Annotated in this window: 102 protein-coding genes, 7 tRNA genes and 4 pseudogenes (1 of these 113 cut by a window edge); 61 read left to right on the top strand and 52 right to left on the bottom strand. The window is 61.6% G+C overall.

All coding sequences use genetic code 11. The features are described from left to right. Positions 1 to 902, bottom strand: partial view of a bifunctional aconitate hydratase 2/2-methylisocitrate dehydratase gene (acnB, locus tag E8E91_RS18545; RefSeq protein WP_280377813.1) — the 5' portion only. The gene continues 1,708 nt to the left of window position 1, outside the view; 902 of the gene's 2,610 nt are visible here — the first part of the coding sequence; its start codon is at positions 900 to 902; its stop codon lies off the left edge, out of view. A 400-nt stretch (positions 903 to 1,302) separates the two neighbouring features. On the opposite strand from acnB, the gene E8E91_RS18540 reads away from it, so the two are divergent. Further along, entirely contained in the window at positions 1,303 to 1,779 is a 477-nt protein-coding gene (locus E8E91_RS18540; protein ID WP_151134960.1) for a DUF1289 domain-containing protein, read from the top strand. Between the two features lie 45 nt (positions 1,780 to 1,824). Here E8E91_RS18540 and E8E91_RS18535 read toward each other — a convergent pair whose 3' ends face one another. Continuing rightward, positions 1,825 to 2,688 (bottom strand): universal stress protein, encoded by an 864-nt coding sequence (locus E8E91_RS18535; protein WP_280377651.1) that lies wholly within the window; start codon positions 2,686 to 2,688, stop codon positions 1,825 to 1,827. A 174-nt stretch (positions 2,689 to 2,862) separates the two neighbouring features. Between E8E91_RS18535 and miaE the strand changes: the two genes are divergently transcribed. Next, on the top strand, positions 2,863 to 3,465 hold the full coding sequence (gene miaE / locus E8E91_RS18530; RefSeq protein WP_280377648.1) for a tRNA isopentenyl-2-thiomethyl-A-37 hydroxylase MiaE: 603 nt from the start codon (positions 2,863 to 2,865) through the stop codon (positions 3,463 to 3,465). Between the two features lie 57 nt (positions 3,466 to 3,522). On the opposite strand, the gene lpxH is transcribed toward miaE, so the two are convergent. Then, positions 3,523 to 4,245, bottom strand: coding sequence for a UDP-2,3-diacylglucosamine diphosphatase (lpxH, locus tag E8E91_RS18525; protein WP_280377646.1), 723 nt, complete (start codon positions 4,243 to 4,245; stop codon positions 3,523 to 3,525). Continuing rightward, positions 4,242 to 4,736: a peptidylprolyl isomerase gene (locus tag E8E91_RS18520; protein ID WP_120650278.1), complete on the bottom strand. Its 495-nt coding sequence runs from the start codon at positions 4,734 to 4,736 to the stop codon at positions 4,242 to 4,244. Before E8E91_RS18520 ends, lpxH begins: the two co-directional genes overlap by 4 nt. Positions 4,737 to 4,858: 122 nt before the next feature. Here E8E91_RS18520 and E8E91_RS18515 point away from each other — a divergent pair, with 122 nt between their 5' ends. Continuing rightward, the gene (locus E8E91_RS18515; RefSeq protein ID WP_280377644.1) at positions 4,859 to 6,526 is read left to right on the top strand and encodes a glutamine--tRNA ligase/YqeY domain fusion protein; all 1,668 of its coding nucleotides are present in this window, start codon (positions 4,859 to 4,861) and stop codon (positions 6,524 to 6,526) included. Beyond that, positions 6,526 to 7,911, top strand: coding sequence for a cysteine--tRNA ligase (cysS, locus tag E8E91_RS18510; RefSeq protein WP_280377641.1), 1,386 nt, complete (start codon positions 6,526 to 6,528; stop codon positions 7,909 to 7,911). The genes E8E91_RS18515 and cysS overlap by 1 nt, the downstream gene beginning before the upstream one ends. 68 nt (positions 7,912 to 7,979) lie before the next feature. On the opposite strand, the gene folD is transcribed toward cysS, so the two are convergent. Then, positions 7,980 to 8,834 carry a bifunctional methylenetetrahydrofolate dehydrogenase/methenyltetrahydrofolate cyclohydrolase FolD gene (gene folD / locus E8E91_RS18505; RefSeq protein ID WP_280377639.1) on the bottom strand — a complete coding sequence of 285 codons (855 nt, stop codon included), beginning with the start codon at positions 8,832 to 8,834 and terminating at the stop codon, positions 7,980 to 7,982. Between the two features lie 263 nt (positions 8,835 to 9,097). Here folD and E8E91_RS18500 point away from each other — a divergent pair. The 11 genes from E8E91_RS18500 (at position 9,098) to E8E91_RS18450 (ending at position 19,016) form a co-directional block, all read left to right on the top strand. Further along, positions 9,098 to 9,174: transfer RNA gene (locus E8E91_RS18500), tRNA-Arg, on the top strand. A gap of 34 nt (positions 9,175 to 9,208) precedes the next feature. Beyond that, a tRNA-His gene (locus E8E91_RS18495) sits at positions 9,209 to 9,284 on the top strand. Between the two features lie 57 nt (positions 9,285 to 9,341). Continuing rightward, positions 9,342 to 9,426, top strand: a tRNA-Leu gene (locus E8E91_RS18490). A gap of 114 nt (positions 9,427 to 9,540) precedes the next feature. After that, positions 9,541 to 9,616 (top strand) — tRNA-His (locus E8E91_RS18485). A gap of 253 nt (positions 9,617 to 9,869) precedes the next feature. Further along, positions 9,870 to 11,180 (top strand): trigger factor, encoded by a 1,311-nt coding sequence (gene tig / locus E8E91_RS18480; protein ID WP_280377637.1) that lies wholly within the window; start codon positions 9,870 to 9,872, stop codon positions 11,178 to 11,180. 96 nt (positions 11,181 to 11,276) lie between these two features. Continuing rightward, a complete protein-coding gene (gene clpP / locus E8E91_RS18475) occupies positions 11,277 to 11,918 on the top strand; it encodes an ATP-dependent Clp endopeptidase proteolytic subunit ClpP (RefSeq protein ID WP_151134940.1) in 642 nt (213 codons plus the stop codon). Between the two features lie 109 nt (positions 11,919 to 12,027). Next, a complete protein-coding gene (clpX, locus tag E8E91_RS18470) occupies positions 12,028 to 13,308 on the top strand; it encodes an ATP-dependent Clp protease ATP-binding subunit ClpX (RefSeq protein ID WP_280377634.1) in 1,281 nt (426 codons plus the stop codon). Between the two features lie 133 nt (positions 13,309 to 13,441). Then, positions 13,442 to 15,838: an endopeptidase La gene (gene lon / locus E8E91_RS18465; RefSeq protein WP_226282259.1), complete on the top strand. Its 2,397-nt coding sequence runs from the start codon at positions 13,442 to 13,444 to the stop codon at positions 15,836 to 15,838. A 136-nt stretch (positions 15,839 to 15,974) separates the two neighbouring features. Continuing rightward, on the top strand, positions 15,975 to 16,247 hold the full coding sequence (hupB, locus tag E8E91_RS18460) for a nucleoid-associated protein HU-beta (protein ID WP_003087931.1): 273 nt from the start codon (positions 15,975 to 15,977) through the stop codon (positions 16,245 to 16,247). A 212-nt stretch (positions 16,248 to 16,459) separates the two neighbouring features. Beyond that, a complete protein-coding gene (locus E8E91_RS18455; protein WP_280377632.1) occupies positions 16,460 to 18,334 on the top strand; it encodes a SurA N-terminal domain-containing protein in 1,875 nt (624 codons plus the stop codon). A gap of 166 nt (positions 18,335 to 18,500) precedes the next feature. Beyond that, the gene (locus tag E8E91_RS18450; RefSeq protein ID WP_280377629.1) at positions 18,501 to 19,016 is read left to right on the top strand and encodes an AAA family ATPase; all 516 of its coding nucleotides are present in this window, start codon (positions 18,501 to 18,503) and stop codon (positions 19,014 to 19,016) included. A 123-nt stretch (positions 19,017 to 19,139) separates the two neighbouring features. Here the strand turns inward: E8E91_RS18450 and fabI are convergent, their stop codons facing one another. The 6 genes from fabI to E8E91_RS18420 are packed head-to-tail and all read right to left on the bottom strand — an operon-like array spanning position 19,140 to position 27,342. Next, complete coding sequence (fabI, locus tag E8E91_RS18445) at positions 19,140 to 19,934, bottom strand: enoyl-ACP reductase FabI (protein ID WP_280377626.1); 795 nt, start codon at positions 19,932 to 19,934, stop codon at positions 19,140 to 19,142. A gap of 20 nt (positions 19,935 to 19,954) precedes the next feature. Beyond that, entirely contained in the window at positions 19,955 to 21,562 is a 1,608-nt protein-coding gene (locus E8E91_RS18440; RefSeq protein ID WP_280377624.1) for an ABC transporter ATP-binding protein, read from the bottom strand. A 1-nt stretch (position 21,563) separates the two neighbouring features. Then, positions 21,564 to 22,583, bottom strand: coding sequence for an ABC transporter permease (locus E8E91_RS18435; RefSeq protein WP_280377623.1), 1,020 nt, complete (start codon positions 22,581 to 22,583; stop codon positions 21,564 to 21,566). A 2-nt stretch (positions 22,584 to 22,585) separates the two neighbouring features. Further along, positions 22,586 to 23,671: a microcin C ABC transporter permease YejB gene (locus tag E8E91_RS18430; RefSeq protein WP_280377620.1), complete on the bottom strand. Its 1,086-nt coding sequence runs from the start codon at positions 23,669 to 23,671 to the stop codon at positions 22,586 to 22,588. Continuing rightward, on the bottom strand, positions 23,672 to 25,519 hold the full coding sequence (locus tag E8E91_RS18425) for an extracellular solute-binding protein (RefSeq protein WP_280377618.1): 1,848 nt from the start codon (positions 25,517 to 25,519) through the stop codon (positions 23,672 to 23,674). Next, the gene (locus E8E91_RS18420) at positions 25,516 to 27,342 is read right to left on the bottom strand and encodes an extracellular solute-binding protein (protein ID WP_280377616.1); all 1,827 of its coding nucleotides are present in this window, start codon (positions 27,340 to 27,342) and stop codon (positions 25,516 to 25,518) included. The genes E8E91_RS18425 and E8E91_RS18420 overlap by 4 nt, the downstream gene beginning before the upstream one ends. Positions 27,343 to 27,578: 236 nt before the next feature. On the opposite strand from E8E91_RS18420, the gene E8E91_RS18415 reads away from it, so the two are divergent. Next, positions 27,579 to 29,024 carry an HDOD domain-containing protein gene (locus E8E91_RS18415; RefSeq protein ID WP_280377614.1) on the top strand — a complete coding sequence of 482 codons (1,446 nt, stop codon included), beginning with the start codon at positions 27,579 to 27,581 and terminating at the stop codon, positions 29,022 to 29,024. Between the two features lie 45 nt (positions 29,025 to 29,069). Here the strand turns inward: E8E91_RS18415 and E8E91_RS18410 are convergent, their stop codons facing one another. Together E8E91_RS18410 and gloB are read right to left on the bottom strand one after the other, a co-directional pair. Continuing rightward, entirely contained in the window at positions 29,070 to 30,665 is a 1,596-nt protein-coding gene (locus tag E8E91_RS18410; protein WP_280377612.1) for a LysM peptidoglycan-binding domain-containing protein, read from the bottom strand. A gap of 98 nt (positions 30,666 to 30,763) precedes the next feature. Continuing rightward, positions 30,764 to 31,543 carry a hydroxyacylglutathione hydrolase gene (gene gloB / locus E8E91_RS18405; protein WP_280377610.1) on the bottom strand — a complete coding sequence of 260 codons (780 nt, stop codon included), beginning with the start codon at positions 31,541 to 31,543 and terminating at the stop codon, positions 30,764 to 30,766. 61 nt (positions 31,544 to 31,604) lie between these two features. Here gloB and E8E91_RS18400 point away from each other — a divergent pair, with 61 nt between their 5' ends. Both E8E91_RS18400 and rnhA read left to right on the top strand, forming a co-directional pair. Beyond that, positions 31,605 to 32,369: a methyltransferase domain-containing protein gene (locus E8E91_RS18400; protein ID WP_280377609.1), complete on the top strand. Its 765-nt coding sequence runs from the start codon at positions 31,605 to 31,607 to the stop codon at positions 32,367 to 32,369. Continuing rightward, entirely contained in the window at positions 32,370 to 32,813 is a 444-nt protein-coding gene (gene rnhA, locus E8E91_RS18395) for a ribonuclease HI (protein WP_151134914.1), read from the top strand. It abuts the gene before it with no gap. Positions 32,814 to 33,111: 298 nt separating this feature from the next. Here the strand turns inward: rnhA and E8E91_RS18390 are convergent, their stop codons facing one another. Continuing rightward, positions 33,112 to 34,017 carry a LysR family transcriptional regulator gene (locus E8E91_RS18390; protein ID WP_280377606.1) on the bottom strand — a complete coding sequence of 302 codons (906 nt, stop codon included), beginning with the start codon at positions 34,015 to 34,017 and terminating at the stop codon, positions 33,112 to 33,114. 172 nt (positions 34,018 to 34,189) lie between these two features. On the opposite strand from E8E91_RS18390, the gene E8E91_RS18385 reads away from it, so the two are divergent. The 6 genes from E8E91_RS18385 (at position 34,190) to E8E91_RS18360 (ending at position 42,202) form a co-directional block, all read left to right on the top strand. After that, entirely contained in the window at positions 34,190 to 34,945 is a 756-nt protein-coding gene (locus E8E91_RS18385; protein WP_280377603.1) for a class II aldolase/adducin family protein, read from the top strand. A gap of 106 nt (positions 34,946 to 35,051) precedes the next feature. Beyond that, positions 35,052 to 35,843, top strand: a complete 792-nt coding sequence (locus E8E91_RS18380) for an ABC transporter substrate-binding protein (protein ID WP_280377600.1) — start codon at positions 35,052 to 35,054, stop codon at positions 35,841 to 35,843. Between the two features lie 50 nt (positions 35,844 to 35,893). After that, positions 35,894 to 37,438 carry an amino acid ABC transporter permease/ATP-binding protein gene (locus E8E91_RS18375; protein ID WP_280377598.1) on the top strand — a complete coding sequence of 515 codons (1,545 nt, stop codon included), beginning with the start codon at positions 35,894 to 35,896 and terminating at the stop codon, positions 37,436 to 37,438. Positions 37,439 to 37,693: 255 nt separating this feature from the next. Beyond that, complete coding sequence (gene dnaQ / locus E8E91_RS18370) at positions 37,694 to 38,455, top strand: DNA polymerase III subunit epsilon (protein ID WP_280377596.1); 762 nt, start codon at positions 37,694 to 37,696, stop codon at positions 38,453 to 38,455. A 105-nt stretch (positions 38,456 to 38,560) separates the two neighbouring features. Continuing rightward, positions 38,561 to 40,816, top strand: a complete 2,256-nt coding sequence (locus E8E91_RS18365) for an arginine/lysine/ornithine decarboxylase (protein WP_280377595.1) — start codon at positions 38,561 to 38,563, stop codon at positions 40,814 to 40,816. 21 nt (positions 40,817 to 40,837) lie between these two features. Then, a complete protein-coding gene (locus E8E91_RS18360) occupies positions 40,838 to 42,202 on the top strand; it encodes an amino acid permease (protein WP_280377593.1) in 1,365 nt (454 codons plus the stop codon). Here the strand turns inward: E8E91_RS18360 and nhaB are convergent. Then, complete coding sequence (gene nhaB / locus E8E91_RS18355) at positions 42,186 to 43,688, bottom strand: sodium/proton antiporter NhaB (RefSeq protein ID WP_280377591.1); 1,503 nt, start codon at positions 43,686 to 43,688, stop codon at positions 42,186 to 42,188. The genes E8E91_RS18360 and nhaB overlap by 17 nt on opposite strands. Positions 43,689 to 43,907: 219 nt before the next feature. Here nhaB and E8E91_RS18350 point away from each other — a divergent pair, with 219 nt between their 5' ends. The 3 genes from E8E91_RS18350 to nudC are packed head-to-tail and all read left to right on the top strand — an operon-like array spanning position 43,908 to position 47,270. Beyond that, a complete protein-coding gene (locus E8E91_RS18350; RefSeq protein WP_280377589.1) occupies positions 43,908 to 44,720 on the top strand; it encodes a crotonase/enoyl-CoA hydratase family protein in 813 nt (270 codons plus the stop codon). A 38-nt stretch (positions 44,721 to 44,758) separates the two neighbouring features. Beyond that, on the top strand, positions 44,759 to 46,435 hold the full coding sequence (locus E8E91_RS18345) for a ferrous iron transporter B (RefSeq protein WP_280377586.1): 1,677 nt from the start codon (positions 44,759 to 44,761) through the stop codon (positions 46,433 to 46,435). Position 46,436: 1 nt separating this feature from the next. Beyond that, positions 46,437 to 47,270 carry an NAD(+) diphosphatase gene (gene nudC, locus E8E91_RS18340; RefSeq protein WP_280377584.1) on the top strand — a complete coding sequence of 278 codons (834 nt, stop codon included), beginning with the start codon at positions 46,437 to 46,439 and terminating at the stop codon, positions 47,268 to 47,270. Here nudC and E8E91_RS18335 read toward each other — a convergent pair. Further along, a complete protein-coding gene (locus tag E8E91_RS18335) occupies positions 47,244 to 48,017 on the bottom strand; it encodes a TSUP family transporter (protein ID WP_280377810.1) in 774 nt (257 codons plus the stop codon). The two genes, nudC and E8E91_RS18335, sit on opposite strands and share 27 nt — an antisense overlap. 106 nt (positions 48,018 to 48,123) lie before the next feature. Between E8E91_RS18335 and E8E91_RS18330 the strand changes: the two genes are divergently transcribed. Then, positions 48,124 to 48,774 carry a hypothetical protein gene (locus E8E91_RS18330; RefSeq protein ID WP_280368756.1) on the top strand — a complete coding sequence of 217 codons (651 nt, stop codon included), beginning with the start codon at positions 48,124 to 48,126 and terminating at the stop codon, positions 48,772 to 48,774. 365 nt (positions 48,775 to 49,139) lie between these two features. Here E8E91_RS18330 and E8E91_RS18325 read toward each other — a convergent pair whose 3' ends face one another. From E8E91_RS18325 to E8E91_RS18310, 4 genes are all read right to left on the bottom strand, one after another. Next, positions 49,140 to 49,907, bottom strand: a complete 768-nt coding sequence (locus E8E91_RS18325; RefSeq protein ID WP_280368754.1) for an SDR family oxidoreductase — start codon at positions 49,905 to 49,907, stop codon at positions 49,140 to 49,142. A gap of 25 nt (positions 49,908 to 49,932) precedes the next feature. After that, complete coding sequence (locus E8E91_RS18320) at positions 49,933 to 51,003, bottom strand: phosphotransferase family protein (RefSeq protein WP_280377582.1); 1,071 nt, start codon at positions 51,001 to 51,003, stop codon at positions 49,933 to 49,935. A gap of 207 nt (positions 51,004 to 51,210) precedes the next feature. Further along, positions 51,211 to 51,525 carry an SCP2 sterol-binding domain-containing protein gene (locus E8E91_RS18315; protein WP_280368748.1) on the bottom strand — a complete coding sequence of 105 codons (315 nt, stop codon included), beginning with the start codon at positions 51,523 to 51,525 and terminating at the stop codon, positions 51,211 to 51,213. A gap of 58 nt (positions 51,526 to 51,583) precedes the next feature. After that, on the bottom strand, positions 51,584 to 52,294 hold the full coding sequence (locus tag E8E91_RS18310) for a histidine phosphatase family protein (protein WP_280377579.1): 711 nt from the start codon (positions 52,292 to 52,294) through the stop codon (positions 51,584 to 51,586). Positions 52,295 to 52,503: 209 nt separating this feature from the next. On the opposite strand from E8E91_RS18310, the gene sohB reads away from it, so the two are divergent. Beyond that, a complete protein-coding gene (sohB, locus tag E8E91_RS18305; protein ID WP_280377577.1) occupies positions 52,504 to 53,529 on the top strand; it encodes a protease SohB in 1,026 nt (341 codons plus the stop codon). Positions 53,530 to 53,571: 42 nt separating this feature from the next. Here the strand turns inward: sohB and E8E91_RS18300 are convergent, their stop codons facing one another. Continuing rightward, complete coding sequence (locus E8E91_RS18300) at positions 53,572 to 54,009, bottom strand: hotdog fold domain-containing protein (RefSeq protein ID WP_280377574.1); 438 nt, start codon at positions 54,007 to 54,009, stop codon at positions 53,572 to 53,574. Between the two features lie 113 nt (positions 54,010 to 54,122). Between E8E91_RS18300 and E8E91_RS18295 the strand changes: the two genes are divergently transcribed. Beyond that, positions 54,123 to 54,704 carry a TetR/AcrR family transcriptional regulator gene (locus E8E91_RS18295; RefSeq protein WP_280377572.1) on the top strand — a complete coding sequence of 194 codons (582 nt, stop codon included), beginning with the start codon at positions 54,123 to 54,125 and terminating at the stop codon, positions 54,702 to 54,704. A gap of 164 nt (positions 54,705 to 54,868) precedes the next feature. Here E8E91_RS18295 and E8E91_RS18290 read toward each other — a convergent pair whose 3' ends face one another. Both E8E91_RS18290 and E8E91_RS18285 read right to left on the bottom strand, forming a co-directional pair. Further along, positions 54,869 to 55,369, bottom strand: coding sequence for a DUF934 domain-containing protein (locus E8E91_RS18290; protein WP_280377570.1), 501 nt, complete (start codon positions 55,367 to 55,369; stop codon positions 54,869 to 54,871). Beyond that, positions 55,353 to 57,011, bottom strand: coding sequence for a nitrite/sulfite reductase (locus tag E8E91_RS18285; protein ID WP_280377568.1), 1,659 nt, complete (start codon positions 57,009 to 57,011; stop codon positions 55,353 to 55,355). The genes E8E91_RS18290 and E8E91_RS18285 overlap by 17 nt, the downstream gene beginning before the upstream one ends. Positions 57,012 to 57,464: 453 nt before the next feature. On the opposite strand from E8E91_RS18285, the gene E8E91_RS18280 reads away from it, so the two are divergent. After that, the gene (locus tag E8E91_RS18280) at positions 57,465 to 58,550 is read left to right on the top strand and encodes an ABC transporter substrate-binding protein (RefSeq protein ID WP_280377565.1); all 1,086 of its coding nucleotides are present in this window, start codon (positions 57,465 to 57,467) and stop codon (positions 58,548 to 58,550) included. Between the two features lie 3 nt (positions 58,551 to 58,553). Here E8E91_RS18280 and E8E91_RS18275 read toward each other — a convergent pair whose 3' ends face one another. The 3 genes from E8E91_RS18275 to E8E91_RS18265 all read right to left on the bottom strand — a co-directional run bounded on the left by E8E91_RS18275 (position 58,554) and on the right by E8E91_RS18265 (position 60,541). Further along, positions 58,554 to 58,772: a DUF2970 domain-containing protein gene (locus tag E8E91_RS18275; RefSeq protein WP_280368722.1), complete on the bottom strand. Its 219-nt coding sequence runs from the start codon at positions 58,770 to 58,772 to the stop codon at positions 58,554 to 58,556. 54 nt (positions 58,773 to 58,826) lie between these two features. Continuing rightward, positions 58,827 to 59,867, bottom strand: coding sequence for an RNA methyltransferase (locus E8E91_RS18270; RefSeq protein WP_280377562.1), 1,041 nt, complete (start codon positions 59,865 to 59,867; stop codon positions 58,827 to 58,829). A gap of 65 nt (positions 59,868 to 59,932) precedes the next feature. Beyond that, positions 59,933 to 60,541 carry a hypothetical protein gene (locus E8E91_RS18265; protein ID WP_280377560.1) on the bottom strand — a complete coding sequence of 203 codons (609 nt, stop codon included), beginning with the start codon at positions 60,539 to 60,541 and terminating at the stop codon, positions 59,933 to 59,935. Between the two features lie 173 nt (positions 60,542 to 60,714). Here E8E91_RS18265 and E8E91_RS18260 point away from each other — a divergent pair, with 173 nt between their 5' ends. Next, the gene (locus E8E91_RS18260) at positions 60,715 to 61,008 is read left to right on the top strand and encodes a DUF1883 domain-containing protein (protein ID WP_280377559.1); all 294 of its coding nucleotides are present in this window, start codon (positions 60,715 to 60,717) and stop codon (positions 61,006 to 61,008) included. Between the two features lie 74 nt (positions 61,009 to 61,082). Here E8E91_RS18260 and metH read toward each other — a convergent pair whose 3' ends face one another. Beyond that, positions 61,083 to 64,775 (bottom strand): methionine synthase, encoded by a 3,693-nt coding sequence (metH, locus tag E8E91_RS18255; protein WP_280377556.1) that lies wholly within the window; start codon positions 64,773 to 64,775, stop codon positions 61,083 to 61,085. A 211-nt stretch (positions 64,776 to 64,986) separates the two neighbouring features. On the opposite strand from metH, the gene E8E91_RS18250 reads away from it, so the two are divergent. Further along, entirely contained in the window at positions 64,987 to 67,233 is a 2,247-nt protein-coding gene (locus E8E91_RS18250; protein ID WP_280377807.1) for a fatty acid cis/trans isomerase, read from the top strand. Positions 67,234 to 67,318: 85 nt separating this feature from the next. Further along, a complete protein-coding gene (gene nfuA, locus E8E91_RS18245) occupies positions 67,319 to 67,903 on the top strand; it encodes a Fe-S biogenesis protein NfuA (protein ID WP_280368711.1) in 585 nt (194 codons plus the stop codon). Between the two features lie 67 nt (positions 67,904 to 67,970). Here the strand turns inward: nfuA and E8E91_RS18240 are convergent, their stop codons facing one another. The 4 genes from E8E91_RS18240 to E8E91_RS18225 form a co-directional block, all read right to left on the bottom strand. Then, entirely contained in the window at positions 67,971 to 69,137 is a 1,167-nt protein-coding gene (locus E8E91_RS18240) for an MFS transporter (protein WP_280377554.1), read from the bottom strand. 22 nt (positions 69,138 to 69,159) lie between these two features. Further along, positions 69,160 to 69,402 carry a DUF1272 domain-containing protein gene (locus E8E91_RS18235; RefSeq protein ID WP_280377552.1) on the bottom strand — a complete coding sequence of 81 codons (243 nt, stop codon included), beginning with the start codon at positions 69,400 to 69,402 and terminating at the stop codon, positions 69,160 to 69,162. A gap of 10 nt (positions 69,403 to 69,412) precedes the next feature. After that, positions 69,413 to 70,420 (bottom strand): DJ-1/PfpI family protein, encoded by a 1,008-nt coding sequence (locus E8E91_RS18230; protein ID WP_280377550.1) that lies wholly within the window; start codon positions 70,418 to 70,420, stop codon positions 69,413 to 69,415. A 217-nt stretch (positions 70,421 to 70,637) separates the two neighbouring features. Then, positions 70,638 to 70,907 (bottom strand): hypothetical protein, encoded by a 270-nt coding sequence (locus E8E91_RS18225; protein WP_151134851.1) that lies wholly within the window; start codon positions 70,905 to 70,907, stop codon positions 70,638 to 70,640. 315 nt (positions 70,908 to 71,222) lie between these two features. Here E8E91_RS18225 and E8E91_RS18220 point away from each other — a divergent pair, with 315 nt between their 5' ends. Further along, positions 71,223 to 71,891, top strand: a complete 669-nt coding sequence (locus E8E91_RS18220; RefSeq protein WP_280377548.1) for a PA2778 family cysteine peptidase — start codon at positions 71,223 to 71,225, stop codon at positions 71,889 to 71,891. Positions 71,892 to 71,952: 61 nt separating this feature from the next. Here E8E91_RS18220 and E8E91_RS18215 read toward each other — a convergent pair whose 3' ends face one another. Beyond that, a complete protein-coding gene (locus E8E91_RS18215; RefSeq protein WP_280368699.1) occupies positions 71,953 to 73,236 on the bottom strand; it encodes an FAD-binding oxidoreductase in 1,284 nt (427 codons plus the stop codon). 184 nt (positions 73,237 to 73,420) lie between these two features. On the opposite strand from E8E91_RS18215, the gene E8E91_RS18210 reads away from it, so the two are divergent. From E8E91_RS18210 to E8E91_RS18195, 4 genes are all read left to right on the top strand, one after another. Next, positions 73,421 to 73,497 (top strand) — tRNA-Val (locus tag E8E91_RS18210). A gap of 403 nt (positions 73,498 to 73,900) precedes the next feature. Next, positions 73,901 to 74,194, top strand: coding sequence for a hypothetical protein (locus tag E8E91_RS18205; RefSeq protein ID WP_280377545.1), 294 nt, complete (start codon positions 73,901 to 73,903; stop codon positions 74,192 to 74,194). A 180-nt stretch (positions 74,195 to 74,374) separates the two neighbouring features. Then, positions 74,375 to 74,608 (top strand): hypothetical protein, encoded by a 234-nt coding sequence (locus E8E91_RS18200; RefSeq protein WP_280377542.1) that lies wholly within the window; start codon positions 74,375 to 74,377, stop codon positions 74,606 to 74,608. 283 nt (positions 74,609 to 74,891) lie between these two features. Continuing rightward, positions 74,892 to 75,131, top strand: coding sequence for a hypothetical protein (locus tag E8E91_RS18195; RefSeq protein ID WP_280377539.1), 240 nt, complete (start codon positions 74,892 to 74,894; stop codon positions 75,129 to 75,131). Between the two features lie 685 nt (positions 75,132 to 75,816). Here E8E91_RS18195 and E8E91_RS18190 read toward each other — a convergent pair. The 6 genes from E8E91_RS18190 to yecR form a co-directional block, all read right to left on the bottom strand. Continuing rightward, positions 75,817 to 77,754, bottom strand: a complete 1,938-nt coding sequence (locus tag E8E91_RS18190) for a hypothetical protein (RefSeq protein ID WP_280377537.1) — start codon at positions 77,752 to 77,754, stop codon at positions 75,817 to 75,819. A gap of 297 nt (positions 77,755 to 78,051) precedes the next feature. Next, the gene (locus E8E91_RS18185; protein WP_280377533.1) at positions 78,052 to 78,357 is read right to left on the bottom strand and encodes a HigA family addiction module antitoxin; all 306 of its coding nucleotides are present in this window, start codon (positions 78,355 to 78,357) and stop codon (positions 78,052 to 78,054) included. Between the two features lie 12 nt (positions 78,358 to 78,369). Then, on the bottom strand, positions 78,370 to 78,648 hold the full coding sequence (locus E8E91_RS18180) for a type II toxin-antitoxin system RelE/ParE family toxin (RefSeq protein WP_280377530.1): 279 nt from the start codon (positions 78,646 to 78,648) through the stop codon (positions 78,370 to 78,372). Between the two features lie 151 nt (positions 78,649 to 78,799). Then, positions 78,800 to 79,036, bottom strand: coding sequence for a hypothetical protein (locus E8E91_RS18175; protein WP_280377529.1), 237 nt, complete (start codon positions 79,034 to 79,036; stop codon positions 78,800 to 78,802). A gap of 198 nt (positions 79,037 to 79,234) precedes the next feature. Further along, positions 79,235 to 79,588: a hypothetical protein gene (locus E8E91_RS18170; RefSeq protein ID WP_280377527.1), complete on the bottom strand. Its 354-nt coding sequence runs from the start codon at positions 79,586 to 79,588 to the stop codon at positions 79,235 to 79,237. A gap of 409 nt (positions 79,589 to 79,997) precedes the next feature. Further along, entirely contained in the window at positions 79,998 to 80,537 is a 540-nt protein-coding gene (gene yecR, locus E8E91_RS18165) for a YecR family lipoprotein (RefSeq protein ID WP_280377525.1), read from the bottom strand. A 25-nt stretch (positions 80,538 to 80,562) separates the two neighbouring features. Between yecR and E8E91_RS18160 the strand changes: the two are divergent. The 13 genes and pseudogenes from E8E91_RS18160 to E8E91_RS18100 all read left to right on the top strand — a co-directional run. Next, positions 80,563 to 80,790, top strand: a pseudogene (locus E8E91_RS18160) (glycoside hydrolase family protein); the annotation flags it as partial. Beyond that, positions 80,787 to 81,302 carry a DUF2514 family protein gene (locus E8E91_RS18155; RefSeq protein WP_280377524.1) on the top strand — a complete coding sequence of 172 codons (516 nt, stop codon included), beginning with the start codon at positions 80,787 to 80,789 and terminating at the stop codon, positions 81,300 to 81,302. The pseudogene E8E91_RS18160 and the gene E8E91_RS18155, both read left to right, overlap by 4 nt. A 700-nt stretch (positions 81,303 to 82,002) precedes the next feature. Further along, complete coding sequence (locus E8E91_RS18150; protein ID WP_280377522.1) at positions 82,003 to 82,977, top strand: 5'/3'-nucleotidase SurE; 975 nt, start codon at positions 82,003 to 82,005, stop codon at positions 82,975 to 82,977. Between the two features lie 156 nt (positions 82,978 to 83,133). Then, a tRNA-OTHER gene (locus tag E8E91_RS18145) sits at positions 83,134 to 83,197 on the top strand. Between the two features lie 227 nt (positions 83,198 to 83,424). Then, positions 83,425 to 85,347, top strand: a complete 1,923-nt coding sequence (gene thrS / locus E8E91_RS18140) for a threonine--tRNA ligase (protein ID WP_280377520.1) — start codon at positions 83,425 to 83,427, stop codon at positions 85,345 to 85,347. Further along, complete coding sequence (gene infC, locus E8E91_RS18135) at positions 85,347 to 85,898, top strand: translation initiation factor IF-3 (protein WP_271412243.1); 552 nt, start codon at positions 85,347 to 85,349, stop codon at positions 85,896 to 85,898. Before thrS ends, infC begins: the two co-directional genes overlap by 1 nt. 61 nt (positions 85,899 to 85,959) lie before the next feature. Further along, a complete protein-coding gene (gene rpmI / locus E8E91_RS18130) occupies positions 85,960 to 86,154 on the top strand; it encodes a 50S ribosomal protein L35 (protein ID WP_016493509.1) in 195 nt (64 codons plus the stop codon). A gap of 28 nt (positions 86,155 to 86,182) precedes the next feature. Beyond that, entirely contained in the window at positions 86,183 to 86,539 is a 357-nt protein-coding gene (gene rplT / locus E8E91_RS18125) for a 50S ribosomal protein L20 (protein ID WP_044874620.1), read from the top strand. A gap of 93 nt (positions 86,540 to 86,632) precedes the next feature. Beyond that, complete coding sequence (pheS, locus tag E8E91_RS18120; protein WP_077526030.1) at positions 86,633 to 87,649, top strand: phenylalanine--tRNA ligase subunit alpha; 1,017 nt, start codon at positions 86,633 to 86,635, stop codon at positions 87,647 to 87,649. A gap of 37 nt (positions 87,650 to 87,686) precedes the next feature. Then, a complete protein-coding gene (gene pheT / locus E8E91_RS18115) occupies positions 87,687 to 90,065 on the top strand; it encodes a phenylalanine--tRNA ligase subunit beta (RefSeq protein ID WP_280377517.1) in 2,379 nt (792 codons plus the stop codon). A 3-nt stretch (positions 90,066 to 90,068) separates the two neighbouring features. Continuing rightward, entirely contained in the window at positions 90,069 to 90,371 is a 303-nt protein-coding gene (gene ihfA / locus E8E91_RS18110; RefSeq protein WP_044874623.1) for an integration host factor subunit alpha, read from the top strand. Further along, entirely contained in the window at positions 90,352 to 90,708 is a 357-nt protein-coding gene (locus E8E91_RS18105; protein ID WP_016493505.1) for a MerR family transcriptional regulator, read from the top strand. The genes ihfA and E8E91_RS18105 overlap by 20 nt, the downstream gene beginning before the upstream one ends. An 87-nt stretch (positions 90,709 to 90,795) precedes the next feature. Next, positions 90,796 to 90,872 (top strand) — tRNA-Pro (locus E8E91_RS18100). A gap of 217 nt (positions 90,873 to 91,089) precedes the next feature. Here the strand turns inward: E8E91_RS18100 and E8E91_RS18095 are convergent. The 5 genes from E8E91_RS18095 to hemA all read right to left on the bottom strand — a co-directional run bounded on the left by E8E91_RS18095 (position 91,090) and on the right by hemA (position 97,059). Next, positions 91,090 to 92,289, bottom strand: a complete 1,200-nt coding sequence (locus E8E91_RS18095) for an MFS transporter (RefSeq protein WP_280377515.1) — start codon at positions 92,287 to 92,289, stop codon at positions 91,090 to 91,092. 88 nt (positions 92,290 to 92,377) lie between these two features. Continuing rightward, the gene (gene asnB, locus E8E91_RS18090; protein WP_280377513.1) at positions 92,378 to 94,231 is read right to left on the bottom strand and encodes an asparagine synthase (glutamine-hydrolyzing); all 1,854 of its coding nucleotides are present in this window, start codon (positions 94,229 to 94,231) and stop codon (positions 92,378 to 92,380) included. Positions 94,232 to 94,254: 23 nt separating this feature from the next. Then, entirely contained in the window at positions 94,255 to 95,325 is a 1,071-nt protein-coding gene (locus E8E91_RS18085; protein ID WP_280377510.1) for a Gfo/Idh/MocA family oxidoreductase, read from the bottom strand. Next, positions 95,322 to 95,825 (bottom strand): GNAT family N-acetyltransferase, encoded by a 504-nt coding sequence (locus E8E91_RS18080; protein WP_280377506.1) that lies wholly within the window; start codon positions 95,823 to 95,825, stop codon positions 95,322 to 95,324. The genes E8E91_RS18085 and E8E91_RS18080 overlap by 4 nt, the downstream gene beginning before the upstream one ends. A 1-nt stretch (position 95,826) precedes the next feature. Continuing rightward, positions 95,827 to 97,059 (bottom strand): 5-aminolevulinate synthase, encoded by a 1,233-nt coding sequence (gene hemA / locus E8E91_RS18075; protein ID WP_280377504.1) that lies wholly within the window; start codon positions 97,057 to 97,059, stop codon positions 95,827 to 95,829. A 155-nt stretch (positions 97,060 to 97,214) separates the two neighbouring features. Between hemA and E8E91_RS18070 the strand changes: the two genes are divergently transcribed. Then, positions 97,215 to 98,069 carry a helix-turn-helix transcriptional regulator gene (locus E8E91_RS18070; RefSeq protein ID WP_280377501.1) on the top strand — a complete coding sequence of 285 codons (855 nt, stop codon included), beginning with the start codon at positions 97,215 to 97,217 and terminating at the stop codon, positions 98,067 to 98,069. Positions 98,070 to 98,242: 173 nt separating this feature from the next. On the opposite strand, the pseudogene E8E91_RS18065 reads toward E8E91_RS18070, so the two are convergent. Together E8E91_RS18065 and E8E91_RS18060 are read right to left on the bottom strand one after the other, a co-directional pair. After that, positions 98,243 to 98,395: pseudogene (locus tag E8E91_RS18065) on the bottom strand (site-specific integrase); the annotation flags it as partial. Beyond that, positions 98,395 to 98,753: pseudogene (locus E8E91_RS18060) on the bottom strand (conjugal transfer protein TraG); the annotation flags it as partial. The pseudogenes E8E91_RS18065 and E8E91_RS18060, both read right to left, overlap by 1 nt. Before the next feature lie 449 nt (positions 98,754 to 99,202). Here E8E91_RS18060 and E8E91_RS18055 point away from each other — a divergent pair. The 4 genes from E8E91_RS18055 (at position 99,203) to E8E91_RS18040 (ending at position 102,359) form a co-directional block, all read left to right on the top strand. Further along, positions 99,203 to 99,763, top strand: a complete 561-nt coding sequence (locus tag E8E91_RS18055) for a chalcone isomerase family protein (RefSeq protein ID WP_280377804.1) — start codon at positions 99,203 to 99,205, stop codon at positions 99,761 to 99,763. A 97-nt stretch (positions 99,764 to 99,860) separates the two neighbouring features. Further along, the gene (locus tag E8E91_RS18050) at positions 99,861 to 100,571 is read left to right on the top strand and encodes an SDR family oxidoreductase (RefSeq protein ID WP_280377498.1); all 711 of its coding nucleotides are present in this window, start codon (positions 99,861 to 99,863) and stop codon (positions 100,569 to 100,571) included. Between the two features lie 13 nt (positions 100,572 to 100,584). Beyond that, on the top strand, positions 100,585 to 102,192 hold the full coding sequence (locus tag E8E91_RS18045) for a cryptochrome/photolyase family protein (RefSeq protein ID WP_280377495.1): 1,608 nt from the start codon (positions 100,585 to 100,587) through the stop codon (positions 102,190 to 102,192). Next, complete coding sequence (locus E8E91_RS18040; protein ID WP_280377492.1) at positions 102,189 to 102,359, top strand: DUF2256 domain-containing protein; 171 nt, start codon at positions 102,189 to 102,191, stop codon at positions 102,357 to 102,359. The genes E8E91_RS18045 and E8E91_RS18040 overlap by 4 nt, the downstream gene beginning before the upstream one ends. Here the strand turns inward: E8E91_RS18040 and E8E91_RS18035 are convergent. Genes E8E91_RS18035 through E8E91_RS18010 form a run of 6 tightly spaced genes read right to left on the bottom strand, consistent with a single transcriptional unit; the run spans position 102,309 to position 107,277 of the window. After that, positions 102,309 to 102,797, bottom strand: a complete 489-nt coding sequence (locus E8E91_RS18035; RefSeq protein ID WP_190832336.1) for a DUF2878 domain-containing protein — start codon at positions 102,795 to 102,797, stop codon at positions 102,309 to 102,311. The two genes, E8E91_RS18040 and E8E91_RS18035, sit on opposite strands and share 51 nt — an antisense overlap. A gap of 8 nt (positions 102,798 to 102,805) precedes the next feature. Then, positions 102,806 to 104,068, bottom strand: a complete 1,263-nt coding sequence (locus E8E91_RS18030; RefSeq protein WP_280377489.1) for a cyclopropane-fatty-acyl-phospholipid synthase family protein — start codon at positions 104,066 to 104,068, stop codon at positions 102,806 to 102,808. Then, on the bottom strand, positions 104,043 to 104,855 hold the full coding sequence (locus E8E91_RS18025) for a DUF1365 domain-containing protein (protein WP_280377487.1): 813 nt from the start codon (positions 104,853 to 104,855) through the stop codon (positions 104,043 to 104,045). Before E8E91_RS18025 ends, E8E91_RS18030 begins: the two co-directional genes overlap by 26 nt. Further along, a complete protein-coding gene (locus tag E8E91_RS18020) occupies positions 104,852 to 106,099 on the bottom strand; it encodes an FAD-dependent oxidoreductase (protein ID WP_280377485.1) in 1,248 nt (415 codons plus the stop codon). Before E8E91_RS18020 ends, E8E91_RS18025 begins: the two co-directional genes overlap by 4 nt. A gap of 3 nt (positions 106,100 to 106,102) precedes the next feature. Continuing rightward, positions 106,103 to 106,858 carry an SDR family NAD(P)-dependent oxidoreductase gene (locus tag E8E91_RS18015; protein ID WP_280377482.1) on the bottom strand — a complete coding sequence of 252 codons (756 nt, stop codon included), beginning with the start codon at positions 106,856 to 106,858 and terminating at the stop codon, positions 106,103 to 106,105. Further along, a complete protein-coding gene (locus E8E91_RS18010; protein WP_280377480.1) occupies positions 106,855 to 107,277 on the bottom strand; it encodes a nuclear transport factor 2 family protein in 423 nt (140 codons plus the stop codon). Before E8E91_RS18010 ends, E8E91_RS18015 begins: the two co-directional genes overlap by 4 nt. Before the next feature lie 134 nt (positions 107,278 to 107,411). Between E8E91_RS18010 and E8E91_RS18005 the strand changes: the two are divergent. The 4 genes and pseudogenes from E8E91_RS18005 to E8E91_RS17990 all read left to right on the top strand — a co-directional run. Next, positions 107,412 to 108,758, top strand: a pseudogene (locus tag E8E91_RS18005) (aldehyde dehydrogenase family protein); the annotation flags it as partial. A 363-nt stretch (positions 108,759 to 109,121) separates the two neighbouring features. After that, complete coding sequence (locus E8E91_RS18000; protein WP_280377476.1) at positions 109,122 to 110,510, top strand: amino acid permease; 1,389 nt, start codon at positions 109,122 to 109,124, stop codon at positions 110,508 to 110,510. A 62-nt stretch (positions 110,511 to 110,572) separates the two neighbouring features. Then, entirely contained in the window at positions 110,573 to 111,403 is an 831-nt protein-coding gene (locus E8E91_RS17995) for a phytanoyl-CoA dioxygenase family protein (RefSeq protein ID WP_280377475.1), read from the top strand. Positions 111,404 to 111,497: 94 nt separating this feature from the next. Beyond that, the gene (locus E8E91_RS17990) at positions 111,498 to 111,863 is read left to right on the top strand and encodes an STAS/SEC14 domain-containing protein (protein WP_280377473.1); all 366 of its coding nucleotides are present in this window, start codon (positions 111,498 to 111,500) and stop codon (positions 111,861 to 111,863) included. A 303-nt stretch (positions 111,864 to 112,166) separates the two neighbouring features. Here E8E91_RS17990 and E8E91_RS17985 read toward each other — a convergent pair. Continuing rightward, the coding region (locus E8E91_RS17985; RefSeq protein WP_280377471.1) for a hypothetical protein at positions 112,167 to 112,357 on the bottom strand (191 nt) is incomplete at its 5' end.

Genomic DNA, 112,357 nt, shown 5'->3' with positions numbered 1-112,357 from the left:
AGGTTGGTGCAGTCGAATTCGATCGGCAGGGCGCCGGCGTCTTCCATGGTGTTGTAGAAGATCGGGGCGATCTTGGTGCCGAAGCAGAAGCCGCCAGCGCGCTTGTTCGGAACAAACGGGATGTCGTCGCCGAAGAACCACAGCACCGAGTTGGTGGCGGACTTGCGGGAGGAACCGGTACCCACCACGTCACCTACGTAGGCAACCGGGAAGCCTTTGGCCTTCACAGCTTCGATCTGCTTGAGCGGGCCGATCGAGCCAGGCTGCTCGGGTTCGATACCGTCGCGAGCCATCTTCAGCATGGCCAGGGCGTGCAGCGGGATGTCAGGGCGCGACCAGGCGTCAGGAGCCGGGGACAGGTCGTCGGTGTTGGTTTCACCGGGCACCTTGAACACGGTCAGGGTGTACTTGTCGGCGATGGCCGGACGGGCGGTGAACCACTCGCCTTCGGCCCAGGACTGCAGTACAGCCTTGGCGGAAGCGTTGCCCTTCTTGGCGCGCTCGGCGACGTCGTGGAAGGCGTCGAACATCAGCAGGGTGTGCTTCAGTTGTTCGGCGGCGACGGTGGCCAGTTCGGCATCGTCCAGCAGCTCGACCAGGGTGGCGATGTTGTAGCCGCCCTGCATGGTGCCCAGCAGTTCGGTGGCGCGAGCCTTGTCGATCAGCGGGGAAGTGGCTTCGCCCTTGGCGACAGCGGAGAGGAAACCTGCTTTGACGTAGGCAGCTTCATCCACACCCGGCGGAACACGATTGGTGATCAGGTCGAGGAGGAAAGCCTCTTCGCCGGCCGGGGGATTTTTCAGCAGCTCGACCAGGCCTGCAGTTTGTTCGGCGTTCAGCGGCTGGGGTACGACCCCTTGGGCGGCACGCTCTTCTACGTGTTTGCGATAGGCTTCAAGCACAGTTTTACCCTCATCAGTGGCCCTGGAATCGTCCAGGGCGCTCATCCAGGAATCCGCCGAACGCATGCGCCGCACAGCTTTTTGGGCTGTCTGGCCATGGTTTCGGCGGCCTCCATCGAGAAGCTGTTTTCAAAGTTTTACGCCGGAAGGAAGGCCTGATGAGGGCTGGCGGCGGACATCCCGGGCGGGATGCCCAGCGCCATTATTTCCTGCCGGATCGACTGTGCTCGTGACGCTTTGAAAACAGCTTCCAACGGATATCGGCGCCTAAAATGGCGGGCCGATTCTAAAGGAAAGGCTCGACAAAGTTAAGACGGAATCCCTATTTCCCTGAGCGTGACCCTGATTAGACAAAGGGCTAAGATGGCCGGCCTGTTTTACCTGCCGAATTCGCCTCCTCATGTCCAACCAGCGCATCAAGACGCCTTGCGTCGGCCTCTGCTCAACCGTCTATGGCGATCACGTGTGCCGCGGCTGCAAGCGCTTTCACCATGAAGTGGTGAACTGGAACCTCTACAACGAGGAGGAGAAGCGTGCGGTGTGGCGGCGCCTGGAAATCCTGCTGGTGCAGGTGATGGCGGCCAAGCTGGAAGTGTTCGACCCGCAGCGCCTGCGCCAGCAACTCGAACAGCGGCAGGTGCGTTTCGTGCCCGAACAATCCCACTACTGCTGGGCTTACCAACTGATCGCGCGGGGCTCGCGCATGATCCATCGCCTGGATGCCTACGGTATTGCGCTGCTTCCCGAGTTCCGTGGCTGGGCGCTGCCGGATCTGCGGGAAGCCATTGATCGGGAATTCTTCCTGTTATCCGAAGCCCACTACGAGCGCTACATCGCGCCGCGCTTCCTCCGCGAGGGCGTCGAGAGTCGGGTTTGATCGCAAAAAAGCCGCCATCAGGCGGCTTTTTTCATTGCGGTGCGATCAGCGCTGGGCGACCAGTTCCTCGAGGTGGGCAATGATCGCCTCGGGCTTGAGCACCAGTACATCGCTTTCCAGGGTGTCCAGCACCACTTCAGCGGTATTGCCAATCAGCGCGCCGGACAGGCCGGACCGCGCAACGGTGCCGATCACTGTGACAGCTGCCTCCAGTTTGTGAGCGACAAAGGGGATCAGCACGTCGGCCGGACCTTCTTCGATATGCAGCCGTTCGTCGCTTACGTCGTACTCGGCCTGGAAGGCGCGGCATTCATCGCGATAACGGGCCTCGATGGTTTCCTTGAGCTGGAAGGTCGGGTCCGCCGCCGAAAGCATGGGAGACGGGTGGGCGCTGATCACGTGCAGGGTGCCGTGGGCGAGGCTGGCGATGTCGTAGCCATGGCTGACGATGGTGGCGTGCAGGGTGCGGTGCTCGCCGTCGCTGTTGCCCACGTCCACTGCGGCCAGGATGTTGCCGCCACTCCAGGGTTTGTCGGTCTTGACCATCAGTACCGGGCCCGGGCAGTAACGCAGGAGCTTCCAGTCATCGGGGGTGAGGATGGCCTTTTTGAGTGGGTTGTCCGGCACGTGCTGCTTGATCACCAGGCCACATCCCTCGGCTTGTTGGGCGGCGATGATGGTCTGGTGCGGATTTTCCAGCCAGCCCTGCTGCGTAGTGACGCTGTAGCCTTCGGCCTTGAGCGTATCGGCCAGATCGCTGAGGTAGTCGGCATGGTTGCCCTTGCGGTCGCAGATCAGGAGGTGCAGATGCGACTGGGTCACCCCGGCAATCAGTTTTGCCCTTTTCAGGGCAAGGCCTTCCGGCCGGTCCGGCTCCAATACCACCAGAATGCTGCGAATGGCTTGCATGGTCCTCGTCTCCCTGTCGATGGCATATAGCCAAAACAAATGTAGTCCCGATTCAGCTTTAGTGTTCTTGACATATATCAAGTGGCTCGGGCTGGTCGTCGCGTCCTGCATTCGTATAATGCTCCGCCTTCGGGAGCCCGGCCAGCGTGGCGCCCAGCATGACGAGAGCCGCTTGTGACCCTGCCTGAAATCCATGACTTTCTTGGTTGCCGTACCCCCGATGCCTGGGTGACGGCCGCGCTGGCCGATCAGGAAACCCTGCTGATCGACCACAAGAACAACGAATACAAGGCGGCGTCCACGGCAATGGCTCTGATGGCCAAGTACGCCACCCATCTGGACCTGATCAACTTCATGTCGCGCCTGGCTCGCGAGGAGCTCGTGCACCACGAGCAGGTGCTGCGCATCATGAAACGTCGCAAGATCGACCTGAAGCCCGTCTCGGCCTCCCGGTACGCGTCCGGCCTGCGCAAGCTGGTGCGCAACCACGAGCCGCAGAAGCTCGTGGACACGCTGGTGGTGGGGGCCTTCATCGAAGCGCGCTCCTGCGAGCGTTTCGAGGCCCTGGTGCCGCATCTGGACGAGGAACTGGGCAAGTTCTATGGCGGCCTGCTGAAGAGCGAATCGCGCCATTACCAGGGCTACCTGAAGCTCGCGTATCAGTTCGGAGATGCGCGGGACGTGGATCACACCGTCGAGAAGGTGAGGGCGGCCGAGCGGGAGCTGATCGAGTCTCCGGACGAGGAATTCCGCTTCCACAGCGGCGTGCCGGCCTGAGCGTCCCTAAGATGAAGGAAGCGCCCTGATGGGCGCTTTTTCTTTGTGTGCGACGGCCTAGGCGAGGGCGAAGGGCGCTTGGCGGAAACCCAGTTCGTCCACCTGCAGTGCCCATCCCTGGCTGTCCCAGTCGCCAAGGACGATGCGCCGGGCGGGCTGGCCGTCCAGGTCCAGTTCGTGCGTCGCGGGGCGGTGGGTGTGGCCGTGGATTAGCGTCCGGACACCATGCTGGCGAAGGATGCGCGGGATCTCTTCCGGGGTGACGTCAGTAATTTCCGCCGCCTTCCGCGGGGTTTGCATCCGGCTTTCCTTGCGTAGCTTGCGTGCCAGTTTGTGCCGGGTGGTCAGTGGCAGGTTGCGCAGGATGAAGAGGCTCGCCGGGTTGCGCAGCCACTTGCGCAGGCGCATGTAGGCCTCGTCCTGGGTGCACAGACTGTCGCCGTGCATCAGCAGTACGGGTTCGCCGTTCATCTGGACAAGACTTGGGTCTTTCAGCAGGGTACAGCCGGCTTCGCGGCAGAAGGCGCTGCCGATCATGAAGTCACGGTTGCCGTGCATGAGGAAAATGCGCGTACCGCCATCGGCCAGCTTGCGCAGGGCCTGGGCGATGGAGTGCTGGTAGGGCGTCATGGCGTCATCGCCGATCCAGGCTTCGAAGAAGTCGCCGAGGATGTAGAGGGCTTCGGCTTGTGGTGCGCGGGTCTGCAGGAAATGAAGAAACGCCCGGGTAATGTCCGGGCGTTCCTCTTCAAGATGCAGATCAGAGATCAGCAGTATCACTCGGCGATCTCGGCCTTCTCGATGATCACGTCATCGACCGGTACGTCCTGGTGGCCGGCCTTCATGGTGGTGGCCACGCCTTTGATCTTGTTCACAACGTCCATGCCTTCTACCACTTCACCGAATACGGCGTAGCCCCAGCCCTGTACGGTCGGCGCGCTGTGGTTGAGGAAGGTGTTGTCGGCCACGTTGATGAAGAACTGTGCGGAGGCCGAGTGCGGCTCCATGGTGCGAGCCATGGCGATGGTGCCGACCTTGTTGGACAGACCATTGTTGGCCTCGTTCTTGATCGGGGCGCGGGTGGACTTCTGCTTCATGCCCGGCTCGAAACCGCCGCCCTGGATCATGAAGTTGCCGATCACGCGGTGGAAGACGGTGCCGTCGTAATGGCCGGACTTCACGTACTCCTTGAAGTTGGCCACGGTTTCCGGGGCTTTGTCTTCGAAGAGTTGCAGGGTGATGACGCCGTGGTTGGTGTGCAGCTTGATCATTGGGCTATTCGCTCTATCGAGAAATCCAAGGCCTGTCAGGGGATTGACAGCTTCGGCTATGATAAGCGCTTTGATTTGGCCGGCCTACCCTGAGCCGCGCACCAGCTAGATGTAAGGACCCCATGAGCAAGCCAGAGACTCCCGCCGCTTCCAACTTCCTGCGCCAGATCGTTCAGGCGGATCTGGACGCCGGCAAGCACACCAAGATCGTCACCCGCTTCCCGCCGGAGCCCAATGGCTACCTGCACATTGGTCATGCCAAGTCGATCTGCCTGAACTTCGGCTTGGCCAAGGAATTCGGCGGTGATTGCCATCTGCGCTTCGACGACACCAACCCGGCGAAGGAAGACCAGGAATACATCGACGCCATCGAGAGCGACGTGAAGTGGCTGGGCTTCCAGTGGGCCGGTGAGGAGCGCTACGCGTCGAACTATTTCGACCAGCTGCATGACTGGGCGATCGAGTTGATCAAGGCCGGCAAGGCCTTCGTCTGCGACCTGTCTCCGGAAGAGGCGCGTGAGTACCGCGGCAGCCTGACCGAACCGGGCAAGAACAGTCCGTTCCGCGACCGCTCCGTGGACGAAAACCTGGACCTCTTCGCTCGCATGAAGGCCGGTGAGTTCCCGGACGGCGCCCGTTCCCTGCGCGCGAAGATCGACATGACTTCGCCGAACATGAACCTGCGCGATCCGATCCTCTATCGCATCCGCCATGCCCATCACCACCAGACCGGTGACAAGTGGTGCATCTACCCGAGCTATGATTTCACCCATGGTCAGTCGGACGCCATTGAGGGCATCACTCACTCCATTTGCACCCTGGAGTTCGAGGATCACCGCCCCCTCTACGAATGGTTCCTGGAAAACCTCTCGGTTCCGGCCCAGCCGCGCCAGTACGAGTTCTCGCGCCTGAACCTGAACTACACCATCACCAGCAAGCGCAAGCTGAAGCAGTTGGTGGATGAAGGCCATGTTCACGGTTGGGACGATCCGCGCATGTCGACCCTGTCGGGTTATCGCCGCCGTGGCTACACCCCCGAGTCGATTCGCAATTTCTGCGAAATGATCGGCGTGAACCGTGCCAGTGGCGTGGTGGATATCGGCATGCTGGAGTTCAGCATTCGTGACCACCTTGACGCTACCGCGCCCCGCGCCATGTGCGTGCTGCATCCGATCAAGGTGGTGATCACCAACTATCCGGAAGGTCAGGTGGAAAACCTGGAGCTGCCGCGTCACCCGAAAGAAGACATGGGTGTTCGTGTGCTGCCGTTCTCCCGCGAGCTGTACATCGATGCCGCCGACTTCGAAGAAGTCCCGCCGGCCGGATTCAAGCGCTTGATCCCTGGTGGGGAAGTGCGTCTGCGCGGCAGCTACGTGATCCGTGCCGACGAGGCCATCAAGGACGCTGACGGCAAAGTTGTCGAATTGCGCTGCAGCTACGACCCGGACACCCTGGGCAAGAACCCCGAAGGCCGCAAGGTCAAGGGCGTGATTCACTGGGTGCCGGCCGAAGGCAGCGTGGAGTGCGAAGTTCGCCTGTACGATCGCCTGTTCCGTTCGGCGAACCCGGAGAAATCGGAAGAGGGCGGCAGTTTCCTCGACAACATCAACCCGGACTCCCTGCAGGTACTGACCGGTTGCCGCGCCGAGCCGTCGCTGGCCCACGCCCAGCCGGAAGATCGCTTCCAGTTCGAGCGCGAGGGCTACTTCGTTGCCGACCTGAAAGAGACCCAACCCGGTAAGCCGGTGTTCAACCGTACCGTGACCCTGCGCGATTCCTGGGGCCAATGATGACGCTGTCGATCTACAACACCCTCAGCAAGACCAAGGAACCGCTGCAGCCGCTGGTCGGCAACCAGGTTCGCATGTATGTCTGCGGCATGACGGTCTACGACTTCTGCCACATCGGCCATGCCCGCGTGATGGTGGCCTTCGACGTAGTGGCGCGCTGGCTGCGTCATCGCGGCTACGACCTCACCTACGTGCGTAATATCACTGACATCGACGACAAGATCATCCGTCGCGCCAATGAGAACGGCGAGCCGTTCGAGGCGCTGGTGGATCGTATGATTGCGGCGATGCATGAGGATGAGGCGCGCCTCTCGGTGCTGCGTCCGGATATCGAGCCGCGTGCCACTGGCCACATCGCCGGTATGCACCAGATGATCCAGACCCTCATCGACAAAGGGTTCGCATACGCGCCGGGGAATGGCGACGTGTATTACCGCGTCGGCAAGTTCCAAGGCTACGGCAAGCTGTCCCGCCGAAAGATCGACGAGCTGAAGATCGGTGCGCGCATCGAAGTGGACGAGATCAAGGAAGACCCGCTGGACTTCGTGCTCTGGAAAGGCGCCAAGCCGGGTGAGCCGAGCTGGGAGTCGCCGTGGGGGGCAGGTCGTCCGGGCTGGCATATCGAGTGCTCGGTGATGTCCACCTGCTGCCTGGGCGAGACTTTCGACATCCATGGCGGTGGTCCGGACCTGGTGTTCCCCCACCACGAGAACGAGATTGCCCAGAGCGAGGCGGCCACCGGCAAGCTCTACGCCAGGTCCTGGATGCACGCCGGTGCTGTGCGTGTGGATGGCGAGAAGATGTCCAAGTCCCTTGGCAACTTCTTCACCATTCGCGAAGTGCTGGAGAAGTACCACCCCGAAGTGGTGCGCTACCTGCTGGTGTCCAGCCACTACCGCAGCCCGATCAACTACTCGGAAGAGAGCCTGAAGGAAGCCAAAGGCGCCTTGGAGCGCTTCTATCACGCGCTGCGCGGACTCCCTGATGCCGCTCCTGCTGGTGGTGAGGCCTTCGTCGATCGCTTCGCGGCTGCAATGGACGATGACTTCAACAGTCCGGAAGCCTGCGCGGTGCTTTTCGAAATGGTGCGCGAAGTGAACCGCCTTCGTGACGGCGATCTTTCCGCTGCCGCTGCCCTGGCGGCGCAGCTCAAGGTGCTGGCTGGTCTGCTCGGCGTGCTGCAACTGGAGCCGGATGCCTTCCTGCGTGCTGGTGCCGAGGGCAAGGTGGACGCTGCTGAGGTAGAGGCGCTGATCCAGGCGCGCCTGCAGGCGCGTGCGGAGAAGAACTGGGGAGAGTCCGACCGTATCCGTGATCAGCTCACCGCAATGGGCGTGGTGCTGGAGGACGGGAAGGGCGGCACTACCTGGCGTCTTGCCGACTGAGTTTGCTCAGTCGGATTCACACTCATAAAAAAGGCCGCTGAATGCGGCCTTCTTTATTTCCTTTCGCCTCAGGCGTGGAGCGTTTCGGCTGCGTAGAGGGTGTTCTCCAGCAGGCAGGCGCGGGTCATGGGGCCGACGCCACCCGGAACCGGGGTGATCCAGCTGGCGCGCTGCTCCGCGACGTCGTACTCCACGTCGCCCACCAGCTTGCCGTCTTCCTGGCGGTTGATGCCGACGTCAATGACGATGGCGCCGGGCTTGATCCACTCCCCCTTGACCAGGCCAGGCTTGCCGACGGCCACTACAACCAGGTCGGCGTTGGCAACGTGGCCAGCCAGATCTTTGGTGAAGCGGTGGGTGACGGTCACGGTGCAGCCGGCCAGCAACAGTTCCAGTGCCATGGGGCGGCCCACGATATTGGAAGCGCCTACTACCACGGCGTTCATGCCGTAGAGGTCCGCGCCGGTGCTTTCCAGCAGGGTCATGATGCCCTTGGGAGTGCAGGGGCGGAGCAAGGGGATGCGCTGGGCCAGGCGACCGACGTTGTAGGGGTGGAAGCCATCCACGTCCTTGTCGGGGTGGATGCGTTCCAGTAGTTGCGACGCATCAAGGTGCTCCGGCAGCGGCAGCTGGACCAGGATGCCGTCGATGGCAGGGTCTTCATTGAGGCCATCGATCAGCGCCAGCAGTTCGGCCTGGCTGGTGCTGGCAGGCAGGTCATGGGCCTGGGAAAGAAAGCCGACTTCCTCGCAGTCCTTGCGCTTGTGGGCGACATAGACCTGGGAGGCGGGATCGCTGCCGACCAGGATCACGGCGAGGCCGGGAACGCGAAGTCCTTGCTGGCGACGCTCGGCGACACGTTGGGCTATCTGCTGGCGGAGGCGGGCGGCGATCGTTTTGCCGTCGATCAGTTGTGCGGTCATGACGCTAGATTAACCATCGGGAAGGGCTAAAAAGGGCGCGTATTCTCGCATGGAGGGGCGGGCGGGCAAAGGCGGCTGGTCAGCATTTTCCCGTAAGCCCTTTATCTTTCTGATTTTTTTCAATTTTCCTGTTGACGAGGGGTGGGGCTGGCTATAACATGCGCCCCGCTTGTCGAGCACGGCCTGTCGCTGGGTAAGATGGCAAGGGTGGATCCAGGTGATTCAGTCCAGGCCAAAGCTTTATAGTCTGCTCGCAGATATAAGCGCCCGTAGCTCAGCTGGATAGAGCATCCGCCTTCTAAGCGGATGGTCGCAGGTTCGAGTCCTGCCGGGCGTGCCACTAGGCACATTTGGCACAAGCAATGCGTAATATGGTGGGCGTAGCTCAGTTGGTAGAGCACAGGATTGTGGCTCCTGGTGTCGTGGGTTCGATTCCCATCGTCCACCCCATATTCGAGAAGTCGCCAGGCCACGAGCCTGGCGATTTTGTTTCAAGCGTTGCCTCTCGCGGACGTGGTGGAATTGGTAGACACACTGGATTTAGGTTCCAGCGCCGCAAGGCGTGAGAGTTCGAGTCTCTCCGTCCGCACCATGAAGTTCGAGTCGTGCTGAATAGTGGATGTTCCGCGGGTTTCTGGCGATTCTGGTTGTAGGCGGTGGCTCCAGTGCCTCCGCTGCCGATGAAAATCGGCGAATGCGTAATATGGTGGGCGTAGCTCAGTTGGTAGAGCACAGGATTGTGGCTCCTGGTGTCGTGGGTTCGATTCCCATCGTCCACCCCATATTCATGAAAGCGCCAGGCTCTTAGCCTGGCGTTTTCATTTCTGGCCTGTTGTCGGGTGTGGCGGTGTCCTGCCGCGGTGGGGATTCGGGTCGTTGTCTACTCCCCGAAACATCCTGATTTCTCTTTATTCTATTCCGTCGATTTGCCGGCTGTTTCTGGCGGGTGACTTCTGTAAATCGACCCACTAGAATGCATGCCCTTGATTCTGGGGCCGGAACGCCCGGCTTATGTCTGTGCAACGAGGATTATCCATGCAAGTTTCTGTAGAAAGCACCTCCGCTCTTGAGCGCCGCATGACCATCGGCGTGCCGGCCGAGCGCGTCGAGAACGAAGTGACCAAGCGCCTGCAGCAGACTGCCCGCCGCGCCAAGGTTGCCGGCTTCCGCCCGGGCAAGGTGCCGATGAGCGTTATCCGTCAGCGTTTCGAGGACTCCGCTCGTCAGGAAGTCCTGGGCGACCTGATCCAGTCTTCCTTCTATGAAGCTGTTGTCGAGCAGAAGCTGAACCCGGCTGGCGCCCCGGCCGTTGAGCCGAAAGTGTTCGAGAAGGGCAAGGACCTGGAATACATCGCCACCTTCGAAGTATTCCCTGAGTTCCAGGTTGCCGGTTTCGACGGCATCGCCATCGAGCGCCTGCAAGCCGAAGTTGGCGACGCCGACGTCGACAACATGCTGGACATCCTGCGCAAGCAGAACACCCGCTTCGAAGTCGTTGAGCGCGCCGCCGAGAATGGCGACCAGCTGAACATCGATTTCGTCGGCAAGATCGACGGCGAAGCCTTCGCCGGCGGTTCCGCCAAGGGCACCCTGCTGGTCTTGGGCTCTGGCCGCATGATCCCGGGCTTCGAAGAGGCCCTGGTTGGCGTCAAGGCTGGTGAAGAGCGCGTCATCAACCCGACCTTCCCGACTGACTACCAGAACCTGGACCTGGCCGGTAAGACCGCTGAGTTCACCGTGACCGTGAACGGCGTTTCCGCTCCGCAACTGCCGGAACTGAACGACGAGTTCTTCACTCTGTTCGGTATCAAGGAAGGCGGTCTGGAAGGCTTCCGTGCCGAAGTCCGCAAGAACATGGAGCGCGAGCTGCGCCAGGCTACCAAGTCCAAGGTGAAGAACCAGGTAATGGACGGCCTGCTGGCTGCCAACCCGGTTGAAGTGCCGAAGGCCCTGATCGCCAACGAAGTGAACCGTCTGCGCGTCCAGGCTGTTCAGCAGTTCGGCGGCAACATCAATCCGGAGCAGCTGCCGGCTGAGCTGTTCGAAGAGCAGGCCAAGCGTCGCGTTGTCCTGGGTCTGATCGTTGCTGAAGTGGTCAAGCAGTTCGAGCTGAAGCCCGACGAAGCCCGCGTGCGTGAGCTGATCGAAGAGATGGCTTCCGCTTACCAGGAGCCGGAGCAGGTAGTGGCCTGGTACTACAAGAACGACCAGCAACTGAACGAGGTTCGTTCTGTTGTGCTGGAAGAACAAGTTGTAGATACTGTCCTGCAGAAGGCCAACGTAACCGACAAGTCGGTTTCCTACGAAGAGGCAGTCAAGCCGGCAGAAGCTCCGAAAGCCGACTGATTGTTCCGCCTCCTTCGAGTACACCATAAGCCAGCCTCCGAGCTGGCTTATGTGTCTTTGAGACATGACTATCCAATTAGGGAGTGATCGCAGGACATGTCCCGCAATTCTTTCGTGCAGCAAATGCCTGACATCCAAGCCGCCGGTGGCCTGGTGCCGATGGTGATCGAGCAGTCCGCCCGTGGCGAGCGTGCTTATGACATCTATTCGCGCCTGTTGAAGGAGCGCGTGATCTTCCTGGTAGGCCCGGTCGAAGACTACATGGCCAACCTGGTAGTGGCGCAGCTGCTGTTCCTCGAGGCCGAGAACCCCGACAAGGACATCCAGCTCTACATCAACTCCCCGGGCGGCTCGGTAACCGCTGGCATGTCGATCTACGACACCATGCAGTTCATCAAGCCCGACGTTTCCACCCTCTGCATCGGTCAAGCATGCAGCATGGGCGCGCTGCTGCTGGCTGGCGGCGCTGCAGGCAAGCGTTACTGCCTGCCGCATTCGCGCATGATGATTCACCAGCCGTTGGGCGGCTTCCAGGGGCAAGCGTCGGATATCGAGATTCACGCCCGTGAAATCCTCACCATCCGTGAGCGCCTGAACAAGATCCTGGCTGACCACTGCGGCCAGCCGATCGACGTCATCGCCCGCGACACCGATCGTGACAACTTCATGAGTGGCGACGAGGCGGTCAAATACGGCCTTATCGACCAGGTGCTCAACAAGCGCCAGATCGCGGGCTAAGCCCATCCGCAGGACCGCGGCCGGAGAATATCCGGCCGTTTCGCGGGGTTGAAAATGCCCGCATTTGCCTTCATCTTGTGTTTCACGCCTACCCGATTGGATCGATCGAATGACTGACACCCGCAACGGCGAGGACAACGGCAAACTGCTTTATTGCTCCTTCTGCGGCAAAAGCCAGCACGAAGTACGCAAACTGATTGCCGGTCCCTCCGTATTTATCTGCGACGAGTGCGTCGACCTGTGCAATGACATCATCCGCGAGGAGGTGCAGGAAGCCCAGGCCGAGAGCAGTGCGCACAAGCTGCCCGCGCCCAAGGAAATCCGCAACATTCTCGACCAGTACGTAATTGGCCAGGAACGTGCGAAGAAAGTGCTCGCGGTAGCGGTGTACAACCACTACAAGCGCCTGAACCAGCGTGACAAGAAAGATGATGTTGAACTGGGCAAGAGCAACATCCTCCTGATCGGCCCTACCGGTTCGGGCAAGACCCTGCTGGCTGAAACTCTGGCTCGTCTGCTGAATGTTCCCTTCACCATCGCCGACGCCACCACCCTCACCGAGGCTGGTTATGTGGGTGAGGACGTCGAGAACATCATCCAGAAGCTGCTGCAGAAGTGCGACTACGACGTCGAAAAGGCCCAGATGGGTATCGTCTATATCGACGAAATCGACAAGATTTCCCGCAAGTCCGATAACCCGTCCATTACCCGTGACGTATCGGGTGAAGGCGTGCAGCAGGCCTTGCTGAAGCTGATCGAAGGCACTGTTGCCTCGGTACCGCCGCAAGGTGGGCGCAAGCACCCGCAACAGGAGTTCCTGCAGGTCGATACCCGCAACATCCTGTTCATTTGCGGTGGTGCGTTCGCCGGCCTGGAGAAGGTGATTCAGAATCGCTCTACCCGGGGCGGAATCGGCTTCAACGCCGAAGTTCGCAGCAAGGACCTAGGCAAGAAGGTGGGCGAAGCCCTCCGCGAAGTGGAACCGGAAGATCTGGTGAAGTTCGGCCTGATTCCGGAGTTCGTAGGCCGCCTGCCGGTCATCGCCACCCTCGACGAGCTGGACGAGGCTGCCCTGATGCAGATCCTCACCGAGCCGAAGAACGCGCTGACCAAGCAGTACGCCAAACTGTTCGAAATGGAGGGCGTTGACCTCGAGTTCCGTCCGGATGCGCTGAAAGCCGTCGCCCATCGGGCGCTGGAGCGCAAGACCGGTGCTCGTGGCCTGCGTTCCATTCTCGAAGGTATCCTGCTCGACACCATGTATGAGATTCCCTCTCAAACAGATGTAAGCAAGGTAGTCATCGACGAAAGTGTCATCGAAGGATCGTCCAAGCCTCTGTTGATCTACGAGAACAACGAGCAGCCTGCCAAGGCGGCGCCTGACGCTTGATGAAACAAAGGGGCCTACGGGCCCCTTTGTATTTCCTGCCTCAAAGCTTGTTTTTTCCCTGACCTAACCCCATCTTAGGGCCAAGGGTTTTCCCATCTGTTTACGGCCTGAGGGCCGCCGTAGAGCTGATACCATGAATACGACTGCCGAATTACCTCTCCTGCCATTGCGCGATGTCGTGGTTTATCCGCACATGGTCATCCCGCTGTTCGTAGGGCGCGAGAAATCCATCGAGGCGCTCGAAGCGGCAATGACGGGGGACAAGCAGATTCTCCTGGTTGCCCAGAAGAACCCCGCCGATGACGATCCGGGCGAAGATGCTCTGTATCGCATGGGTACCGTCGCCACCGTACTTCAACTGCTCAAGCTGCCTGACGGCACCGTGAAGGTGCTGGTCGAGGGCGAGCAGCGCGGTTCCATCGAGCGATTCATCGAGGTCGACGGCCATTGCCGCGCTGAAGTCAGCCTGGTCGACGAAGTCGATGCGGGTGAGCGCGAATCCGAAGTATTCATCCGTAGCCTGCTCAGCCAGTTCGAACAGTACGTACAGCTGGGTAAGAAGGTGCCCTCCGAAGTTCTTTCTTCGCTGAACAGCATCGACGAGCCGGGCCGCCTGGTAGATACCATGGCTGCTCACATGGCGCTGAAGATCGAGCAGAAGCAGGAAATCCTCGAGCTGACCGACCTGTCCGAGCGCGTCGAGCACGTCCTGGCGCTGCTGGATGCCGAGATTGATCTGCTGCAAGTCGAGAAGCGCATCCGTGGCCGCGTCAAGAAGCAGATGGAGCGCAGCCAGCGCGAGTACTACCTGAATGAGCAGATGAAGGCCATTCAGAAAGAGCTCGGCGATATCGACGAAGGTCACAACGAAGTCGAAGAGCTGAAGAAGCGTATCGATAACGCTGGCCTGACCAAGGAAGCGCTGGCCAAGGCCAACGCGGAACTGAACAAGCTGAAGCAGATGTCGCCGATGTCCGCTGAAGCGACCGTGGTGCGCTCCTACATCGATTGGCTGGTCAATGTGCCGTGGAAGGCCGAGAGCAAGGTCCGCCTGGATCTGGCGAAGGCCGAGGATATCCTCGACGCCGACCATTACGGCCTGGAAGAGGTCAAGGAACGTATACTCGAATACCTCGCCGTGCAGAAGCGCGTGAAGAAGGTCAAGGGCCCGGTGCTCTGCCTGGTAGGACCGCCCGGTGTCGGCAAGACCTCGCTGGCCGAGTCCATCGCCCGTGCCACCAACCGCAAGTTCGTGCGCATGGCCCTGGGTGGCGTGCGTGACGAGGCCGAGATCCGTGGTCACCGCCGCACCTACATCGGCTCCATGCCGGGTCGTCTGATTCAGAAGATGACCAAGGTTGGCGTGCGCAACCCGCTGTTCCTTCTTGATGAAATCGACAAGATGGGCAGTGACATGCGCGGTGATCCGGCATCTGCACTGCTGGAAGTTCTCGACCCCGAGCAGAACCACAATTTCAACGACCACTACCTGGAAGTCGACTACGACCTCTCGGATGTGATGTTCCTGTGCACCGCCAACTCCATGAACATTCCGGCTCCGTTGCTGGACCGTATGGAAGTTATCCGGCTGCCGGGTTACACCGAGGACGAAAAGGTCAACATCGCGGTGAAATACCTCGCGCCCAAGCAGACCAAGGCCAACGGCCTGAAGAAGGGCGAGCTGGAATTCGACGAAGCGGCCATTCGCGACATCATTCGTTACTACACCCGCGAAGCCGGCGTGCGTAGCCTCGAGCGCCAGCTCGCCAAGGTTTGCCGCAAGGCTGTGAAGGAGCACGCTCGTGAGAAGCGCTTTGCGGTTCAGGTCACTGCCGAATCGCTCGAGCACTATCTGGGGGTTCGCAAATACCGTTATGGACTGGCCGAGCAGCAGGATCAGATCGGTCAGGTGACTGGCCTCGCCTGGACCCAGGTTGGCGGCGAACTGCTGACTATCGAAGCGGCGGTCGTTCCCGGCAAGGGCCAACTGACCAAGACCGGTTCGCTGGGTGACGTGATGGCCGAATCCATCACTGCAGCTCTGACCGTGGTGCGTAGCCGCGCGAAAAGCCTGGGTATTCCGGCTGATTTCCACGAAAAGCGCGACATTCACATCCATATGCCGGAAGGCGCTACTCCGAAGGATGGCCCGAGTGCCGGTATCGGCATGTGCACCGCCCTGGTTTCGGCTATGACGCAGATTCCGGTTCGTGCCGATGTGGCCATGACGGGGGAAATCACTCTGCGCGGACAGGTGCTTGCGATTGGTGGCTTGAAAGAGAAATTACTGGCCGCACATCGTGGTGGAATCAAGACCGTGATCATTCCCGAAGAGAATGTGCGGGATTTGAAAGAAATTCCCGAAAATATCAAGCAAGACTTGGCGATTAAACCAGTTAAATGGATTGACGAGGTCCTGCAAATTGCGCTGCAATACGCCCCGGAGCCCTTGCCCGATGCGGCTCCGGAGATGGTTGCAAAGGATGACAAGCGCGAGACTGATTCCAAGGAGCGAATCAGCACGCATTAGCCGGGGGGCTTTCTTGACACATTTTTAGAGCCCTTGTTATAAGAGCGGCTCTTATGTGTTAGCAGGCCATCCAGCACCCGCTTTGCTTACACCAAACAACTAAGAAACAACTCAACAGAAATAAGGGGACTTAAGAGTGAACAAGTCGGAACTGATCGATGCTATCGCCGCATCTGCTGACATCCCGAAAGCTGTAGCTGGCCGCGCGCTGGACGCAGTTATCGAATCCGTTACTGGCGCTCTGAAGGCCGGTGACTCCGTAGTGCTGGTTGGCTTCGGTACTTTTGCTGTTAAAGAGCGTGCTGCTCGTACTGGCCGCAATCCGCAGACTGGCAAGCCGATCAAGATCGCTGCTGCCAAGATCCCTGGCTTCAAGGCCGGCAAAGCTCTGAAAGACGCCGTCAACTAAGCGTCTTTCGGGCTCTGCCCGACCGGGCCGGGTTCAGCCTGGCCCGATAGCGGAGTGGTGGATGCGAGGGGTTACTTCCTACCACCAGAGAGTTCGAATTTCAGACTCCGCAAGCTACGAGAAGGCGCATCCTTGGATGCGCCTTTCTCATATTCGGATACTCTACCCGCGTTACTCGGTTGCGATCCCATGCAACCGTTTCTGGGGGACCCATGCTGCAGAACATACGGGACAATTCACAGGGGTGGATTGCCAAAACCATTATTGGCGTCATCATCGCGCTGCTGGCGCTGACCGGCTTCGACGCCATCTTCAATGCCACCAGCAATCGCCAGAACGCGGCTGAGGTCAACGGTGACGAAATCACCCTGGACCAGTTGAGCGAAGCTGTGAACATGCAGCGCCGACAGCTGCAACAGCAACTGGGCAAGGACTTCGATGCATCCCTGCTGGATGAGAAGTTGCTGCGCGAGGCCGCCCTGAAAGGCCTGATCGAGCGCAAGCTCCTGCTGCAAGGCGCCAAGGATGCCGATTTCGCCTTCTCGCAGGGCTCCATTGACCAGCTCATCCTGCAGACGCCGGAATTCCAGGTGGACGGCAAGTTCAACGCCGACCGCTTCGATCAGGTCATTCGCCAGATGAACTACAACCGCCTGCAATTCCGCCAGATGCTGGAGCAGGAAATGCTCATCGGCCAACTGCGCGCCGGTTTGGCTGGCAGCGGTTTCGTGACTGATGCTGAGGTTGATGCCTTCGCTCGCCTGGAAAAGCAAACCCGCGATTTCGCGACCCTGACCCTGAAGGCCGACCCGGCTGCGGTCAGCGTTTCCGATGACGAGGTCAAGGCGTACTACGACGGTCACGCCGATCAGTTCATGAGCCCCGAGCAGGTGGTGATCGAGTACGTCGAGCTGAAGAAGGCCGCATTCTTCGATCAGGTCGAAGCCAAAGAGGAAGACCTCAAGGCCCAGTACCAGAAAGAGATCAGCAACCTCGCCGAGCAGCGTCAGGCCGCCCACATCCTGGTGGAGGTCAATGACAAGCTGAATGAAGAGCAGGCCAAGGCCAAGATCGAGCAGGTCAAGCAGCGCCTGGACAAGGGCGAAGACTTCGCTGCCCTGGCCAAGGAGTTCTCCGACGATTCGGGTTCTGCTGCCAATGGCGGTGATCTCGGCTTCGCCGGTCCTGGCGTCTACGAGCCCGCGTTCGAAGAGTCGCTGTACGCGCTGAAGCAGGGTGAAGTTTCCGCCCCGGTGCGCACCCAGTACGGCTGGCACCTGATCAAGCTGCTGGGCGTGCAGGCACCTGACGTGCCGAGCTTCGAGAGCCTGAAGCCGAAGCTTGAGCATGACATCAAGGCCCAGCAGGTCGAGCAGCGCTTCGTCGAGGTGAGCAAGGAGCTGGAAGATGCCGCATTCGAGGCGTCCGACCTTGCCCAGCCGGCCCAGGAGCTGAACCTGGAAGTGAAGACCAGCGCACCCTTCGGTCGTGAAGGTGGTGAGGGCCTGACTGCCAATCGTCAGGTGCTCCAGGCTGCCTTCAGTCCGGAAGTGCTGGAAGACGGCGCCAACAGCTCGGCCATCGAACTGGACCCGGATACCGTCGTTGTCCTGCGCGCGAAAGAGCACAAGAAGCCTGAGCAGCTGGCATTGGACAAGGTCAGCGACAGCATTCGCCAGCATCTGCAGGGCCAGAAGGCCAGCGAAGCTGCCAAGACCAAGGGTGACGCTCTGATCGCCAGCCTGCGTGAAGGCAAGACTCCGGTCGAGCAGGCGCAGGAAGGTCAGTCCTGGCAGGTGGTGGAAGCCGCTACTCGCAGCCAGGAAGGTGTTGACCCGGTGCTGCTGCAGGCGCTGTTCCGCATGGCCAAGCCGGCCGCAGCCGACAAGCCGGAGTTCACTGGCGTGAAGTTGAACAACGGCGACTTCGTGGTGATCCGCCTGAACGGTGTGAACCAGTCGGAAGAGAAGCTCTCCGAGCAGGAAAAGGCGATGTACAGCCGCTTCCTTGCCTCGCGCAGTGGCCAGCAGGACTTCGCTGCGTTCCGTCGTCAGCTGGAAGAAAAGGCGAAGATCGAACGCTTCTGATCGACTCGCTGAAGAAAAGGCCGCTTATGCGGCCTTTTTCTTTTTGGCCTGCCCGTACATGGGGGGCGGTGCTTTCAGTCGCGGGAGCGAGCCCTCTCGATATGGCATCTGATCCTCTGCGTGTGCTTACGTACATTAGGTCAACCAACAGAGCGAGGGACATGGAATGCTGATTGTTTTCAGTGGTCTGCCCGGCGCGGGCAAAACGACTATTGCGAGTGCTCTAGTCAGCAAGACGAGAGCCCTGTACCTGCGGATCGATACGATCGAACAAGCGCTCCGGAACTCCAGTGCGCTGGGACAAGACGTCGGGCGGAGTGGTTACGTGATCGCCAATGAGCTTGCGCTGAGCAATCTTCGTTTCGGTAGCACGGTCATCGTCGACTGCGTCAATCCCGTGGCCGAAAGTCGAAACGCGTGGAGTGAAATCGCTGCACGCGCAGGCGTTTCGCTGGTGAATGTCGAGGTTGTTTGCTCGGATAAACGCGAACATCAACGACGGGTCGAAACCAGGAACATCGACGTGCCCGGATTGATTCCGCCCACTTGGCAATCTGTGCTGAGTCACGACTACGAAGAGTGGGATCGACCCGCGATACGCATAGATACGGCAGGGGTGTCCGCTGACGAGGCGGCGGCAATGCTCACCGAGCAGCTCTTCCGCCAGACGGTTCAGTGGTAGCTCGCTGGAAACCAGGCGAGGCAGGGGAGAGTGCAAGTCCGGGAAGCCGATAGCTGTGAGAACTTGCAGAGTCCCGCCACAAAAAAGCCCGCACGAGTGCGGGCTTTTTCGTCAGGGCGACTATCAGTCTTCGATATTGCCCATGGCGGTGGTGTTGAAGCCGCCGTCGACGTACATGATTTCGCCGCTGATGCCCGAGGCCAGGTCGGAGCAGAGGAAGGCGCCGGCGTTGCCGACTTCTTCGATGGTCACGTTGCGGCGCAGCGGGGTCTGCTTCTCGTTGGCGGCGAGCATCTTGCGGAAGCTCTTGATGCCGGAAGCGGCCAGGGTGCGGATCGGACCGGCGGAGATGGCGTTGACGCGGGTGCCTTCCGGGCCGAGGCTGCCGGCCAGGTAACGGACGCCGGCTTCCAGGCTGGCCTTGGCCATGCCCATGACGTTGTAGTTCGGCATGGTGCGCTCGGCGCCCAGGTAGGACAGGGTCAGCAGGCTGCCGTTGCGGCCTTTCATCATTTCGCGGCCGGCTTTGGCCAGGGCCACGAAGCTGTAGGCGCTGATGTCGTGGGCGATGCGGAAACCTTCACGGGTGGTGACTTCGGTGAAGTCGCCGTCCAACTGGTCGCCCGGGGCGAAGCCAACGGAGTGCACGATGCAGTCCAGGCCATCCCACTTCTTGCTCAGGGCTTCGAAGACCGAGACGATTTCTTCATCCTTGGCCACGTCACAGGGGAAGCAGAGTTCGGCGCTGGAACCCCAGCCTTCGGCGAACTCTTCCACGCGGCCTTTCAGTTTTTCGTTCTGATAGGTGAAGGCGAGCTCGGCGCCTTCGCGGTGCATGGCTGCAGCGATGCCCGATGCGATGGACAGTTTGCTGGCTACGCCAACGATCAGTACGCGCTTACCGGCGAGAAAACCCATGTGCTTTCATCCTCTTCTGGTTAATGGGCAGTTCCCGGAGCCAGGAATGCGGCTTCCAGCAACTGCTTCGTATAGCTGTGCTGCGGGGCGGCGAAGATGGCATCGGCCGGACCCTGTTCGACCACCTGTCCGTGCTTGATCACCATCAACTGGTGACTCAGTGCCCGGACCACCGCCAGATCATGGCTGATGAACAGGTAGGTCAGGTCGTACTTGGTCTGTAGCCTGCGCAATAACTCCACTACCTGGCGCTGAACCGTCCGGTCGAGCGCCGAGGTGGGCTCGTCCAGCAGGATCAGTGCCGGTTTCAGCACCAATGCCCGGGCAATGGCAATCCGCTGCCGCTGCCCGCCGGAAAACTCGTGGGGGTAGCGGTTCCGGGTTTCCGGGTCCAGTCCTACCTCCAGGAGCGCGTCGATAATGGCCTGTTCCCGCTCCGCCTCGGTGCCGATGCGGTGGATCCGCAAGCCCTCGCCGACAATGTCGCCCACGCACATGCGTGGGCTGAGACTGCCGAAGGGGTCCTGGAAGACCACCTGCATCTGCCGCCGGAACGGCCGCACTTCACCCTGCGACAGTCCATCCAGGGACTCACCCTGGAAGCGGATACCGCCACGACTGCCCAGCAGCCGAAGGATCGCCAGGCCCAGTGTGGACTTTCCGGAGCCGCTTTCGCCCACGATTCCCAGGGTCTGACCCTGCAGCAGGCTGAAATTGACACCGTCCACGGCCTTGACGTGATCCACGGTGCGCCGCAGCAGCCCCTTCTTGATCGGGAACCACACGCGCAGGTCTTCGACCTCCAGCAGTGGCGCCCCCTCGGGGTTCTCCGCCGGCCGGCCCGAAGGCTCGGCGCCGAGCAGTTCCCGGGTGTAGGGATGCTGCGGTGCGTGGAACAGCTCATCACACGACGCTTGTTCGACGATGCAACCGCCCTGCATGACACATACGCGATGCGCAATTCGCCGAACCAGGTTCAAGTCGTGGCTGATCAGCAGCAGCGCCATGCCCAGGCGGGCCTGTAATTCCTTGAGCAGCTCGAGGATTTTCAACTGCACGGTGACGTCCAGCGCCGTGGTGGGTTCGTCAGCGATCAGGAGTTCCGGCTCGTTGGCCAGCGCCATGGCGATCATCACCCGTTGCCGCTGTCCGCCGGAAAGCTCGTGGGGAAAGGCCTTCAGCCGCTTATGCGGTTCAGGAATGCCGACCAGTTCCAGCAACTCCAGGGTGCGCTTGGTGGCGGCCTTGCCGGTCAGGCCCTTGTGCAGGGCGAGCACCTCATTGATCTGCTTTTCGATGCTGTGCAGCGGGTTCAGCGAGGTCATGGGCTCCTGGAAGACCATGGCGATGCGGTTGCCACGAATGCCGCGCAGCTTGGCTTCGGGCAGCTTCAGCAGGTCCTTGCCTGAATAGTTGATGCTGCCGCTCGGGTGGCGGGCCAGCGGGTAGGGCAGTAGCCGCAGGATGGAGTGCGCCGTCACCGACTTGCCGGAGCCGCTTTCGCCCACTAGAGCGAGGGTTTCGCCTTTACGGATGTCGAAGCTGACGCCTTCGACCACGCGCTGGACCTTCCCGCCTGCGACGAACTCGACGGCGAGGTCGCGGATTTCAATCAGGTTCTCGCTCATCTCACTTCCTCGGGTCGAAGGCATCGCGCGCGGCTTCGCCGATGAACACCAACAGGCTCAACATGGCCGCCAGCACCAGGAAGGCGGAGATCCCCAGCCAGGGTGCCTGCAGGTTGGACTTGCCCTGGGCCACCAGCTCTCCGAGGGACGGAGCCCCCGGCGGGAGGCCGAAGCCGAGGAAGTCCAGCGCGGTGAGGGTGCCGATGGCGCCGGTGAGGATGAACGGCATGAAGGTCATGGTGGACACCATGGCGTTAGGCAGGATGTGGCGGAACATGATGGCAATGTTCTGCATGCCCAGCGCGCGGGCGGCGCGCACGTATTCCAGGTTGCGGCCGCGAAGGAATTCGGCGCGCACCACGTCCACCAGGCTCATCCAGGAAAACAGCAGCATGATGCCCAGCAGCCACCAGAAGTCCGGTTGCACGAAGCTGGCGAGGATGATCAGCAGGTAGAGCACCGGTAGGCCGGACCAGATTTCCAGGAAGCGTTGCCCGGCCAGGTCCACCCAGCCGCCGTAGAAGCCCTGCAGGGCGCCGGCGATCACGCCGATGATGGAGCTCAGCAGGGTCAGGGTCAGGGCGAACAGCACCGAGATACGGAAGCCGTAGATGACGCGTGCCAGTACGTCGCGGCCCTGGTCGTCGGTGCCCAGCCAGTTGTCCGTCGAAGGTGGGGCGGGGGCAGGCACCTTGAGTTCGTAGTTGATGGTGTCGTAGCTGAAGGGGATGGGTGGCCAGATCATGCTGCCACCCTTGGATTCGATCAGGTCACGGATGTAGGGCGTCTTGTAATTGGCCTCCAGCGGGAACTCGCCGCCGAAGGCAGTTTCCGGGTAGCGCTTGAGAATGGGGAAGTACCACTGGCCGTCGTAGTTCACCGCCAGCGGCTTGTCGTTGGCAATCAGCTCGGCGCCCAAGCTGAAGATGAATAGCACCAGGAACAGCCAGAGCGACCACCAGCCGCGCTTGTGTGCCTTGAAGCGCTCGAAGCGCCGCTGGTTGATGGGGGAGAGTGCCATGCTCAGCCCTCCCGGCTTTCGAAGTCGATACGCGGATCGACCAGGGTATAGGTGAGATCGCTTATCAGTTTCACAACCAGTCCAAGCAGGGTGAAGATGAAGAGAGTGCCAAACACCACCGGATAGTCACGGTTCAGGGCGGACTCGAAGCTCATCAGGCCCATGCCGTCGAGAGAAAATATCGCCTCGATCAGCAGAGAACCGGTGAAGAAGATGCCGATGAAGGCGGAGGGGAAACCGGCGATGATGATCAGCATCGCATTGCGGAATATGTGGCCGTAGAGCACGCGACGCTCCGAAAGGCCCTTGGCACGGGCGGTGATCACATACTGTTTGTTGATCTCGTCGAGGAAGCTGTTCTTGGTCAGTAGGGTGAGGGTGGCGAAGTTGCCGATCACCAGGGCGGTCACCGGCAGGGCCAGGTGCCAGAAGTAGTCGAGGATCTTGCCGGTGAAGCTCAGCTCGTCGAAGTTGTTCGAGGTCAGGCCGCGCAGGGGGAACCAGTCGAAGTAGCTGCCGCCGGCGAACAGCACGATCAGCAGGATGGCGAAGAGGAAGGCCGGGATGGCATAGCCGACGATGATCGCCGTGCTGCTCCAGACGTCGAAGGCACTGCCATGGCGCACCGCCTTGGCGATCCCTAGCGGGATGGACACCAGGTACATGATCAGGGTGCTCCAGAGCCCGAGGGAGATGGATACCGGCAGCTTTTCGGCGATCAGGTCGGTGACCTTGGCGTCGCGGAAGAAACTGCTGCCGAAATCGAGCTTTGCGTAGTTGGTGATCATCAGCCAGAAGCGTTCATGGGGAGGCTTGTCGAAGCCGTACATCTTCTCGATCTCGGCCACCAGTTCCGGGTCCAGGCCCTGCGCTCCACGGTAGTTGGAGCTCGCGGTGGCCACCTCCGAGCCGCCGCCGGATATCCGTCCGGTGGCGCCGCCCGCTGCGGCGTCGAAGCCTTCCAGCTTGGCGATCATCTGCTCTACGGGGCCGCCGGGGGCGGCCTGGATGATGATGAAGTTGATCAGCAGGATGCCGAACAGGGTGGGAATGATCAGCAGCAGTCGGCGCAATATGTAGGCGAGCATTTACTGGGCATCCGGCGCGGAAGTGGGTTGCTCGGGCTGGCTCGCAGCTTCCGTGCCCGGTACCTGCCACCAGGTCATCAGGCCGAAGTCGTAGAGCGGTGTGTGCTGCGGGCGCTGGAACTGCTTCCAGTAGGCCACGCGGTAGGTGTCCACGTAGTAGTTGGGCACCACGTAATGACCCCACAGCAGCACCCGGTCAAGGGCGCGGGCGTGCTCCACCAGGCTCTGGCGCGAGTCGGCGCGGATCAGGCCTTCCACCAGTTTGTCGATGGCCGGGTCGCGCAGGCCGATGAAGTTGCGGCTGCCGGCGCTGTCGGCGCTGCGCGAGTGCCAGAACTCCATCTGCTCGTTGCCCGGCGAGTTGGATTGGCCCCAGGTGGCCGGGATCATGTCGAAATCGCGGGAACGCAGTCGGTTGATGTACTGGGAAACATCCACGCGGCGGATCTGCAGGTCGATGCCCAGTTCCGCCAGGTTGCGCTTGAACGGCAGGATCACCCGCTCCAGGTTGGCCTGGGCGATCATGATCTCGAAAGACAGCGACTTGCCGTCCGGGCCGACCATCTTGTCATTCTCGATCTTGTAGCCGGCTTCCATGAGCAGTTGGTAGGCGCGGCGTTTCTGTTCGCGGATGATGCCGCTGCCATCGCTGACCGGCGGCTGGAACACCTGGGTGAATACCTCGTCCGGCACCTGGCCCTTCAGCGGTTCGAGAATCTTCAGCTCATCGGCATCAGGCATCTCGTGGGCGGCCATCTCCGAGTTCTCGAAGTAGCTGCTGGTGCGCTTGTAGGAGCTGAAGAACAGCTGCTTGTTGGCCCATTCGAAGTCGAACAGCAGGGCGATGGCCTCGCGCACGCGACGGTCCTGGAACACCGGCCGGCGAATGTTGAAGGCAAAGCCCTGCATGCCGGTCGGGTTATGGTTCGGGATGGCTTCCTTGACGATCTTGCCGGCGCGCAGGGCAGGGCTGTCGTAGCCGGTGGCCCAGTCCTTGGCGGAGTACTCCAGGTTGAAGTCGAACTGCCCGGCCTTGAAGGCCTCCAGGGCAACTGACGTGTCGCGGTAGTAATCCACCGTGATGGCGTCGAAGTTGTAGTAGCCGCGGGTCACCGGCAGGTCCTTGGCCCACCAGTCCTTGACCCGCTCGTAGCGGATCGAGCGGCCGGCATCCACCTTGGTGATGCGGTAGGGACCGCTGCCCACCGGCGGCTCCAGGCCCGTCTTGCCGAAGTCGCGGCCGTCCCAGTAGTGCTTGGGCAGCACCTGGATCTGACCGAGGATCAGAGGCAGCTCGCGGTTGCCCGAATGCTTGAAGTCGAAGCGCACGCGCTGCTTGTCCTCCGCCTCCACCTTGGCCACGTCCGCATAGTAGTGGCGGTACATCGGATCGCCGTGCTCGACCAGGGTATTGAAGGTGAAGACCACGTCTTCGGCGGTCACCGGCTGGCCGTCGTTGAAGCGCGCGTTGGGGTTCAGGTAGAAGCGCACGTAGCTGTTGTCCGGCGCCTTCTCGATCTTCTCCGCAAGCAGGCCGTATTCGGTGAAGGGTTCGTCGGGGGAGTGGAAGGTCAGGCTGTCATAGATCAGGCCGAGCTGGTCCGCCGAGTTGCCGCGCGGGATGAAGGGGTTGAGGCTGTCGAAGCCGCCGACGCCGGAGAGACGTAGCAGGCCGCCTTTGGGGGCGTCCGGGTTGACCCAGGAGAAGTGCTTGAAGTCGGCCGGGTACTTGGCGGGTTCGTCGTACAGGGTGATGGCGTATTTGGGCTCGGCGATGGCGAGTCCGGCCAGTGACAGCAGCAGGGCGCCGCAGCCTTGAAGGCAACGGGTGCGCAGCGTTTTGCTCATCGGGCGTTCTCCGTGGGCTTCAGCCACCAGGCACGCAGGCCCAGGGTGTAGGGCGGCGTGGTGACGAAGGCGAACCGGTTGCGGTACGCCAGGCGGTGATAGTTGATGTACCAGTTGGGGATGCTGTAGTGCTCCCAGAGCAGGGTGCGGTCGAGGGCGCGCGCGGCGGCCAGCTGCTCGTCGCGGCTGTGGGCGCCGAGGAGCTTGTCGATCAGTTCGTCGGCCACCGGGTTGGCGACGCCCGCGTAGTTCTTGCTGCCTTTCACGCCCACCTGGCTGGAGTGGAAGTACAGGTATTGCTCCAGGCCGGGGCTCAGGGTTTGGGGCAGGGTCATCAGGATCATGTCGTAGTCGAAGTGGTCCAGGCGCTGCTTGTATTGGGCGCGGTCCACCGTGCGCAGGCTGACGTCGATACCGATGCTGGCGAGGTTTTCACGATAGGGCTGAAGGATGCGTTCAAGGTTCGGGTTGACCAGCAGGATTTCGAATCGCAGCGGTTGACCGCGATCGTTCAGCAGCCGCTGGCCGGACAACTTCCAGCCGGCTTCCGCCAATAGACCGAGGGCGCGGCGAAGGGTTTCCCGCGGGATGCCGCGACCTTCGGTGGTCGGCACCTGGAACGGCTGGGTGAAGAGCGCTTCCGGCAGCTCCTTGCGGTGAGGCGACAGCAGCAGCCACTCGTGTCCTTCGGGCTTGCCCACGGCACTGAACTCGCTGTTCGGGTAGTAGCTGGCTGCGCGCATGTAGGCGTTGTTGAACAGGGTGCGGTTGGTCCATTCGAAGTCGAACATCAGCCCCATCGCCTCGCGCACCTTGCGGTCACCGAACATGGCCCGACGGGTGTTCATGAACAGTGCCTGGGTCTGGGTGGGGATCTGGTGCGGTATCTCGGCGCGGATCACGTCACCCCTGGCGATGGCCGGGAAACGATAGCCGTTGGCCCAGTTCTTCGCCTGATGCTCGATGTAGAAGTCGAACTCGCCCGCCTTGAAGGCTTCGAAGGCGACGTTGCTGTCGCGGTAGAACTCCACTTCGACCCGGTCGAAGTTGTACTTGCCGCGATTGGCCGGCAGCTGTTCGCCCCACCAGTCCTTGACCCGTTCGAACACCAGGCTGCGCCCCGGTTGGACCTGGGTGATGCGATACGGGCCGCTGCCCAGCGGTGGCTCGAAGGTGGTGGCCTTGAAGTCGCGATCCTTCCAATAGTGCTGGGGCAGTACCGGCAGCTCGCCAAGACGCAGGATCAACAGTGGGTTGCCGGCGCGCTTGAGCACGAAGCGGATGCGGTGGCGATTGAGGATGTCGACCCTCTTCACTTCCTGCAGGCTGGTGCGGTACTGCGGGTGGCCGTTCTTGACCAGGGTGCGGTAGGAGAAGGCCACGTCATAGGCGGTGATCGGCTTGCCGTCGTGGAACTTGGCTTCTTCGCGCAGGTTGAACACCACCCAGCTTCGGTCTTCGCTGTACTCGACACTTTTCGCGATCAGGCCGTAGCTGGAGGCCGGCTCGTCGCCGGAAGGGTCGTACTGGCCGGTGCCCACCATCAGCGGCTCGTTCAGCTCGGTCACGCCATACTGCGGAAAATTGGGCGTGGAAACCGGGCTGGTGCCCTTGAAGGTATACGGGTTGAGGGTGTCGAAGGTGCCGAAGGCCATGGCCCGCAGGGTGCCACCCTTGGGGGCACTGGGATTGACCCAGTCGAAGTGGTCGAAGTTGGCCGGATATTTCAGGGTGCCGAACTGGGCGTAGCCGTGACTTTCAATAAGGCTGGCGAAGCAGGGTTGAGCCAGCAGGCCGATGAGCATGAATGCAAGGCGACGCATCAGGCGGAAGTCCGATCCATGACTATCGTGTCGGGCATGTGGGCGCTGGCCTCGCTGGCGGTATGGCGCGGGCGTCGGGCCAGCGAAATCGTGTTGGAAGTCACGCGCCGCAGGTGTCGGCGGTAACGGCTGGCAAGTACAGTAACAGCTTGTACAGGCAAGAAAAAAGGGCCAGCCTGCGGGTTGCTGGCCAGCATTCTGGCCCCCATCCGGAAATTTGCGCAGAGGTGCCAATCTTGGGTGAACGCAGCCATGGTTTGCAGTCATGGATCGACCGCCTCAACGAGGCTGAATTACCCGCTCTGGCCGCGGTGGTGCAGGACTTGCACCAGATGGCCCAACAGGACAAGTCTTCCGTGCAGCAGCTGGCTGATGTGCTGCTGCGCGACGCGACCCTGACCTCCAAGGTGCTGAAGGTCGCCAACAGCGTCTACTACAACCCTTCCCAGGAACCCATCCGCACCATCTCTCGCGCCATCGTCCTGATCGGCTTCGAGAACGTGCGCCTGATCGGGCTCTCGGTGAGCCTGATCGACAATCTCCTGACCCGGGGTCCACGCGAACAGCTTCCCGAGCTCCTTGCACGGTCCTTCCATGCCGCCGTCCAGGCACGAAACATTGCCGGCTATCTGCTGGCGCGCAGTCAGGAGGAGGTGTTCATCGCCGCCTTGCTGCACAACCTGGGCGAATTGGCGTTCTGGGGCTGCGGTGGCGAACAGGCGGATGAACTGGCCGCCGCGCTGGCGCAGCCGGGCGTCGATGCCGATCAGGCAGTGCGCGATGTGCTGGGTACCAGCTTCCGTCAGTTGACCCTTGGTCTCGTGCGTAGCTGGAACCTGGGCGAACTGGCGAGCCTGGCCCACGCGGGCTCGGCCCAGGGTGACCCCGCAGTGAAGGCCGTGAGCCTGGGCGTGCGCATCAGTGAAGCGGCGCTGCAGGGTTGGGACTCCCCGGCCATGGCGCAGTTGGTGGAACAACTGGCCAGCCAGGTCGGGCTCAGTCGCGAGGAGGCCATGCAGCAGGTCCTGGCCAGCGCTGATGAAGCAGTCAAGGTGGCGACGACCTTTGGCGCCAGCAAGCTCTGCCACCTGATTCCCCATACCGATCCTGAGCAGATCCGGCTCCAGCGGGAGCAGCGCCAGGCGCGCCAGTTGCAGCCGAACCTGCTGATCATGCAGCAGGCCCTGCAGGAACTGGGGATGCTGGTTTCGCGCAAGGCGGATATCAATCTGGTGCTGGATACCTTGCTCCAGGGGTTGCACCAGGGCGCTGGGCTGGAGCGGGTGATGGTGGCCGTGCTGACCGACCAGCGCAGCCGTTTCACCGTGCGCCGGGCGTTGGGGGAGGGCAGCGAGCGCTGGCTGGAGGGGTTCGCCCTGCCGGCCAGCCAGCCCGAGAATCCCAGCCTCTTCAGTTACGCGTTGCGCACTCGCGAGACTCTGTGGATGGGAGTGCCAGCGAGCTACAGCCTGAATGATCTGGTGACGCGACCGATGCGCGAGTGGCTGGGGCAGGGGATGTTCTTCATCGCGCCGCTATTGGCCGGCAAGCGCGAGATCGGAGTCATCTACGCCGATTGCCGTCTTTCGGGGCGGGCGCTCAGGCACGAGCAGTTCGTGGCGTTCCAGCATTTCGCCCAGGCGGCGGGGAGATGCCTGGAGGCAATGGCGCAGAGGTCCTAGCGGGATTGGCATGCCGGGTGGATGAACCGCCCGGCTGCGCGGGGATCAGGGCAGGTAGACGGTCAGTGTCTGGCCCGGCTTCAGGCCGCCGCCACTGCGCGGGTTCCAGCGCTGCAGGTGCTTCATCTCGACGTTGAAGCGCTTGGCGATCAGGTAGAGCGAGTCGCCCTGCTTGACCTTGTAGTAGGTCACCGACTCGCGGCCGTCACCCTTGGACTTGCCTTTTCCCCTGCTCTTGCTGGCGCTGGCGACCTGGGTGGCGCCACCTTGCAGCTTCAGCACCTGGCCGGCCTTGAGGTGATTGGCCTTGAGCTGGTTCCAGCGCTTGATGTCCTGCACGTCCACCTTGTACTGGCGGGCGATGGTCCAGAGGTTGTCACCGCTCTTTACCTTGTGGCTGCGAGCCGGGGCCGGGGCGGGAGCGCTGGCGACGTTCTGGAACAGCGGCTGATCGGGCTTGAGGCCCGGCTCGACCGGAATGCTCAACTGCTGGCCTACCCGCAGGTGATTGCTGGAGAGGCCGTTGATCTCTTTCAGCGTCTTGACCGTCACGTGGTAGCGATTGGCGATGCCATGCAGGCTGTCACCGTTGCGCACGCGGTATTGCTTCCAGTCCACCAGCTCCTTGGGCTTCATCAGGGCGAGGTTGGCGGTCAGCAGTTCGGCCTTGTCGGTGGGCACCAGCAGGTGCTGCGGGCCGTCCATGGTGATGCGCTTCTTGAAGGCCGGATTGAGCTGGTACATCTCGTCGGCTTCCATGTCGGCCAGTTCGGCGACCTGGGACAGATCGAGGCGTTGTTGCTTGACCTCTACCACTTCGAAGTACGGCTCGTTGGCGATGGGGCTGAGGTTCACGCCATAGGCTTCAGGCGCCATCACCAGTTGTGACAGGGCCAGCAGTTTGGGGACGTAGTCCTGGGTTTCCTGGGGCAACGGCAGGTTCCAGTAGTCGGTCGGCAGGCCGAGCTTCTGGTTGCGTTCGATGGCGCGGCTGACGGTGCCCTCGCCAGCGTTGTAGGCGGCCAGCGCCAGCAGCCAGTCGCCGTTGAACATTTCGTGCAGGCGATCCAGATAGTTCAGCGCGGCGTTGGTGGAAGCGGTGATGTCGCGGCGACCGTCGTACCAGTTGGTCTGGCGCAGGTTGTAATGGCGGCCAGTGGACGGGATGAACTGCCAGATGCCGACGGCATGGCTACGGGAATAGGCGAAGGGGTTGTAGGCGCTTTCCACGACGGGCAGCAGGGCCAGTTCGAGGGGCATGTTGCGCTCTTCCAGGCGCTCCACCACGTAATGGATATAGAGGCTGCCGCGGGAGCTCGCGCTTTCCAGGAATGAGGGCTTGCTCACGTACCAGAGGCGTTGGCGCTCGACACGCGGGTTGACGCCAATCTCGTCCTGCAGCTTGAAGCCGTTGCGCATGCGCTCCCAGATGTCCTGGGGTTCACGCTCGGTCTCGGCTTCTTCCAGCCACTGGGTCTGCTGGTTCATGTCCAGGGCGCGGTCGGTATCCCGACCCTGGTCGTCGTCCTTTTGACCCATGCCCGAACAGCCGGCAAGTGTGGCGGCGCACACCACGACGAGCGCGCGCGCGGCTCGTGCCAATGCATCCAGGTCGAAGGTTTTGATCGGCGAAGACAACATTGGCTGTGGGGTTTTTCCGGCAAAAAAGTTCGGGGATTCTAGGAACCGACCTATGGCTGGTCAAGTTTTCACCAGTCGGCCACAGCCTGACCGAGTGTTCAGAACTGATCCTTCCAAGCGCGTAGAACCGCGAAGACCTCGGCGGGCGTAGCGTTGTCCCGGCCGACCCGCTCGTCGGCCACTTGTTTAACGGATGTTTCAGCCACCCGCAGGAAGGGGTTGGTGGCCCGTTCCAGGGCGATGTTCGATGGCAGGCTGATACCACCCTGTTCGCGCAGCCGGGTGACGGTGTCGAAACGCTCGGAAGTGGCGTGGTTGCCGGGCTCGACCGCCTTGGCGAAGCGCAGGTTGCTGAGGGTGTATTCGTGGGTGCAGAACACCAGTGTGGCCGCCGGTAGCGCGGCCAGGCGGCTCAGGGAGTGGTGCATCTGGTCCGGAGTGCCTTCGAACAGGCGGCCGCAACCGGCGGCGAACAGCGTATCTCCGCAGAACAGCAGTGGGCGGTCGTTGTCCGCATGGTAATAGGCGATATGCCCCAGGGTATGGCCGGGCACCTCGAACACCTGGAAGTCCAGGCCGAGAACTTGCACGGTGTCGCCATCGCCCAAGGCGAGGTCACGCGCCGGGATCTTCTCCTGGGCCGGGCCCAGGACACGGGCGCCGCTGGCTTCCTTCAGGCGCGCCACGCCGCCGACGTGGTCGTGGTGATGATGGGTGACCAGGATGTCGGTCAGCGTCCAGCCGGGATGGGCGTCGAGCCAGGCCAACACCGGCGCGGCATCACCGGGATCGACCACGGCGCAGCGGCGGGTGTCGGCATCCTGCAGCAGCCAGAGGTAGTTGTCGGAAAAGGCGGGGAGGGCGTCGATCTGGATCATGAAGGGAGTCGCCAAGCTGAGAGCAATGGAGCATCTTAGGGCTCTGACGCAGGAGATTGCCATGACCGAGAAAGCATTCGCCCAAGCCGATGCCGACTGGCTGGAGCTGATCACCGGAGCCCGCTCCTGGTTTTCCGGCCCCTTGGGCGGCCTGATGCTGTTCGAAGAGCAACGTTTGCTGGAAGACGAACTGGCGAGATACTTCGGCGGCTACCTGGTGCACTACGGTCCGCGCGCGGAGCTGCCTCCGGGCGCCAAGCAGATCCAGCGCAGCGTACACCTCGGTGCGCCGTTGCCAGGGGTGGAAATCGCCTGTGAAGAAGCCGCCTGGCCCCTCAGCGAGCACGCTGCAGACGTAGTGGTACTGCAGCACGGCCTGGATTTCTGCCTCTCGCCCCACAGTTTGCTGCGCGAAGCGGCCCGCAGCGTACGCCCTGGCGGCCATCTGATCATCGTCGGGGTCAATCCCTGGAGCGCCTGGGGCGTGCGGCACTATTTCGCCCGGGACGCCCTGCGCCAGGCGCGTTGCATCTCGCCCGCGAAGGTCTGCGACTGGCTCAACCTACTGGGCTTCGCGCTGGAGAAACGCCGCTTCGGGTGCTATCGTCCGCCGCTCGCTTCAGCCGCCTGGCAAACCCGCCTGGCCCGCCTGGAGCGCTGGGGCGCCGCCGGACAAGGGTTCGGTGCGGGCTTCTATCTATTGGTGGCGCGCAAGCTGGTGATCGGCTTGCGGCCGCTGCGTCAGCCCCGGCGTGAACCCATGGGCAAACTGGTTCCCATGCCAGTTGCCAAGGTCAGCCGGTGCGATTCGAAACATGAGGCTTAAGTGAGCGATCTGGTCGAGATCTATACCGACGGCGCCTGCAAGGGCAATCCCGGCCCGGGCGGCTGGGGGGCATTGCTGGTCTACAAGGGCGCCGAGCGCGAGCTCTGGGGCGGCGAGCGCGATACCACCAACAACCGCATGGAGCTGATGGCCGCCATCATGGGCCTGGTGGCACTGAAGCGTTCCTGCGAGGTGAAGATCATCACCGACTCCCAGTACGTGATGCAGGGCATCACCGAGTGGATGCCCAACTGGAAGAAGCGCGGCTGGAAGACCGCCGCCAAGCAGCCGGTAAAAAATGCCGACCTCTGGCAGGCGCTGGACGAACAGGTCAATCGCCATAACGTGCGCTGGCAGTGGGTGCGCGGCCATACCGGCCACCCCGGCAACGAGCGCGCCGACCAGTTGGCGAATCGGGGTGTAAGCGAGCTGGGTGCCCGCTAGATTGGCCCTTTGCGGCCACCTCAGGTTCTGAACTCGCGCTATGCAGGACTCTCCCGTCCACTCGCCAACAGTGTAAACAGGCTCTCATTCGAGGCCTTGGCAGGGTGGGGCGTGAGAGTCCGTCCAAGAGGTGTTGCAGGCCAGCTTCCAACCTTGACGGCGCCAGAATATAAGCGGTGAGCTAATTCAGTCTTCTGCCGTTTACATCTGAATTTGGGGCGTGCTCGTTAAGCGGATGATTGGCGATCCGCTAGCGAAGAAAATGGCCCATATCGGGCTGTGGCCGATGAGTTAGAGATCAGGCCGAATTCATGTGACCTAATGCGGCTTGCATTCTTTTCAAGAAGATCTCTTCGGCTTGCGTGCGTACTTGGTGAACGCTCCACATCAATACAATCAATACCTCGCAAACGTTCATTTCAGGCATGAGTTTTCGCAGAAGTCCACGCTCCTCATACTCTCTGCATAAATGTTCAGGGAGTGAACTTACACCCAGGCCTGCCAAAACCAACCGCAAGACCTCACCTGTATTCGCTGAGGACGCTGATATATTGTGGCGTATGTAATTGCTGCCATAATGCTCTGATAGTTTTGGCAGGGTTCCCCCTAGTGACTCGCCTGAAAAGCTCACGAGTTTAGATGACTTGATTTTTTCAGGTGTTACATTGTTGTCATTGAATAGGGGGTGCAAGTTGCTGCAGTAGAAAAAGGTTCGTTCTCGGCTGAGTATGAGCTGATTTATGTCAATATCGCCGGGCTGGCTAATGCCAATGCCGAAAGTCGAGTCGTTTCGGTGCAGGGCGCTTATTATTTCCTGGGTTGACGCCACTTCAATACTAAAAGTGATTCCAGGGTGGTCTTGGTGTATGCCACGCAAGACATCATCGTACTCCGGACAGCTCACTCCGCTGACGGTTAATAGGCGAATGCTGCCTTTAACATTACTGCGTGTCTTGTCGACTATAGCGTCAATCTCTCGGATGCTTTGTCGAGCCGTTAGCGACACTCTAAAAAGAGAAGATCCTATATCTGTCAACTCGAATCGATGACTGTCTCTGTCAATCAGCGTGCATCCGAGCTGCTCCTCCAGTCGCTTGATTGCCTGACTGACGGCGGGTTGAGACAGATGCAGCCTTTCTGCGCCTCTGCTGATACTTTTTTCGGTCGCAACGGCACAGAACGTTTTCAGAAGATTCCAGTCCATGCGCTCGCTAACGGATCGAGGCTCTCCAGAGTTTGATGCAGTAGTTTGTCTGAAGCCCACGTGCTAGACCCTCCATTGGCTTGGCGAATAAATAATATAATAAAATGTGAGTATGCGCTATCGGTGGAATTCAATAGTGTTCCTCTAAATAACACAAAAAGAGGATGCCTATATGAATTTGCCCGATGAATTTAGTCCGCAGGAATGGTCGGTTCGCTGCGATCTCGCAGCGCTATTTCGCCTGCTGGCCTATTATCGAATGACGGACCTCGTCGATTCCCACGCTTCCGCATGTATTCCTGGAGAGCCAGGATGCTTTCTAATAAATAAATATGGCGTGCCGTTCGAGAAGATGCGCGCAAGCGATCTTGTGAAAATTGACCTTGATGGGGTTCCTGTCGATCAAGGAAAAACGGACGGACCAATGAATATTGCGGGGGCTGTAATTCACTCTTCCATTCACCGGGCTAGACCGGACATGAAGTGCGTGATTCATACTCACACTGCCGCAGGGATCGCCGTCTCGACGCTTGAGGAAGGGCTTCTGCCATTGTCTCAGCATGCAATGAAGTTTTACGGGCAGTTGAGATATCACACTTATGGGTCTTTTATCGACACCAAGCTGGAAGAGAAAGCGATGATTGAAAGTCTTGGTGACGCCAATGCAATGCTACTACACAACCATGGGATCATTGTCGGCGGGCGCACCATTGGCGAAGCATTCCACAGTGTTTACATGCTGGAGCGGGCTTGCCAGATTCATTTGCAAATCAGAAGCACTGACCAGAGTGTCGTTATTCCTGATCCTGAAATGTGCCAAAAGACCTATGAAACATTCGCGGCTGACTTCGAATGCGGAATCGTGGAGTTGGCGTGGCAGGGAGCGCTTCAAATAGTTTCATCACAAAAAGATTCGTATTGCCGCTGAGTAATACGTGCTGATCTGGTTGGTTAATTACAAAGTAAACATCGTTGCGCGCAACTAAAGTTTCCGCGTAAACCTTGGTGTGTGCCTTGTGGATGGTGATAAAGCTATGAAAAAGCAAGCGCTCGCAATTGGGCTTGGGTATTTAGTGCTTTTGGGTGGGTGGGCTGGAGTTGCCGCTTCCGAAGAGCAGGCTTCACTGAAAATAGGTATGGAGATCACCTATCCACCGTTCGAGTCCTACGACGAGAATAACAATATTGTCGGTTCTGATCCTGAACTTGCAAGGTCAATCGCCACGGCATTGGGAAGAACCGTAGAGTTTGTTGATACAAAATTCCTTAATTTGATCAATGGACTCAATTCGAACAAGTACGACGCTATCATTTCTGGGATGTATATAACTGAAGAAAGAAAGCTTCAGGCGCTGGTGATCCCCTACGCCATGACAGGGTCGGCAATATTGGTGACGCGGGGGAATGAGTTTCAGCCTCAAACCCCGGAAGAATTATGCGGCAAGAAAGTCGGACTGGAGCAAGGAAACTCCTGGCTGCCTAAGCTGCAAAAGCTTTCTCAGAGTTATTGCCTTCCTAACCAAAAACCCGCCGTCACACTTAGTGAGTACCCCTCTGCGCCTGAGGCAACTCAAGCCTTGTTATCTGGCAATGTTGAAGCTCAAGTCGAAATTGCTGGTGCCGCTCATATGATTTCTGAGCGCACAAGAGGGCGGGTGGTAATTAGTTCAAAGAATCTGATTTCTCCAGAGGTGCTGGGGATTTTTGTAAAGAAAGGGAACGATTCGACGTACGCGGAGATATCCAAGGCCTTGGCGCAGAGCAGGGCAAGCGGGGAATACTACGAAATTCTAAAAAAATATAGCCTAGAACCAGTTTCAGAATAATAAGTGCATAGCGCTACGCTGATAGTGGCTGGCGCTATTGAGAGGCAAATATGTCGTTCGATTGGAATTATTTCGCATCCCTGTTTACCCTCGAGTCGTTCTGGATGGCTTGCTTGCAAGTCATAAAGCTAAGTGCCGCAGCCTGGATCTTGGGTGGAATGCTAGGGTTCCTGCTAGCGATGGCAAAGCTGTCCAGTTCGCCGCTACTTAGAAGCCCTGCATCAGTCTACATCTGGTTCTTTCGCAGTGTTCCGTTACTGGTACTCATAGTCTTTGTCTACAATCTTCCGCAGTTGATTCCGGCTTCCGGAGGTTTGCTTTCCAACCCATTTTGGGCAGCTCTCATTGCGCTCGTCATAACCGAAGCGGCCTATATGGCTGAGATCCATCGGGGGGGATTGATTTCTGTAGCCAAGGGGCAACGAGAGGCTGGAAAAGCATTGGCTATTGGAACAATTGGCGCCCAGTGGCTTATCGTGATTCCACAGGCGATTCGAATATCGCTTCCTACGCTGATCAACGAATACGTTACGATTGTTAAGCTAACGTCCCTTGCCTCAGTCATCTCCCTCACGGAAATTCTCACTGTTGGACAACGTCTTTATGCGCAGAATTTCCTGGTTATGGAAACTCTTGCTGCCGTGGGCGTTTACTACGTCTTGATCGTGACAGTCTTCGGGTTCTTCCTTGAGCGCTTCGAATTGTCTCTCGATTTGAATCGGCGTAAACCCCAAACCCTGGATTCAGATCAGACGCTCGCACTGAGGAGTCAGGCTGCTGGATATAAAAAACGCCACCAGCCGCACTCCATTAGTAGTGAGCCTGTTTTGCAATTGCTTGGAATACATAAGAGCTATGGCAGTCATGAGGTCCTCAAAGGCGTCGACTTGGAGGTCAAGAGGGGAGAGGTCGTTTCTATAATCGGTCCGTCCGGATCAGGAAAAACCTCCCTCATCAGAACTATAAATGGGCTGGAAGATATCAATCAGGGAAGTATTAGGCTTTTTGGTCGAGATTTCATTGAGAGTGGCGCTGCGGTGGGGGGTAAGCAGCGAACCTTCCGTCAGCGTGTAAAACATATCGGCATGGTGTTTCAGGGATTCAACTTATTTCCTCATCGTACTCTTGTTGAGAATATTACACTTGCTCCCCAATATCATGGGGGTTGCAAGCGTGAAAGCCGACTAAATGCCTATTCACTTTTAGATCGAGTAGGGCTTCTTGCGCATTCATGCAAATACCCGCATCAGCTATCAGGCGGTCAACAGCAGCGAGTTGCTATTGCGCGCGCACTCGCGATGTCTCCGGATATCATGTTGTTTGATGAGCCCACCTCCGCGTTAGATCCTGAGCTGGTTGGTGAGGTGCTGGAGGTGATCAAGGGGTTGGCGGACGAGGGGATGACGTTAATAATTGTGACCCATGAAATGGAATTCGCAATGTCCATTTCGGATAGAGTTGTGTTTATGGAAAATGGAGCTATTCAGTTTGATGCGTCTCCCGAGGAGATTAGAGAGGAAGTTTCTGCTGAAAGAGTCAGGCGGTTCATTGGCTTGTCCGAACCGGAAGTGGAAAAAGCTCGCGCTGTTTCGTAGGGTAAGTGTCGCAAGAATAAATGCGGGTTCTCCCGCATTTATTTTTTAAGGGTTGGGTTGAAGTTCTTTCGCCTATGCATGACCCGGAAAATATTCTATGCCAACTTCAGATAATGCAGGTCTTGGCATTTCAGTTGGGTCACTGGAAATGCTGATGATCTCTTTTTGGAAAATCCCTTACGTCTGATCACCGGTCGTTGCGATGGTTTTCGCCCGGCGTGTTAAGATTCGGCGCGCGTTTTCAGGGGAAATGTAATGACTGTTTGCAACAACGCTACTAACCGAAGGGTAGTACTGGACACCGAAACTACGGGCATGCCGGTCACCGATGGCCACCGGGTCATCGAGATCGGCTGCGTCGAGATGGAAGGCCGTCGCCTGACCGGGCGGCACTTCCACGTTTACCTGCAACCTGACCGCGAGGTGGATGAAGGCGCCATCGCGGTACACGGCATCACCAACGAGTTCCTGGTGGGCAAGCCGCGCTTCAAGGACATCGCCGACGAGTTCTTCGAGTTCATCAAGGGCGCCGAGCTGATCATCCACAACGCGGCGTTCGACATCGGCTTCATCAACAACGAGTTCGCGCTGCAGGGGCAGAGCGATCGAAGCGACGTCACCGAGTACTGCACGGTGCTCGACACCTTGCTGATGGCCCGCGAACGCCATCCGGGGCAGCGCAACAGCCTCGACGCCCTGTGCAAGCGCTACGACGTCGACAACTCCAACCGCGAACTGCACGGCGCACTGCTCGACGCCGAGATCCTCGCCGATGTCTACCTGGCGATGACCGGCGGCCAGACCAACCTCTCCCTCGCCGGGGACGGTGGTGATGGCAGCGGTGGCCGTGCGCAGGCTTCGCCGATTCGCCGCCTGCCGGCCGATCGCGCGCGGAGCCGGGTCATCCGGGCCAGTGAAGAAGAACTGGCCGCCCACGCCGCGCGCCTGGCGATCATCGAGAAATCCGCTGGGGCACCTGCGCTCTGGGTGCAGATGGAAACGCCGCCGGCTTCCTGATTGCGACCTTTACGTACAGCCTGAGGCAGCGGGGGTACCGCCCCCGCGAGTGAGCTTCTACCCTGAGGAGAAAGGTGGGCCGAGCCCGCCCCTCAGGGAGCAACAATGTACAAAGAGCTCAAGTTCCCCGTCCTCATCGTCCATCGCGATATCAAGGCTGACACCGTTGCCGGCGACCGGGTTCGCGCCATAGCCCGCGAACTGGAGCAGGACGGTTTCACCATCCTTCCCACCGCCAGCTCCGCCGAAGGCCGCATCGTCGCCTCCACCCACCACGGGCTCGCCTGCATCCTCGTTGCTGCCGAGGGCGCCGGGGAGAACCAGCGCCTGTTGCAGGACATGGTGGAGTTGATCCGCGTTGCCCGGGTTCGCGCGCCGCAGCTGCCGATCTTTGCCCTCGGTGAACAGGTGACCATCGAGAACGCACCGGCCGAGGCCATGGCCGACCTCAACCAGTTGCGTGGCCTGCTCTATCTCTACGAAGACACCGTGCCCTTCCTCGCCCGTCAGGTGGCCCGCGCCGCGCGCAATTACCTGGAAGGGCTGCTGCCGCCGTTCTTCCGCGCCCTGGTGGAGCACACCGCGCAATCTAACTACTCCTGGCACACGCCTGGGCACGGCGGTGGTGTGGCCTACCGCAAAAGCCCGGTGGGACAGGCCTTCCACCAGTTCTTCGGCGAGAACACGCTGCGCTCGGACCTCTCGGTGTCGGTGCCGGAGCTGGGCTCTCTGCTGGATCACACCGGCCCGCTGGCCGAGGCCGAAGCCAGGGCTGCCCAGAACTTCGGCGCCGACCACACCTTCTTCGTCATCAATGGCACGTCGACGGCGAACAAGATCGTCTGGCATTCCATGGTCGGCCGCGACGATCTGGTGCTGGTGGACCGCAACTGCCACAAGTCCATCGTCCACTCGATCATCATGACCGGCGCCATCCCGCTCTACCTGACGCCGGAACGCAATGAACTGGGCATCATCGGACCGATCCCCCTGAGCGAATTCAGCCGCGAATCGATCCAGGCGAAGATCGACGCCAGCCCCCTGGCCAAGGGCCGCGCGCCGAAGGTCAAGCTGGCCGTGGTGACCAACTCCACCTACGACGGGCTCTGCTACAACGCCGAGCTGATCAAGCAGGCCCTGGGCGATTCGGTGGAAGTGCTGCACTTCGACGAGGCCTGGTATGCCTACGCCGCCTTCCACGAGTTCTACGCCGGGCGCTATGGCATGTGCACTCAACGGGAGGAGCATTCGCCGCTGGTGTTCACCACCCATTCGACCCACAAGCTGCTGGCGGCCTTCAGCCAGGCCTCGATGATCCACGTGCAGGATGGCGGTACGCGCCAGCTGGACCGGCACCGCTTCAACGAAGCCTTCATGATGCACATCTCCACCTCGCCCCAGTACGGCATCATCGCTTCCCTCGACGTGGCCTCGGCAATGATGGAAGGGCCGGCCGGGCGTTCGCTCATCCAGGAAACCTTCGACGAAGCCCTGCGTTTCCGTCGCGCCCTGGCCAATGTCTGGCAGAACCTGGCGGCGGACGACTGGTGGTTCGATATCTGGGAGCCGCCACTGGTGGAAGGGGCCGACGCAGTGGTAACGGAAGACTGGCTGCTGAGCCCGGACGCCGACTGGCACGGCTTCGGCGATGTGGTGGACGACTACGTGCTACTCGACCCGATCAAGGTCACCCTGGTGACACCCGGCCTTACCGCGGACGGCAAGCTGGGCGAGCAGGGCATTCCGGCGGCGGTGGTCAGCAAGTTCCTCTGGGAGCGCGGTCTGGTGGTCGAGAAGACCGGTCTCTATTCCTTCCTGGTGCTGTTCTCCATGGGCATCACCAAGGGCAAGTGGAGCACGCTGCTTACCGAGCTCCTGGAGTTCAAGCGCGGCTACGACGCCAACCAGCCCCTGGCCGAGGCGCTGCCTTCCATTGCCACTGCCCATGGCGCGCGCTACGCCGGCATGGGGCTGCGCGACCTCTGCGACGCACTCCACACCTGCTACCGCAATAGCGCTACGCCCAAGGCGCTGCGACGCATGTACACCAAGCTGCCGGAGCTGGCGATGAAGCCGGCTGACGCCTACGACAAGCTGGTGCGCGGCGAGGTGGAGCCGGTGCCCCTGGACAAGCTACAGGGGCGCATCGCGGCCGTGATGCTGGTGCCTTATCCGCCGGGCATTCCACTGATCATGCCGGGCGAGCGCTTTACGTCGGAAACCCGCGCGATCATCGACTACCTGGAGTTCGCGCGGACCTTCGACCTGAGCTTCCCGGGCTTCGATATCGACGTGCATGGGCTTAACTGTCAGGAAAGTCCTACAGGTCGCTGCTATACAGTGGACTGCATCAGGGAATAAATCGGCTTGCGGGGGAACGCGATGGCGACTGGGGAAGGGGCGAAGCCTCGCGGCAGAATGGGGTTCTGGACCTGTACTGCATTGGTGGTGGGCAACATGATTGGCTCGGGCGTGTTCCTGCTGCCCTCAAGCCTGGCCGCCTACGGTGGCCTCAGCCTGTTCGGTTGGCTGATTTCCAGTACTGGCGCGGTGATCCTGGCACTGACCTTTGCCCGCCTGGCCAGGCTCAACCCCTCGGCTGGTGGGCCCTACGCCTACACGCGCGATGGCTTTGGCAGCTTTGCCGGCTACCTTTGCGCCTGGACGTATTGGAAGGCGGCCTGGATTGGTAACGCGGCCATCGCGGTGACCCTGGTGGGTTATCTGCAGGTGTTCATCCCCGCGCTGCGCGATCCGGTGCTGATGGTGGGCACCGCCATCGGCGCGATCTGGCTGTGCACCCTGATCAACCTGCGCGGCATCGGTGCTTTTGGCCTGGCGCAGAACATTCTCACCGCGCTCAAACTCATCCCACTGCTGCTGGTGGGGATACTCGGCTGGTTCTCCTTCCATCCCGAATACTTGCGTATTCCCGAGGTCAGTGAGCTGCCGCCAGGCGCTGGCGGATACGCCAATGCCATCGCCACCACGGCGGCACTGACGCTCTGGTCGTTCATCGGACTGGAGTCGGCGACCGTGCCGGCGGACGATGTCGACAATCCCAAGCGCACCATTCCCCGTGCCACGGTATTCGGCACCCTGGTGGCGGCCGGGGTCTACATCCTCTCCATCACCGCTGTACAAGGTGTGCTGCCGCCGGACGTGCTGATGCGCTCCACTGCACCCTTCGCCGACGCAGCGCGGGTGCTGGTGGGGGAGTGGGGTTATCACCTGGTGGCGGCGGGCGCGGTGATCGCTTGCCTTGGTGCGCTGAATGGCTGGGTACTGCTGCAAGGGCAGATTCCCATGGCCACCGCTCGTGACGGCCTGCTGCCCGAGTCCCTGGCGCAGACCAACAAATATGGCGTGCCAGCCCATGGCCTGCTGGTATCCGGCGTGCTGGTCACGGCGTTGGTGCTGGTCGATGGGCGGGGCGACCTGGTGGACGTGTTCAACGTCATCATCCTGCTCGGCACCATGACGGGTGTCGTGCCCTACGCCTTCTGCACCGCCGCGTTGCTGCAGCAACTGGCGGTGAAACCGGGTGATTTCTCCGAGCGCGAACGAGGCCGCCTGGTGGCCATCGGCGTGCTCGGCTTCATCTATTCCATCTGGGCCCTGTATGGCACCGGCGAGCAGGCCATCTTCTGGGGCTTCCTCGTGCTGATGGCCGGCATCCCGCTGTACACCTGGCGCCAGTGGCGCAATCGGGTGCAGGCGGAGACAGCCGTCAGAGCCAGTAGCTGACGGCCCACCAGCCGAGCACGCCCATCACGATGGTGTAGGGCAGGGCCATCCACACCATGCGTCCGTAAGACAGGCGCACCAGCGGTGCGATGGAAGATGTGAGCAGGAAGAGGAAGGCGGCCTGGCCGTTGGGGGTGGCGACGCTGGGCAGGTTGGTGCCGGTGTTGATGGCCACCGCCAGGGTATCGAAGTGCTCGCGGGTCATGTTCCCGGCCTGCAATGCGCTCTTCACTTCCGTGATGTAGATGGTGGCGACGAAGACGTTGTCGCTGATGGCCGACAGCAGTCCGTTGGCGATGAACAGCATGCCCGGCTGCTGTTCCACCGGCAGTGCCAGTACCGCATGGATGATCGGCGTGAACAGGTGCTGCTGCTGGATCACCGCCACGACCGCGAAGAACGCCACCAGCAGCGCGGTGAAGGGCAGGGCGTCCTGAAAGGCCCGGCCAATCTGGTGTTCGTCGGTGATGCCGTTGAAGCTGGTGATCAGCACGATGACCAGCAGGCCGATCAGGCCCACCTCGGCCACATGCAGCGCGAGGCAGACAATCAGAAGCAGCGCCGCAGCGCCCTGGACCATCAGTGCCAGGCGCTGGCTCTGGGTGCGCTGAGTGCCTTCTGCATGGGCGAACTCCGCCAGAATCCGCCGCACGTTGTCCGGCAGCTGCGCGCCATAGCCGAACCAGCGCAGCTTCTCCAGCAGCACGCAGGTCAGCAGACCGGCCGCCAGGACCGGCATGGACACCGGCGCGACGTTGAAGAAGAAGTCTTTGAAATGCCAGCCGGCCTCGTGGCCGATCAGCAGGTTTTGTGGCTCGCCCACCAGCGTGCAGACGCCACCCAGTGCGGTGCCTACAGCGGCATGCATCAGCAGGCTGCGGAGAAAGGCGCGGAAGGTGTCCAGGTCCTCCCGGCTGGAGCCGGCAATCTCGTTGTCGGAATCCGGACTGTATTCTTCGTTCGCACCATTACCCGAGGCCACGCGGTGGTAAACGGCGTAGAAACCCAGGCAGACGCTGATGATCACGGCAGTCACTGTGAGTGCATCGAGGAAGGCCGAGAGGAAGGCCGCCAGCAGGCAGAACATCAGCGCCAACAGCGTCTTGCTGCGCACGCCGAGCAACAGGCGGGAGAATAGCAGGAGCAGCAGGTCCTTCATGAAGTAGATGCCGGCCACCATGAACATCAGCAGCAGGATGACCGGGAAGTTGTGCTGCAGCTCCTCATACACAGCCTGCGGTGTCGCCAGGTCGAGCAGCAGCGCTTCGACCACCAGCAGCCCGCCGGGCAGCAGCGGATAGCACTTGAGCGCCATGGCCAGGGCGAAGATGAACTCGCCCACCAGCATCCACGACGCCACCACCGGTCCCAGCGACCAGAGCGCCAGCGGGTTCAGCACCAGGAAGGCGATGATCGACAGCTTGTACCACTGCGGCGAGTTGCCGAGAAAGTTGCGGCCGATGGCCGCGGCAGGTGAGGCGGACATTGAGGTTGTCCCTGGACGTGTGGTGGATGGAAGGCGCTGGGAAGGTGCCAGCCCGGTCTAGGTAGATCAAGCGCTTAAGCCGGCTTTTCCAAGTGAAGTGGTCATTGCATGGCGTGGCCTGCGTCACAGTGGGCGGCATCGACTTTTACCTTGTGCTTGTTATAGTTGCCGGGCTTCCTGAATGACACCATTTCAATGGCGCACGCCGAGGACAGACCCGTGCCTGATTACAAAGCCTTCCGTGTAGAGTTGGCAGACAAGATCGCCCATGTGCAGATCAACCGTCCGGAAAAGATCAACGCGATGAACGCGGATTTCTGGAAGGAAATCGTCGAAATCTTCCGCGAGATCGAGGACAACGACGAAGTACGGGTGGTGGTGCTTTCCGGTGCGGGCAAGCATTTCTCCTCCGGCATCGACCTGATGATGCTGGCCTCGGTCGGCGCCCAGTTGGGGCCGGATGCCGGTCGCAATGCCCGCGCACTACGCCGCAAGATTCTAGAGCTGCAGGCTTCGTTCAATGCCGTCGACAACTGCAGCAAGCCGGTGATCGCGGCCATCCAGGGTTACTGCCTGGGCGGCGCCATCGACCTGATCTCGGCCTGCGACATGCGCTATTCGACGGGTGATGCGCAGTTCTCCATCAAGGAAATCGACATCGGCATGGCCGCCGATGTGGGCACCCTGCAGCGCCTGCCGCGCATCATCGGCGACGGCATGATGCGCGAACTGGCCTACACCGGCCGCACCATCGACGGTGAAGAGGCCCAGCGCCTGGGTCTGGTCAACCGTACGTTCGAGAACCAGGACGCGCTGCTCGACGGCGTGTTCGGCATTGCACATCAGATCGCCGCCAAGTCGCCCATCGCAGTGCGCGGCACCAAGGAAATGATCCGTTACATGCGCGACCATCGAGTAGATGATGGTCTCGAGTACATCGCCACCTGGAACGCAGCCATGCTGCAATCGGCCGATCTGCGCGTGGCGATGACGGCCCATATGAGCAAGCAGAAGCCAGAGTTCGCTGACTGATGCGGTACCGCACACTCGCGCGGGAGGCGCACTGAGGCATGGTCACTGGAGTCACTTCGCTGGGTCTCGTGCGCGATGAACTGTTCGCCACCATGGAGCAGGCGGAACAGAGCCTCGAGCACTTCATTGCCGAGCGCCAGAACGGCAGTCTGCTGCAACTGGCGGTGGAGGCCATGCACCAGGTGCGTGGCACGCTCAATCTGATCGAGCTGACCGGCGCCGAACTGCTGGCGCAGGAGCTGCTCGACCAGTCCACCGACATTCCCGCCGGTGCCGGTGAGGAGCGCGATGTCCAGCTGGCGGCCTTGAGCAATGCACTGCACGTGCTGCGCCGCTACCTGGAAAACCTCGACGTGCATCGGCAGGAAATGCCCGAGCTGCTGCTGCCGGCCATCAACGACCTGCGCCAGGCTGGCGGTCAGCCACCGCTGCCCGAGAGCTATTTCTTCAGCGTGCGCCTGGATCAGTCGCGCCAGACAGCGGTGCCCGGTCTGCCGGAAGGCCTCGATGCCGAAGCGCTGGGGCGGCGTTTCCGCCAGGCGTACCAGCAGGGCCTGCTCGGATTCCTGCGTGGCCAGAAGGTGCCGAGCGCCTTGCGCACAATGGAGCGCGCCCTGGGCGGCATCGAGCGCCTGTACGCCGATCAGCCCCGCGGACGCCTGGGTTGGATCGGTGCCGCAGCCATCGAGGCGCAGCTGGACGGCCAATTGCTCGCTCGCAAGTCGCGCAAGCAACTGTTCTCCCGCGTGGACCGTGAACTCAAGCTGCTGCTGAGCAATGCCGCCTATGAAGCGCCGCGCAGCCTGCAGAAGGAACTCCTTTATCTCGTGGCCCTGGCCGACAGCCAGGGGCCGCGCTCCCGCGAGCTGCGCGAAGTCTTTGGGATGACCGCGCTGCCGTTCCCTGACCAGCTTCTGGAACAGGAATACCAGCGCCTGTCCGGCCCCGGTCAGTCGGTGATGCGCTCGCTGTCCTCGGCCATCTTCGAAGAGCTGAACAGCGTCAAGGACATGATCGACCTCATCGAGCGCGGTACCGCGCCCAGTGAGTCCTTCGGAAATCTCCATGCCCTGCTGGGCAAGCTGGCCAAGACCCTGGTCATGGTCGGGCTGAATTCTCCCGGCAATGCCCTGCAGGTGCAGTTGCCGCTGGTCGCTGCCTGGAGCGCAGGCTCACCGGTGGACGCCAACGAGTTGCTGAAACTGGCCGATGCCGTGCTCTACGTAGAGGGCATGGTGGCCGGCCTGGACAGCGGTGAGCGTCGCGGTGTGCGCCAGCCGGTCGAGGCGGGCCATGAGGCGGAATCCTTCGCCAACCACCAGTTGGCCGAAGCGCGCATCGTGGTGCTCGACGAAGCCCAGGCTGGTCTGGCACTGGCCAAGCGCGCCATCACTGCCTACCTGGAGTCCAACGGCGAAAAACCGCACCTGGCCAACGTGCCGGTGAGCCTGCAAGCCGTTCGCGGTGGGCTCTGGTTCCTCGGCCAGGAACGCGCAGCAGCCCTCGTCGGCTCCTGTGGCGAGTACATCCAGCAGCAGATGCTGGAAACGTCGGCGATGCCGTCGGAGCAGATGCTGGAAACCCTGGCCGATGCCCTGACCAGCCTGGAGTACTACCTCGAAGGCGGCGCCGGCATGCGTCGTGGATTCCAGGCCGACGTGCTCGACCTGGCGGCCAATAGCGTGCGGGCCCTGGGCCTGCCGGTGGCAGCCTGAGATGGCCGGTGATCGCTGGCAGTCGGGGCTGCTGGATGCCGCAACACCCGGTGGCTGGGCCGTGGCCCACTGCCGTCAGCAGTTCCTCTCCGACAGCAACGGCGTGCTCTTTCCCCGTGAGTGGTTGAAGCGCCAGGAGCTGCCGGTGCTGGCCGAGCATGGCATCGGCCATTTCGACGGTGATCCGATCTACCTGCTGGAGCTGGCCCATCCTGCCGCAGTGGACGGCTGCTACTGGCAGGGGCTGCGCCAGGTCATGCTGCAGGGCGATCCCGATATCTTCCGCATGCTCGGCTATGCCAGCCAGATCGGCACCTGGGCTGACCAGCACCGTTTCTGCGGCAGCTGCGGGCAGCGCATGGAGCGGGTTGCGGGCGAGCGTGCGATGCGTTGCCCGAGCTGCGAGGTCCACCACTATCCACGCCTGTCGCCGAGCATGATCGTGCTGGTCAGTCGTGGCGACGAGCTGTTGCTGGCGCGCTCGCCGCGCTTCGTCACCGGCGTCTACAGCACCCTGGCCGGCTTCGTCGAGCCGGGTGAGTCGGTGGAAGACTGCGTAGCCCGCGAGGTGCGGGAAGAAGTGGGCGTGGAAATCGGCAACATCCAGTACATCGCCAGCCAGAACTGGCCGTTCCCGCATTCGCTGATGCTGGGCTTCCATGCCGAGTACCGCAGCGGGGACATCGTGCCGCAGCCGGGCGAGATCGAAGACGCCCGCTGGTTCCGCCTGGATGCGCTGCCGCCCTTGCCGGCGCAGCGCTCCATCGCGCGTTACCTCATCGACCTCTATGTAGCGCGGCGTCTCGGCTTAGCCGATCCAGTGCTGCCACACTAGGCGCGCGGTCAGCGCCAACACCACCATGATGAACACCGGGCGGATGAACTTGGCACCGCCCTGGATGGCGGTGCGCGCGCCGAGGAAGGCGCCCGCCATGAGTGCGATGCCCATGCTGATCCCCAGTGCCCAGGCCACCTGGCCAGCGGCGATGAAGACCACCAGCGCCATGGCGTTGCTGACGAAGTTCATGCTGCGGGCAACGCCGCTGGCACGCACCAGATCCAGGGGATAGAGCAGCAGGCTGCTGACCGTCCAGAAGGCGCCCGTGCCAGGGCCGGCGACACCGTCGTAGAACCCGAGGCCAAGCCCTTGGGGCCATTGACGACGACGGGCGATGGGCGCGTCCTCATGGTGCTGGACATCCGGGGTCTTGCCGAACAGCAGGTAGAGGCCGCATCCGAATACCACCACCGGAAGCATCTGATTGAGCCATTCGGCGGGCAGCCAGTGGGCGATCACCGCGCCCAGGGCCGCGCCGATGGCGGTGGCGATCAGCGCATTGCGCCATTTCGACGGGTCGAACAACTTGCGGCGGTAGAAGGTATAGCTGGCAGTGGCTGAGCCGAAGGTGGCGCAGAGCTTGTTGGTGCCCAGCACCAGGTGAGGTGGCAGGCCGGCGGTGAGCAGGGCAGGGATGGTCAGCAGGCCGCCGCCGCCAGCGATGGCATCGATGAATCCGGCAAGGAAGGCAACAGCGGCGAGAATCGCCAGGGTGGCGGGATCGACCGCCAGCTCGAAGGGGATTGGCATGGAAAACGAGGTCCGTGTCTACAACTGCCGCGTGGCTTGTGGCTGCGGCGGGGGGAGTTGCGCATAATGCCGGCATTTTCAAGCATAAGGAATGGGCTCCATGCAGTATGACGGCCTGGCCTGGGCAGCCGCCCTGCTGGCAGTGTTGGTCGCGGTCGTAGCCGGACGCATCCTCTTCGATCGCAGCTGGTTTCTCGGCTGGCTTCGTGGCACCTGCGGCCTCGCTTTCCTGGCCCTGGCGCTGCTGGTAGCGCTGGTCGCCCGGGACCTGTGGAGCTACGACGCGCTTCCCGAAGACAAGCCGCTGGTGACCCTGAGCTTCAAGTCCCTGGGGCCGCAAAGCTATGAGGTCACCTTGCTGGAAGGGGCCATCGAGCGCGAGGTGCTGCTGGATGGCGACCTCTGGCAACTGGATGCGCGGCTGTTCAAGTGGAAAGGACTGGGCAACCTGCTGGGGCTACAACCGGGCTATCGCCTGGAGCGTCTGTCGGGCCGCTTCCTCGCCATCGAACAGCAGAACCTGGCCCAGCATCCGCGCGCGCAACTGGCGAGCAGCCTCTACGGCGTCGACTTCTGGCGCTGGCTACGTATGGCCCAGCGTGACTTCTTCCTCTTCGTGCCCGAGGCGCAGCGGGTGACCTATCTGCCCATGGCTGATGGCGCGGTCTATTCGGTGAGCCTGTCACCCACCGGCCTGCTGGCCCAGCCGCTGAACCCGGTGGCCAAGGAGGCGTTGAAGGACTGGCGCTGATTCCAGGACAACGCCATAGCCCAGGGGTGTATGGCGCCTTTTTCATCCACCAGCGGCGCTATGCCGGGCCACGAATGGTGAGCTGGTTAAGCGTGGTCCACCCTTGCGGCTCTGTTCGCGAGCAAGCTCGCTCCTACACGTTCGGTCATGAGCCGGGCGTAGAGATCATGCGCTAACCCAAGGGTGGATGGCGCTTTTTTCATCCACCAGCGGCGCCACGCCGGGCCTCCAATGGTGAACCGGGGGAGCAGGATCTGTCGGTGTCCGGAGCCAGAAGAAGCGCAGTCGTTCGTATGTTCGGTTCCACGGAATTGCAGGCATGAAAAAGGGAGCCATCAGGCTCCCTTTTTTCATGGGCGTGATCCTCAGGAGAGGAAGCCACCGTCGACGTTGAGGGCAACGCCGGTGGTGTAGCTGGAGGCAGCGCTGGCCAGATACAGCACGGCGCCGGCCATTTCGCTCGGGTCCGCCACGCGCTTCAGCGGGATACGCTGCAGGGCGACTTCGCGGATGGCATCGTTCTTCACCAGGGCCGAGGCGAACTTGGTGTCGGTCAGGCCCGGGAGCAGGGCGTTGCAGCGGATGCCGAACTGGGCGCATTCCTTGGCGAATACCTTGGTCATGCTGATCACGGCGGCCTTGGTCACGGAATAGATGCCCTGGAATTCACCCGGGGAAACACCGTTGATGGACGCGACGTTGATGATGCTGCCACCACCGTTCTGCTTCATCAGCTTGCCGCCTTCGATGGACATGAAGTAGTAGCCGCGGATGTTGACGTCAACGGTCTTCTGGAAGGCCGAGAGGTCGGTGTCCAGCACGTTGCAGAACTGCGGGTTGGTGGCGGCGTTGTTGACCAGGATGTCGAGGCGACCGAACTTCTCGCGGATCTCGGCGAAGACGCTCTGGATCTGCTCCATCTCACCGATATGGCAGGCGATGGCGGTGGCCTTGCCACCCTCGGCGATGATGGCGTCGGCAACGGCCTGGCAGCCCTCGATCTTGCGGCTGGAGACGATCACGTGGGCGCCTTGCTGGGCCAGCAGCTTGGCGATGGATTCACCGATTCCGCGGCTGGCGCCGGAAACGAAGGCGATCTTGCCGTCGAGGTCGAACAGGTTGGTCTTGGACATGGGATTCCCCTTGTTGTAAGCCGGTTTACAGCCGTGATTGTTTGATGACTTGCAGGCTCATCTGCTCCAGCAGCTTGTTCATGTGGATGAACTGGGCGAAGCGCTTGTCCTGGGTCTGTCCGTGGAAATAGCGGTAGTAGATCTGCTGCACGATGCCGGCCAGGCGGAACAGGCCGTAGGTGTAGTAGAAGTCGAGGTTGGTGATGGGCGGCAGGCCGGCGCGTTCGGCGTAGTAGTCGGCGAACTCCTGGCGGGTGAGCATGCCCGGCAGATGGCTCGGCTGGCGGCGCATCAGCTGCACCGGAGCCGGGTCCTTTGCCTCGATCCAATAGGCGAGGGTGTTGCCCAGGTCCATCAGCGGATCGCCGATGGTGGTGAGCTCCCAGTCCAGCACGCCGATGATGTTCATCGGGTTGGCCGGGTCGAGGATCACGTTGTCGAAGCGGTAGTCGTTGTGGACGATGGCCGGCTTGTGGTGGTCGGCGGGCATCTTGTCCTTGAGCCAGGCCTTGACCGGTTCCCAGGTCGGTGCGTCCGGAGTCAGGGCCTTCGCGTAGCGGTCGCTCCAGCCGGCGATCTGGCGCTGCACGTAGCCTTCCGGCTTGCCCAGGTCGCCAAGACCGCAGGCGTTGTAGTCGACGTTGTGCAGCTCGACCAGCTTGTCGATGAAGCTCAGGCACAGTTCGCGGGCCTGGCTTTCTTCAAGCTTCAGGTCGGCCGGCAGGTCAGCCCGCAGGATCACGCCCTTCACCCGATCCATCACGTAGAACTCGGCGCCGATCACCGACTCGTCAGTGCAGTGCACGTGGGCTTTCGGGCAGTAGGGGAAGCCGGCGTTGAGCTGGTTGAGGATGCGGAACTCGCGACCCATGTCGTGGGCGGACTTGGCCTTGTGGCCAAAGGGCGGCCGGCGCAGCACGAATTCCCGGTTGGGGTATTCCAGCAGGTACGTCAGGTTGGAGGCGCCGCCCGGGAACTGGCTGATGCGCGGCGTTCCGTCCAGGCCGGGAATGTTGGCCTTGAGGTACTGGTCGATAACGGCGGCGTCGAGCTCTTCGCCTTCGCGGATGCGGGTGGACTGATCAGTAAGCGTCATGCTTATCCCTTCTGTTTATGATGGGGGCCCGAGATTATTCGCTAATCTAATGCCGCCTTGGGGGCGTCACAAGCCGAACGAGCCGTTATAGACAAAGGTGTTGCAGCACAATCAGGCTGCCTGATTCGCCCACAGTGCATGCATTGGGCGAAAAAAAACCGGAGCCCTGGGACTCCGGTTCTTCGTTCTGGATCTCAGCGTAAAAGCTTAGACCGGGAACAGTTCGCCAAGCTTCATAGCCAGCATCATGTCGCCTTCGGCGCGCAGCTTGCCGGCCATGAAAGCCTGCATGCCGTCGGTTTCGCCGGTCATGATGCCAACCAGGGTGGCGCTGTCCATGATCAGGGTGACGTTCGGGTTGGCGGCGTCGCCCTGCTGCACGTCGCAGGTACCGTCTTTGACTGCCAGGTAGTGGTTGTCGCCGTCTTCGATGTTGAACTGGAACACCAGGTCCAGGCCAGCGGCGGCACCGGCGTTGAACTTGGACTGCATGGTTTTGACGATGTCAGCAACGTTGGTCATGGTGTTTTCCTTTTTCTAGGGTTTTTTCAGCGGCCTGTCCGGCCGCAGTAGGCCGGGCTCAGCGATAGGTGATGAGCTCCGGCGCCTTCAACAGTTCCAGATGCACATGACTGTTGAAGGAAGCCAGGGTCACCTCGCTGCCGCGGAACTTCAGGCGGTTGAGCGAGGTGTTGACGATCTGCCAGTTGAGGCCGAAGGCGCTCTCGGCCGGGATGCCGGTCACCAGGTGGAGCAGGGCGGTGATGGTGCCGCCGGAGGTGAACACGGCAATGTTCTGCTTGTTGTCCGCTTCGGCCAGGATGCGCTCCAGGCCGCCGCGAACCTGCTCGACGAAGTCCTTCCAGCTTTGCAGGTCGGGCACGTCGTGTTCACCAGAGACCCAGCGCAGCACCAGCTTGGAAAACAGGCGCTGGAACTCGGCGCGATTCTGCGCGCCATTGCGCAGCACGTGCAGGGCTTCGGGTTCTTCGGTGAGCAGGTCGGGGAGCAGGGCGCGGATCACTGCGTCTGCGTCGAATTCGTTGAAGGCCGGATCGATCTGGATCGCAGGAGCGCCGAGGCCGACAGCGTCGAACTGCGCCAGTGCGGCCTGGGCGGTGTGTTGCTGGCGTCGCAGATCACCGCTGTAGCAGCGATCGAGGCGCAGGCCTAGTTGGGCAAGGTGGGCGCCCAGCACTTCGGCCTGGCGGATACCGATGGGCGAGAGCACATCGTAGTCATCGGCACCGAAGGAAGCCTGGCCATGTCGAATCAGGTAGATACTGCCCACGTACTGGCGTCCCGTGAGGTTGAAAGTCCCGCGAAGATATGGGGAAGCCCGGGGCCTGTCAACGAAAAAACATACGCTTGTTTGAATGCATTCCCACTGTTTATGAAGACGTTTCCAGTCGCTGGCGAGCCGGGGGTGGCGCCGTTATGCTTGCTGGTCGTCGCGCCGCCGAAAGGCTGGCGCCAGGAGGGATTACAAGGGGGATACAAGTGGAGTTCTTTGCCGATTACGCAGGCTTTCTGGCCAGGACCGTTACCGTGCTGGTGGCCATCCTGGTGGTGCTGGCAGCCATTGCTGCACTGCGTGGCCGCAATCGCCGCGTCGCCAGCGGTCATCTGGATGTACGCAAGCTCAACGATTTCTACAAGGGCCTGCGCGAGCGCCTGGAACATTCGGTGCTGGATAAGGCGCAGCTGAAGGCGGCGCAAAAGGCCGAGGCCAAGGCAGCGAAGCAGTCGAAGAAAGCGGGCAAGCACAAGCCTCGGGTGTTCGTGCTGGATTTCGATGGCGACATCAAGGCGTCGGCCACCGATCACCTGCGCCATGAAGTGACCGCGCTGCTGTCCATGGCCACGGACAAGGACGAAGTGGTGGTGCGCCTGGAAAGCGGTGGCGGCATGGTGCACAGCTACGGCCTGGCGTCTTCGCAGCTGGCGCGCATTCGTGATGCAGGCGTGCCGCTCACCGTTTGCGTGGACAAGGTGGCGGCCAGCGGCGGCTACATGATGGCGTGCATCGGCGACAAGATTCTCGCCGCGCCGTTTTCCATCATCGGCTCCATCGGCGTCGTGGCCCAGCTACCCAACGTGCATCGTCTGCTGAAGAAGCACGATATCGATTTCGAAGTGCTCACCGCCGGCGAGTACAAGCGCACCCTCACCGTGTTCGGCGAGAACACCGACAAGGGCCGGCAGAAGTTCCAGGAAGACCTGGAATCCACCCACGAGCTGTTCAAGGGCTTCGTCGGTCGATATCGCTCGCAACTGGACATGGCCGAGATCGCCACGGGTGAAGTCTGGCTGGGCACCGCCGCGCTGGAGAAGAAGCTGGTCGATGAACTGCGTACCAGCGACGAGTACCTCGCCGCGCGTGCCAAGGACGCCGAGCTGTTCCATCTGCACTACGCCGCTCGCAAGAGCCTGCAGGAGCGCGTCGGCCTGGCTGCCAGCGTGGCCATCGACCGCGTGTTGCTGAGCTGGTGGGAACGTCTCAGCCAGCAGCGTTTCTGGCAGTAAGGGATCGATGCGGGGCCCGGTGGAAACCGGGCCCCGTCATTTTCAGGCCTTGCTCAGGTACATGGTGATCTCGGCGCGCAGCACCGCGGTATCGCCGACGTAGGCCACGACCGGTACCTTGACGTCGCCCAGGATGGACCAGTCCAGCTCGCTACCGTCTGCTACAGCGCGTACGTCGCCGGAAGCCTTGGCCAGGTACTCGACCGTCATGCCGCGCGGAATCCAGCGCACGCCGGCAGGAATGGAGGCGTCAGTCATGGTTCCGGCCACCAACTCCGCGGCGTTGCACAGTGCGATGGCGTGCACGGTGCCGATGTGGTTGAGCACCTCGCGGCGCTTGGGGAAGCTTACCTCGGCGTAGCCCGGGCGCAGTTCGACGAAGCGCGGGGCAATGCTGGCGAAGTAGGGGGCGACTTGGCCGATCATGGCGCTGAACTGCTCTGGGCCGGCTTGCTTGAACATCTGCAACATCTGGCTCATGGATTTCGAGTCTCTCGTCAGGGTGGATTGAAGATGAGCGCGCGCTGCTGCAGTATACGAGTGCTAGAAAATAATTCTAGAAAAATATTCTAATTCCCTTTCCAAGGAGTTCCATGGCCCGTTCCTCCCGCAAAGACGAGATCCTCCAGGCTGCTCTGGCGTGTTTCACCGAGGTGGGCGTAGATGCCACCACAATCGAGATGATCCGCGACCGTTCCGGTGCCAGCATTGGCAGCCTCTACCACCACTTCGGCAACAAGGAGCGCATTATCGGCGCGCTCTACTTGGCCGGGGTTGGCCAGTACGCGCAGTTGCTCCAGGAGGGGTTCGCCAAGGCCGCCAGTGCCGAGGCCTGCGTCAAGCTGCTGGTCAGCGTCTATGTCGACTGGGTGGTGGCCAATCCGGATTGGGCGCGTTTCGTGTTGCACAGCCGCGGGCGGGTGGAGGCTGGGGAGGTGGGCGAGCAGCTGCGCGAGGCCAATCGTGATCACCATGCGCGCATCTTCGACGTCCTGCAGGACTACCGCGAGGCTGGGGCATTCAAGGATATTCCCGCGGACTGCTTCTCCTCAGTGGTTATTGGCCCTGCACAGGACTTTGCTCGCAACTGGCTGGCTGGGCGCACTCGCACGAGCCTGGCTGACTGCCGCGAGCTGTTCATGCAAGTGGCGTGGGATGCGGTTCGTGCGTTGTAGGGGCGAATTCGTTCGCCAACCGGACCGAAGGTTCGGCCTCAATAAGCCGGGGGCAGCTGCGCCGCCCTTGGTGAATGAATTCGCCCCTACAGAGATGTATACCCATTGGGGGCATCGCCAAACAAAAAGCCCCGCAATTGCGGGGCTTTTCGTTGGTGCGTCGGTCAGGCCGTGCGGCGGCGGAACAGCGGCAGGGGCTGGTCGCTGGATGCCTGGTAGACCTCGGAGTAGTCCTCGAAGGCCTTGATGGCGTCGTACGGATCCTTGTCCGCGCGCAGGGCAAAGGCGTCGAAGCCGCAACGCTTGAGGGCGAAGAGCTGGTCGCGCAGCACGTCGCCGATGGCGCGTACTTCACCCTTGTAGCCGTAGCGCTGGCGCAGCAGGTAGGCGGTGGAGGAGTGACGGCCATCGGTGAAGGCCGGGAAGTTCAGCGCGATGACCTGGAAGAACTCCAGCTGGTCGGCGATTTCCTCGATCTCCTCGTCGCTGTCCAGCCACACACCCAGGCCGCCGTCGCGGGCTTTCAGGGCGTGAGCGTGGTCGCGCCAGAGGGCCAGCGGGACGATGATGTCGTCGCAGTTGGGCACGCCGTCCAGGGTCGCGTCCTTGGCCAGCAGGTGCCAGGTTTCGTCGATCACCTGGCCGTTCTTAATGATTCGCTGCATATACGCGCTCCTTGAACAGGTCGATACCGATACGGCGGAAGGTGTCGAGGAATTGCTCGTCTTCGGTGCGCTGTTCCACGTAGACCTTGATGATCTTCTCGATCACATCGGCTATTTCGTCCTGGGCGAAGGACGGGCCGAGGATCTGCGCCAGGCTGGCGTCACGGCCGGCACTGCCGCCGAGGGATACCTGGTAGAACTCCTGGCCTTTCTTGTCCACGCCGAGGATGCCGATGTGGCCCACGTGGTGGTGGCCGCAGGCGTTCATGCAGCCGGAAATGTTCAGGTCGAGGTTGCCGATGTCGAACAGGTAGTCCAGGTCATCGAAGCGGCGCTGGATGGCTTCGGCCACCGGGATCGACTTGGCGTTGGCCAGGGAGCAGAAGTCGCCGCCCGGGCAGCAGATGATGTCGGTCAGCAGGCCCACGTTCGGGGTGGCGAAACCGAGCTCGCGCAGTTCGCCCCACAGGGTGAACAGCTGGGACTGCTCGACGTCGGCCAGGATGATGTTCTGGTTATGGCTGTTGCGCACTTCACCGAAGCTGTAGCGATCGGCCAGGTCGGCGATGGCGTCCAGCTGCTTGTCGGTGACGTCGCCAGGTGCCACGCCAGTGGGCTTGAGCGACAGGGTTACTGCGGCGTAGCCGGGCTTCTTGTGGGCGATGACGTTGCGCACGCGCCAGCGAGCGAAGCCGGGGTGCTCGGCTTCCAGTGCGGCGAGGGCGGCGTCCTGGTCTTCCAGGGCCTTGTACGACGGATCGACGAAGTGCTTGGCAACGCGTGCCACTTCTTCTTCGGTCAGGGTGGTGGGGCCATCCTTCAGGTGGGCCCACTCGGCGTTCACGCGCTCAGCGAAGACTTCGGGGGTCAGCGCCTTGACGAGGATCTTGATCCGCGCCTTGTACTTGTTATCGCGACGGCCATAGCGGTTGTACACGCGCAGGATGGCGTCGAGATAGCTGATCAGGTGCTGCCAGGGCAGGAATTCATTGATGAAGCTGCCGACGATCGGGGTACGGCCCAGGCCGCCGCCCACGGATACGCGGAAGCCCAGCTCGCCGGCAGCGTTCTGTACTGCTTCCAGGCCGATGTCGTGGACTTCGATAGCAGCGCGGTCGCTCACGGCGCCATTGACGGCGATCTTGAACTTGCGCGGCAGGTGGGAGAATTCCGGGTGGAAGGTGGACCACTGACGGATGATCTCGCACCAGGGGCGCGGGTCGACGAGTTCGTCACGGGCGACGCCGGCGAACTGGTCGGTGGTGGTGTTGCGGATGCAGTTGCCGCTGGTCTGGATGGCGTGCATCTGCACGGTGGCCAGCTCGGCGAGAATTTCCGGCACGTCTTCCAGTTCCGGCCAGTTGTACTGGACGTTCTGGCGGGTGCTGATGTGGGCGTAGCCCTTGTCGTAGTCGCGAGCGATCTGAGCCAGCTTGCGCACCTGCACGGAAGAAAGCAGGCCATAGGGCACGGCGACGCGCAGCATGGGCGCGTAACGCTGGATGTACAGGCCGTTCTGCAGGCGCAGCGGGCGGAATTCCTCTCCCGAAAGCGTGCCTTCCAGATAGCGGCGGGTCTGATCGCGGAACTGCTTGACGCGGTCCTCGACGATCCGTTGATCGTACTCGTCGTATACGTACATGAAATGTCCTGTTGTCAGGCTGCTTACAGCTTTTCTGCGCGCACGGCCGCGCACTCCCCGCGGAGCCGGAGGAAGATACCAGTTCGTGGTTATGCGCAAAAGTGATGTTTGAGTATATGTAAAGAACCAAAAGTTATGGCTTTGTACGGGTGCATAACCCTTCGGCTTGAGGCGCTGCGGGGGCTGGTCTTTACTCGAAGTGCAAGCCGCCTATAACCACAACAACCGGGGGACGCCATGACCGAACATTCCGAAGACACCAACCACGACAGCAAGGTCGATGCCTGGGCCATCTTCTTCCTGATCCTGATTGCCGTTTCCACTGCTGTGTTCTGGGTCAGCCATCAATAAGGGACGTGTGGGGCGGACTGGCTTCCGCTCGTCCGCCCCACCTTATCCGGTCGCCCTGCGATAAGCGGTTATACTGCGCCGCTGCTTATTCAGGGTTATGGAATGAAAGGACGTTGTGCCTCCCTTCTGTTTTTTCTCTGCCTGGGGCTCAGCCATTCGCTGAGTGCCGCTTCGGTGGTGTTTCTCAACCCGGGCCGGACCCAAGAGCCCTTCTGGGCCAGCTATGCGCAGTTCATGCAGGCAGCCGCCGGCGACCTGGGCATGAAGCTGGAAATCCGCTATGCCGAACGCAGCCTGGAGCGGATGCTCGACCAGGCTCGCGAAGTGCTGCAGGGCGAGAATCGGCCTGATTACCTGGTTTTCGTCAACGAGCAGTACGCCGCGCCGGAAATCCTGCGGCTGGCCCGCGGCAGTGGGGTCAAGCTGTTCACGGTGAACAGCACGCTGACGCCTGACCAGCAGGCCGTGACCGGAGGCACCCGGGAGCGTTACCCGGACTGGATCGGCAGCATGATTCCCAATGATGAGGAAGCCGGCTATCTGATGGCGCATACATTGCTGGAGCAACAGGCGCGCCGCACACCAGGCCAGCCCTTCGAGGTGCTGGCGTTCTCCGGCGTCAAGCAGACACCCGCCGCCCAGTATCGCGAGCAGGGGTTGATGGCCGCTCTCGCCGAGTTCCCCCAGGCCCGCCTGCGACAGCTGGTCTACAGCGAATGGAATCGCGATCGCGCCTACAACCAGGCCCTGCAGCTGTTCCAGCGTTATCCGAGCGTGAATGTCGTGTGGTCGGCCAACGATGAAATGGCCTTCGGTGCGATGAAGGCGGCCAGCGAGCTGGGACACAAGCCGGGGCGGGATATGTACTTTTCCGCCCTGAACAATTCCCCGGAAGTCCTGCGCGCCTACCTCGATGGGCAGATCAGTGCCCTGGTCAGCGGCCACTTCACCCTTGGCGGCTGGGCGATGGTGCTGCTGCATGACTACGACGCAGGCGTGGACTTTGCCCAGCACGGGGGCAAGGATCGCGAAGTGCGACTGTTCATGGCCCTGGACCGGGACAAGGCGAAGCGTATCCTGCAGCACATCGAGCGGCAGGGCTACGACCTGGATTTCCGCGCCTTCAGCCAGGTGGGCAAAAAGGCTGCGGCTGACTACCGCTTCTCCCTGGAACCGCTGATCGACTGAGGCTCACACCCCGGCGAGGTGGAGTATCACTTTCACCAGTCCAAACAGCACCAGCACGAAGATGGCGGTGAACAGCACCCCGAGGATGATGAAGTGGCTGGGTTTGCCACGGCTGAAGTCGCGGGCTCGATTCTTCCCGCTCTGCACGCCGAAGGCCGCCGCCAGCACGCTCTGCAGCATCTCGCGGAAGCTCAGGGGTTGATCGTGATTCTTGTCGTCCATGGGCACCTCCTGGCCTGAGCTTAGCTCGTCGGCCGGGAAATGCTGTCTGGTCGCTCAGGAGGCCGAGCGGTGCAGGCGGCGGGTATTGACCAGTTCCACCGCGCGGGCACGCAGCTGGCCGCAGCCGCCTTCGACGTCCTGGCCGGCGGAGTTGCGCACCTTGGTGAGGATGCCGCGGCTGTGCAGGTAGCGGACCATCTGCACGATGCGATCGCCATCCGGGCGCTGGTACTCGTCCGCATCCAGGCTGTTGTAGGGGATGAGGTTCATCACCGCGTACTTGCCCTTGAGCAGGCGCAGGATGCCGTCCATTTCTTCCTGGCTGTCGTTGATGCCCTTGAGCAGCGTCCACTGGTACTGGATCGGATAGCCGATGTTGCGGGCGTAGCGTTCGCCCAGCTCCACCAGTTCGTCCGGGGCGATGCGTGGCGCCTTGGGCAGCAGTTGCTCGCGCAGGTCAGCCCGGGTGGTGTGCAGGGAAAGCGCCAGCGCTGGCTTGACCCGCTCCTGGGGAAGGCGCTCGAAGACGCGCATGTCGCCCACGGTAGAGAACACCAGGTTCTTGTGGCCGATGCCGCCATCGGTGCCCAGCAGATCGATGGCTTCGAGCACGTTCTCCAGGTTGTGCGCCGGCTCACCCATGCCCATGAACACGACCTTCTTCACCGGCCGGAAGCGGCGGGCGAGGGCAACCTGGGCGACGATCTCGGCACTGCCCACCTGGCGCAGCAAGCCGCTCTTGCCGGTCATGCAGAACACGCAGCCCACGGCACAGCCCACCTGGGTGGAGACGCAGAGGCCATCACGGGGCAGCAGCACGCTTTCCACCATTTGGCCATCGCGCAGCGCCACCAGCAGCCGGGCGGACCCGTCGACGCCGGGGTGTTCGGATCGCAGACTCACCAGGGAGCCCAGTTCCTCGGCCAGTGCTGGCAGGCCGTCACGGACGCTCAGGGGCAGGAAGTGCTCGGTGTGCTGACGGCGGGTGCCTGCGTCCAGGGGCTTGCCCTGCAGCCAGGCACGCACCACCCGCCCGCTATGGACGGGGAGGGCGCCGAGGTCGGCGAGTCGCTGGTGGATATCGGGGATTCGCATGGGGCGCGCATCCTACCACTGTCCCCGAAACGGTGGCAGACCCGCCGACCGGCGCTGGATATGGCTCAGGGCGCCTCGACGCTGATGGCCAGCGCGGAGGTCATCCGAATGACCACTTCCTGATTGAGATAGGAGGACTTGAGTTCGATGTCCGGCCGCACCCGAACGACCTTGCGGGTACCGTCGGCGAACTGCAGCGTGGCGGTGTGCTGGGTGGTGTCGATAGCTTTGACCACAGCTGTGATCTCCACGGTATTGGCGACCAGCATGCCCGGCTTGTCACCCTCAGGTGCAGTCGCCACCACGCCAGCGGCGCCATCTTCCGCGGCTTTGCCCGGTGCGCGCAGCTCGATCACGCGCTCGTGGGTCACTACAGCGTTGACCCGGTCGCCCACCTTCAACTGCGAGAAATTGCGCATTTCCGGGACCGCGTTGAAGGTCTGGCGATTGCCCTGTTCGTCCTCCAGCGTGAAGGTGCGCTTCTTCTGGTCGACGGCCTGGACCACCGCCGAGATCTGCTCGGTCTCGGATACGACGCTACCGGGCACCCCCTGAGCGTAGGCTTCGCCCGAGCTGGTGGTGGCGGTCAATCCTTCGTTTTCCGCATGGCTGGTGCAGGCCGCGAGCAGGCCGAGGGTAATCAGGAGAGCGGGAATACGGCTGGCGTCGAGCATAAAAAGTCCACCTTGGTCGATCGGGTTCCATGAATGTTGGATGCGCGGTGGGAGGTCATCCCGTTCCACCCGGGCATCCTGCCTGGTCGGCTTCTTCAGCGTAGGCGAGGCTGCGGCATTTGCCTCCGTGGTATCCTCGCGCGCTGTTTGATTCAGCGATTCGGGAGCTGTCCATGAAGTTCATCCATCAACGCGAGCACCTCAACGAGGGTGACCTGGTCGTCATCCAGTGCTCGCAGACCTGCAACATCCGGCTGATGAACGATGCGAACTTCCGCAGCTTCAAGAATGGTGCCCGCCACAACTACATCGGCGGCGCGTTCGACCGCTTCCCGGCGAAGATCGTGGTTCCCAGCACCGGCTTCTGGAACGTCACCCTCGACACCGTCACCCGCCGCGCCATCAGCGTGACGCGCAAGCCTAACTTCGAGTGGTCGATCAAGTTCGTGAGGCGTACCAAGGGATGAATCCCGTTCCATGAAAAAGCCCCGCTAGTGCGGGGCTTTTTCATTGTGCGGGTGCTTACAAGTCACTACTGGGATCAGTTGTCGTATCCCAGATTCGGTGCCAGCCAGCGCTCGCTTACGGCCTGGTCCTGGCCCTTGCGTTTGCTGTAGCTCTCGACCTGGTCGCGTTCGACTTTACCAACGGCGAAGTACTGGGCCTCGGGGTGGGCGAAGTACCAGCCGCTGACCGCCGCCGCCGGGAACATGGCGTAGTGCTCGGTGAGGGTGACGCCGGAGGCGCCTTGCGGGTCGAGCAGGTGGAAGAGGGTGCCTTTCTCGGTGTGGTCCGGGCAGGCCGGGTAGCCGGGAGCGGGGCGGATGCCCTTGTACTGCTCCTTGATCAGCGCCTCGTTGTCCAGGTGCTCGTCGGCCGCATAGCCCCAGTGCTCCTTGCGCACGCGCTCGTGCAACCACTCGGCGCAGGCTTCGGCCAGGCGGTCGGCCAGGGCCTTGACCATGATGGCGCTGTAGTCGTCGCCCTTGGCTTCGTACTGCTTGGCCAGTTCCTCGGCGCCGATGCCGGCGGTGGTGATGAAACCACCCACGTAGTCGGTGATGCCGCTTTCCTTGGGCGCCACATAGTCGGCCAGGCAGAGGTTCGGCTTGCTGTCGGGCTTGATGGTCTGCTGGCGCAAGTGGTGCAGGCGCGCCAGGGCCTTGCCGTGGGCGTCGTAGACTTCGATGTCGTCGTGGTCCACCTGGTTGGCCGGCCAGAAACCGAACACCGCACGGGCCTTGATCAGCTTGCCGTCGATCAACTGCTTGAGCATGGCCTGAGCGTCGTTGAACAGCGCGGTAGCCGCTTCGCCCACCACGTCATCAGTGAGGATGCGCGGGTACTTGCCGGCCAGGTCCCAGGAGATGAAGAAGGGGGTCCAGTCGATGTACTGGGCCAGCACCGCCAGGTCGATGTCCTCCAGCACCTGGACGCCGGTGAAGCTCGGCTTGGCGACCTGATGGGAAGCCCAGTCGAACTGCGGCTTGTTGGCCAGGGCGTCGGCGTAGGCCAGGCGCTCGGTGCGGGCAGCGCGGTTGGCGGTACGCTCGCGGACCTCGGCATACTCCTCGCGCAGCTTGCGGGCGTATTCCGGCTTCATTTCCTTCGACAGCAGGGTGGTGGCCACACCCACCGCGCGCGATGCGTCGGTGACGTAGACCACGGCGTCATTGCTGTACTGCGGGTCGATCTTCACCGCCGTGTGTGCCTTGGAAGTGGTGGCGCCGCCGATCATCAGTGGCAGGTTGAAGCCCTGGCGCTGCATTTCCTTGGCGACGTGGACCATCTCGTCCAGGGACGGGGTGATCAGGCCGGACAGGCCGATGATGTCGCACTTCTGTTCGCGGGCGGTCTGGAGGATTTTTTCCGCCGGCACCATCACGCCGAGGTCGACGATGTCGTAGCCGTTGCAGCCCAATACGACGCCCACGATGTTCTTGCCGATGTCGTGCACGTCGCCTTTCACGGTAGCCATGAGGATCTTGCCCTTGGCTTGGGGCTTGTCGCCTTTCTCCGCTTCGATGAAGGGGATGAGGTGAGCCACGGCCTGCTTCATCACGCGGGCGGACTTCACGACCTGGGGCAGGAACATCTTGCCGGCGCCGAACAGATCGCCCACTACGTTCATGCCGGACATCAGCGGGCCCTCGATCACCTCGATCGGGCGCGCGCACTTCTGGCGGCACTCCTCGGTGTCTTCGACGATGAAGGTGGTGATGCCCTTGACCAACGCATGCTCCAGGCGTTTCTCAACGCTGAAGCTGCGCCATTCCTCGCTTTCGGCTTCCTTCACCGCGCCGCCGCCACGGTAGTTGTCGGCGATGGCCAGCAGGGCCTCGGTGCTGCCCTCGTGGCGGTTGAGCACCACGTCTTCGACCTTGTCGCGCAGCTCGGCGGGGATCTCGTCGTAGATCTCCAGCTGGCCGGCGTTGACGATGCCCATGGTCAGGCCGTTCTTGATGGCGTGGTAGAGGAACACCGAGTGGATCGCTTCACGCACCGGGTTGTTGCCGCGGAAGGAGAAGGACACGTTGGACACGCCGCCGGACGACAGCGCATAGGGCAGTTCGTCGCGGATGTAGGCGCAGGCCTCGATGAAGTCCACCGCGTAGTTGTTGTGTTCCTCGATGCCGGTGGCCACGGCGAAGATGTTCGGGTCGAAGATGATGTCTTCGGGCGGGAAGCCCACTTCGTTGACCAGGATGTCGTAGCTGCGCTTGCAGATTTCCTTCTTGCGTGCGGCGGTATCGGCCTGGCCGACTTCGTCGAAGGCCATCACCACCACGGCCGCGCCGTAACGTTTGCACAGACGGGCATGGTGCTTGAACGCCTCGACGCCTTCCTTCATGGAGATGGAGTTGACGATGCCCTTGCCCTGGATGCATTTCAGGCCCGCCTCGATCACTTCCCACTTGGAGGAGTCGATCATGATCGGCACGCGGGAGATGTCCGGCTCACCGGCGATCAGGTTAAGGAACGTGACCATGGCTGCCTGGGAGTCGAGCATCCCTTCGTCCATGTTGATGTCGATCACCTGGGCGCCCGCTTCCACCTGTTGCAGCGCCACTTCCAGGGCCTCGGTGTAGTTCTCTTCGCGGATCAGGCGGGCGAACTTGGCGCTACCGGTTATGTTGGTGCGCTCGCCGACGTTCACGAACAGCGAACTGCGGTCGATGGTGAAAGGCTCCAGGCCCGAGAGGCGGCAGGCCTTGGGGATGTCCGGGATCACGCGCGGCTGATACTTGGCCACGGCCTCGGCGATGGCCTGGATGTGCGGCGGGGTGGTGCCGCAGCAACCGCCAACGATGTTGAGCAGGCCACTGGCGGCGAACTCTTCCACCACTTCGGCCATCTGCGCCGGGGTTTCGTCGTATTCGCCGAAGGCGTTGGGCAGGCCGGCGTTGGGGTGCGCCGAGACATGGGTTTCAGCCTTGGCCGCCAGCTCCGCCAGGTAGGGGCGCAGCTCCTTGGCGCCGAGGGCGCAGTTCAAGCCGATGGAGATTGGCTTGGCGTGGCGCACCGAGTTCAGGAAGGCCTCGGTGGTCTGGCCGGACAGGGTGCGGCCGGAGGCATCGGTGATGGTGCCGGAGATCATGATCGGCAGCTCGAAGCCCAGTTCCTCGAACACGCCCTGCACGGCAAAGATCGCCGCCTTGGCGTTGAGGGTATCGAAGATGGTTTCGATCAGGATCAGGTCGGAGCCGCCCTCGATCAAACCCTTGGTGGCTTCGCTGTAGTTCTCCACCAGCTCGTCGAAGGTGACGTTGCGGTAGCCGGGGTTGTTCACGTCCGGGGAAATGGAGCAGGTGCGGCTGGTCGGGCCGAGCACGCCGGCAACGAAGCGCGGCTTGGCCGGGTTCTCGGCGGTCTTGGCGTCGGCCACTTCACGGGCCAGGCGCGCGCCTTCGACGTTCAGCTCATACACCAGCTCTTCCATGCCGTAGTCGGCCTGGGACACGCGGGTGGCGTTGAATGTGTTGGTCTCGAGGATGTCCGCGCCGGCGTCCAGGTAGGCCTTCTCGATGGCCTGGATCACATCCGGACGGGTCAGCAGCAGCAGGTCGTTGTTGCCTTTCACGTCGCTCGGCCAGTCAGCGAAGCGAGTGCCACGGTAGTCCTCTTCCTGCAGCTTGTAGCTCTGGATCATGGTGCCCATGCCGCCGTCGAGGATCAGGATGCGCTCTTTGAGCGCCTGTTGCAGGGCTTGCTGGCGGGCGATGCGGTCGGACATGGGAACTACCTGAAGGTGGCGTGAACAAAGGCGAGGATGATAGCAAAACCTTAGTAATTTTTAGCTTGTCCGCCATTTCCATGAATTTCGTTCATGTTGGTGCGGGGGCGGATTCGCCGTCCCATGCCGCAAGCCACTAGAATCCGCCTATTCACTCCTCACGGATCGAGTCATGTCGCTGCGTACCCTTGCTTCGTTGTTTGTCCTGTTCATGCTGTGGATGCGCCCGACAGTGGCTGAGGAGCTTTCCTACAGCAGCGACGTCCAGCCGATCTTCACGCAGAAGTGCGTGGCCTGCCATGCCTGCTATGACTCGCCTTGCCAGCTCAACCTGGGCAGCGCCGAGGGTGCCGCACGGGGTGCCAGCAAGCTGCCTGTGTACGACGGAGGCCGCACCAAGGCGCAGGAAACCACTCGTCTGTATTTCGACGCGCGTGGCGCCGAGGCCTGGCAACGCAAGGGCTTCCATTCCGTGCTCGATGCCAATGGCGCCCAGGCCGCATTGATGGCGCGGATGCTGGAGCTGGGCCGGTCGAATCCGCCGGAACCCAATGCCAAGCTGCCGGCCGACCTCGATATCAGCATCAATCGCCAGAACCAGTGCCCTCTGCCCGGGGAGTTCGACGACTACGCCCGCAAGCACGCCCGCGCTGGCATGCCGTTCGCCGTCACCGGCCTCAGCGACGCGGAATACCAGACCCTGCAACGCTGGCTGGCCCAGGGCGCTCCGGTCGAGGAGCAGGCCGTGCAGCCCAGCGCTGCCGAGGCGCGCCAGGTGACCGAGTGGGAAAACCTGCTCAATGCGCCGGGCGCCCGCGAGGTGCTGGTGGGGCGCTGGCTGTTCGAGCATCTGTTCCTCGCGCACCTGTATTTCGAGGGCGGCGAGCCGGGACACTTCTTCCAATTGATGCGATCGCGCACGCCCAGCGGCCAGCCGATCGACCCCATCGCCACGCGCCGCCCCAACGAGGATCCGGGCAACAAATTCTACTACCGTCTCTGGCCCATCCAGGGCGTGATCGTGCACAAGACCCACATCACCTATCCGCTGAGCGCGGCGAAGCTGGCGCGGGTCAAGGAGCTGTTCTTCAGCGGCGATTGGGTCGCCGACCAGGTGCCTGGCTATGGTGCCCAACGCCGTGCCAACCCCTTCGAGACCTTCCAGGCCATCCCGGCGCAGGCGCGTTACCAGTTCATGCTGGATAACGCCGAGTACTTCGTGCGGACCTTCATCCGCGGCCCCGTCTGCCGTGGCCAGATCGCCACGGACGTAATCCGCGACAACTTCTGGGCACTGTTCCAGGCCCCGGCCCACGACCTGTACATCACCAATGCCGAGTACCGCGAGCAGGCGACACCGCTGCTGGCGATGCCGGGGCAATTCGACGAGATCGGCGACTTGCTGGGGCTGTGGCGCAGCTACCGCGACAAGCGCAACGAGTACGAAGCGCTGCGCATGGCGGCTTATGCGGATGCGCCGGTGCCGAGCTGGTCGCACATCTGGACCGGCAACGACAACGCGCTGCTGTCGATCTTCCGCCAGTACGACAGCGCCTCGGTACGCAAAGGCCTGATCGGCGAGATTCCGCAGACCATCTGGTGGATGGATTATCCGCTGCTCGAGCGCACTTACTACCAGTTGGTGGTCAATTTCGACGTGTTCGGTAACGTCTCCCACCAGGCGCAGACGCGGCTGTACTTCGACCTGATCCGCAATGGTGCGGAGGTGAACTTCCTCCGCCTGATGCCGGCCGAGTCCCGGGCGGCGTTGCTCGGCGACTGGTACCAGAAGAGTGGCAAGGTGAAGATGTGGCTGGACTACCAGAGCATCGACAAGGACACCCCAAGCGCTCTCGCCTTGCCCGAAAAGGACCCCAAGCGCGCGTTCGCCCAGGAGCTGCTGTCGCGCTATGCCGGGATCAACGCAAGGCCCGATCCCATCAACCGCTGCACCGATGGCCGTTGCTTCCGGTCGGACGTCGCACGCGAGCTGCAGGACGTGGAGCAGGTACTCAGTCGCCTGGTGAGCCGGCCGGCTGCGGGGCTCAAGGTAATCGAGCAACTGCCGGAGGCGACCCTGCTGCGGGTCGAAACGTCCGATGGGCGCCGCGAGATTTACAGCCTGCTGCGCAACCGCGCCCACAGCAACGTGGCCTTCATGCTCGGCGAGGAACTGCGTTACCAGCCGGGGCTGGACACCCTGACGCTGTACCCCGGCGTGCTCTCCAGCTATCCGAACTTCATCTTCAATCTCAAGGCGGGGGAAGTGGAGGCCTTCGTATCTGCCCTGGAGAAGGCGAAGGACGGTGCAGCTTTCGACAAGGTGGTAGAGCGCTGGGGCATCCGTCGCACCCACCCGGAATTCTGGTCCTACTTCCACGACCTGGCGGCTTTCATCCGTGAAACCGAGCCGGTGGAGGCGGGAGAGCTGGATATGAATCGGTATCAGAACCTTTGACGAGAATAATTCCTACTAAATTGGTAGGGCTTTAACCCCTGTTCCCCTTTGGCGTACACTGCGCCCATGTTTGCGAGGAGTTGCCATGAGCGCCATCACCATTACCCAAGCTGCCCAGGACTATCTGGCTGACCTGCTCGAGAAGCAGAACACCCCGGGCATCGGCATTCGAGTCTTCATCACCCAACCGGGTACCCAGTACGCCGAAACCTGCATCGCCTATTGCAAGCCGGGCGAGCAGAAGCCGGAAGACAGCGCCCTGGCGCTGGCCGCTTTCACCGCCTGGATCGACGGTATCAGCGAGCCTTTCCTGGAAGACGCAATCGTGGACTACGCCACCGATCGCATGGGTGGCCAGCTGACCATCAAGGCGCCTAACGCCAAGGTCCCGATGGTCAACGAAGAAAGCCCGCTCAATGAGCGCATCAACTACTACCTGCAGACCGAGATCAACCCCGGTCTCGCCAGTCACGGCGGTCAAGTGAGCCTGGTGGACGTGGTCGAGGAAGGCATTGCCGTGCTGCGTTTCGGCGGCGGCTGCCAGGGCTGCGGCATGGTCGACATGACCCTGAAGGATGGCGTCGAGAAAACCCTGATGGAGCGTATCCCAGAGCTCAAGGGCGTGCGCGACGTCACCGATCACAGCAATCGCGAAAACGCCTACTACTAAGGCGCGATCGAAACAAAAAAGGCGACCTCCGGGTCGCCTTTTTTATGGGGTTGGCTGTAGGGGGGGCTCAGCCTGCAGCCAGCCGGCGCCGCACCGGCAAGAGCATCAGCAGGGCGACCGCCAGCAGGGGCAGCATGCCGAGGTTCACCGCATCCCAGCCGATCCCGCTGATCAGCGCTCCCGACGTGAAGGACGCACACGCTGCCACCAGGCCATTGCCCAGCTCCATCAACCCCTGCGCCTGGCCGCGCTCCTCGGCACTGTGGCCCTCGCCCAGCAGGGTGGTGCCTGCCACCAGCATCAGGTTCCAGCCGACGCCGAGGAGGAAGGAACTGAGCAGGAAGTGCGACTGGCCCAATCCGGACAGTGCCGTCACGGCGCTGCCCAACAGGACGAGTCCGCCGAGTAGCGCGACGCGGCGGCTACCCAGGCGATCCACCAGTGGGCCGGCGACGAAGGCGGGGAGAAACATGCCGAGCATGTGCCAGCGGATCACCTCGGTGCTGGATTCCAGGGAATGGCCGCAGAAGTTCATCGCCAACGGTGTGGCGTTCATCACCAGCACCATCAGGCCATGGCCGATGGCGGTGGTGGCCAGCGCTGCGCGCACCAGTGGACGGGAGAGCAGGGCGCGGGCTTCTGCCCAGCCCGCTTTGGGCGGGCGCGGTGCTTCGCCTTCGCGCAGGCGTGACATCAGCAGCAGGGCGATCAATGCCAGTACCGCGATCAGCAGGTAGGCGCCGACAAAGGGAGCATCCAGCGCAGCGCGCGACCACAGGGACAGACTCGGGGTAATCAGGGCTGCGCACACGCCGCCGCCGATCACATAGGCGGTCGCTCGCCCTTTCTGTGTGTCCTCCACTGCCTCCAGGGCGGCGAAGCGGTAGTACATGGCCGAGGCCTGATAGCCGCCGATGGGCAGGGCCCCCAGGCAGAACAGGACGAAATCCCCCAGCCATACGCCCAGCGCACTCAGGAGTCCGCCCAGTACACCGCACGCGGCGCCGAGCATCAGGCCGGGGCGGCGACCGTGGCGCTGCATGAACAGCGACAAGGGTTGCACGGCCAGCAGGTTGCCCAGGACCAGCAGCGCCAGCGGCAGGGTCGCCAGGCTATTGAGCGGCGCCAGTTGCAGGCCCACCAGCGAGGTGAGCGTGATGCCGATCATCGAGCAGGTCCAGTAGAGCGCCTGGCCGGCGAACAGCAGCCGAATGCTGGGATTGTTCAGCAGCATGGTTCTTCCTTGAATGGGTGGTTCAGGTCGGGCAGCCGGCGGGCTTCAGGATGCGCTGCGTGGACGCGGGATACCTGGCCAGCTTAGTCGCGGGGCGGATGGGGCGCCGAACCAGTTCGCCGCCGCAGTTGGGGCAGGTTCCATGCAGGCGTTGATCAGCACAGTTACGGCAGAAGGTGCATTCGAACGAGCAGATCAGCGCCTCGGTGGACTCCGGGGGCAGACTCTTGTCGCAGCATTCGCAATTGGGGCGCAGTTCGAGCATGGCGAAGTCCTCAGTCGAAGGTCGGGCGTCCGAAGCGCTCCGCGTACTCCTGCGGGCTCACGGACAGGTGCTTGTGAAAGGTGCGGCGCAAGTTTTCCGGGTGACCGAAACCGGTCAGGCGCGCCACAGTGGCGATGGAGGCCTGGGCGTCCTGCAACAGGGTACGGGCGGCCTCCAGGCGGATGCGTTCGACATACTTGCCAGGGCCTACGCCCAGCTCCTGGGCAAAGGTGCGAGACAGGCTGCGCGGCGCCATCTTCGCCTGGGCCGCGAGCGCTTCGAGAGACAGGTCACCGCCCAAATTGGCCGGGATCCACTCCAGCAGCGCGGCCAGCCTGGGTGTGCGGCTGGGTTCCGGCGTAAGCAGGGCACTGAACTGCGTCTGGCCGCCGGGACGGCGCAGGAACAGCACCAGCCGACGAGCCACGGCCAGCGCCACGGAGCGGCCAAGGTCCGCTTCCACCAGGGCAAGCGCCAGGTCGATTCCGGCGGTGACGCCTGCGGACGTGAACACGTGGGCGTCACCATCCTGGCCTTGCGGGTCATAGGTGTGCAGGCGGTCTCCTTGTACTTCCACTGCGGCATGGCAGGTCAGGGCCTCGACGTCCGACCAGTGCGTTGTGGCCTTACGGCCATCCAGCAACCCGGCCGCTGCGAGGACCAACGCGCCCGAACAGATGGAACCCAGGCGTCGTACCTGGGGTTCTACCCGGCGTAGCCAATCCAGCAAGGCCGCGTCTGCGCAAAGCTGGGTCATCTCCATTCCACCGGGAATCAGCAAGGTGTCCAGGCTTGTCGGGTCGATCTCGCGCCAGGCCTGCTCAGCCACCAGCGCAAAGCCGGCGGATGTCTTCACCGGCCCCGCCTCAGGGCCGAGCAGATGCAGCACGTAGCAAGGCGGCAGCCCCTGGCGCTGGCGTTCGACATTGGCCGAGGCGAACACCTGCAGCGGGCCGGTGACATCCAGGCTCATGACCTCGGCGAAGGCGAGGCAGGCGATATGGCGAATTGGGTCCATGACGATCTCGGGAGAAGAGATGACGTCAGTCTGCAGCGAATGGCGGGTGGCAACAATGACAATAAGCCCATAGATCTCGCCAAGGCTGGCGAAGTCCATCACCTGTTGGGGAGGTTGGAATCAGCGCGGGATCGGGAAGGGCGGAGCGTGAGGGAAAAAGCGGCCGGGGCGAGCAGGGAGGCCTGCCCGCCGCGCAGTGGGCACTGGCGCTGGAGTCTTACTCCGGCATCGTCCAGGGCTCGAGGTCGTAGCCCTTGCGGCTCAGCTCCTCACGGGATTGCTTGAGGATGCTTGCCAGTTGCTCAGGGTCGGAATAGGTGCTGCAAGGAATCTTCGAACGACCGAGCAGACGGGTATTGGTGCGGTCGATCACGCTGATGCTGAGTTCGCCGGTGCCGTCTTGCAGGGCCCAGGCAACGCACTGGAAGGGTTTGAATGCACGGCCAGTGATGATCAGTGCTTCGTTGAAACGCAGCGGAGTGTTCATGGGAGCGGGTCTCTCCATATTGTGCCCAATGAAGGTGACGGCGCGGCTTCAGCCCTTTGTTACACCGTCGTGAATGTGGATGGCGAGACCTGACCGAGAAGTCACAGCGCGTCGTGAAATACTAACTTTTTGTCGCGCAAATGAATGGGTAAGCGACTTTTGTACCCGCTGTTGTGTGTTTTGCACGATGTGATGGGTATACAGACCGCATCCGGCATTGTTCCGGATCGCACCCAACAGGGCGCGCGATGTACCGGCCGGGCTCCTGCCAGTATCATCGGCAGCCATTCGAGGTTGCCTACAGCGAGTGTTGCCGTGCCCGTCCTGAATCGCCTGCTCCGCCCTGTCCTTGTTGCCGCTTGCGTTGCCGTGCTGGCCGGTTGTGCTGCCCAGCCGCTGTCGTCGAAGCTGCAGGCCGGGCCTGAGCGGGTCGAGCTGAGTGGCGTCCCCTTCTTTGCTCAAAACGCCTACCAGAGCGCACCCGCTTCGATGGCCGCCCTGCTGACCCAGCAGGGGGATGACGTCACGCCGGGCATGGTCGAGAAGGAATTGCAGCTGCCGCAGAAAGAGGCGTCCCTGCGCGAAGGGCTGGCGGCGACAGCGCGTCAGCACGGTCTGATCGTCTATCCGCTGGGCAATCGGCTGGATGACCTGTTGGAGCAGGTCGCCGCGGGCAATCCGGTGCTGGTGCACCTGCGTGAAGGTTTCGGCTGGATGCCCTCGTGGCGTTACGCATTGCTGGTCGGTTACGACCGCACCAATGAGCAGGTGCTGCTGCGTCTTGGCCATAAACGCCGGGCTGTGATGAGCTTCAGCGAGTTCAAGGCGGACTGGACGGAGACGGGAAATTGGGCGGTGCTGGTGCAGGCGCCGAATCAGTTGCCGGCGTCGGTGGAGCGGGCGCGCTGGCTGAAGGCCGCAGATGAGCTCGCAGCGGCGGGCCAGGTCAACGCCGCCAAGATGGCGCGTCTGCAGATGCCTTGAGCAAGCTGATCGAGAAATGAAAAAACGGCGCCCTGGGGCGCCGTTTTTCGTTGCAGGCGGATTAGACGCCCAGCTTGTCGCGCATGGTGTAGTACCAGGCACCCATCGCAGTGAAGGGCACACGGAACATGCGACCACCCGGGAAGGGGTAGTGCGGCAGGCTGGCGAAGGCGTCGAAGCGCTCGGCCTGGCCGCGCAGGGTTTCGGCGATCACCTTGCCCGCGATATGGGTGTAGGTCACGCCATGGCCGCTGCAGCCCTGGGAGTAGTAGATGTTGTCGCCGATCCGGCCGACCTGGGGCAGGCGCGACAGGGTCAGCAGGAAGTTGCCGGTCCAGGCGAAGTCGATCTTCACGTTCTTCAGCTGCGGGAAGGTCTTCAGCATCTTCGGACGGATGATGGCTTCGATGTTCGCCGGGTCGCGGGCGCCGTAGACCACACCGCCGCCGTAGATCAGGCGCTTGTCGCCGGAAAGACGGTAGTAGTCCAGCAGGTAGTTGCAGTCCTCTACACAGTAGTCCTGCGGCAGGAGGGACTTGGCCACTTCATCCGACAGCGGCTCGGTGGTCACCACCTGGGTGCCGCAAGGCATGGATTTGCTGGCGAGTTCCGGAACCAGGTTGCCCAGGTAGGCGTTGCCGGCCACAACCACGAACTTGGCCTTAACGCGGCCTTTCGGGGTGTGCACGACGGGGTTTGCGCCGCGCTCGATACGGGTCGCCGGGCTCTGCTCATGGATGACGCCACCCAGGGACTCGATGGCTGCGGCTTCGCCAAGGGCCAGGTTGAGCGGATGGATGTGACCGCCGCTCATGTCCAGCATGCCGCCAATATAGTTGTCGGTCGCCGCCACTTTGCGGATGCCCTTGGCGTCCAGCAATTCCAGCTGGTTGTGGCCGAAGCGCTCCCACAGTTTCTTCTGGGCTTCCAGGTGCGCCATCTGCTTCTTGGTGAAGGCTGCGAACACGCCGCCATCCTTCAGGTCGCACTGGATGTTGTACTTGCTGATGCGGTCGCGAATGATGCGGCCGCCTTCGAACGCCATGTCCGCCATCAGCTTGGCGTTCTTCGGGTTCGCGGTGCGCTCGATAGAGTCGATGTCGCGGCTATAGCTGTTGACGATCTGGCCGCCATTGCGACCGGACGCGCCGAAGCCCACCTTGGCGGCCTCAAGCACGGTGACCTTGAAGCCGTTCTCCAAAAGGAAGAGGGCAGTGGAGAGGCCGGTATAGCCTGCACCAATGATGCAGACGTCGGTTTCGGTCTCGCCTTGCAGTTCGGGGCGTGCCGGCACCGGGTTGGCCGAGAACGCGTAATAGGACTGGGGGTAGGGAGTGTGCGTCATAATGGAATCTCTGTTTTTTATTTTTTACAGATGTGGTGATGCTACCTGAGTTGAAACGGGCCGGCTAGCCTCTGTGCAAAATATTCAACGAGGCGATGAACAGTAAAAAATCCACTTTTTCAGAGAGTTAGCGAAAAAAGGTGTTGACAGAGAAAAGTTAGTCCGTAGAATGCGCACCCATCGAAGGCACATAGCTCAGTTGGTTAGAGCACCACCTTGACATGGTGGGGGTCGTTGGTTCGAGTCCAATTGTGCCTACCAAATCGAACCCGCGTCACGCGGGGCTTAGAGGGGCGATCCGAAAGGGTCGCCCCTTTTTGTTTTCAACAGATTTTCAATATTTTTTCCAAACGCCCCGCCACCTACAGATTCGGGTCGGCGCCCACGCGCTAGTACTGAACGCCCTTCTCCTCGTGTCCAGCCTGGTAGTGCTCGGTCATCTTCACGTCGGCATGACCCATCAGCGCCTGGATATAGTCTGAGGATAGCCCTGCTGTTCATACAGCCAGGCGCCCAGCGCCCGGATCTCGTGAAAGGTCGGCCGCTCGTTCTTCGACATCGCCTCATAGGCTTTGGAGTCGTCCCGTGGGGCATGAAGCATGGGGCGGGGAGGGGGGCAACCTGTGCCACACTCTGGACACGAGTGCTGTCTAGGAGGGGGCAGATGGTCTTCGTCAGGGCGATTCCTTTCTCAGTTATGTGGCTTGTCTTCTGGTATTACAGCTCCAAGTTCGTCTTTAACTACGTGGCTGATGTTGCTGGCCCCTATTGGGCCCAGGGCATCAAGGCATTCCCTGTGATTCTCTTGGCATTCATGGCTGCAGATCACAGGTTGATGCGCACATCATTTGGTCAGCAGCATCCTTCGTTGGCGTATTTAGGGCTATGCCTACTTGGTATCGCCTTGTATTGGCCTGCGATGGTGGCTGTCGTCTGGCTTATGATCTTGATTGACTAGCCCCAAGCTGTGCCCCTGATCGCCCAGGCGGGGCATTTCCTGCGTTGCATCCGGTTCGCTCCTGCTTGCCGGTGGCGCCCCGTGTCGTTACCGCGGGGATTCGGTTGTGCGTCGCTTGTGCAGCTTTTCGTTTGAGCCTCAGATAGGTTCTATCCCTCAACATCAAGGAGGGGTTGCCACATGCTCAAGCGATTCAAATTGCATTACCTCAGGGACTCGGACGACTCCTGCCCCAAGTACTACGAAAGCGAGGAATCGATTAAGGCTGGCGACGCCATCCAGGTCGAAAATGGGTTCTGGCATGCCGTACACGAAATCCAGGTATTGAAGACCTGCATCAAGCTTGTCTTGGCTCAGTCAGCTCAGAGCGCGGATGAGGCGAAACTGCTCCGGCAGCAAATGATCGAAGAGTGATTGCCCTGCATGGGGTGGGTGATCTGGGGTCGTCGGCTTAGCGTTTAACCGGCTGGTCGATCCCGAAGACCTCCTGCAGCCAGCGCCTCGACAGATCACCCACCGATACAGCCGGGGCCGAAGCCCCGGAGTCTCGTCTTTCTCGTGGCCAGCTACTGGCTGATCACGCTTTTCCGCTGCTGCATCCGGGTCATGCGCACGGTTCTACGTACACCAAGTTGGGTATTGGGGCCGTGGGCGCGTTAGCCGGCAGCGTGTTTGCGAATTTGGCGGGGGTTCAGCCGTGACGACCTGGTCAGGCCTGTCGGGCGCAGCAAACGGCGTGCAACTTGAGCTCAATGGCTCATCGGTGGGGTCGGAATCCAGAAAGGCTCAGGCCCAGAAGGTTTCGGCAATCGAAAAGGAATACAGCGCGAAGATCGAAACCTTGAGTGTCGGCGGCTTGAACCAGGATAAGTACAATCAAATTGTCCTTCTCTCGGTAACCAGGAAAAACCTGTGCTTTGGCGAGGCCAACAGGTAGTCCGCCCTTGCTATGACCAGTACAGGCCATAGTCGCTAAAGATTACTGATGGGGCCGACTAGGCTGGGGTAATCGCTCAGCACATTGCCCGCGGCCCGGTCCAACCATTCCTGGGTGAGAGTAGGGGCGAGCACCACCAGTTGTTTCCGCCACGCCGTGATGGTCGTTCGCTAGGTGGGGGAGACATCTATGCTTCGTTGTGCATATGCATAGCGGTTGATTTACGATGACCCCGAACTCTTGTGGCTCGTCCTCCTGACTGCAACGAAGCAGTGAACAACTGTCACCAATACCATTCCTATGAAGGCTACCCACGGACCAAATAGCAGCACGCTAATGAGGCCGAGATCGCCTGCGAACGCAATCGCAGCAAGGACTGCTACTAGCCATACCGTTGCTCCGATAGCAGTCCGAAGACCGCCCGAGAGAGCCGTCAGCGCGAATGCAAACAGAAACCCGAATAGGGGAATTCCCCACAAATTGACGATGCTCGTTCCTTCAATGAAGTTTGGACCTCCAGCAGCAAGGCTTGGGGATGCTTGCAAGCAAATCCATAAGACAACGACTGAGCGGAATGTGTACATCATGGTCGTAGTGGTCTGACTACTCTCGCTAGGTGGTGAGGGGAAGGGTAGTCCAGAAACGGCCAAGCCCGCGCTAGGCGGGCTTGGCCGTATGATCCGATTTACTTCCAGTCTGGTGGACTCTCAGGAACGTAACCGTGAAGGTACTTTACTCGCTTGATGTTGCAATCAAAGCGGGTGGTTTCACCTGGGTCAGGCGGATCACCTTCACCGTAGCCACAACCCGCAGTCCCCAGCGCACTCTTCAAGCTAGTCTCGTAGGGCGATGGGCCGTAGGGTCCCCAGCATTTAAAGCCCTTCTTGTTCTGCGTGCACCAGGCAAATGGTTCGTCATCGCTTGTGCTCGCCTTGCCAGAGGGAGTGTTCTGCGAGCCATCTCCCGAACCACCAAGGGTGTTTCCTGTTTCGGTCCGGGTAGACCCCGAGGACTTGCCGTGGGCGATCTCGCTGCTCCCGTCGCCCCCTGAGGCGGCGAGGCGGTGAGACTTTGCTTCTTCGGCGCGAGTTTGCGGACAAGTCGGCCAATGCGCCGGACCCTCATCACCCGGGCGATTGCAGAGGCGGACTTTGCCTTGAGCCATGTTGCTGGACTCGGCCACAGGCTCCGGCAGATTGGGCGACGGGGTGATGCTGTTGGTTGCAGTGCTTAGCTGGATTTTCGAGGGAAGGATTTTGTTGGTGCCGGCCTGCTGCTGACGCCTGGCTTTTTTCTCGGCCAGGAGCTGCTGAGCCTCATCGATCTGCGCGAACATCTGCGATTCACCCCCTGCTTCCTCGGCCATCTGGCGAGCTTGAGCCAGTGCAGCGGCTACCGTCGCGTCCTGCTCTGCCTCTGTTGAGGAGTCAGTGTTGGACGAGGCTTCATAGCTGGTGTCTTCGACCTGCTCTACCTCATAGGCGGCAGCCTCCTGTTGGGCCTGAGCTGCTTGGGTGGTTTGAGCAATGCCGTTGAGCAGGGCCGCCTGATTGTCTTGAGACGCTTGATAGTCTGCAGCGCCTTCGGCGAGACCTTGGCTCAGTCCTGTCATGACCGCACCGAACATGCGGGCGTTTTCTGCGCTTTCTGCCGCTTCCCGTTCGGCAATCACCTGTTGCCTTTCGGCTTCTTCCCGCTGAGCTGTAGCCCAAATTTGTTGTCCTTTAGCACCGGTCGCCACAATAAGCTGGTAATGAAGTGTTCCGCCGGTTTCAATCCTTAGCAGGTCATCGTCTTTGCGGGCGGTTCTTAGGTAGGTTTTCTTCAGGCGACTTTCAACTTTGTCATAGTGATCTCGACCTCCATCTAGCCCAACCCAGGTGTCGTTATTGCAGGCGATGACTTCGGCCTCCTGGCAGACAAACTCAATCGTTACAGTCTCGCCTTCCTTCGCAGGTATGGTGTACAGCGCGAAATTGCGGCCCAAGAAGGATGTTTGTTGGCTGCTTTCGTCCAATCGATCTTTGATCCACTCGCCATCGACAAGCGACTTCGCTGACGGACTCGCCACTTTCACCGGGCTAGTAAGGGGATTGGCAATGGCTGGCGGCTGACTCCCAGCCGGCGTGTAAGTAGTGGAGGAGTCCACCTGAGTGACTACAGTCCCGTCCAGCGTGACTTTCTCCTGAAGCAATTCACCGGCTGGTGTGCGACTCACCCGCGAGGGCATTCTCATGATGCCGTCTCGGGCGAAGAGGACGTTTCCGTTTGCGTCCAGCGTGCCGTGCCATTGCATGTTCGCAATGGAGGATGTGAGTACCAGGCTTCCAGGTCCGGAGCCTGGAACTATGATGTTGGTACCAGCCAGCTCGCCTGTTGTTGGGTGACGGAACTCTTCGACCAATACTTGGCCGGGTACCGCCCAGCGGTAGAACAGAACGTAGGAGTTAGGCGCCGACCAGGTTGTGCCGGCGAGCCCGTCGTAGACGCCCCAAATTTGTTGCTTGCTTGCGGTAGAGGAGGCCACCCAAGCGGGTGCGGTTACATTTGAGACTGGAGCTGTCGCGCAGCCCCCAATGCTGAGCGCAGCCATCAGCAATGCGCTTCTCGCGAGCTCCTTCATTATCATGCTCCCTGATTTCTTATTGGCAGGTGGCCACTATGTGGCGGTGATAATCGCTGGACGATCGTGCCACGTAAAGGGAGATGAGATGGCCGGTCGCGAGGAGGGAGAGGGGCGGCCCAGAAACACAAAACCCCGCGCGAGCAGGGGCGGGGGCTGCGTACTACCTAGGGGCTTTCCTCAAGGGCAGAGTAGGGCAGGTCGCCGAGGTGGCGCTATCAGACGGTTCCGGCGCGGAGGTAGGAAAGGGCAGAAACGAAAAGCCCCGCTCGATGGCGGGGCTTCGTTTGTTTCTGGCTAGGCTTCTACTTTCAAGGGTTCCACATTCTTCTGGATATCAGGGCCATGGTCTTTTTCGGCCTTCTTCAGGGCGTAACCGCACTGCAAGTTCATCCAGAACTCTGGGGATGTGTCAAAGAAGCGCGCCAAGCGAAGCGCAAGCTCTGCGCTTAAGCCTTTCTTCTCGGTGACCACTTCCTTGATAGTTGCGGCCGATACGTGCAGCTTCTTGGACAGCTCGGCTTCGGTCAGATCCAGTGGATGCATGAATTCTTCCCTGAGAATTTCCCCAGGATGAACGGCGCGCATACCGTTGGCTAGCATGACCAACCCTCCTCAGTGATAGTCGACAATCTCAACGTGCTCTGGCCCTGTGGTCGACCACACAAAACAAATTCGGTACTTCTCGTTGATGCGGATGCTGTGTTGACCCTGCCTGTTCCCCTTTAGTGCCTCCAGATTGTTACCTGGCGGGGAATTGAGGTCTCGAATATCGGTCGCAGCATCTAGCATCGTAAGCTTCCTAACGGCTACGTCCTTGATTGACGCCCATTTCTTCGTGGTTCCGTGTACGAAGAGGTGCTCTGTGTCAGGGCACCGGAAGCTTCTGATCATGGATTCCAATCTATATCGGCAGGGGGATGGAAACCACTATAGGTCAGCATTAGGCGACGCGCGGGCAATTTGATGGCCAGATGGATTCACTGCCCCACAATCTCCCGATACCGCCACAAACCACGTCAGTCCGGAGCCGCTCCCTGCGGGTTCAGCCTCCGAACAGCTTCCAGAAAATCAGCACCAACAGCGGAGCAGCTGGGATGCCTAGCACGATCAACGCGATTTTGATCAGTTTGCGCCGCCGCTTGAGCCAGTCTGGCGCATCGGTGAGGCTGGCTGCTGTGTTCAGGTCGAGAAGCCTGATGAACAGTTCGAGTAGTGCATCGAGTAGCGAACCGAGGCTCGCCATGGCGAGCCTGGTCCACCTGCTATTCGTGCGGCTCATTGCCCCACAATCTCCCGATACCGCGAATTCCCTATCCGCCCTAGCGAGACAAGCCGATTCATTTGCAAATCAGCCTGTCCGGCTCGACTCGCAAGGATTTGCACTTCGGGCAGAAGATCCCGAGCTTCACCGACCTGCTGAAGCGGTGCTCGCATTTTTTGCAGATGAAGAAGTAGGGCGGCCCTGGACGAAAGCCGCTCATTGCTGCTTCTTCTTCAGAACCATTTTGCCGGTCTCGTACGAGATCTCTTCATACCCTTTGAACAGCGCGATGATCAGACCCACCCCCATGGTAGCGGCGAAAATGATTGCAGCAATTTCAAGGCCAGTCAGGGTAGCTATGGGGGCCGCTACAGCAACTGAAAGGCCGCCAGTCAAGGGAATGGCCGCAAGCGCTGCGGTCAGTAACCCAATGGTTACAGGGCCTGCGACAGCGATCTTCTTGGCCTTCTTCAGGTTATCGGCAAGGCTCCCCTCGACGATGATCTGCTCGTAATTTCTTTCCTTCGCTGACTCAAGCTCTTCTTTGGTCCGTACAGTGATGGTCTTCATGGATCTTCCTTAACTGCTTCCTTTAGGTCTGTCCTGACGCTTGTTGCCCGGTAATTTCCCGATACCGCCGCTGGTACTTTCCGCGATTATTGCTCTGGCTTGCACGCGACAATGATGGCGCGGCTGTTTGGGCCGCTGTGAAGTTCGGCTGACGACGTTATCGTTCCGCCAGAACTGAAGCTATCAACGATGTCATAACCCGTGCGTCCGCATACAGCGTCTGCCCGCGCATAGCACTCTTCCAAAGTGAAGCCCGGCCCTGAGCAATCAATTGGGATGGCCTCTCGCTCGTCCATCGAGCTCTTCTTGGCATCAGCCGGGTAGCAGGGCAGCCAGGTGCACATGGTCGTGCTGGATGCGCAACCAGTTAGCAGTGCGCAAACGAGAAAGGTGGCAAAAGCGCGCGGAATCATTGCCCTGTGATCGCCTTGTACCGCCGCTGGTACTCCTCGTAGCTCAGGCCAGTTTCTTGGTCGAGCTTTTCGAGCTGCTTCTGCTTCCATTGGTCGCGTGAGAGAGCCCCGGATGGAGTGGCAGTGGCCTGGGGTGTGGCTGGCGCGAATGAGCTGGATGCAACTGGACGATCTGCTGTGCCGATACACTGGTACTTCACCACGATCTGACCGGCGACACAGGAGCCATAGCCGTTGAACTGGTGGCAGTTCTGCTGTTGGCCTCCGAACGCTTCGGCTTCCTGATAGCCCCATACTTGGCACTTCGACTTGGCGATGCTCTGGGCCTGGCTAACGTTTACGACGGGTTGCTCGAATGGGGCGAAGTCGTATGCCAGATCGACTGTGCCATCTGCGCGGCTGCCACCCATGGCATAGAAATCTTTCTTGGTGGTGCAGCCGCTTATCGTCAGGACTGCAGCGAGGGAGAGCAGAGCGAGAGGGGTGGCGCGCACGGCGACCTCCTTGTCGTGATGCGAGGTGGCCATCATATCCATTGGCGGCTTCTACTGGCTATTGGCCGCTTGTCGAGTGGACGAGTTCACGCCCGATAACCAGGACCGCGTGGCGCTTTGGCAAATCCGAGAGCGCCGGACCCTGGATGACATCGAGGCGGGGCGTAACCCGGAGGCAATCGCCAAGTGTCGGAAAATCTGGGCAAGCCTCCCCGGCGCCGGCTACGGGCAGAACGAACACAAGCTGGACGACCTGCTGGCCCATTACCTAGCTGCTGGCGGGAGGTTGGCATGACCTGGATGAAGGTGGTGCCCGTCTGGGTCTGGTTGCTCGCGCTGCTCCTGGTGGCTGGCGGCCAGCAGTTGCGCGTCAACAGTGCCCAGGCTGATGCCGCTGGTGCCCGTGGCGAACTGGCCGATTACCGCCTGGAAGTGTCGGAGCGCGATCAGCGCGCCGATGCCCAGGCCAGAACTGAAGAGCAGCGCCGTCAGAAGGCGATGGATGAGGTGGGGTATGAAGCAGACGGGGAATTGGAAGTGGCTCGGGCTGATGCTGCTCGGTCTGGCGATGCTCTGCAGCGGTTGCAGCGGCGCTACTACGAAGCCGAGCGAAGGAGCCGCGCCTGCGGCAATTCCCTCACTACCCAGATCAGCCAGGCAGCCGAAGACGAAGCCCGAATGCGAACCGACCTGCTCGGCCGGATTGGAGAGGCTGCTCGACTCTATGCTGCGGAAGCAGATCGAAGGGGAGTAGCGGGAGGGGCGTGCGAGAGGGTTTATGAGTCCGTCAGGAACGTCCCCCCTTGACTGGCTTCGGAGGGGGTTTGAGCACTTGCCCCACACCACGGCAATGAGGGCACGTCACCGATTCGCCATTGCGGAGAATGGTGCGGTGACCAAAGCACACGAAGCATTGTTGCCAAGCCATAACCACCTCGCATCGTTTGCTAGGAATGATCTATGCGTAACCGTAGGTGGCCCTTGGCTACTTCGAATGACCGTTGGCTTGGCGAAGTTGGCCGCCTGGCTAAAGGATCCTGTTCAACTGAGGTTCAGGGGAGGGGATTGCCCAAAACGGGCGGAAGTGCTGTCTAAAACTACCGGCCGCCATCCCGGAATTACTGGCTCTCCGGGCCGCTATCTCGTCATTTCGTTTTAGACAGATTCGATCTTGAGGCGAGGCACGGCAGGCGCTGGAACGGCATTGCACCGCTACTGCTGCATCATGGGTGTGTGGATTGGGTCCGCTTTCGGCTGTGGATTCAACCGGTGGAAGCAACGTACAAGATTCTGGGAAGCCAGGAGGAGTGTTGCAGATGCAGCAAAGCCCCCCGGGTCCATTACACCGAAACCCGCGCGGCGGTGGCGGCGTATTTCACCAAATTCAAGAAGTCTTCTTCAGGATTTGCCTAGTCCCATCGGACGATTTTCTGGTGGCTGGACTCTGAAACAGTGGCTGCCGGGCAGCTCTGACCGCCCCCATCCGAGGTGACCAGGAGAATAAAAAGTGCAAATCAATCGCTTGGCGTCATTGTTTATCGTGGGGGCGTCGCTGCTTCCATTCTCTGCGCAGGCAATGAATATCCTGTTGTCGAACGACGATGGCCTAAGCGCCAACGTCAAGGCATTGCGCGCATCGCTGCAAGCGGCGGGGCACGACGTGATACTCAGCGTTCCTTGTCAGAACCAAAGCGGTAAAGGCGCCTCGCTGACCTTTTTGCAACCGATCAAGCCGCTGGCCAAGACCTGCGTCGGCAATGCCGCAACGGTCGGAGCTCCGGGGGTGGGGGCGATCGCAGGACTGGCTGATAGCTACTACGTTGACGGCACACCGGTAATGGCGCTGATGTACGGCCTGGATGTGCTGGCGCCGGCTCGATGGGGTAGAGCGCCCGACCTAGTCCTCTCCGGGCCGAACGAAGGGCAGAACCTCGGCCCTTCGGTGATCGGCTCCGGCACCGTATCCAATGCCCAGGTCGCGCTGAGCCGGGCAATATCGGCTATCGCGGTAAGCGCCGATTCGCGCACCGCCAACGATGCAGCGCTGGCGAGCGAAGTGGCGGGGCTGACGGTGCAGCTTGTCAGCCAACTGGAAAGCCGCTCGCGTGGCGATGGCCTGTTACCTGCGGGCTACGGGCTGAACGTCAACATCCCTGACTTCAACTACGGCGAAAGCGCGCAGCTGCCCTGGGTAGTCACCCGTTTCGGCAACTTCGAAAAGTACCCGCTCCACTTCGTTCCTGATCTCGGCGCCGATCCGGTGGCCGCCGGCTACGGTCTCGGCGATGTTCATTTACCCGGAGTCAGCTTCTCGATAAACACTGCGAACGACGCCTCGGGCGCCACCGACCCCTTGAGCGAAACGCTACACAGCCTCAACGGGAAGATCACCCTTACGCCCATGCAGGTCGGCTACGAGGTCCCGCAAGCGTCGTGGCAGCAGCTCAACCAGTACCTCAGGAAAGCGTTGGGGAAACGCTAGTGGGTGTTCTCATGAGTACTGACACAAGATTTAGTTTTGCTGCGAGCGCCGACTACTGTATGAAAATCCAACGCTAAGTTATTGATTCTTTTATGGTAGAGTACGCGCTTTCCTGGTGCCTCAGAATTACCCTTTTCTCTTTGGCATCAAGAGGTTAGGCGCATCCAGTCGTCACCTTGACATGGTGGGGGCGTTGGTTCGAATCCAATTGTGCCTACCAAATTCGATAAAAAGGGTCACTCAGGTGACCCTTTTTTATTGGGCGCTTGTCGGGGCTCCAGGTTTCTGCAAGCATCCCGCTCTTCATTACCTCCAGTGACTCTGGTTCGGCCATGGTTGGCTGCAAGGCTCCTGCCACCGTATGGCAGGCATACCACCGAATCGCGTACTGGCTCATCCCAACCCATGTGGCCTTTGGTAGAGGTCACCACTAGGAGAGGAGGCGCCATGCCCATCATCACTCTTCCTGACGGCAGTCAGCGTACTTTCGACAATCCCGTTTCCGTGCTCGAGGTGGCCCAGTCCATCGGTGCGGGCCTGGCCAAGGCAACCCTGGCCGGCAAGGTCAACGGCAAGCAGGTGGATGCCTGCGATCTGATTGAAACCGACGCGACCCTGCAAATCATCACGCCGAAGGACGAGGAGGGTCTGGAAATCATCCGCCACTCCTGCGCGCACCTGGTTGGCCACGCCGTCAAGCAGCTCTATCCGACTGCTCGGATGGTGATCGGTCCGGTGATCGACGAAGGCTTCTATTACGACATCGCCTTCGAGCGCCCCTTCACTCCTGAAGATATGGCGGCGATCGAGAAGCGCATGGCCGAGCTGATCGAAAAGGACTACGACGTCATCAAGAAGATGACTCCGCGTGCCGAGGTCATCGAGCTGTTCAAGGCTCGCGGCGAGGAATACAAGCTGCGCCTGATCGAAGACATGCCGGACGAAACCGCCATGGGCCTGTACTTCCATGAAGAGTACGTGGACATGTGCCGTGGTCCGCACGTGCCGAACACTCGCTTCCTGAAAGCCTTCAAGCTGACCAAGATTTCCGGTGCTTACTGGCGTGGCGACTCGAAAAACGAGCAGCTGCAGCGTATCTATGGCACCGCCTGGGCCGACAAGAAGCAGCTGGCTGCCTACATCCAGCGCATCGAAGAAGCTGAAAAGCGCGACCACCGCCGCATCGGCAAGCAGCTGGACCTGTTCCACCTGCAGGAAGAGGCGCCGGGCATGGTGTTCTGGCATCCGGCTGGCTGGACTGTCTATCAGGTGCTGGAGCAGTACATGCGCAAGGTGCAGCGCGACCACGGCTATGTGGAAGTGCGTACCCCGCAGGTGGTTGACCGCATCCTCTGGGAGCGTTCGGGGCACTGGTCCAACTACGCCGAAAACATGTTCACCACTTCGTCGGAAAGTCGCGATTACGCGGTCAAGCCGATGAACTGCCCGTGCCACGTGCAGATCTTCAATCAGGGCCTGAAGTCCTACCGCGACCTGCCGCTGCGCCTGGCCGAGTTCGGTGCCTGCCACCGTAACGAGCCGTCTGGCGCGCTGCACGGCATCATGCGTGTGCGCGGCTTCACCCAGGACGACGCCCATATCTTCTGCACCGAAGATCAGGTGAAGAAGGAGGCGGCCGATTTCATCAAGCTGACCCTGCAGGTCTACAAGGACTTCGGCTTCGCTGACATTTCCATGAAGCTGTCCACTCGTCCGGCCAAGCGTGTAGGTTCCGACGAGCTGTGGGATCGCGCTGAAGGTGCCCTGGCCGATGCGCTGAACGAGTCCGGTCTGACCTGGGAATACCAGCCGGGCGAGGGTGCTTTCTACGGTCCGAAGATCGAGTTCACCCTGAAAGACTGCCTCGGCCGTAACTGGCAGTGCGGCACCCTGCAGTATGATCCGAACCTGCCGGAGCGCCTGGATGCGAGCTATATCGCCGAAGATAACAACCGTAAGCGCCCGGTGATGCTGCATCGCGCGATCCTCGGTTCCTTCGAGCGCTTCATCGGCATGCTGATCGAGCACTACGCTGGTTCGTTCCCGGCCTGGCTCGCGCCGACCCAGGCGGTGATCATGAATATCACCGACAAGCAGGCCGATTTTGCCGTTGAAGTGGAAAAGGCTCTCAACGAAAGCGGTTTCCGTGCCAAGTCCGACTTGAGAAACGAAAAAATCGGCTTTAAAATCCGCGAGCATACTTTGCTCAAGGTTCCCTATCTCTTGGTTATTGGAGACCGGGAGGTTGAGACTCGATCCGTTGCTGTGCGTACCCGTGAGGGTGTCGACCTGGGTTCCATGCCCATCGAAAGCTTCTCTGAATTGCTCGCACAAACGGTTTCCCGGCGTGGTCGCCAAGAATTGGAGTAATCACTATTAAGCGTGAAATGAGACAGGACAAGCGGACTCAACCGAAAGCCCCGATCAACGAGAACATTACGGCTCGCGAGGTGCGGTTGATTGGTGCTGACGGCCAGCAGATTGGCGTCGTCTCGATTGATGAAGCGCTTCGCGCTGCTGAAGAAGCGAAGCTGGATCTGGTAGAGATCTCTGCCGATGCCGTGCCGCCTGTTTGCCGGATCATGGATTACGGCAAGCACCTCTTCGAGAAGAAGAAGCAGGCCGCTGCGGCGAAGAAGAACCAGCACCAGCAGCAGATTAAAGAAATCAAGTTTCGTCCAGGGACGGAAGAAGGGGATTACCAGGTAAAACTACGCAACCTGGTACGTTTCCTTAATGAAGGGGACAAGGCCAAGGTATCCCTGCGATTCCGCGGCCGTGAGATGGCCCACCAGGAGCTGGGTATGGAGCTGTTGAAGCGGGTCGAAGCCGACCTCGCCGAAATCGGCACCGTAGAACAGCATCCTAAGCTGGAAGGACGCCAGCTGATGATGGTCATCGCTCCCAAAAAGCGAAAGTAACCCCCAGGGCACTGGCAGGCCTTGCGGTTATGTTTATTGATTGAATGCGGAGTATCCGAACATGCCAAAAATGAAAACCAAGAGCGGTGCTGCGAAGCGTTTCAAAAAGACCGCTTCCGGCTTCAAGCACAAGCACGCTTTCAAGAGCCACATCCTGACCAAGATGACTACCAAGCGTAAGCGTCAGCTGCGCGGCTGCACCCTGGTGCACCCGTCTGACGTGCGTAAAGTAGAGCGCATGCTGCGCGTTCGTTAATCGGTCAAGATTCTAGAGGAAATTACTCATGGCTCGTGTTAAGCGTGGCGTCATCGCTCGTGCTCGTCACAAAAAAATTCTGAAACTCGCCAAAGGCTACTACGGCGCACGCAGCCGCGTGTTCCGCGTTGCCAAGCAGGCGGTGATCAAGGCTGGCCAATACGCCTACCGTGACCGTCGTCAGCGCAAGCGTCAGTTCCGCGCTCTGTGGATCGCTCGTATCAACGCTGGTGCTCGTCAGAACGGTCTGTCCTACAGCCGTCTGATCGCTGGCCTGAAAAAAGCGGCCATCGAGATCGACCGTAAGGTTCTGGCCGACCTGGCAGTGAACGAAAAAGCGGCGTTTGCTGCGATTGTCGAGAAAGCTAAGGCCGTTCTGGCTTAAGTCCCCGACAATCCCGGGTTCGCCCGGTGCTGAACGTCACCGATAGGGGAAGGGCCTTGCGCTCTTCCCCTATTTCGTATCTGGAGTCAGTAAATGGAAAATCTGGATGCGCTGGTCTCGCAAGCGCTTGAGGCCGTGCAACAAACCGAAGACGTGAATGCCCTGGAGCAGATTCGCGTTCACTACCTTGGCAAGAAAGGCGAACTGACCCAGGTGATGAAGACCCTGGGCGATCTGCCGGCTGAAGAGCGTCCCAAGGTCGGCGCCCTGATCAACGCCGCCAAGGAGCGCGTTCAGGATGCCTTGAATACCCGCAAAGAGTCGCTTGAGCAGGCTGCCCTGACCGCCAAGCTCGCGGCCGAGCGTATCGACGTGACCCTGCCGGGCCGCGGCCAGGCCTCCGGTGGCCTGCATCCGGTAACCCGCACTCTCGAGCGCGTCGAACAGTTCTTCACTCGGATTGGCTACGGCATCGCCGAAGGCCCCGAAGTCGAAGACGACTACCACAACTTCGAAGCGCTCAATATTCCCGGCCACCACCCGGCCCGGGCAATGCACGACACCTTCTACTTCAACGCGAACATGCTGCTGCGTACCCACACCTCCCCGGTACAGGTGCGCACCATGGAGTCCCAGCAGCCGCCCATCCGCATTGTCTGCCCCGGCCGCGTATACCGCTGCGACTCGGATATCACCCACTCGCCGATGTTCCACCAGGTCGAAGGCCTGCTGGTAGACGAAGGCATCAGCTTCGCCGACCTCAAAGGCACCATCGAAGAGTTCCTGCGCGTGTTCTTCGAGAAGGACCTTGGCGTACGTTTCCGCCCCTCCTTCTTCCCCTTCACCGAGCCGTCGGCCGAAGTCGACATGCAGTGCGTGATGTGCTCCGGCAAGGGCTGCCGCGTGTGCAAGCAGACCGGCTGGCTGGAAGTGATGGGTTGCGGCATGGTTCACCCGAACGTGCTGCGCATGTCCGGCATCGATCCGGAGAAATACCAGGGCTTCGCCTTCGGCATGGGCGTTGAGCGCTTGGCCATGCTGCGCTATGGCGTCAACGACTTGCGCCTGTTCTTCGACAACGACCTGCGCTTCCTCGCGCAATTCCGCTAGGTCGTAGTGTCCGAAACGAATCCCTTAGGAGAGCAGGATGAAATTCAGTGAACAATGGCTGCGGAGCTGGGTAAGCCCGCAGGTATCCCGTGACGAGCTGGTGGCTCGTCTGTCCATGGCTGGTCTCGAAGTCGACAGCGTTACTCCGGTAGCGGGCGCCTTCAGTGGTGTGGTCGTGGGCGAGGTGCTGAGCACCGAACAACACCCGGACGCCGACAAGCTGCGCGTCTGCCAGGTGAGCAATGGCAGCGAGACCCTGCAGGTCGTGTGCGGCGCGCCCAACGTGCGCCCCGGCCTGAAGATCCCCTTCGCCATGATCGGTGCCGAACTGCCGGGCGACTTCAAGATCAAGAAGGCCAAGCTGCGCGGCGTCGAGTCCAACGGCATGCTGTGCTCGGCTTCCGAACTGCAGATCAGCGATGAAAATGACGGCCTGATGGAACTGGCGGCTGACGCCCCGGTTGGCCAGGACATCCGTGCCTACCTCGGCCTGGATGACGTGATCATCGAGCTGGGCCTGACCCCCAACCGCGGTGACTGCCTGAGCATGTCCGGCCTGGCCCGCGAAGTGGGTGCGCTCTACGCCGCACCGGTTTCCCGTCCGCAAGTCGCCGCCGTTGCGCCGGCTCATGACGAAGTACGCCCGGTTGAAGTGAGCGCTCCGGCTGCCTGCGCGCGCTACCTCGGCCGTGTGATCCGTAACGTCGACCTGTCCCGCCCGACCCCGCTGTGGATGGTCGAGCGTCTGCGTCGCTCCGAAGTGCGCTCCATCGATGCCGCCGTCGACATCACCAACTACGTGATGCTCGAACTCGGCCAGCCGATGCACGCCTTCGACCTCGCCGAAATCAACGGTGGCATTCGCGTGCGCATGGCGGAGGAGGGCGAGAAGCTCGTCCTGCTGGACGGCCAGGAAGTATCGCTGCGCGCCGACACCCTGGTGATCGCCGACCACAATCGCGCCCTGGCCATCGCCGGCGTGATGGGTGGCGAGCACAGCGGCGTCAGCGGCAAGACTCGCGACCTGTTCCTGGAAGCGGCCTTCTTCGACACCATCGCAGTCGCCGGCAAGGCTCGCTCCTACGGTCTGCACACCGATTCGTCCCACCGCTTCGAGCGTGGCGTTGACTTCCAGCTGGCTCGCGAAGCCATGGAGCGTGCGACTGGCCTGCTGCTGGAAATCGTCGGCGGCGAAGCCGGCCCGATCATCGAAGCTGCCAGTCAGGGCCACCTGCCGAACGTCGCGCCGATTACCCTGCGCGCCGATCGCATCGCCCAGATGCTGGGCATGGAAATGGACGCCGCCGAAGTCGAGCGCCTGCTCACTGCGCTGGACCTGAAGGTCACTGCCGAAGGTGCTGGCCAGTGGCGCGTAGAAGTGCCGAGCCACCGCTTCGACATCAGTCTGGAAGTGGACCTGATCGAAGAGCTGGGCCGCCTCTACGGCTACAACCGTCTGCCGGTTCGCTATCCGCAAGCCCGCTTGGCGCCGCGTGCACGCGCTGAAGGTGCGGTTGAACTGCCGGCCCTGCGTCGCCTGCTGGTGGCCCGTGGTTTCCACGAAGCCATCACCTACAGCTTCATCGATCCGAAGCTGTTCGAACTGTTCACTCCGGGCGTGAAGCCGCTGATGCTGGCCAACCCCATCTCCGCCGACATGGCTGCCATGCGTTCTTCGCTGTGGCCGGGCCTGGTAAGTGCGCTGCAGCACAACCTGAACCGTCAGCAGTCTCGCGTTCGCCTGTTCGAAAGCGGCCTGCGCTTCGTTGGCCAGCTTGAAGGTCTGAAGCAGGAGCCAATGCTGGCGGGCGTGCTCTGCGGTTCCCGTCTGCCGGAAGGCTGGGCACACGGTCGCGACGCCGTCGACTTCTACGACGCCAAGGCTGATGTCGAAGCCGTTCTCGGTGCCGCTGGCGACCTGGGTGCCTTCAGCTTCGTGCCGGGCGAGCATCCGGCCCTGCACCCGGGCCAGACTGCCCGCATCGAAAGGGAAGGGCGCCTGGTTGGCTTCCTCGGTGCACTGCACCCGGAACTGGCCAAGACCCTGGACCTGGATCAGCCGGTCTACCTGTTCGAGCTGGTACTGGCCGAAGTGATGCAAGGCAGGCTGCCGAGCTTCAGCGAGCTGTCGCGCTACCCTGAAGTGCGCCGTGACCTGGCCCTGCTGGTGGATCGCGAGGTTCCCGCAGAGTCCGTGCTGGCCACCATCCGCGAAGCCGCTGGCGAGTGGATGACGGACCTCAGGCTATTTGACGTGTATCACGGTAAAGGCATTGATCCGCTTAGAAAAAGCCTTGCCGTCGGCTTGACCTGGCAGCATCCATCGCGCACTCTTACTGACGATGAGGTGAACACCACGACGCAAAACATCGTCACCTCGCTAGAAGACAGGTTCAATGCCACGTTAAGGAAGTAGCGTATGGGGGCTCTGACGAAAGCTGAGATGGCTGAACGTCTTTATGAAGAGCTTGGCCTGAATAAACGGGAAGCCAAGGAACTGGTGGAGCTGTTCTTCGAGGAAATCCGTCAGGCGCTGGAGCACAACGAACAGGTGAAGTTGTCGGGATTCGGCAACTTCGATCTGCGCGACAAGCGTCAGCGGCCTGGCCGAAACCCGAAGACAGGAGAGGAAATCCCGATCACGGCACGCCGTGTGGTCACTTTCCGTCCAGGGCAGAAACTCAAAGCCAGGGTTGAAGCTTATGCTGGAACCGAGTCATAACGACGAGTTACCGCCCATTCCAGGCAAGCGTTACTTCACTATTGGCGAAGTTAGTGAACTCTGCGCAGTCAAGCCCCACGTGCTGCGTTACTGGGAGCAGGAATTTCCCCAGCTCAACCCAGTAAAGCGGCGCGGCAATCGTCGCTACTACCAGCGTCAGGATGTGCTGATGATTCGGCAGATCCGGGCGCTGCTATACGATCAGGGCTTTACCATCGGCGGGGCGCGCCAGCGCCTCTCCGGGGACGAAGCCAAGGAAGACACCACGCAGTACAAGCAGCTCATCCGCCAGATGATCGCCGAGCTCGAAGATGTCCTCCATGTGTTGCGGAAGTGAATTTTTTTGAAAAAAACCTTCCACAATTCAAAAGCTTAAGATATAGTTCGCTCCGCTTCCGGTGATCCGGAGCGAGCTACAAAACGTCGGGGCGTAGCGCAGCCTGGTAGCGCACTTGCATGGGGTGCAAGGGGTCGAGTGTTCGAATCACTCCGTCCCGACCATTTTCAGAGAAAGGCCGGTTCAGAAATGAACCGGCCTTTTTCGTTTCTGCATTTGCCCCACCGAAGAAAATGCCCCGCCAGCCCCTCCACTTTGAATGGTTTAACCGTACGGAGAGCCTCTCGATTGGCACTGGCGAGAGGTGGCGATTGTGTGATGCGTAGACCTGTGTACGCGCGCGCGAGGTGTAGCTCCGCCGCCCTTCTTCACTTGAGTACATCAGTTGTAGGGCTCGGCCTGCGTGTCGCAGGTCCAGTTCGGTTGGCGCCGCAGGTTGACGATCTGCAGCAGAGCGCCCAGGACGGCCACGCCGCCCGCGCAGGCGGCCAGGGTCCAGGTGGGCATCTGCAACAGCAGAACGGAGCCGCCCGCTGCAGCGCCGATAGCGCTGCCCAGGTAGAGCGCCGACTCGTTCAGTGCAATGGCTAGGTTGCCGTCGCCCTGGGTCTGGCGCGCCAAGATGAGTTCATTGTTCTGCGGTACCTGCAGGGCCCAGCCAACGGCTCCCCAGACAGCGATGGACAGCATCACCAGCCAGGTTCCGAGCGCGGCCGACAGTGGCAACACGAACAGCGATACGGCAAGGATCAGCATGATGGTGAAGGTCAGGACCGGTCCTTTGATGCGATCCACCAGGGGACCGACCAGGAAGCTACCCAGTACGCCGCCGATTCCCCAGACCCAGAGGTATGGTGTGACCGAGCGCACCGCGCCATAGGCCGGGTCAGCCAGCAGCGGGGCGATGAAGGTGTACATACCGAGGCTGGCGATGGCTGCCAGCAGGGACACCAGCAGGATGACCAGTACATGACCATCGCCGAGGATCGCCAGCTTCTGGCCCAGGGTACTGGCGGTGGCGGCTGGCAGGGCCGGGAGCTTCAGCAGCAAACCGAAGAAAGCCACGAGGCCGAGCAGGGTGACCAGCCACAGGGCGGCCTGCCAGCCCATCTGCTCGGCAATCAGCAGGCTGAGCGGCACGCCCAGCACCACGCCGCTAGCCATGCCGCCCATGATGATGGCGATGGCCTTGCCGCGACGCTCCGGCGTGGACACCGCGGCCGAGGCTCCGATGCCCATGGCCAGGTAGACGCCTGCGCCGATACCAGCAACGGCGCGCCAGACCATCAGTGTGGTGAAGTTCTCGGCCAGCGCACTGGCGGCGTTGGCGATGACGAAGAGGCTCAGGGCCAGCAGCAGTCCGGTGCGTTGGCGATGCGCCGGGGTCAGGGCCACGAAGATAGGCGAGCCCAGGCCGTATGCAAGGGTGAAGGCGGTCACCAGTTGGGCAGCCACCGCCACGGACACCGCGAACGAGGCTTCGATCATCGGGATCAGGCCGGCGGTGACGTAGGAGGCCATCCCGAGGGCAAATGCCCCTAGCGCTATGAGGTAGATGGGGGATTGGTTAGGTGTGTGCATGCTCAGACTCGTTTGCGCTCCATTGGAGGCAGGTTGGTGGAAGAACTGAGGGATGCGGCCCCGAGACGGGGCCACGTCTGGTTGGGGACTAGAGTTCGAGGCTGACGTCGTATTCGCTCAGCCAGGTGTTGAGGCCGACCGCCAGCTCCATGCCCATGCGTTCGTACATGGGCGAAACGGTGCCGAGCGGCTTGGCCAGGGTCTGCTGGACCCGGCCGTTGTCGAGCAGCGGGGTGACCGGCGCATTGCGATCCGCCTGGATGGCGGCCAGCGCGTCACGCAGTGCCTGCTCGTAGGCCGGATCCTGGGTCGAGGGGTAGGGGCTCTTGACCCGCTCACTGATCGACTCCGGCAGCAGGTCGCGGGTCGCCGCGCGCAAAATGCTTTTCTCCCGCCCGTCGAACGCCTTCATCGCCCAGGGGATGTTGAATGCGTACTCGACCAGACGGTGGTCGCAGAACGGCACCCGCACCTCGAGGCCGACGGCCATGCTCATGCGGTCCTTGCGATCGAGCAGGGTCTGTACGAAGCGGGTCAGGTTGACGTAGCTCATCTGCCGCATGCGGCGGTCCATCGCGCTCTCGCCTGGTAGTACCGGCGCCTCGGCGATGGCCTGGGCGTAGCTGTCGCGCAGGAATCCCTGCATATCCAGTTGAGCCAGCAGGCCCGGGTCGAACAGGGGCTTGCCGTCGAAGTACTTGCCGGTGACCGAGGTCAGCCACGGGAAAGTATCAGCCTGGATCGCCTCCGGGTCGTGGAACCAGCGGTAGCCACCGAATACCTCGTCCGCACTCTCGCCGGACAGGGCCACCGTCGAGTGCTTGCGCACTTCCTGGAACAGGCGATAGAGCGATGGCCACATGTCGCCCCAAAAGGCTGGCGGCAGATCGAGGGCGCGGACGATCTGCGCGCGCAACGCCGGATCAACCAGCTCGCGGCTGTCGAGGACGATCTCCTGATGGCTGGAGCGGATCTTCTCCACCAGGTCGCGCACGAAGGGCGCATCCGGCGTGCCGCGCACGGCATCGCCGGTGAAGCCGCTGCCGTGGTCGACGAAGTCGACGGAGAAGGAGTGGATGTTCTCCTTGCCGGCGGCCAGGAGCTTCTTCGAGGCCAGCGCGGTGATGATTGAGGAGTCGAGACCACCTGAGAGCAGGCTGCACAGCGGCACGTCGGCGACGATCTGGTGGTCGACGATGTCCTCCAGCAGGTCGCGGGTATGGCGGATGGTTTCATCCAGCGAGTGGGTATGCTCGCGCGCCTCGAGCTTCCAGTAGCGGCGGCGACTCACGCCCTGGCGGTTGATGCGCACGATCTCGCCCGGCATTACCTCGCGCATGCCGTCGAACACCGCATGGCCGGGTGTCTTCACCATCTCCAGGATCTCGCGCAAACCGTTGGCACGCACCCTGCGCGGCACCAGTGGGTTGGCCAGCAGGGCCTTGGGTTCCGAGCCGAAGATCACGCCGTCCGCGGTGGGGTAGTAGTACAGCGGCTTGACGCCTATACGGTCGCGGATCAGCAGCAACTCCTGGGAGCGCAGATCCCAGATGGCAAAGGCGTACATGCCGTTGAGGCGCTCGACGAATGTCTCGCCCCATTCCACATAGGCACGCAGCACCACCTCGGTATCGCTGCGGGATTCGAAGTGGTGCCCGCGCCGTTGCAGCTCGGTACGCAGCTCGCGGAAGTTGTAGACCTCGCCGCTGTAGGTGATGGCGGCGACTTCACGCGGGCCTCCGTGCATGGCCGTCATCGGCTGGCGACCACCTTCCAGGTCGATGATCGACAGCCGGCGATGGCCCAGCCCGACCGGCCCGTCGATCCATAGTCCGCCGGCATCCGGTCCACGCAGGGCCATGGTGTCGGTCATGCGCTGCAGGGTGCCGCGTTGCGCGTCCATGTTCTGGCTGTAGGACAGCCATCCAGCGATTCCACACATAGTCTCTCTCCTTGTGAATGGGGTTACCCGAGGCTTTCCAGATCGCTGTCCTCGGCCAGCAGCACGCGTGTCTCGCCATGGACGTAGCGCGCCGGTGGTGGGGTTTGGGCGTGGGAGTCGAGCTCGTTGAGCAGGCGTTGCAGGGACATGGCCGTATCGAGGCCAGCGAAGCTCTGGCGCGGCGGTTCCTTCAGCGCTACTGCGCGTACCACCTGCAGGCACAGCCGCGAGAGCTTGTGCAGGGTTTCCAACCCAGGTATGTCGGGGGTGGTGGCGAACTCGTGCAGCAGTTCCTCGGCGCCGTTGGCTCCGCGTGTCCAGATCCGCAACTGGTCGTGATCCCAGCGCGGTGTGTCGAACACCAGTCGCGCGTTGATTAGCCGGGCGTCTCGGTCAACGAAACTGAAGTCCACCGTGCGCTGGCGGACGATGTTTACGAAGCTGCTGTAGCCGGTGACCGGTGCATCACCCAGGCTGGCAGTGAGATGCACGGTGTCGAGCACCGCTTCGCCGGAAATCGAGAAGTCCGAGCGCACACCGAGTACGCCCTGCAGCCTGAGTTGGCCTGCGCGCGGGTAGATCCAGCCGACGAGATCCAGCGCATGGATTACCTCGCTGGTCACGCCACAGGTGGGGCGGTAGTCGTTGATACGGTCTTTGCCCCAATGGAAGTTGGCGCGCACCAGCTGCCAGTCATGCCGCTCGACCCATTCGCGCAATTGCCGGGTGGCATCGGAGTAGCGCTCCACTAGGTCCAGGGCGAAGCCGCTGACGTGCGCCAGCGCGGCGGAGAGCTCGGCCAGATCATCCTGCGGAGTGACCAAGGGCTTCTCGCAGATCACGAAGCCGCGGTAACCAGCCAGCTGCTTAAGCACGGCCGCATGGCTGTGATCGTTGACGCTGATGACGACGATGCCCGGCGCGAACTCCTCCAGTGCCCGATCGACGCTGTCAAAGTAGGACTGTTCGGTCGGCCTCTTCCGACGATCGACATAGGCCAGCGACAGCGGCATACCGGTGCTGGTGGCGATGTGCTCGAAGGCGCGACGATAGCGATTGCCGGCATAGCCCAGACCGATGATCAGGATCTTCATGCCGAGGCCTCCTGACGGAACATCAGGCACTCATCGCTGGCTGCGAAGCCCAGATCCTGGTACAGCGTCCCAGCAGCGTCCGTGCTTTGCAGGACCACGGACCTGACGCCGCGATTGGCGAACCAACGCGGCAGATGCTGCATCAATTGCCGGGCAATGCCGCGGTTGCGCCATTGCGGCTCCACCACTACCGACTGCACCCATCCGGACAGGCCGTTGAGGCAGCCGGGGGCGGGGGCACGCTGGTCGATAATGGCCGTCGCACAGCCCAGCACCTGGCCTGACTCATTGTGCTCGGCGGCGACGATCTGCACGCAGTCGCTCTCGCCCAGGCGGCTGCCCAGCCAACTGCGATACGCCGCCCGCCACTGCGCGACATCCTCCGGAGTTTTGCTGGAGTAGCTGGCCGAAGTGCCATCCAGCAGGAGCGCGCGTAATTCGACCAGGCTGGCCAGGTCAGCTAGAGTCGCCGGGCGCACGGTGAGGAAGGTCTGATCCATCTCAGGCCACCTCCGTGCGAAAGGTCTGAGACGCCAGCGGAATCGAGAAATGTTCGAAGGTTTCACGCAGCGACACCGCTAGGTGTTCGATCTGCGCATCGCTGTGGTTCGGTGTGGCATTGACCCGGAAACGTTCAGTACCTACAGGCACGGACGGATAGTTGATCGGCTGCAGGTACACGCCGTGGGTATGTAACAGGCGCTCCGCCGCCGCTTTGCATCGCCGTGCCTCGCCCACCAGCACCGGCAGCACGTGGGTCTGGGAGCAGGGCATCACGGGCACGTCATGGTGTCTGAGGCGCTCGCGCAGCTTGGTCGTCTGCGCGTGCAAACGGTCGCGCTCGACGCTGTTGGCCTTGAGGTGCTCGACGCTTGCCAGGCAACCGGCGGTGATCGCCGGTGGTAGGGAGGTGGTGAAGATAAAACCGGTGGCAAAGGAGCGTACCGCGTCGACGATCACCTGGGTCGAGGCGATGTAGCCGCCAATCACGCCGATGGCCTTGGCCATGGTGCCCTGGATGATGTCCACCTGATCGGCCAAGCCGAGTTCCGCGGCTATGCCTGCACCGCGTGGACCGAACATGCCCACGGCATGGACCTCGTCGAGGTAGGTGAGGGCGTTGTAGCGCTTGGCGACAGCGACGATCTCGACGATGGGGGCGATATCACCGTCCATGGAGTAGGCCGATTCGAACACTACGATCTTCGGCTGCTCCAGCGGGTAGCTGGCGAGGATCTGCTTCAGGTGCTCGACGTCGTTATGGCGGAAGACCTTGCGCTCGTTCGGTGTCGAGCGGATGCCATTGACGATGGAAGCGTGGTTTAGTTCGTCGCTGATCACCACGCATTCCGGGATGCGCCGCAGCAGACACTGGATGGTGGCGTCGTTGGAGCCGAAACCGGTAGGGAACACCAGGGCCGCTTCCTTGCCGTGCCAGTCGGCCAGGCTGGTCTCCAGGCGGGCATACACCTCATGCGAGCCGCCGATGTTGCGGGAGCCGCCGGAGCCAGCGCCGTAGGTCTCCAGCGCGTCGTGCATCCTCTCTCGGATGATGGGGTGTTGGGACATGCCCAAGTAGTCGTTGCTGCACCAGACCACCACCGGTTCCCGGTCGCTGTCGTCCAACTTGGCTAGCGGGTATTGGCCGCAGATGCGGCTGAGGGTGGTGAACGTGCGGTACTGATTGGAGGACTTCAATGTCTCCAGTTGTTGGCGAAGAAGTGCTTGGTACATCCCTTTATCTCCTTAGCAATTGATGACACGTCTCTGTGTGCTTCCTCATCAAGTAAGTGCTCTGGCGTGCGAGTTTGCGGCCAGGCCAGGGTATTCTTCTCGGGATTTATAGGGGTTACAATTTGACTGTTTATGCTGTTACTAGAGGTAATCGGATGAGCGCGCCCCGAACACTTGAACGCACCCGGGTAGAGTTGGCCGAATTCCTGCGTAGCCGCCGCGAGCGCATCTCGCCGGAGGAGGTGGGGCTACCTGCCGGTTGCCGAAGACGCACGCCAGGGCTGCGTCGAGAGGAGGTGGCTGCTTTGGCGGGGGTGGGTTTGTCCTGGTACACCTGGCTCGAACAAGGGCGAGACATCAGCGTGTCCTCCAACTTCCTCGACAACCTATCCCGTGCCCTCAAGCTGGATGCCACCGAGCGTCGTCATCTGTTCCTGCTGGCTCACCAGCGTTTGCCGGCGGAGCCTGGACGGACCTGGTGCGTGGTGCCGCCGCTGATCCATCGGCTGATGGCGGATATCCCGACGCGCCCGGCCTATGTGCTCAACCTGCGCTGGGACGTGCTGGCCTGGAACACCGCGGCGGACCGGGTCTTCGGTTTCTCCGCGATACCGGCTGACCGCCGCAACTTGCTCTGGATGCTATTCACCAGCCCGGGCATGCAAGCGCTGTTCAATCCCTGGCAGGAGCAGGCGCTGCAGATCCTCTCCAGTTTCCGTCGGGACTTCGTACGGGCAACCCAGGATCCGGAAATCGCCGCGCTGGTAAAGGACCTCGCCAAGGTTTCGCCCGATTTCAGGGACTGGTGGCAACAGCAGGATATTCATGGCCCGTGCCAGGGCATTCGCAACCTGCGCATCGATTCGATTGGCCAGATCGTGTTCGAGCACACCACACTGACCATCGACGAGGATCGCCACCTGCGCCTGGTCTACTACGCGGCCAAAGAGGGCAGGCCGGAAAGCAGAGCCTTCGAGCAGTGGCTGCAGCAGGTGCCGACCCTGGTGTAGGGGCGGGCGACCGCTCTGCCAATCGCCGGCCGGGGCCGGCGTCCCAGTCGCCAGGACATGCTGCTCCGCACCACTGCGGAGAGTTCGGATCACTCCGTCCCGACCATATTCAGAGAAAGGCCGGTTCAGAAATGAACCGGCCTTTTTTGTTTCAGGGACTTTTGCGGGACTCTTCATCCTGCCTTCCTCCTCAGTATCGTCAGTACCGGCCCGCAGGAGTCCGTTGTCGATATCTTATTGGCCTCATCGATCAGTTTTCCCAGCTCTGCCGCCGAGTAATGACTGGTGATACTGCGGTTCTTGTGTCCCAGCAGAGCCCTCCGGTCAGCGGCTTGGTGCGGCTGATATCCGAAGGCGCCAACACTCGGTACAGCGATACCGGATGCTCGGCCGATACGAAGTCGGCGATGCGCCAGTTGCGACGGGACCCCGACGGTGTAGGCCCAGGAAGGACATGGCCCAGGACAGCATCCCCGAGCGCTTGTTCTCGCTCTTGTTCAGTACTTGCCGTGCGGCCGAGGCTTTCATTGGATGGAGCGCGTTGCCCAGATGGGACGTGGTCATCTCCGGTGCAGGGGGCAGCTCGAAGGTGCAGGCCGGGTCCGAGAGGAAGTTGGCGACGCCGCGCAGAGTTTTGTCCTGGCCGGCATAGAACGCATGCAGGATGGCGCCGAACAGGTGCGAGTCAGTCCTGGCTTCTACGATCCTGAGCCTGAAATGGATCGGGACAAGAATTTGCTCTCCGGCATGCTGCGAATTGGCAATGACCGTGTTGAGCGCTGGATCATGGCTCCGGCGCTGGGCTCACCCGAGCAGTTCCTGGGCACCATCGATCATGTGGATGAGGTATGAAACAGGTGGAGGCGAGCCTTGCGTGCAAGTACAAGGCGTGAGAGCCGCCATGAGCAAGCCATGGCCATGCTGAGGCGCGTGGCCGGCATTCACCCACCAAGCCATGTCGTCGAGCTCGTCGATCGATTTATTGATCACCGTGCCGGGTGACCTGTCTGGCGACCTCACCTGCGCCCGCAAACATTCCGTCTTCATGCCGTGCTAAATAGCAAAATAAGTTGTACAAGCAATATTTTTGTACAACTATTTCGGCATGTCGCCATTTCAAGCAGGGGAGTCGCATGGTGGCACTTGGCTGGTTGCTCAAGTGCGGGGCCCACAAGGTCAGTTACCTGTCCTTGGTGCTCTCGCTGAGCACGACAGCGGCGCTGGCGGACTGGCGCGAAGACCTGCCTGGTGCACGCGCTGTCGGCGCTGGCCATTTCAAATGGTTCGGCTTTTCAATCTACGAAGCGAGGCTCTGGAGCCCAAGCGCCAGGCCAACGCTGGACACCCCCTTCGCCCTGGAACTGACCTACCGGCGTGAGATCAAGCGTGGCGAACTGGTAGAGGTCAGCCTGGAGGAAATGCGCAGGCTAGGCGATGAAGGGCTCCGCCAGGATCGCTTGGCGCGTTGGGCTCACGAAATGCATGAAGCCTTTGTCGATGTGCTCCCCGGCCAGAGCATCACGGGCCTGTACTTACCGGGCCAAGGGTGTCGCTTCTATGTGGATGGGCGATTGAGCCGGGAGGTGGTCGATCCGGACTTCGCCCGGGCCTTTTTTGCCATCTGGCTGGACCCGCGCACGCGCAATCCCGAACTGCGACGCCAACTGCTGGGTCTGGAGGTTGCCGCCGAATGAGTCGCTTGCCCGATGCATGGCGAAGGCACTACCGACTGCGCATGGAACTGGGCGGCGTGACCTTGTCCGCCCGCCAACCGGCAGGAGGGTTGGGCGGATGAGAGAAACACTGAGCCTTTATTCGATGGATCACGGATACCGCTCCCTAGTGATCGGAGCGACTGGGGCGCTGGGTAGCGCCTTCTGCGAGCTGCTGCGCGAGGACCCGCGTTGCGCCGTCGTGCGGGAGCTGGGGCGTGGAAGTTCTCCCGCGCTTGACCTGGAAGACCCCTCGAGTATCGCTCAGGCTGCGGCCACGCTTGCAGCGGAAGGGCCCTATCAGTTGATCCTTCATTCAGCGGGCCTGCTGCACCGTCCGGGCTTGCAGCCGGAAAAGTCCCTAGTCGCCCTCGACGCGCAGGCCCTGCAGGCCGTGTTCCAGGTCAATGCGCTGGGACCTGCGCTGGTGCTGCGGCATTTCCTGCCATTGCTGCACGCCCGGGGAAAGATGGCCATGCTTTCGGCGAAGGTGGGAAGCATCGGCGACAACCGCCTGGGTGGCTGGTACGCCTACCGCGCATCAAAGGCGGCATTGAACATGCTGTTGAAGACTGCCGCCATCGAGTTGGCTCGCAGCCGGCCGCAGTCCTGCCTGTTCAGCCTCCATCCGGGTACGGTCGCTTCCGGCCTGTCCGCGCCGTTTCGAGGCGCGGCGCTGGCACGCCCCGCGCATCAGGCGGCAGCGGATCTGCTGAGCCTTGTCGACCGTCTTGGGCCCGCCGAGAGCGGCGGATTCTATGCCTACGACGGCGAGCGTCTGCCCTGGTAAGGATGGAGCACGCATGAACCCGGAAGCGCTGGAGTGCACCGCTGACCGCCTGTTGCAGCCTGATCCCGCAACAGGCCGCGCGCCCGCGCCAGCTCGCCGGATCGGTCTCGTGCTGGGTGACCAGCTGTCGTTCGACCTGAGCCTGTTCGACACCCTGGACCCCGGCCAGGACGCGGTGCTGATGGCCGAGGTGGAAGCCGAGGCCCGTTACGTGGTTCACCACCCGCAGAAGATCGCGCTGATTTTCAGCGCCATGCGGCACTTCGCCGACGCGCTACGCCAGCGTGGCTGGCGGGTAATCTACGTACGCCTGGATGACGCTGGCAACAGCGGCAGTCTGCCCGGCGAACTGCAGCGCTGGATGGCGATTCTGGAGGCCAGGGAGGCACACATCACCGAATGCGGTGAGTGGCGCCTGGAACAGGCGCTCAAGGATTGTGGCGTGTCGCTGACCTGGCACCCCGACCGCCGCTTCCTGTGCTCGCGGGAGGCGTTCGCGCGTTGGGCAGGGGACCGGAATCATTTGCGGATGGAGCATTTCTACCGCGGGATGCGCAAGCGCACCGGACTCCTGCTGGAAGCGGACGGCAGCCCGCTAGGCGGGGCCTGGAATCTTGATGCGGACAATCGCAAGGCGCTGCCGCGTGGCCTGCGTGGCCCATTCCCCCCTCGCTTCGAAATCGATGCCATTACCCGGGAGGTGCTGGCGTTGGTCCGGAGCAGATTCAGCGACCACTATGGTCGCCTGGAAGCCTTCGACTACCCGGTGACTCATGCTGATGCGCGGCTCCTGTGGCAACACTTTCTCGACTTCTCCTTGGCCGCCTTCGGCGATTACCAGGACGCCATGGCCATTGGGGAGCCTTTTCTGTTCCATGCCAGGATCAGCGCTGCGCTGAACATCGGCTTGCTCGATGTGCGCCAACTGTGTGCGGATGTGGATGCAGCGTATCGCCGAAAGCAGGTTCCGCTGAATGCCGCCGAGGGGTTTATCCGCCAACTGATCGGCTGGCGCGAGTACGTGCGTGGCATCTACTGGCTGCGTATGCCGGAATATGCCGAACTCAATGCATTCGGCAACCAACGCCCATTGCCGGAGTTCTACTGGACGGGCGCCACCGATATGCGCTGCATGGCCGAGGCCATCGGCCAGACCCTCGAACTGGGTTACGCCCATCACATACAGAGGCTCATGGTGACCGGTAACTTCGCGTTGCTCGCCGGCATCGCCCCCAAGGCCATCTGCGAGTGGTACCTGGCGGTCTACCTGGATGCCTTCGACTGGGTAGAGCTGCCGAACACCCTGGGCATGGTCATGCATGCCGACGGAGGCTACCTGGGCTCCAAACCCTATTGCGCCAGCGGTCGTTACATCCAGCGCATGTCCAACTACTGCGCGCAATGCCGCTACCGGGTAGGGGAGGCCACGGGGCCGCTAGCCTGCCCGTTCAATGCGCTGTACTGGCACTTCCTCATGCGCCACCGCGAACACTTGGAAGATAACCCGCGTCTGGCCCTGGTCTACCGCAACCTGCTGAACATGGATGAGGCGCACCGCCAGGCCCTCTGGTTGCGTGGAGAGGAGCTGTTGGCGCGGCTGGACGCGGGAGAGGCCCTGTGAGGAAAACCGACTTGCCGAGCAAGCTTTGCCCGGTCTGCGGGCGGCCATTCCTCTGGCGGCGACGCTGGAAGCGCTGCTGGGATGAAGTCCGCTACTGCTCGGAGCGCTGCCGTCGCTCAACGCGTACCAGCCAGGCGAAAGGCCAGGGGCATCCACAGCGCCCATAGCGGCGCCAGCACCAGGGCCGTGCCCGCGACGCCCATCGGCAATGACACTTCGGCAAATGGCGCGCCTGCGCAGTAGGCCAGTGGTCCGCCAACTCCCCCGAGCAACATGGCTCGCCAGGCTGGCCGCGCTGCCCAGGCGAGGCTATGGCGCAGGCCGCAGGCGAATACCAGCCAGAGCAGTGCAAGCCAGATCGGAAGGGGGGCATGGCCGAAGTCGAACACACCCGACGCGCCAAGCGCGCTGTCCATCGCACAGCCAACCACCGCCACCCGCAGCAATGCCCCGGTCTCTGCCCGGGGGAGGGGACAGAGGGCCAGGTGCACGATCAGCCCCGTGGCGACCGCGAGCAGCAACCAGGTTGATTGGGCGCCGAGTACGCAACCCCACCAGCCCAGTTGCAGCCATAGCGCGTTGCCCAGCAGCCAGGCCCGCCCCATGGCCTGGTCTACAGCCGCTCCGCCAGGGGGGCGCCTCGATAGGCCGGACCAGCCCAGAGCAACTGCGCAACGCCAATGGCGCGCTCCTCGAAGCCGCCTTCGCAGTAGCAGAGGTAGAACTCCCAGAGGCGCTGGAAGGCCTCGTCGTAGCCGAGCTCCAGCAGCGCGTGGCGCGATTGCCGCAGGTTGTCGTGCCAGAGTCTCAGGGTACGTGCGTAGTGCGGGCCGAAGTCTTCCATGTGCAACAGGTTTAGCTGTGTCTCGGCGCTGGCCGTCTGCAGCATCCTGGTCAGCGAGGGCAGGGCGCCGCCAGGGAAAATGTAGCGCTGGATGAAGTCCACCGAACGGCGGGCCAGTTCGTAGCGCTGATCGCGGATGGTGATGGCTTGCAGCAGCATTAGCCCGTCTTCCTTGAGCAGCTCGGCACAACGACGGAAGTACTCTGCCAGGTAGCGATGGCCAACCGCTTCGATCATCTCGATGGAGACCAGCTTGTCATAGCGGCCGTCGAGATCCCGGTAGTCCTTGCGCAACACGCGGACACGCTGCTGCAGGCCCAGGGCCTCGACGCGCTGCATCGTGTGCGCGTACTGCTCCTCCGATAAGGTGGTGGTAGTCACCCGGCAGCCATGGTGGGTGGCCGCATACAGCGCCAGGCTGCCCCAGCCGGTCCCGATCTCCAGCAAGTCGTCGCCGGGGCGCAGGTCGAGCTTTCGGCAAATGCGATCGAGCTTGTTCAACTGGGCTGCTTCCAGGCTCTGTTCGGAGTGATCGAACATGGCGGCGGAGTACATCATGCTGGGGTCGAGCAAGCGTTCGAACAGTGAGTTACCCAGGTCATAGTGCGCCATGATGTTACGACGCGAGCCCCTTCGGCTGTTGCGATTGAGCCAGTGCATCAGGCGCAGCACCGGGCGGCCCAGTCGCGCCAGACCGCCTTCCATGGCGTCGAGCACGTCGAGATTGGCGACGAACAAACGGGTCACAGCTGCCAGGTCGGGGCTGCGCCAGTAGCCCAGGATGTAAGCCTCGCCGGCACCGATCGAACCATTGCTGGCAACCTGGCCCCAGACCGCCTCATCCAGGACCTCGACCTGGGCTTTCAGCGAGCTGGCGGGATCGCCGAAGTCCAACTGCCCACCGCGATGCTGTACAAGCAGGTGGCCATGTCGAAGGCGACGCAGGTGGGCCAGGACGGCCTGCTTGAACAGACCACCCGCGAGCGGACCCAGGTTGCCGGCTTTGCTAGCGCTCAGAATCGGATCGGACATGCGTTGAGTCCTCGGTAGCGGTTTGGCCGACGCTCAGGTGGTGCTCGCTGGCCTGGTGATCGTGCAAGGGGGTGCCTTTTAGCAGCAGCCGCAGAGCCTGCCAGTAGATAGAGGTCAGGGTGCGCAGGGACATCCAGGGGAAGGCCAGGACGTGGCGGCGTAGCCCGGCGGCGTCGAGTGTCTGGCGCTGCAAGCTGAGGCGGGCCTCGAACAGTTTTTCCCCATCTCGCCAGTTCTCCATGTGCACGTGAAGCTGCGGCCCCGTGGCCAGGAAGCGCATGCGGTAATCCATCTCCAGCGGCAGGAAGGGCGAGACGTGGAAAGCCTTGGCAATCCTGAACTCGTGCGCCTCTCCGGGTTTAACTGGCAGTACGTAGTGGTGGCGTTCGCGCCAGGGCGTATTGCGTACCTCGCAGACGATCACTGCCAGGCGGCCGATATCGTCGTGGCAGAAGTAGAAGCTCACCGGATTGAACGACAGGCCCCAGCTACGCGGTTGCGTCAGCAGGTGGATGGCGCCCCGGGGGGCCTCACCCAATGCGTCGTGCAGCAATGCCCGCACGGCCTCGGCCAGTGGAACGCCAGTGCGGGTCCACGCCGGCAGGTAGTCGCTCTCGCGCCAGCAAAGAGGGGCCAGGCGCCGTGGGCGCAGAAGGCGAGAGATGCTCAATACCTGCTGTTGCTCTGCAAGGTCCAGGTAGAGCATGCCTATCGGGTAGCGGAAACCGTGCGGGTAGGGCGCAAGGCGCCGATGGCTGACCCAGCCGCCATAGAGGCCGCTGTTCATAGCTCTTCACCGAAATGAGCTGCGACCTTCAGAGCGCTGACCACGCCATCTTCGTGGAAGCCATTGCCCCAGTAAGCGCCGCAGAAATAGCTGTGCTGCTGACCTTGCAGGCTTTGCTGCCAGGCTTGAGCGGCGATCGCGGCCCGGGTGTACTGGGGGTGCGCGTACTCGAAACGAGCCAGCACCCGTGATGGGTCGACCGCAGTGCCCTGGTTGAGGCTCACGCAGTACGTCACCGGCGCGTCCAGGCCTTGCAGGATATTCATGTTGTAGGTCAGCGTCGCCGGCGAATCAGGTGCGCCACCAAGTCGATAGTTCCAGCTGGCCCAGGCTTTTCGCCGCCGAGGCAACAGACGCTCGTCGGTGTGCAGCAGCACCTCGTTGCTGGCGTACGTCAGGGCACCCAGCACCTTGCGCTCAAGCTGGCTTGGGGTCTCCAGCAGCGACAGGGCTTGATCGCTGTGGCAGGCGAACACCACCTTGTCGAAGCGCTCCCATCCCGTTGCGCTGAGCAACCGCACACCCTCGGCGTCCCGGCAGACTCGCTGCACCGGGCAACCCACTCGCAGGCTCGTGTGGAAACCAGCGCACAGCGGCTCGATGTAGCTGCGTGAACCGCCCTCGATCACCCGCCATTGAGGGCGATCGCTGATCGAAAGCAATCCGTGGTTATGGAAGAAGCGCACAAAGAACTGCAGCGGGAATTCCAGCATCTGCGCCCGCGACATCGACCAGATGGCCGAGCCCATGGGAATGATGTAGTGCTCGATGAAACGCTGTCCGTAGCCGCGTGTTCGCAGGTACTCGCCAAGCGGGGTCTGAGGAGTGACACGCTCGTCGTGCACGCTGCCAGGAGCCTCGCGATTGAAGCGCAGGATGTCATGCAGCATCTTCCAGAAGCCCGGTGATAGCAGGTTGCTGCGTTGCACGAAGAGCCCGGCCAGATCGCGGCCGTTGTACTCGATGCCGCCGGCCGGGTCATGTACCGAGAAACTCATTTCGGTAGGCCGCGAGGCCACGCCAAGTTGCTCCAGCAGGCGGATGAAGTTCGGGTATGTCCAGTCGTTGAACACGATGAAACCGGTGTCCACCGCGTAGCTGCGGCCCTGGTATTGGACATCCACCGTATGGGTGTGGCCACCGACCCAGTCGCTGGCCTCGAACACGGTCACGTGATTGCGGCGCGCCAGCAGGTACGCGCAGGTAAGTCCGGATATGCCGCTGCCGATGATTGCGATACGCACGTTTCAATCCATTCGTGGTGGACGTGCCAGACGCCGCCCCAGGGCCAGGCGCCAGCGCGCCGGAAGGCCGCCGAGCAGGCGGATGGCAAGAATGAAGGGGAGGGGAAAGGTGATCTCCAGGGGACGTCTGCGCAGGCGATCGGCGATGCGCCTGGCGGCACGCTGCGCTGACCAGCACATGGGCATGGGAAAGTCGTTGCGGCGCGTGAGTGGAGTGTCGACGAAGCCGGGGCTGACCAGGGTCACGTCGACGCCTTCTGCAGCGAGATCGATGCGCAGGGACTCGACCAGATAGCGCAGCGCCGCCTTGGAGGCGCCATAGGCACCAGCGCGCGGAAGCGCCAACCAGGTTACCGCGCTGCAGACGACCGCGAGATGCGGGCGATTTCCGCGGCGAAGCAGAGGCAGTGCCGCCTGAATGCAGTGACTGGTTCCGAACAGGTTGGTGCGAACCACGCGCTCGAGCAGGTCTGCATCGAAGCGCCCGGGCTCAAGATACTCGCAGGTGCCGGCATTCAGGATCACCAGGTCGAGGCCGCCCCAGGCGTCCTCGATGCGACGGCCGATCTCCATCACCTGCTGCCGCTCGTTGATATCGCCAGTGACGAACAGGACCTGGTTGGGAAAGCGCGTCGCCAGCCCCTTCAGGGGCCCAATCTGGCGGGCACTCAGGGCCAGTCGGTGGCCTTCCTCCAGCAAGATTTCCGCCAGTGCCGCGCCGATGCCGCTGCTGCCGCCCGTCAGCCAGACGCGACTCATGCAAGCCTCTGTTTGAGCCAGGCGATCAGCCGGCCCAGCAATGGCAGGTGTTCGTAGAGCAGAGCCCCGGCATCGAAGTAGTCGTGGTGCAGGTAAACCCGCTCCCTCCATAGCAGGTAGCTGCAGCCTTCCAGCCGGATGATTTCACCTCTGGCCAGACGTGGGTGACGAAAGCGCAGGGTCCAGCGAAGGTAGCCTCGACCGGGCCCGACTTCATCGAATCCGTGGAATTCGTAATGCAGGTCCTCGACGCTGTTGTACATCTGCCCGAAGTAGCGTCGAAGCGCGGGAAGGCCATTCAGGTTGTGCAGCGGATCGCGGAACTGCACATCCGGGGCGTACAACTCGTCGAGAGCGCCCAGGCTGCTGGCATTCAACGTGGAGAACGACTGCGCGAAGCATTGCAAGAAGTCAGGCATCCTGGCGCCCCGAATACTTGTACAAAATTAATTTTTGTACAACTTTTCCAGGAGACTAACGCGAAAATTGTACAAGTCAACGGGGCTTGTAGAAGTATTGTGTTGCCAATTCCTCTCAATCAGCGTGTTTATGAGAGATAGTGCATGTAATGGCACGCGGCAGGGCCTTCGAGCAAGGTTGGGGGAAGACGAGCGAGAACGAGAGAGCCGGCTTTCTGGAGGCGCTGGCCGATGAGCTGGAAGAGCACCGTAATGCATTGGCGACGCTGGAGGTCAGGGACAACGGCAAGCCTTTGCCCGAAGCCGAATGGGATGTTGCCGATGCCATCGGTTGCTTCCGCTACTACGCCGAACTGGCGCGGGAACTGGACGAGCGCCAGGACCAGACGCTGGAGGTGGGGGATGCGCGCTTCAGCTGTCACATCCGCCATGAGCCGGTTGGGGTAGCGGGGCAGATCATCCCCTGGAACTACCCGCTGCTGATGGCGGCGTGGAAGGTCGCGCCCGCGCTGGCGGCTGGTGCGACCTGCGTACTCAAGCCATCCGAGCTCACGCCACTGCGTGCGCTTGAGTTGGGTTTGGCGGCGGAGCGGGCTGGCCTGCCACGGGGAGTGCTCAGTATCGTGCCGGGCTTCGGGAGCGAGGCCGGCCAGGCCTTGGCGCTGCACCCGGGCGTCGACAAGCTGGCCTTCACCGGCAGCGTGCCGACCGGGTCGCGGATCATGATGGCCGCCGCCGTCGACATCAAGAACATCAGCCCGGAGCTGGGCGGCAAGTCGGCCTTCATCGTCTTCGACGACGCGGATATCGAGGCCGCGGTGGAGTGGATCATGTTCGGCATCTTCTGGAACCAGGGGCAGGTGTGCAGCGCCACCTCGCGCTTGCTGGTGCATGAGGGCATCGCGCCGCGTCTGCTGGAGCGCCTGGTGGCAGCGGCCCGCGACATCAGGATCGGCCCGGGGATGGAGGAGGGCGTGCAACTGGGCCCGCTGGTCAGCGCCGGGCACTACCAGAAAGTCATGGGTGTGATCGCCCAAGGCAAGCAGACCGCAGAGCTGCTGACCGGTGGAGTACGCCCGGCCCATCTGCCAGTCGGCTACTTCGTTGAGCCAACCATCTTCGATGAGCCCGACATCAGGAGCCCGCTCTGGCGCGACGAGATATTCGGCCCAGTGCTCTACGTAAAGCGCTTCAAGACAGAAGAAGAGGCCCTGGCACTGGCCAATGACAGCCGCTATGGCCTCGCGGCTGCCGTGATGTCCATCGATCTGGAGCGCGCCGCCCGCGTCGCCAACGGGCTGCGTGCTGGCATCGTCTGGGTCAACTGCTCGCAACCCACCTTCACCCAGGCGCCCTGGGGCGGCATGAAACAGTGCAGCATCGGCAGGGAACTGGGGCGTTGGGGGCCGGAGAATTACCTGGAGGTGAAGCAGTTGACCCAGTACTGCAGTGATGAGCCGTGGGGGTGGTACTTGAAGTAGGGCGCGGAACGATACTGTCGATGCAGCGGGAGCGGGGCGGACGTCGCCTTGGCGACGCCGCTGGTCGAGGTGCCTGTTGATCGAGCAAGGGAAGACCGACTACGCCGGCCTGAAGCAGCCATGTAGTTCGGATGCAATCCGGGATGCGATAGCGGGCTTTCCCGGATTTCATCCGGCTACGGAATCCCGGTCGTTGGGTGCATATCGCCTCACCCACTGCGAATTCTCCTACAGCACTGAGAGCCGGTGGCATATGTTCGGCCCGCAAGGCTGTTGCTAGCGTGGCCTCGACTTGGTCAGGGGCCATTATCCGAAGCCTTCTGAGCCGAGCGCCTATCGATAAAAACAATAAAGAGGGATGCAATGGAACGCTCTGCAATGCGCCGCGGCTTGAACGCACGACATATCCGCTTCATGGCATTGGGGTCCGCCATCGGCACGGGGCTCTTCTACGGTTCGGCGGCGGCCATCCAGCGCGCGGGCCCTTCGGTGCTGCTGGCGTACCTGATCGGGGGCGCGGCGATCTACCTGGTGATGCGTGCCCTGGGGGAGATGGCAGTGCGCACGCCGGTGGCCGGTTCCTTCGGTCACTATGCGAGTCGTTACCTGGGCCGCTATCTGGGCTTTCTCACCGGTTGGACCTACGTCTTCTCGATGATGATGGTGTGCCTGGCCGACGTGACGGCGTTCGGCGTCTACATGGGCCTGTGGTTTCCCGATGCGCCGCGCTGGATCTGGGTGCTGGGTATCGTGTTGTTCATTTCGGCCTTGAACCTCTGCAGCGTGCGGATCTTCGGCGAGCTGGAGTTCTGGTTGTCGTTGCTCAAGGTGCTGGCGATCGTGGCGATGATCGTTGCCGGAGCGGGCGTGCTGCTGTTCGGTATTCAGCTGGGTGACGTTAGTGGCGGCGACGCCTCGCTCAGCAACCTCTGGGCCCATGGTGGCTTCTTCCCCAATGGAGTGGAGGGGATGATCGCTTCCTTCACCATCGTGATGTTCGCCTTCGGCGGCATCGAGGTAATCGGCTTCACCGCCGGCGAGGCGAAGGACCCACAGCGGATGATTCCCAAGGCCATCAACTCGGTGCCGCTGCGCATCCTGCTGTTCTACGTGCTGACGCTGCTGGTGCTGATGGCCATCTACCCCTGGCCGCGAATCGGCAGCCAGGGCAGCCCCTTCGTGCAGATATTCAGCGGCCTGGGCATCGAGTCGGCCGCCAGCATCCTCAACCTGGTAGTGATCTCGGCGGCGATCTCCGCCATCAATAGCGACATCTTCAGCACCGGTCGCATGCTCTTCGGCATGGCCGGGAATGGACAGGCGCCGCGTGTCTTCGCTCGCCTGTCTGAGCATGGTGTGCCCTGGATGACCGTGCTGGTGATGGCGCTGACGCTGCTGCTTGGGGTGCTGCTCAATTACCTGCTGCCGAACGAGCTGTTCCTGATGTTCGCCTCGCTGGTGACCTTCTCGGTGGTGTGGGTGTGGCTGATGATCCTGCTCTCGCAGATTTCCATGCGCCGCAGCATGAGCAGCGAGGAGGTTGGCTCCCTTGGCTTTCCGGTTCCGCTCTGGCCATACGGGCAGTACCTGGCCATCGCCTTCATGCTGTTTATCTTCGTGGTGCTGGCGGCGTTCCCCAACACCCGCACCGCGCTGTACATCGGCGCAGCCTGGCTCGTTTTCCTCACCCTGGCCTACTGGGCCTGGGTAAGGCCGAACCAGGCCGCGCAGCCCGAGCCTGAACTGCCTTGAGCAGTCCTGGCGGCGCGATGTTCCAGAACCGTGGTTACTTCCAGGAAGAGAGGAGTGGTTGCATGACGCAGCACAGCTTTGAATTCGAACTCCCGCATGCGCTCATCGAGGATTTTCAGCGCGATGGCGCGGTGTGCGTTCGACAGTTGTTCACGGCCGAAGAGGTGGCACTGCTGGAGCGGGGCATCGAGCGCAACCTCGCGACCCCCAGCGAGCGGGCCAAGGTGGCCAGCAGCCCGGACGACCCGGGCTGGTTCTTCGAGGACTTCTGTAACTGGCGGGATATAGAGGAATATCGACGCTTCATCTTCGAGAGCCGGGTGGGCTCGGTAGCGGCCCAGTTGATGGGAGGTGGCGGAGCGCGTCTGTACCACGATCACTTATTGGTGAAGGAGCCGAATACCCGTCAACGAACGCCCTGGCACCAGGACCAGCCCTACTACAACGTGGACGGCAAGCAGAACTGCAGTATGTGGATGCCGGTGGACCCGGTGGCGCGGGAGTCGACGCTGGAGTTTGTCGCCGGTTCGCATCTGGGGCCCTGGCTCATGCCACGGAGCTTCCTGGACAACCAGGCCAAATGGTTCCCGGAGGGCAGCCTGGCGGATTTGCCGGATATAGAGGCGGATCGGGGGAGGTGGAACATCCTGGGCTGGGAACTGGAGCCGGGAGATGCGGTGTTCTTTCATATGTTGACCCTGCACGCCTCTGGTGGGGTGGGCGGGCAACGGCGTCGGCGGGCGTTCTCCCTGCGCTTCCTCGGCGATGACATGCGCCACGCACCGCGAGCCTGGAAAACCTCGCCAGAGTTTCCTGGGCTGGTCGACCAGCTCGCTGACGGAGCGCCGCTGAATCACCCTCTGTTCCCGGTGCTCTGGCCCAAGGTGGTATGACGGGGAGGGGATTCTTCTTGCCGCCTGTGATCACCTTGTTGTTTCCGGCAGGCGGCGTATCGTGAAAGACACACTCCCTAATGGAGGTGTTCCTATGTTCCAGGTAATGCGAATTGGCGAAAACCGTATCGACGTCAACTTTGCCGGCAAGCTGGACAGCAGTGAAATGCGAACCGGGATAGAGCAGTTGGCGCAGCAGTCCGAGGGCATCGCTCATGGCCGTATGCTGTATCGAGTCGGTGAATTCAAGATGCCTACGCTGGGGGCAATGGCGGTTGAGGTTTCTCAGATTCCGCAGTTGTTCAAGGTGGTGAGGCGTTTCGATCGAATGGCGGTCGTGGCCGACAAGGAATGGGTGAGGAAGGTAAGCGAGGTCGAGGGAGCGCTGATTCCGGGGCTGACGATCAAGGCATTCGGTTCACAGCAGACCGCTGAAGCCGAAGCATGGCTGCAGCGCTAGCCCTGCCAGGTTTCGCCCGACATGCGCCGCCTTCGGGCGGCGCTTTTGTTTCTGCCGCTCGTGTTCGTTGGTTCGGTCTGTTGGAAGTGGCCCACCCGGCGGGGCTGACTTCGGCGTGGGAGGCGCCGGCATGCCGTACGGAGCCTGGGCGAGTCCCTTCTATATATAGGAGAGAGGAGGGAGGGCGTGGACGGTGTTCGAACGGCATGGCAGAAAGTTTTCAATTAAGTGTTGACGGCAGATTCTGCATCCCTATAATGCGCACCTCTTCCGGCGCAGTCGCCAAGCAAAACTCCTTGTAGATCAATGAGTTAAGTGTTTGGAGAAAGTGCTGGAAGGGTTCGCTTCGAACAGTTCGCCACTGGCGAATGAAGCTGAATCGGAGGTGTTGACAGCGAGTTTGAGCGCTGTAGAATGCGCCTCCCGCTGATGAGAAGAGTGAATCGGATCGGAAGCGCAAGCGGTTGAGTAGAAACGAGAATTTCGAAAAACAG

Source organism: Pseudomonas sp. BN515 (genome assembly GCF_029873155.1).
GTDB lineage: Bacteria > Pseudomonadota > Gammaproteobacteria > Pseudomonadales > Pseudomonadaceae > Metapseudomonas.
The sequence above is the reverse complement of the archived record's forward strand: the minus strand, read 5'-3'. Positions and strand labels throughout refer to the sequence as shown.

What these genes read in the sequence shown, in the direction of transcription:
- E8E91_RS18540 (WP_151134960.1), top strand. Translation starts at nt 1,303, where the DNA reads ATGTCCAACCAGCGCATCAAGACGCCTTGCGTCGGCCTCTGCTCAACC.
- E8E91_RS18535 (WP_280377651.1), bottom strand. Translation starts at nt 2,688, where the DNA reads ATGCAAGCCATTCGCAGCATTCTGGTGGTATTGGAGCCGGACCGGCCG.
- E8E91_RS18520 (WP_120650278.1), bottom strand. Translation starts at nt 4,736, where the DNA reads ATGATCAAGCTGCACACCAACCACGGCGTCATCACCCTGCAACTCTTC.
- E8E91_RS18515 (WP_280377644.1), top strand. Translation starts at nt 4,859, where the DNA reads ATGAGCAAGCCAGAGACTCCCGCCGCTTCCAACTTCCTGCGCCAGATC.
- cysS (WP_280377641.1), top strand. Translation starts at nt 6,526, where the DNA reads ATGACGCTGTCGATCTACAACACCCTCAGCAAGACCAAGGAACCGCTG.
- folD (WP_280377639.1), bottom strand. Translation starts at nt 8,834, where the DNA reads ATGACCGCACAACTGATCGACGGCAAAACGATCGCCGCCCGCCTCCGC.
- tig (WP_280377637.1), top strand. Translation starts at nt 9,870, where the DNA reads ATGCAAGTTTCTGTAGAAAGCACCTCCGCTCTTGAGCGCCGCATGACC.
- clpP (WP_151134940.1), top strand. Translation starts at nt 11,277, where the DNA reads ATGTCCCGCAATTCTTTCGTGCAGCAAATGCCTGACATCCAAGCCGCC.
- clpX (WP_280377634.1), top strand. Translation starts at nt 12,028, where the DNA reads ATGACTGACACCCGCAACGGCGAGGACAACGGCAAACTGCTTTATTGC.
- lon (WP_226282259.1), top strand. Translation starts at nt 13,442, where the DNA reads ATGAATACGACTGCCGAATTACCTCTCCTGCCATTGCGCGATGTCGTG.
- E8E91_RS18455 (WP_280377632.1), top strand. Translation starts at nt 16,460, where the DNA reads ATGCTGCAGAACATACGGGACAATTCACAGGGGTGGATTGCCAAAACC.
- E8E91_RS18450 (WP_280377629.1), top strand. Translation starts at nt 18,501, where the DNA reads ATGCTGATTGTTTTCAGTGGTCTGCCCGGCGCGGGCAAAACGACTATT.
- fabI (WP_280377626.1), bottom strand. Translation starts at nt 19,934, where the DNA reads ATGGGTTTTCTCGCCGGTAAGCGCGTACTGATCGTTGGCGTAGCCAGC.
- E8E91_RS18440 (WP_280377624.1), bottom strand. Translation starts at nt 21,562, where the DNA reads ATGAGCGAGAACCTGATTGAAATCCGCGACCTCGCCGTCGAGTTCGTC.
- E8E91_RS18435 (WP_280377623.1), bottom strand. Translation starts at nt 22,583, where the DNA reads ATGGCACTCTCCCCCATCAACCAGCGGCGCTTCGAGCGCTTCAAGGCA.
- E8E91_RS18430 (WP_280377620.1), bottom strand. Translation starts at nt 23,671, where the DNA reads ATGCTCGCCTACATATTGCGCCGACTGCTGCTGATCATTCCCACCCTG.
- E8E91_RS18425 (WP_280377618.1), bottom strand. Translation starts at nt 25,519, where the DNA reads ATGAGCAAAACGCTGCGCACCCGTTGCCTTCAAGGCTGCGGCGCCCTG.
- E8E91_RS18420 (WP_280377616.1), bottom strand. Translation starts at nt 27,342, where the DNA reads ATGCGTCGCCTTGCATTCATGCTCATCGGCCTGCTGGCTCAACCCTGC.
- E8E91_RS18410 (WP_280377612.1), bottom strand. Translation starts at nt 30,665, where the DNA reads ATGTTGTCTTCGCCGATCAAAACCTTCGACCTGGATGCATTGGCACGA.
- gloB (WP_280377610.1), bottom strand. Translation starts at nt 31,543, where the DNA reads ATGATCCAGATCGACGCCCTCCCCGCCTTTTCCGACAACTACCTCTGG.
- E8E91_RS18400 (WP_280377609.1), top strand. Translation starts at nt 31,605, where the DNA reads ATGACCGAGAAAGCATTCGCCCAAGCCGATGCCGACTGGCTGGAGCTG.
- E8E91_RS18390 (WP_280377606.1), bottom strand. Translation starts at nt 34,017, where the DNA reads ATGGACTGGAATCTTCTGAAAACGTTCTGTGCCGTTGCGACCGAAAAA.
- E8E91_RS18385 (WP_280377603.1), top strand. Translation starts at nt 34,190, where the DNA reads ATGAATTTGCCCGATGAATTTAGTCCGCAGGAATGGTCGGTTCGCTGC.
- E8E91_RS18380 (WP_280377600.1), top strand. Translation starts at nt 35,052, where the DNA reads ATGAAAAAGCAAGCGCTCGCAATTGGGCTTGGGTATTTAGTGCTTTTG.
- E8E91_RS18375 (WP_280377598.1), top strand. Translation starts at nt 35,894, where the DNA reads ATGTCGTTCGATTGGAATTATTTCGCATCCCTGTTTACCCTCGAGTCG.
- dnaQ (WP_280377596.1), top strand. Translation starts at nt 37,694, where the DNA reads ATGACTGTTTGCAACAACGCTACTAACCGAAGGGTAGTACTGGACACC.
- E8E91_RS18365 (WP_280377595.1), top strand. Translation starts at nt 38,561, where the DNA reads ATGTACAAAGAGCTCAAGTTCCCCGTCCTCATCGTCCATCGCGATATC.
- E8E91_RS18360 (WP_280377593.1), top strand. Translation starts at nt 40,838, where the DNA reads ATGGCGACTGGGGAAGGGGCGAAGCCTCGCGGCAGAATGGGGTTCTGG.
- nhaB (WP_280377591.1), bottom strand. Translation starts at nt 43,688, where the DNA reads ATGTCCGCCTCACCTGCCGCGGCCATCGGCCGCAACTTTCTCGGCAAC.
- E8E91_RS18345 (WP_280377586.1), top strand. Translation starts at nt 44,759, where the DNA reads ATGGTCACTGGAGTCACTTCGCTGGGTCTCGTGCGCGATGAACTGTTC.
- nudC (WP_280377584.1), top strand. Translation starts at nt 46,437, where the DNA reads ATGGCCGGTGATCGCTGGCAGTCGGGGCTGCTGGATGCCGCAACACCC.
- E8E91_RS18330 (WP_280368756.1), top strand. Translation starts at nt 48,124, where the DNA reads ATGCAGTATGACGGCCTGGCCTGGGCAGCCGCCCTGCTGGCAGTGTTG.
- E8E91_RS18325 (WP_280368754.1), bottom strand. Translation starts at nt 49,907, where the DNA reads ATGTCCAAGACCAACCTGTTCGACCTCGACGGCAAGATCGCCTTCGTT.
- E8E91_RS18320 (WP_280377582.1), bottom strand. Translation starts at nt 51,003, where the DNA reads ATGACGCTTACTGATCAGTCCACCCGCATCCGCGAAGGCGAAGAGCTC.
- E8E91_RS18315 (WP_280368748.1), bottom strand. Translation starts at nt 51,525, where the DNA reads ATGACCAACGTTGCTGACATCGTCAAAACCATGCAGTCCAAGTTCAAC.
- E8E91_RS18300 (WP_280377574.1), bottom strand. Translation starts at nt 54,009, where the DNA reads ATGAGCCAGATGTTGCAGATGTTCAAGCAAGCCGGCCCAGAGCAGTTC.
- E8E91_RS18295 (WP_280377572.1), top strand. Translation starts at nt 54,123, where the DNA reads ATGGCCCGTTCCTCCCGCAAAGACGAGATCCTCCAGGCTGCTCTGGCG.
- E8E91_RS18290 (WP_280377570.1), bottom strand. Translation starts at nt 55,369, where the DNA reads ATGCAGCGAATCATTAAGAACGGCCAGGTGATCGACGAAACCTGGCAC.
- E8E91_RS18285 (WP_280377568.1), bottom strand. Translation starts at nt 57,011, where the DNA reads ATGTACGTATACGACGAGTACGATCAACGGATCGTCGAGGACCGCGTC.
- E8E91_RS18280 (WP_280377565.1), top strand. Translation starts at nt 57,465, where the DNA reads ATGAAAGGACGTTGTGCCTCCCTTCTGTTTTTTCTCTGCCTGGGGCTC.
- E8E91_RS18275 (WP_280368722.1), bottom strand. Translation starts at nt 58,772, where the DNA reads ATGGACGACAAGAATCACGATCAACCCCTGAGCTTCCGCGAGATGCTG.
- E8E91_RS18270 (WP_280377562.1), bottom strand. Translation starts at nt 59,867, where the DNA reads ATGCGAATCCCCGATATCCACCAGCGACTCGCCGACCTCGGCGCCCTC.
- E8E91_RS18265 (WP_280377560.1), bottom strand. Translation starts at nt 60,541, where the DNA reads ATGCTCGACGCCAGCCGTATTCCCGCTCTCCTGATTACCCTCGGCCTG.
- E8E91_RS18260 (WP_280377559.1), top strand. Translation starts at nt 60,715, where the DNA reads ATGAAGTTCATCCATCAACGCGAGCACCTCAACGAGGGTGACCTGGTC.
- metH (WP_280377556.1), bottom strand. Translation starts at nt 64,775, where the DNA reads ATGTCCGACCGCATCGCCCGCCAGCAAGCCCTGCAACAGGCGCTCAAA.
- E8E91_RS18250 (WP_280377807.1), top strand. Translation starts at nt 64,987, where the DNA reads ATGCTGTGGATGCGCCCGACAGTGGCTGAGGAGCTTTCCTACAGCAGC.
- nfuA (WP_280368711.1), top strand. Translation starts at nt 67,319, where the DNA reads ATGAGCGCCATCACCATTACCCAAGCTGCCCAGGACTATCTGGCTGAC.
- E8E91_RS18240 (WP_280377554.1), bottom strand. Translation starts at nt 69,137, where the DNA reads ATGCTGCTGAACAATCCCAGCATTCGGCTGCTGTTCGCCGGCCAGGCG.
- E8E91_RS18235 (WP_280377552.1), bottom strand. Translation starts at nt 69,402, where the DNA reads ATGCTCGAACTGCGCCCCAATTGCGAATGCTGCGACAAGAGTCTGCCC.
- E8E91_RS18230 (WP_280377550.1), bottom strand. Translation starts at nt 70,420, where the DNA reads ATGGACCCAATTCGCCATATCGCCTGCCTCGCCTTCGCCGAGGTCATG.
- E8E91_RS18225 (WP_151134851.1), bottom strand. Translation starts at nt 70,907, where the DNA reads ATGAACACTCCGCTGCGTTTCAACGAAGCACTGATCATCACTGGCCGT.
- E8E91_RS18215 (WP_280368699.1), bottom strand. Translation starts at nt 73,236, where the DNA reads ATGACGCACACTCCCTACCCCCAGTCCTATTACGCGTTCTCGGCCAAC.
- E8E91_RS18205 (WP_280377545.1), top strand. Translation starts at nt 73,901, where the DNA reads ATGGTCTTCGTCAGGGCGATTCCTTTCTCAGTTATGTGGCTTGTCTTC.
- E8E91_RS18200 (WP_280377542.1), top strand. Translation starts at nt 74,375, where the DNA reads ATGCTCAAGCGATTCAAATTGCATTACCTCAGGGACTCGGACGACTCC.
- E8E91_RS18190 (WP_280377537.1), bottom strand. Translation starts at nt 77,754, where the DNA reads ATGAAGGAGCTCGCGAGAAGCGCATTGCTGATGGCTGCGCTCAGCATT.
- E8E91_RS18185 (WP_280377533.1), bottom strand. Translation starts at nt 78,357, where the DNA reads ATGCTAGCCAACGGTATGCGCGCCGTTCATCCTGGGGAAATTCTCAGG.
- E8E91_RS18180 (WP_280377530.1), bottom strand. Translation starts at nt 78,648, where the DNA reads ATGATCAGAAGCTTCCGGTGCCCTGACACAGAGCACCTCTTCGTACAC.
- E8E91_RS18175 (WP_280377529.1), bottom strand. Translation starts at nt 79,036, where the DNA reads ATGAGCCGCACGAATAGCAGGTGGACCAGGCTCGCCATGGCGAGCCTC.
- E8E91_RS18170 (WP_280377527.1), bottom strand. Translation starts at nt 79,588, where the DNA reads ATGAAGACCATCACTGTACGGACCAAAGAAGAGCTTGAGTCAGCGAAG.
- yecR (WP_280377525.1), bottom strand. Translation starts at nt 80,537, where the DNA reads ATGGATATGATGGCCACCTCGCATCACGACAAGGAGGTCGCCGTGCGC.
- E8E91_RS18155 (WP_280377524.1), top strand. Translation starts at nt 80,787, where the DNA reads ATGACCTGGATGAAGGTGGTGCCCGTCTGGGTCTGGTTGCTCGCGCTG.
- thrS (WP_280377520.1), top strand. Translation starts at nt 83,425, where the DNA reads ATGCCCATCATCACTCTTCCTGACGGCAGTCAGCGTACTTTCGACAAT.
- rpmI (WP_016493509.1), top strand. Translation starts at nt 85,960, where the DNA reads ATGCCAAAAATGAAAACCAAGAGCGGTGCTGCGAAGCGTTTCAAAAAG.
- rplT (WP_044874620.1), top strand. Translation starts at nt 86,183, where the DNA reads ATGGCTCGTGTTAAGCGTGGCGTCATCGCTCGTGCTCGTCACAAAAAA.
- pheS (WP_077526030.1), top strand. Translation starts at nt 86,633, where the DNA reads ATGGAAAATCTGGATGCGCTGGTCTCGCAAGCGCTTGAGGCCGTGCAA.
- pheT (WP_280377517.1), top strand. Translation starts at nt 87,687, where the DNA reads ATGAAATTCAGTGAACAATGGCTGCGGAGCTGGGTAAGCCCGCAGGTA.
- ihfA (WP_044874623.1), top strand. Translation starts at nt 90,069, where the DNA reads ATGGGGGCTCTGACGAAAGCTGAGATGGCTGAACGTCTTTATGAAGAG.
- E8E91_RS18105 (WP_016493505.1), top strand. Translation starts at nt 90,352, where the DNA reads ATGCTGGAACCGAGTCATAACGACGAGTTACCGCCCATTCCAGGCAAG.
- E8E91_RS18095 (WP_280377515.1), bottom strand. Translation starts at nt 92,289, where the DNA reads ATGCACACACCTAACCAATCCCCCATCTACCTCATAGCGCTAGGGGCA.
- asnB (WP_280377513.1), bottom strand. Translation starts at nt 94,231, where the DNA reads ATGTGTGGAATCGCTGGATGGCTGTCCTACAGCCAGAACATGGACGCG.
- E8E91_RS18085 (WP_280377510.1), bottom strand. Translation starts at nt 95,325, where the DNA reads ATGAAGATCCTGATCATCGGTCTGGGCTATGCCGGCAATCGCTATCGT.
- E8E91_RS18080 (WP_280377506.1), bottom strand. Translation starts at nt 95,825, where the DNA reads ATGGATCAGACCTTCCTCACCGTGCGCCCGGCGACTCTAGCTGACCTG.
- hemA (WP_280377504.1), bottom strand. Translation starts at nt 97,059, where the DNA reads ATGTACCAAGCACTTCTTCGCCAACAACTGGAGACATTGAAGTCCTCC.
- E8E91_RS18070 (WP_280377501.1), top strand. Translation starts at nt 97,215, where the DNA reads ATGAGCGCGCCCCGAACACTTGAACGCACCCGGGTAGAGTTGGCCGAA.
- E8E91_RS18055 (WP_280377804.1), top strand. Translation starts at nt 99,203, where the DNA reads ATGGTGGCACTTGGCTGGTTGCTCAAGTGCGGGGCCCACAAGGTCAGT.
- E8E91_RS18050 (WP_280377498.1), top strand. Translation starts at nt 99,861, where the DNA reads ATGAGAGAAACACTGAGCCTTTATTCGATGGATCACGGATACCGCTCC.
- E8E91_RS18045 (WP_280377495.1), top strand. Translation starts at nt 100,585, where the DNA reads ATGAACCCGGAAGCGCTGGAGTGCACCGCTGACCGCCTGTTGCAGCCT.
- E8E91_RS18035 (WP_190832336.1), bottom strand. Translation starts at nt 102,797, where the DNA reads ATGGGGCGGGCCTGGCTGCTGGGCAACGCGCTATGGCTGCAACTGGGC.
- E8E91_RS18030 (WP_280377489.1), bottom strand. Translation starts at nt 104,068, where the DNA reads ATGTCCGATCCGATTCTGAGCGCTAGCAAAGCCGGCAACCTGGGTCCG.
- E8E91_RS18025 (WP_280377487.1), bottom strand. Translation starts at nt 104,855, where the DNA reads ATGAACAGCGGCCTCTATGGCGGCTGGGTCAGCCATCGGCGCCTTGCG.
- E8E91_RS18015 (WP_280377482.1), bottom strand. Translation starts at nt 106,858, where the DNA reads ATGAGTCGCGTCTGGCTGACGGGCGGCAGCAGCGGCATCGGCGCGGCA.
- E8E91_RS18010 (WP_280377480.1), bottom strand. Translation starts at nt 107,277, where the DNA reads ATGCCTGACTTCTTGCAATGCTTCGCGCAGTCGTTCTCCACGTTGAAT.
- E8E91_RS18000 (WP_280377476.1), top strand. Translation starts at nt 109,122, where the DNA reads ATGGAACGCTCTGCAATGCGCCGCGGCTTGAACGCACGACATATCCGC.
- E8E91_RS17995 (WP_280377475.1), top strand. Translation starts at nt 110,573, where the DNA reads ATGACGCAGCACAGCTTTGAATTCGAACTCCCGCATGCGCTCATCGAG.
- E8E91_RS17990 (WP_280377473.1), top strand. Translation starts at nt 111,498, where the DNA reads ATGTTCCAGGTAATGCGAATTGGCGAAAACCGTATCGACGTCAACTTT.